The organism is Cupriavidus necator A5-1 (genome assembly GCF_000744095.1).
In the GTDB taxonomy this organism is placed as follows: Bacteria; Pseudomonadota; Gammaproteobacteria; order Burkholderiales; family Burkholderiaceae; genus Cupriavidus; species Cupriavidus necator_A.
Map to the genome: position 1 here is coordinate 1,030,969 of NZ_JQLI01000001.1, position 115,343 is coordinate 1,146,311.

A 115,343-nucleotide genomic window follows, 5' to 3' on the forward strand; every position below is an offset into this window, starting at 1 on the left:
ACGTCGCCGGAATCGTCAACGGTAACCGTGACCGCACCGCGTCTACCGGTTTCCCGGATATTGCGGCCCTGCAGATTGCCGGGGAATACGATGGTTGAGGCTTCCCGCCAGATAGCGTATTCGTGCACGTGACCGAGGGCCCAGTATTGATAGCCCCTGGCATGGAGCTCGACCCTCGAACATGGGGCATAGTTGGCGTGAACAGTGTTCCCTTCCAGCGCGGTGTGTAGCACGCCAATATTAAAGAAACCAGGGACCGGCGCTGGGTAGGCGGTCACCAAGTTGGACGTGACTTCCTTTTCCTTGAAACTATGTCCATGCAGGGCGACCTTGAGCTCATCAATACGGAATGTCTCGGCTTTTCGCGTCGAGAACGTGTGGACGTTATCCGGCAGCTGGAGCTGCTTGGTCATTTCGCTTTCCGCGTCATGATTACCAAACAACACGTAGACGGGGATTCCGGCCCGGCGCAGGCGTCCCATCTCCTTGCAGAAGAAAATTCCGGTGTTGTGGTCACGCCAAGTACCATCATAGAGGTCGCCGGCAATCACCATGAAGTCGGCTTCTTCGTCGATAGCGGTGGTCACCAACGCCGTGAAGGCATCGCGAGTGGCATTGCGCAACATGTCAGCAGGGGCGTCCGGATACGCGCTCAATCCGTGAAGTGGACTGTCCAGATGAATGTCCGCTGCGTGAATGAATCGCATGTTGCTGCCTCCACGAGGTGATGGCGACCGCAGAAAGGTACTGCGGCGACTGACTCGAAATTCTATGTGAAACGCAGGGCTATTGCGATGGTCTCGACCGGCTGAAATCAGCCGGCGCCGGAACGGAAAGTCGCACGGATTCGGGTGGCAAACGACACGACGGTATCACGACCGTTCGCCTAGGCATTGTGGCTCGCGCTTCGCGAGGTCGGAATGTCGGCGGCAATGGCATCCTCTTCACAAAAAATGAAACTCGCTGCTGCCACGCGTGAGGACGTCGCAGCAGGTGTAGTCAGGCGATTTATATCCGGCCGACCGCCGATGACGGCAACATGTCCAGCGGCACACCCACTAGCGCAGTGCTTTGGAGGCATGCAACCAGAGGGTTGCCTCGGCTCTCCCTATACCCCTCTTCGGTGGGGCTCCACGGCAAATTCGATTGCCCCCGATCACCCCAGAAAATTGCCACATGGCGTACCGATGAAGTCCGCTTCAAGCCCCTTTGTGGGTAATGCAGCGTCAGTTCAAAGCGGACTGTCGTTGTGCGGCAACGGCGCTCCCTCGCGATCGCTTCCTGAAATCCCAGGGGGCGATAGGGTGCGCGTCGCGCCACAGCCCTAGTCGCTGCAGGCGAGCCGCCTCCTCCGCCTTCTCGTACTGAACGCGGTCATCAGGCGACTGCTCGCGTTTGTATTTCGTGTAGTGCCACGCCAATCCCCGACGCACCATCTCAATGTTCACATCCCCGCCGTTCAAAAGCACCTTCCCTACGAGGCGGCCATACCGATCGTGCTTGGCTCCTTCAACGACCACCGCTCGGTTGTATGCAAGGTCGGAAAGAACCTTTTTAGCGAAGTTGCCAAACGACTGTGCCTTCTCTGGGGCGTCGATTCCCGCAAGGCGAATGCGTATCAGTTCCTTGGAATCGGTAAGAAGGTCCACCGTATCCCCGTCCAAGACTCCAATGATGCGTCCTTGGGTGATGGCAAGGCAGTTGCTCCCGAAAGTCAGCAGGATGCACAACGCGAATAATCGAAAGACTCTGCTCATCGTCGCACCCCAAAAAGGCGAGTCAATAGGGACACGACAAACGAGTCGCGTGCACTAGGGAAGGCTGTTGCGGGTACCGGCTGCGCTCGTGTTGCCGCTATCGTCGTAGCTCCATCTGCTCTTAGCGGCTCCGGAGTGGTCACGGTAGGCTGTGGGACAGCCGCTGAACGGGCGTCCGCGCGAGAACGCACAATTGCCTCAAGCTCGTCGAGCTTGAGGCGAAGCTGTTGCAAGTGGTCATGTGTGATCGGCATGACTACTGCGTTCGGAATGTTGACCAGACAGCTCGCATCGGCTCCAAGTACTGCGTACGGGTAACAGCCGTCAGGAAGTACCGGCACTCAGGCTGCCTGGCCACAACCGGGGCAAAGGTTCTGCGGAAAGCAGAGAGCCCGAGCTCCCGCACCGCGTTGTACTCGAGGCCAAGGGATCTAAGGAGCTGGATCATCTCCGGCGTGGGATCCTCCAGAATGATGGTTCCATCATTTACGATAACCCGAGCAATTGACTTCGGCCGCAACTTGCCATTTACGACGACATTTGGGATGCACGAGACCTTGCCCCAGCCTCCTTCAAGTTCCGATACGCGGTCGGACAGAAGCTTCACTTGGTCCTTCATTAGACCGATCTTCTCTACGCCACCCACGGCCTTGATCGCTGCCACTGAAGCCTCCACGCCCTTTGTTCCGCCGTTCTTCACGAGGAAGTCACTTGTTCCTCTAATCTGATCGAGCGGAGCCATTTTTGATAGGATGTCGGTAAGCTCGGTGATGTTCGAGACGCCCGTTGCCTTCAGCAGTTTCTCTATTGCCTGGTCATCCTTTGCTCGCTGGGCACTCTCCTCCTGCTGCAGCACCAGACCGACCACGAAGAGCAAGAGCCCAAAGAAGAAAATCTGCAGCAGGAAGTCAATCAGCGTGAAGAAAAAGACGTCATCGCTGCGTTTCATGCCGGCCGCTCCTCCTTGGTGCGGTCGATGATGATTTGGGCTACGTTAGTCAAGCGCTCGCCAAATAGCCGAGCGGCGTCTGACGACCGCTTAACGTCGCTCTCAAGCGACTGAGTCGCCGTCGCCAATGCTGACTTCAGAGAGCCGGTGGAGTCGTTAAGGCTGATATGCAACTTTTCCACCGTAGCCGCAAGATCAGTGAGGATCCTGTTAGCTGACTCTGTCGTGTTTTGGAGTGCCGCGACATCATGCGAAAGCCTGTTTGCCTTCTCCAGAGCCTCGGCCGTTGTCAAGGTGTGGCCTGCCAGACTCTTGGCTTCAGTACTTGCGCACGCGAGTAGCTGCTGCACTGACGCCAAAGCCGACTTCAGGTCCGCACTGATGTTGATAACCTCTTCTGTTGGCCGTGGCAGCGCCTGAAGTTGTTGCTCGACAGCGCCCACAACCTCACCGAGATTTCCGAGCCGCCTTTCCAGCGCTACAGACTGTTCCGCCAGGAGGGGTAGAGCTGCCGCAGTCCGGTCAAGATTTGCCGCAAGCAAACCGGTGGCGTTTGCTGATTTCGCAATGTTTTGAGTAGCTCCGTCCAGACGTTTGGAGCTGTTCGTCAGCGCCTCCATCTGCTCGTTCGCCTTTTGGGTCAGCGTCTTGATACTTTTGAAGGTTAGGCCAATGCCTGAGACCGTGCCCGTCATCTCGCTCAGTTCCTTCATGACGCCGCTCAATGCGTCTGTGCTCTCAGCAACTACGGTTTGCGCTTGAGCCAAAGTTTTCGCGGAGGTGACCATCTGGCCCTCACTGCCGCCAATCCGCTCCAGGTTCTCGCGGAAAGTTGTCAGGGTGCTGTTGAGCGCCGAGGACGCCGCTATCGCCGCTTCGGATGTGCGCGCCCCTTCTTCTGAGCGCTGAGCCAATTCACTCAGAGCCCGGTTGAGTTGGTTGACGGTCTCTAGCGTCATCTTGACACTGCGGACCAGCTCCTCTCTCTCCTGAACAAACGAAGTCTCATTGACGAGCCCCCGAATCTCTGTGAGCCCTTGTCGCGCGGACGCAAGCGTCCCCCGCAGCTGTTCGTCGAACACGCGGGCCACTTCCAACATGGACCGCTCCGTCGCGAGCCGCGCTGTCTCAGCAACTTCTTGAGACTTAGCCATCAAGTTATTGGATAGCTGGACGAACTGAGTCGAAGCCAACTCGACGTTGGTAACCAGTTCCCGCGATCTCTGCACATAGCGGTCCAAGACCGCCTCCGGACTCGCGTCGTCAACAAGGGTGGTGACGCTCGAGAGGTGCATACGCGCTATGACGGCGTAACCGGTCGCAAAGAGGCCTAGGCCAAACTGGAAGGCGATGTTGTTCAGCGGCTCTTTGCCCCCGCTCACCGCAAGACTGACGGCGCTAACGCCCAGCGCCGCAATGGTAACCAAAAATCCGAAGTAGTAGACACTGTCGATCGCAGTCTGGCTCAGCCCCTTCTTCGCGCGAGGAGTGAGGTATCCGAGGTGGTACCACACTAAAGGAAGCGCACCAACAGACATGGCGACCCACGGCGGCATCCTCATCACCGTCGCGAGGACGAGAAGGACGAAGGAACTAAAAGTGCACCATCGAAGAGTCGAAAAAAATCTGTCCGGCCCTGGCGACGTACTAAGCGTCGCGTTTGTACTCAACATTCTTAAGCTCCCGGCAGATAGTCGATTTCTACCTTGGCGCCCGCCCCCTCGTTATCACCGAAGAACCAGGGCCAGAGTTGGTCTCGACACTTCAAACTTGCTTTAGGTAGGTCTATTCGCGGGACAACGTTCAGGTACACGCTTGTATTCGCAAACTTGGGCCGCTCCTGTGCACCACGTCTGGACTCTCGAAATAGAGCGACCGTCCTTGCTGCATCGCCGCACGAATAAAGGGAGAACTTAGGTGGTGTGTGCTCCATCAAGTCGGAGAACACGAGCAGAGTGTTACGCTGCCCTCGTAGGTACTGGCTGAGTGAGAGATCGATAATGGCCTGTGCGATGGGTGACTCCTTAGCATTGGACGGAGCAGCGCTAAGTGCCATGGTTACCGGCTCCAAAAAATCTCGCTTGTAGGCCTTTTCGATTCCCCGGACGTCTTCGACCAATCGGTTGCCCGCTTGGGATGGCTTACACCTGCTAAAGGCGGGAGCGAGCGACGTCCGGCTGACCTCAGACACGTTGAAGACAGTAACTCGCTCATTGGTTTGGGTCTTATCTCTAATATAAGCAAGGGCGCGCGCAACGATTTCTGCACGCGTTTGATCCGTCAGCTGTTCACTGTGGTCAAATACGATGACAGTATTCGCTGTCACGGCACCAACGCAGCCGTCTGCCTCAGATTTCGGCTTGCTGCCAACTGCCAACTTGCCCCCAACCATTGCCAGCAACACACCGCCGGCGATGGTCATCAAGACCAGACCCTTCTTGTCCTTTTTCGAAAGAGCCATTGTCTTAAGCCGCCTGCACTCGATTGATGGTGTGCGTGGTCCGAGAGATATTGTCCTCAGCCTCCTTCTGCACGTCCTTCAGATAGGCCGCCATGGTGTTGCTGAGAATTTCTGCGGTGTCCTCTTGAAGAGCCTTCAGCTTCCCATTGAGCGGCTCACGATGTTTCTCGCCCAGAGCTTTCAGTTCCTCTTGAACTGTTGCCAGTTCGCTGACGACACGTTCGGACGCGGAACCGTCGATGCGCGTACTAAGGACCGGCGCTTCGGCAAAGTAAGCGGGTGCGGGGAGTGCCCGAACTGCTGCATTTGCGTGGCGGTATGCCTCTATGACGAGGGCGTAATCCCTTTGAATCCCCCCGGCCTGCGACTCCAAAGATTGTCGGGCGTGAGTTAGGTCCGCTATCCGCCGAGCCAGCATGCCAACCTGTGTGGTGGGCTCGTGCAATGCCGCCTGAACAGCAGCCTTGCGATGGTGCAGAAGCTCCTTGGCCTTCTGCCGGACTTTGCCCTGCTGTTCGTGCTCGGCCGCAATCGCAGCCTTGTAATTTCGGTCCTTTAAGCCGTAACCGGGGTATTTATCATCCAGGGTGTAGCCTTTGTAGAACGCCCATACGCTCAAGACGATGCCAACACCGAAGAGGATAAAGCTCCAGTGGTCTTGGAATCGGGGGCTTCCACGAAAGATGAGCAGCGCCTCAGGCCAAGCTCGTTGGAAGGCCTCCTTCACTTGGACAAATTCAGAAGGGTCGGCGACCAGCTGATATTCGCTTCGGAAGGACGCGAATAGCGAATTGCAAAAGACAGCCACGAACACGAAGGCGACCAGGCACGCCCAGCCGACCACCTTCTTGTCAATGGAGGCGAGGTTCTTGAAGCAGAACCAGTAGCCCAAGCCAAGCGCTGCCCCCATATTCAGCGCGGCAATTCCCATGGCGACGACGACACCGCCCAACAGGCCTTGGCTATTCTCGTAGAAAAAGGCATTTACCACCACCTCAAGGAGCGCGAGTATGGCGAGCACGCCGAAGTGCCACAGCGTGCTATCCGGGTATCTGGGCTCTTCGTGGATGTTATTTGCTGCCTTGTAGTACCGGATGTCCGCCTCCGCGCGTAGGCGGGCCTCGGTTGTTTTCACTAAGACGGGGCGGTCGCCGGCAAGGTCAGCTTCAACGGCGCTAGTGGCGGTGTCGTCCCGAACTAGCTGGTCAAAGCTGGTGCGCAATTCAATGGCCTTCTGCCGCGCCTCCATCAAGCTGCGCGAAACCTCCGTTACGGTCGTGTCGAACAGCCGCTGCTCGGTGTTCAGCCAACCTTCAGCTTCGCTCTTCAGCCCGCTCTCGTGCAGGTCTAGCGAAGTCGCGTCAGGAGGCGGCCGGTGCTTGCTGGCCTCCTTTTGACCCTTGACTCGAAAATTCTGGAGATTGCTCGCAATCTCTCCCGAGTAATTGCTGTAGGTCGGCATACTTGGTCCGGATGTTCATTCGCGATGTCGCGCTCGATACCACCTTCTTTTTTGCCGACGCCGCTTTATTGGTTGGTCGCATTGGAGGCCGCCACTGTAAAAACAAAGTTACATTATTTTGCAAGGTGGGGGAAGGGGGAGGACGGCTTTCCTGCGACGCCAAAAGTTGCAGAGGTTTACCCTCACTATTGAGGCGAGGGAGCAAATAGGTTGATCCTCCGGCTTCGATTTCGGTAGCGAAAGCGGTCCGTCTATGGCGCGCCAACTGCGTTCCTCATGCTTGGCTGCGCCTCGCCAGTCCACCGACGTACCCGGTGGAGGCATCGACAGACTGTGTGGTGATCGGTTCCTGATAGCTGACTGCGTTTGGGGTTGCTGAACAGGACTACGTCTTGGTCCGGGTGTCTTGTTCCCTGGTCACACTTATGCCGCGGCCCTGCGTTGAAGCGTTGGCCCGGCGGCCAGTTGTGTGGCAGGTCGTGCTTCTAGAATTGCTCTATCTAACCCCCATGCACCGCGCATTTCGGTGCCGTAGCGCCAGGCGAACGCCGGAGAGGCCCTCCCCAAAACCTCGCGACCGCTTGGTCTATTGCGCCGGCAACTTACCCCGCCCGAAAAAACTCCACGTTCTGCCCAGCATTGACCGCCCGCCGCAGCCAATCGGGCATCTCGCCCTGCCCGTCCCAGCTCATTCCCTGGGCGTTGCGGTAGCTGACCGGCGGCGGAGGGGGTGGCGGCGGATTAAAGCACCCCGCCGCTTCCAGCTTCTCCATCGTCAGCCCATAATCGGCCATCTGGGCCTGGATCCAGCGGATCGCGTCCGCCCGCTCATTTTCACTTGCCTTCGTTGCCATCGTTGCCGTCATCTGGGTTGAGGGAGGCCGTAGGCGCACCCTGTTCTTTGCCCTGTTGTTCGCTCTGTACTGGCTTCTCGGTCGGCGCCGGGCCCACGGCCTTGCGCCGCCGCCCACCGCCACCGTCTCGCTCGCGCGGCGCCACCCGCAATTCTGCCAGCAGCTGACGCGCGAGCGCCGCTTCGGCTTCGGCGCGTTCGGCCCGGCGCTGCGCCGCGGCCAGCTCTGCCTGCACGATGTCCAGGTCGCTGATTGATTTCCGCTGCGCCTGCTCGGCGGCCGCGAGCCGATCGGTGAGCGCTGCGGCCTGCGTTTCGAGCCGGGCGCGCGCCTCGGCCTGCGCCACCGCCGCGTCCCGGGCCTCGCTGCGCGCCGCCGCAAGTTCCGACCGCAGCTCTTCTGGCGCGCGGTGCGCTCCTGGGCGATGGCCACCAGCTCGCGGGCGTGCTGGAGCTCCGTCGAGAATTGTGTGCGCAACTCCGCCAACTGCCGGCACGCGGCCTCCAGTTCCTCCTGGGCCGCGGCGTGCGCCTGCAGCCATGGCCATCCTCAACCCGGCTACCCCTGCTTCCGAGGGGTAATCGAGCCATAACAACCGGCCAAAATAGCTCCTTAGTGTGAGTGCGCTGGCAGTCCCCTACATACCTTACAAAAAATGGGTCTCCATGAACCAGATCTCGCTGCCAGACTATCTACGCCGGAGTCTGAATTCGCTAGAGCGAACCCGGGCGGCTGGGATACAGGGGAAATTGAGGCAAGCGTTCGCGCAGGCATCAAAGGCCGACATTCTAGAGCTCGCCGCGCGAGTACCAACTCACTTTATCGGCGCGGGTGTCCGGCGTGCGGATGCAGTTGCGGGATTGCTCAAGTCTGGCGGTGTTGTTCGGTAGCGCAGTTCTCGAGATAGAGGACGGCGTCAAGGCGGGCTCGGCGCGGCGTGTTCACTGCCCACGCGATGGCCAGAGTTGAGGCAGCGGCACAAGACACAGCCAAGTTCAGCAAGGGCGCACCTATGCCACCGCGGCCGCCCTCAAGCAGGCGGCAGCGCAAGATCCTACTGGGTTCGCTATGGCAGTCCTGATACGCCGACTTTCAGATGGGTGAGACGGACGTGATATCAACAACTTCGTCGCCGGTATGTTACTAGCGAAGGCCGGTGGCGCGAACGCGCAATTTGTGCTCGCCGAGGCATACCGGGAGTGGTGTCGAGCGGGGACATCTCGATAGATTTTTGACGGTGAACTAGGCGCAATAGCCTGGCCAGAGTTACTCCCCTGCTGGACACGCGCGAGCCCACGCCACTGAGCCGTCGCCCGCGAAACATCCATGTAACGTGCAGCCTGCACTAGGCTAAATTGCCTCATTCCAATGATCGATGGCGATGCATTCCCTCATGGTTTTATCCTGAGGCAGAGGTAAACGGCCCGGAGACCAATAACAAAGGGAGTTATGATGCGAGTCGAATACCAGGAGAGTGACGCGACGGCGCTGGTCGGCGAGATTTTCTCGGGCGAAATCTCAGTCGTGGACGCGATCGAGCGCCTGAGAACAAGGCTTCTCGATCTGTCCGCGCGCAATCGACTACTTAACTACCGTCATCCCAAAGGGCACGCCATTCAGATCGCGGGCGAGCCCAACATTGGTCTGGTGTTGGAGCGCCTTATCGTCGACGGCAAGGGAGTCCCCCTCAAGTCCGTTCCCGAGCCACCGCCCGATACTTACGAGGGGAAGCGCCCCGAGGTCAAGCAGCACGCCCTCGAGCTTGGCATCGCCACGGCATTCGAGTTTCCGCCCAGTCCTGCACGCTCGAGCGGTCGCAAGCTAAACGGCATTCAGACGCTGCTCTATCCAGCGGATTTGGAACGCCAGTGTCGCAAGATCGCGAGCGAGGCGAAAACGGCGATTGAGGAGACTGGCAGCAACATGCTGTTCCTTGTCTTCGGCTTCCTGGAGTTTTACGACAGCGACGAGTCCACGCGAGCACTGCAGGCCCCGCTTCTGTCGCTGCCGGTCAATCTAGCGCGCGCCGAGATCGACCGGGAGACGGGCACCTATAGGTATGCGGTGCAGCACAACGGGGAGGAATTGACCGAAAACCACACGCTCCGGGAAAAGCTGCGCCGGGACTTCTTGCTCGCCCTCCCTGACTTCGAAGAGGACGAAAAACCAGAGGCCTATTTTGTCCGTATCGAGAAAACGATCAAGAACCACAAACGATGGAAGGTACGCCGGCAAATCACACTGGGCATGCTCTCGTTTGGCAAGCTGGCGATCTGGTCGGACCTGGATCCAAAGAAGAACCCGGGGCTGCTGCGCCACAAGTTGATCAAATCCGTGTTCTCGGGCGGCTCCGGCAGCGACGGCGCTCTCTTTGCCGAGGATTACCGCATCGATGACCTGCCCGAGGATTCACCAGGACTCATTTACGACGCGGACTCTTCACAGCACAGTGCGATCGTTGACGTTCTTGCGGGCAAGAATCTGGTCATCAACGGCCCGCCCGGCACCGGCAAGTCCCAAACCATCACAAACATCATTGCTGCGGCCCTATCTCAGGGCAAAAAGGTGTTGTTCGTCTCGGAGAAGCTGGCCGCTCTGGAGGTGGTTCGTCACCGCCTGAACCAAGCGGGTTTGGGACATTTCTGCCTCGAATTGCATTCGCACAAGACGCAGAAGGCGAAGTTCCTCGAGGACATTCGGGCTCGCATCGAGCAGCGCTTCCGTGCGCCGACTCAATTCAAAGCCAAAGTCGCTACGCTCCAGGAGCACAAGACCAACTTGGCCCGCCACGCCGAGTTGATGGGCAGCCGCGTGGGGAACGCCCTCGGACTGACAGTGAATGAGGTGTTTTGGGCGGTGGAACGCCGCAGACAGGAACTCGGGGACCTTACTGCCGAGGCCAAGGCTATCGGGCTTAGGGACGCACCGAAATGGGCCCTTGCAGACATTGAGTCTCGCCGGTCATCGATCGCCGCCCTGGCTGAACTTTACGACGCCATCGGAAATTTCGATACTCGCCATCCGTGGTGGGGCTTTCGCCCCAAGCCCCTCTTTCCATCCGATGACGAGGCCATCGCCAGGATTATTCAGCAAGCACTGGATCATGCCATTCTCGCCGACGCCGCAGCTGAGGAAGCGGTGAAATTCTTCCGCCTTGACGAGCAACCGGCTACCACCGAGGCGTCCAAGACGTGTTCTCTCCTGGCAACCGCGCCAGCGTTCCCAGCGGGGGCCGATCCCACCCTGCTTCCGACTATGTTCGATGCGCAGGCCGACCCCAATGGCGAGCGCAGCGCGCGCGCGCTCGCGGACGTAACCAAGCTGGTCAGCCATGCCCGCACACGATTGACGGCGGCGGCCACGGTATTGCTGGACGAGGCGAGTCTCTCCAAGCAGGAGGCGGACGAGGTGCGTTCGCTAGCGCAAACGCATCGGTTGGATCCCGTCCTGCTGGCGGCTGACATCCGCGAGTCTTTGCAGACGATAGCCAGGGCGGAAACTACCATCGAGGCGTTCGCGACTTCGGCACGCCTCGCGGGATACCCATACCGCCCGGCAGACAAGGTGGTGGAGGAAGCGTTCCTGGCGAGCGTGAGCAAGCCTTTTCTGGCGGAGCTTAGCAAGTTTTCCCCACATTCCGTGGCTTCGCGGGCCGCAGCAGTTAGCGACGCCGTCGGTGCCATTGAGCAAGCCATCCAACGCGTGCGACCGATCGCACTGAGGAGCGGCCTGCCCTTCGATACCTCGCCCGAGTCGGCGGCCCGACTTGCCTGTCCGAACGGACTTCCCGGACTTAGCAAGGACGTCCCGATCACGGCCGCCTCCTTAACTGAGGCCCGTCGTTTGGCCGCCTTTGCATTGACCGATACGCCCACGAGCGAACTCCAGCGGCTACACGGACTTCTCGAACGGGAAGTCGCGGCGTGTTTCGAGGCGCTGGCCGGCTGCCAGCAGACAGTTGCGCAGCTCGGGCTCGAAATCGACTCGACCGAAGTCGGGATTGCTCAATTGCACGCGCTGGCCGAGATTGCCGCGGCAGCCCCCGCGGATCTTCTCGACTACCGCATGCCCACCTACGGGCAGGAGGCCACGGGCGACCTCCTAGCAAAACTTCGCGCCTCACTCGCCGGATACTCGTTTGAGAAACTCGCGTTCGAGCCCCGACTCTACCTCGATTCGGTACCGCCCCTCGCGGAACTCGATTCCGCGGTAAGAGTGTTGCGTAGCAAGGATGGCTTCTTCTCCTTCCTCAACAGGGACTACCGTAAGGCCACGCGGCTGCATGCCGGGCTTTGCAAAGAAAAACGCAAGATGACTGGCAAGCAGCGCTCGGACGAGTTGGCCAGGCTCAAGGCATGGATCGAGGCGAAGGACGCTTTCGTTGCGAGTTCGGAACTCCGGGCGTGCTTTGGAAGCCTCTTTCGCGGGTTGGACACCGATGCGAGGAAAATCGCCTCGCTTTATGACTGGTACAGGTCCAGTCGTCGGATTCTGAACGCATGTCCGGGCCTCGCGACCAAGGTCAATCTGAGCACCATTCCTGCCGAACGACTCTTGCAGCTGGCGACCCGGGCCGACCAGGTGAAGTCCGACACCAAGCGGCTCGTAGACTGCGAAGCTGCCATCAAATCGATTCTCGGGGCCGACATCGCCGGCTTTCGAGAGGCCAAGGCGCAGACTTGGAAGACTGGCCTCGACACCCTTCGCAAGGCCATCGAAAGCATCGGAGCCGTGACTGGCTTTTTCAAAGAATACGCCGAACTGAGCCTTTCCCCACGCATGGCCCTGTCTCTCATGGAAATCCGTGTGGGCCTCGACGGCGTGGCGGCGGAACTCTCATTGCTGATGGAAGGACGTCAGGCGCTCAGGGAAGCGGGCGGTGAAGAATTGGGGCGTCTAACCGATCTGGCGATCGGACCGTGGTGCGATGTACTGCCGGCCATCAGTTCTCAAGTGACGATGACCGCGCAACTTGCGCAGCAAGCCGCTGGGTTTGTAGGTGATGACGCCCTCATTTCTGACGCACACGCGTTCGTCAAGGCGAGACAAGAATTCGAGGAGGCGTGGGCGTGCGTGGCGGCCGCTCCCGCCTCAAACCGCTTCTCCGACTGGACCGGGTTGACAGAGGCTGCGTACGAGAGCACAACGGCGGCACGACTCGTTCTTGAGCGGGTCGCCCCTCTTTGTCGAGCTGGCGCCTCCGCTGAGGACTTCTTCGCAGCCTCGGCCGAGCAAGCCCACGCGCAAATTATCCTGAACGGCCTGGCCGATTCCCACGACGTTCAAGCAAGTCTCGGTGACGCTTACAAGGGCATCAACACCGACCTGGAGTCCCTTTCGACCACGCACAAATGGGGTGCCGCAATCTGGAGGTTGGGCATCCCGACCGCCATGTGCAGGCGCCTACTGTCCGCCGACGCTCCGAGCGCGCTCGACCGCGCGCAGCGCATCTATGCGGATATCACTGATGGCTGCCGCCAAGCCCGTGAGACTGTGGAAAGCCTCGCTTCCTACGGCTCGCTGTCGTGGAGCGAATGGCAACAGCCTGTGCGTTCCACACACTCGCGCGAGACGCCTTCTGCGATCAAGACGCGCCTTCAGGCCGTCGCCAACTCCCCTGAATCCGTGCTGCCTTGGTCCAAATACCTCTCGCTTCGAGAACAAGCCACCACCGAAGGGATAGGCCAGTTCGCGGCAGCCCTCGAATCCGGCAGAATTCCCTCGTCCGCGCTGATAGCCGCGTTCGAATTCGCGACCTATCAATCCATCGGCCACGCCATCTACAAGAAGTTTCCCGAGTTGACCCGCTTTGATGGCAGCCACCACGAGAAAAGGCGCATCGACTATCAAGTCCTCGACGCCGAGATTGTCTCACTCACGGGCATGGATTTCGCTAGCCAGATTGCGAAGAATACCGATGTTCCGGAAGGCCAGTGCGGCGCCACTGTGGGCGACTACACGGAAATGCACCTGCTGCGCCGCGAAATCAACAAGCAGCGCCGCCACATCCCAATCCGTCAATTGTTGAAGCGCGCGGGAAAGGCGTTACAGGAACTCAAGCCCTGTTTCATGATGGGACCTTTGTCTGTCGCCCAATATCTGGAACAGGGGGCACTCGCGTTCGACCTGATCGTCATGGATGAGGCCTCGCAGTTGCGTCCGGAGGAAGCCCTCGGCGCCATTGCACGCGGCTCGCAACTGGTTGTCGTTGGCGATCCGAAGCAGTTGCCGCCCACCAGCTTCTTTGACCGCATGCTCGACGCGGGAGACGGTGAGGACGAAGAGGCACCTGCCGCGGTCAGTGGCATGGAGAGCATTCTTGACATCTGCCAGCAACTCTTCTCCCCGGTACGAAGCCTGCGCTGGCACTACCGCTCGCAGCACGAATCCCTCATTGCCTTCTCCAACCATCACTTCTACAAGAACCTGATCGTCTTCCCCTCGCCATATGCCAAGAACGGCAGGCTCGGGCTGAAATACCGCTATGTGAAGGGAGGCGCGTACAAAGATCGACAGAACGTGCCGGAGGCCCAGCGCGTGTGCGACGCTGTCCTTGAGCACATGCTGAAGCGGCCCGACGAATCGCTCGGGGTAGTGACACTCAATCAGACCCAGCGCGAACTGATCGAGGAGTTGCTGGAAAAGAAACTCAAGACCTTCCACGAGGGCGCAGCCTTCATGGAGCGCTGGGAGGCCGCAGGCTGGCCCTTCTTTGTCAAGAACCTTGAGAACGTCCAGGGCGATGAGCGCGATGTCATTTTCATCTCAACGACGTTCGGCAAGGTGCCTGGCACAAACAAGCCGCGACAGAATTTTGGCCCCATTAGCCGCGCAGACGGCTGGCGACGCCTGAACGTGTTGTTCACCCGCTCCAAGCGACGCGTCGAGTTGTTCACTTCCATGACGGCCGAGGATATCGTCGTCGACGATCGCACACCCCTCGGCACGAAGGCGCTTAGGGACTACCTCGACTTCGCCAGACGCGGGGTGTTGGTCGCGACTGACGAGTGCGAGCGCGAGCCCGACAGCGACTTTGAAGTGTCCGTGGCGAATGTCATCCGGAGTCTGGGGTACGACGTGAAGTCGCAGTTGGGCGTTGCCGGCTTTTTCCTCGACATGGCCGTGCGCAATCCAGACCGGCCGGGAGAGTTTCTTGCCGCCATCGAATGCGACGGCGCCACCTATCACAGTGGCTTCTCAGTCCGGGACCGGGATCGCATCCGACAGGAGATCCTCGAATCGCTCGGATGGAAGGAGCGCATTTACCGCATCTGGTCCACGGACTGGTTTTACGATCCGCGCAAGGAGATCGACCGGTTGCGCCGCTTCCTGGCCGAGCGTCGACGCCTCAGCGCCCTGGAGGGACCGGAGGTGCCCGAGGAGATCAATGAGGTCGATGAGGAAGACTACGAAGACATCGAGCCAGACACCAACGAGACTCAGATCGCCGAGGACCAGGTCGCCACCACATTGGCCGAGGAACTGTCGAGCGCATCAGACGGCGCTGACGACATCTTCGTGGAAGTCGGCGACCGCGTCACGTATTGCCTGATGAACAACCCGCAAGAGCGTAACAGCGTACTGATCGTCGATAGCGCGAGCAATCCGAAGATGGGTCTCGTCAACGAGGCCACCCCTCTGGCACAAGCGCTTCTCGGCCTGTCGGCGGGCGACGTAGGACTGCTGGGCATTCACGGACAAAATACCCATCAGGTGAAGGTGCTGAAGATCCAGCGCCTGTGCGGACAGCTGGATTAGTCTGACGCCCCACGCCCGCGTCGCTATACGAAGACGTGGCCGGAGCAGAATCGTCGCCGTCTTCGGTTGCACAGAGGAGGTCGGAGAATACAAGTTTCTGGGCACCGTTTCCGACAAGGACAGCGGCTGCAGCGACGGCTCGCGCGACATCCTGTTCACCACGATTGGAAGTAGGACGGCGGAATTTAATGTTCCGCACGCCGTTCAATCAAGAAGAAACAGAAAAGATGTTTACACTTCCGCATGCAAACGGCTGCAGATCCCAGATGAAAAACTTGTCGCCGTCCGGGAGCGCGCGGAAAGCCAAAAGCTATTCGACTTGAGGAGCTTACCAGCATTACACTCTGGGGATCAGCCTCTTGAGGATCTGAGATGGTGCCAACTCGAATAAGTAGGTTGGTTCCTGCGCGTTGTATAAAGCGTACAGGCTGAGCAAACAAAGGGATTGAGAATGTCGACTCAACGTTATTCCGTCACTCCGCATCCAATTGAAACCCTACTTACATGGGTGAAATCCGGCGAAATCGCCATACCAGAGATCCAACGCCCATTCGTATGGGAGGCCACCAAGGTGCGCAACTTTTTGGACTCTCTGTACCAAGGCTATCCGGTCGGCTACCTAATTGCTTGGCGCAATCCCACCGTCAGGCTCAAGGACGGGTCTACCTCGGCCGGCAAGCGTATCCTGATCGACGGACAGCAGCGCGTGACGGCGCTGATGGCCTCCCTCCTTGGAGTCGAAGTTCTCACCGACGACTACGAGACGGTACAGATTCGCATTGCCTTCAATCCGCAGGAGGAGCGCTTTGAGGTGGCCAACCCAGCCATCCGCAAGAACGTGGCGTGGATTCCGGATGTGGCTGAGGTGTTCGAGCCCTCAACCAGTCTGTTCCACCTAGTCGCAGGATACTGTGGGGCCAATCCCGAGACCTCTCAAGACAAGATCTTCAAAGTCATCGAGAAACTGCGAGGAATCATACACAACCATGTTGGCATCATTGAGTTGGCCGAAGACCTAGACATAGAAACGGTCACTGAGATTTTCATCCGAGTCAACTCAGCCGGCTCGCCTCTGTCACAGGCCGACTTCGCCATGTCGAAGATCGCGGTCAATACTAGCTATGGCGGTAACTTGCTGCGCAAAGCCATCGACTACTTCTGCCACTTGGCCATTGCGCCAGAATTCCTAGCCAAAATCAGAAAAGGCGACAGCGCCTTTGTCGAGTCGGAATTCTTCAACAAGATGAAGTGGATCGCGGACGTCAACGACGACATCTACGACCCCACCTATACAGACATGCTGCGCGTAGCCTTCACCTCGGAGTTCGGTCGGGGCAAGCTTCAGGATCTCGTTGCGCTACTGTCGGGTCGCAATTTTGAAACCAAGCAATACGAGGATGCCATCGCCGAAACTTCATTTGACACCCTTAAGCAAGGTATCCTGGCCTTTGTTAACAAGACTCACTTCGATCGCATCACCATGATCTTGCGATCAGCAGGGTTTATCTTGAGCGACATGATCGGCAGCCAAAACGCGATCAACTTCGCCTACATTTTGTATTTGCGCGGACGCCGGGAGAACGTACCGGCGGCGCAACTGGAGCAACTGGTTCGGCGCTGGTTCGCAATGTCCATGCTACGCGGGCGCTACAGTGGGTCGCCCGAGTCAACTTTTGATTTCGACATCCGCCAGATCGATAGCCGTGGGGTCGTGGCATTCGCGGAGTCGGTGATTCCGAATGAAATTCCGGACAGCTTTTGGACCGGCATGTTGCCCCAATTCATGGATACTTCTTCGATCAACAGTCCTTACTTCCGCTGTTATCAGGCTGCTCAAGTAAAACTTGGGGACAAGGGCTTCCTTTCAAGGGACATTACTGTTACCGATCTGCTACTCAACCGGGCAGATGTGCATCACGTCTATCCTAAGCAGCACTTGAAGAACAATGGAAAGTCGCGGGGGGCGTACAATCAGATCGCAAATTTCGTGGTCGCCCAGAGCGAGATTAATATTGCTATCGGTGCCAAGGCACCCGAAGTCTACTTCGCGGAGCTGGCCGATCAGGCGGCTGGAGGTGCGAAGAAATATGGTGGAATTACAGATAGGGAGAATTTGCTGGCGAACTTCCGCATGAATTGCATTCCCGAGAGCATGCTCGACGGGAACATTAACGATTATGGCAACTTTCTTGAGGAACGCAGAAGACTGATGTCCCTCAAGACACGTAGTTGGTTCGATTCACTGTAAGAAATGAGGCCATTGGGGTATCCATTTAATCGGAGTCGTCACGTCTCCACGGCCGATTTTGCCGAGGGCGATCGAGACTGGGAGGATGTCCGCGTTTCCGCGGTGGCGTCGGACGCACGGCCTTGGGACTCTTCTTGTGCGTCAGGTCTTGGTAGCGCACGGAGTCCTGAGCGACAGCGAGCTCCAAGATCCGGTAGAACAGGAGCCCGCGGCTGCGTGAACGTCGGCGGTTGAAGCGGAACACGAATTCGTTGAGATAGCTGGGTAAGTGCGCAGCGTCCACCGCTCCTTGGTGCGTCCCGCCAGGGATGCAATTCGATGCACGCCTGGCAACAGCGCGCCCGGGTCTTCCCCACGCGCGCGAGCTGCCCGCTGACTGCGACGCTCATGGATGTAGCCGTTCTGCTCCAATCCCCGGTAGCCCGGCCAACCGTCGGTGACCACCGTTGCCCCTGGCTCCACGTTGGCTAACACGAACGCCTGCAGTGACTCCGTTGAGGCATTCGCAATGGGTACCATACGGCAGCGGCCGAGCCCGCTGGGCTGAAGGAGCTCGACTGCAATACAGGTTAGTACCTTCTTGCCTTGAGCGCGTCCTCCGATCAACCCCGGCTCGATACCGCCGATGTAAGTTTCATCTACCTCTACCCTTCCACGCAGGCGTTCCCGATCGGGACGCACCAACACCGATTGCAACCGATGCAGCATGGCCCAAGCCGTCTGATAGGAACCAATCTGCAAGGTTCGCTTCAGACTCAGGGCCGAGATTCCGTCTTTGCCGCAGGCGAAGTTCCAGCAAGCAGCGAACCAAACTGTGGGTGGTGTACGAGTTCGATCGAAGATGGTCCCCGCCGTTACGAATGTCCTGCTGCCACAGTGCGTGCACATGTATCGCCCGTCTCCGAGTCGCCATCCGCCAGCTTGGCCGCAGTCCGGACAGACAAATCCGGTCGGCCAGCGCGGAGACCGCGCCAAACCGGGGGCTGACTAAGCGGCAAGGCGGTGGTCTTCTTCTCCGGCGATGGAGGGATACCAGCGTTCAACGTAAGACCGGAGCTGGTTATTGATCACGGCGGTCCGGATTTGCAGCAGGTTGTGCGCGTGCCGAGGCCGCCAGGCCATCTGCTGCCGTTTGACGAATCGCTTGCTGACCACCTGGTTGACGGCCGACTCGACAAAACCTGATGCAATGAGCTCCCCATGCCGATAGCGGTCACCGTAGTTCACGATGAAGTGCCGGTTGTTGTCGAGGTAGACAATGAACTCCTCGAGCTTACCGAGGAGTTTGGCCTCTTCGGGGCTGCCCTCAGCGTCCAGATCCCAGCCGAGGCTTTCCAGTCGGCGCAACGCCGGATGGGGGCAGCCGTGCCACAGGTGCCACTTGGCGCCATGCAGCGCCTTGATCAAGGCTGCGTTGCTGGGACCGTCACAGTGTGCCGGCCGACCCTTGATCATCTGCTCGAGGTTCTGTACCCGCATGGCGATGTGGAACCAATCGAGAACGTACTCACCGCGGTCACCAAAGCCGAGTTGGGCAAACCGTACGGTATCCCCGCCGTCCGACAGGAAGGTGACCGGCTGACCGCCGACCAAGCGTTCGCGTTCGCCTGGGCGAAGGCGCAGGGGGTCGCGCAGCACCACGATGACCCCATCGTGGGCGTGCAAACGACGGTTAATAGGCTGTCCGACAGCGCGATCGCGGCCGTTACCGGCGGATTGCCCATCACGCGCATCTAAGCCGGTCGCCGGGGCGGAAGTCCCGGCGTACAGGTTTCCGGAAATTGTCGTCATTGTGATAAGAAGTGCTATTTCCTGCAGACCAAGGGCGACCGCCACTACCAGGGCACCACCTTCCGGGCGCCGGCACTGTCGCGCCTGTGCCCGGTCGAGGCCTACGCGGACTGGGTGGGACCGGCGCGGCTGAGCGCCGCTCCGGTGTTTCGCGCGATTGCCGGTACACGATGACCATGGCGTTCTTTGAGCCGGACCCGACCTTCACCAAGGTCACGAAGGCCTGGCTCTGCGCGAATATGTTCCTCAAGAACTCGATCGGCTCGGCGCTCAAGGGCCAGCGCGAACTGACCCGCACTTACTCAGCAGTCCGAAATATAGGCGACAGATGGGGCGTCGAAGAATGAGCGCACAAGCCGGCGGTTCTTCTTCACCTCGTGCAGGTGCTGCTCAACGCGGATTTCCAGTTTCTCGCCCGCTCGCAACGGATTGCGCGCCACACCAGTTCGCTTGAGATGACTCCACACGAACTCGTCGGGATTCAGGTCGGGCGCGTATCCCGGCAGCACATGCATCGTGAGCTTTCCCTTGGTCGATTCGATGTACTCGCGCACATTGGCCTTCTTGTGTGCTGGCAGTCCATCAACGATCAGATGCACTGGGCGGTTGCGGCCCTTCATCATCTTCTTGAGCAATTCGATGAATAGCTCCGCGGTCAAGGCCCCTTTGTAGGTTGCAAACCAGAAGGCACCTTTGGCGTTCACCGCGGACGCGGCGGAAATCGATTGGCGCTGCCCGGGGCGCTCATCACCGGTGTCTCGCCTTTGACCGCCCAGGTCTTGCCATGCACCGCGTCGGCTCGAAATCCTGATTCGTCCCAGAAGTAGATGTCCGCACCGCTTTGCTTGGCCGCAGCCGCAATGCCCGGAAATGATTCACGCTGCCAGCGTTCGACGGCCTGCGGATCTCGTTGGTACGCCCGCTGCAATGGCTTTTGCGGGCTCAAGCCCAGTCCCGCCAGCAGCCTGCCCACCGCTGTGACACCCATCTTCACATCAAATTTCTCATCGATGAGCGTGGCCACAATCTGTCGTGTCCACAGCCCGAAGTCCAGACCGTATTGCCGAGGATCCCGCCCGTTGATCCACCGAAAGACCTGCGCCTGTTGCGCTCGCGTGAGCTTGCGTGGCCGGCCTGTCGCTGGACGCGATGCCAGCGCCCGCGCGCCTTTGCCCGGGCCCGAGGCCGCCTTGAGCCAACGGTAGATTGACGTTCGGTTCATGCCCAGCGACTTCACCACCACCGATGGTTTCTCGCCTTCGCGAACCCGGCGCAAGGCAAGTCGGCGGAATTCCTCTTGCGTCGCGCGATCCAGCGTACGGCCATCTCGTTTCATGTTGAATGAGACTAAACGGTCGTCACGAGGTTCCAATTTTTGTCGCTTTATTTACGGACTGGTGAGTAATTCAGCGTCTTCAGCCGGTTGTTCGCCGCACGCGCGCCTTCGGTACCGGGATACTTGGCCACCACCTGTTCCAGCGTTTTGCGCGCGGCATCCTTCTGGCCGGACTCGAGCTGATTATTGGCCACCGCGATCATGGCGTCCGGCACCTTGGGATGCGTCGGGTTGGCATCGATCATTTTGTGCAGCACCCAGGTGGACCCCTTATAGTCGCGCTGCGCGTAGAGCGAGTTGCCGAGCCAGTACTGCGCCAGCGGCAGGTAGGGGCTCTGCGGATATTTCTTGATAAACGACGAGAACGAATTCCCGGCGCTCTTGAAGTCGCCCGCCTGGAAATGCTTGAGCGCGGCGTCGTATTCGGGCTTCTCGCCCGGCGGCGACGTGCCGTGGCGGTCTTCGACCGAAGCGTGCTGGGGCTCGAACTTCTTCAGGCGCGCATCCAGGTCGGCGTAATAGTCCTTCTGCTGCTTCTGCAGCGTCGCTACCGTGTTCTGCAGCACTTCGTTCTGGCCGCGTAGCCGCGCAAGTTCCTGGCGTAGACCTTCGAGCTGGTTCTGCAGGTCGAGCGTAGTGCGGCTATTCTGCTCAATGCGCTGGGTCGCCGTCGCCTGGAAGCTGTTGAACTGGTCGCGCAGGTTGATGACCGTTTTGCGCGCCTGCTCATCGTCGAACACTCCGGCGTGCGCCTGCGTGAGGGGCAGCATACCGCCGCTCGCCATGGCGGCGAGCCACAACAGGGTGGAAACGTGTACTTTCATAAATGGGTCGTCGTGGGTTGTGTCGGTTAGCCCTCGTCAGATCGCTGTTGGTCTGCGGGCCAAATGCATCGGCGGCCCCTATCCAACCCGGAAAAACTCAACGCTCTGCCCCGCATTGACCGCGCGCTTGAGCCATGACGGCATCTCGCCCTGCCCGTCCCAGGTGAGCCCTTCCGCGTTGCGGTAGCAGACCACCGGCGCCGGCGGTGCGGCCGGTGGCGGCGGTGGGGGCGGCGGTGGCGCGAAGCACCCCGCCGCGTCGAGCTCTTCGAGGGTGAGCCCGTAGTCGTCCATCTGCGCCTGGATCCAGCGGATCGCGTCCGCCCGCTCAGTTTTTGCTGTCATCGCTGCCGTCACTGCTGTCGTTGCCTTCGTCCTGGTTGTTAGGCAGCGCCGCCGCCCCCGGCTCGTTGCCCGGCTCTTCCCCTTGGGCTTCCTGCGCAGTGGCCGCCGAACTTCCGGCCTGCCGAGTTTGCTTGTCAGAATGGGGGCGGACCGGCCGCGCCCGCCGACCTGTCGTTCAGTACAAGAGATCGATTAGGAAACGCTCGGGCTTCTTGCCAATCCACGCGGGAGCCCGACCGCGCCCCGACCAGGTCTGGCCCGTCTTCGGGTTGCGGTACCTCGGACGCGGCGCGGCCTTCGTCGGAACAGCGCGGGCAGCGGGCTCAACACTGGGCTTGCCCGCAATGTCCTCAATGCTGAGGTCGTACTCCTGCATCCACTGCCGAATCTTTTCCACGACCTTTGGCACTTCCGTGGCTCGCAACTGCTCAAGTTGCGCATTGACAGATGCCAGTTGGGCGAGCAGTGAGGATTGGGACCGGCTTTGGGTTGCGGTAGGCGCTTTTTGCTCCTGTCGCGGCTTCCGAGTTTGCGTCTTCCGAGTTGGCGCTTCCGGGGCAGCCTCCACTCCAGGCAGTGTTATCTGCTTCGGCCCGCGCTTCCGGGTTGGGGTTTCGTGAGTCATGACTTCCGGAGCGGCAACTTCAGCTAGCATTTTCGGCTTCCGACCGCGCTTCGGGGTCCGCGTCTCTTCCGGCGCTGCTTCCGGAGCGGCAGTTTCGGTGAGCGCTTTCGGCTTCCGACCGCGCTTCGGGGCCCGCGTCTCTTCAGGCGCTGCTTCCGGAGCGGCAGTTTCGGTGAGCGCTTTCGGCTTCCGACCGCGCTTCGGGCCCCGCGTCTCTTCCGGCGCAGCTTCCGGAGCGGCAGTTTCGGTGAGCGCTTTCGGCTTCCGACCGCGCTTCGGGGCCCGCGTCTCTTCAGGCGCAACTTCCGGAGCGGCAGTTTCGGTGAGCGCTTTCGGCTTCCGACCGCGCTTCGGGGCCCGCGTCTCTTCCGGCGCAGCTTCCGGAGCTGGGGCGTAAAGCGGTGCGACCGGGGCGGCCGTTTCGGTCAGTTCGTCCTGGGCGGCAGCTTCCGTCGGTTCGTCCGTGGCCAGGACTTCAACCGGAGCTTCGGCCACGGCTTCAGTGGTCGCTTCCGAGGGCATGGCTTCAATAAGCGCTTCCGGCGCGTCAGATCCAGTCAACGTTTCCGAGGCGGCAGCTTCCATCGATTCTTCCGGTGCCACGTCTTCCGTTGAAGCGTCCGGGGCTGCGTAAGGCCGCCGGCGCCGATATGACACGGTCGCCGTCGGGCCGCTATCCCGGCTTGTCGACCAGAAGTCCAAGCGTCGGGCCTGAGTGTCAACGCTGCCACTACCGACGCCTGCACCACTGGCTTCACCACTGACGGGATCCGCGTCGCGCATCGCCTCAGCGATGGGAAGCTCCATCTGACCAAGTCCGTCCGTCGCATTGCTCACGACAAGGGGTTCAACCACTTGCTCTGGGGCCAATTCGTTCTCCTTCATTGAAGTCACTGCACGTGCAGACGCTTCCTTATCCCATGGACGGTGAGACCTTGTCTCTTGCGTGTCGTTCGCTTCAGCGGATCGCGTCCCCCGCTCAGTCTTTGCTGTCATCGCTGCCGTCGTTGCCTTCGTCCTGATTGTTGGGTAGCGCCGCCCCCGGCTCGTCGCCCTGTTCTTCGCCCAGCTCATCCTGCGGAGCGTCCCCCTGACCGTCGCCCTGCTCTTCCGGCGCGGTCGCCGCCGAACTGCCGCCCTTGCGCCGCCTTCCACCAGCGCCACCGCCGTCGCGTTCGCGCGGCGCGACGCGCAGGGTGGCCAGCAGCTGACGCGCGAGCGCCGCTTCCGCTTCGCTGCGCTCGGCCCGGCGCTGCGCCGCCGCGAGTTCCGCCTGCACGGTGTCCAGGTCGCCCGCCGCCTTGCGTTGCGCCTGCTCGGCCACTGCGAGCCGCTCGGCCAGCGCCACGGCCTGCGCTTCCAGCTTGGCACGGCCCTCCGCCTGCGCCACCGCGGCATCACGCGCCTCGCTGCGTGCCACCGCCAGTTCGGCGCGCAGGTCTTCGGCCGTGTGCTCGCTCTTCTGGCGCGCGGTGCGCTCCTGGTCCAGTTCGCGCAAGCTGCGACGCTCGCTGGCTTCGGCGCGTTCCTGCGCGAGCGTCACCGCCTCGCGCGCCCGCTCGAGCTCCGTCGAGAATTGGGTGCGCAAGGCGTCCAGCTGGCGCCGACCCGCCTCGAGTTCCGTCCGCCCCGCCTCGAGCCGCGCCTGCGTGGCGGCGTGCGCCAGCCGCTCGGTGGCCAGATCCGCGTGCACGGTGTCGTGCGCCTGCCGGGCTTCCGCCAGTTGGGCGGCAATGGCCGCCGCGTCCTCGCGCGCGGCGGCCGTCTCCGCGCGCGCCGCATCGCGCTCGGCTTCCGCTTCGCTCGCGGCGTGCCGGGCCTCCGCGCGCAGCGTGGCGAGTTCCGCCGTCGCGGCCTCGTTGGCCGACTGCCAGATGGTCTGCACCGCCTCGGCGGCGATCTGCTTGAGGGGGTCCGGCAGGTCCGGATGGTCGATGGTCACGCGGGTGCGCCCGCGCAGTTCCTGCCAGAACCCCTGCAACACCTCGGCGGGCGTGCCCATGCTGCCCTTGCGCACCAGGCTGTAGAGCTTGTTGGCGGTGGGCGTGATGCCATAGCGGAAGAACAGCAGGCCACAGACCTCGCGATACAGCGCGCGGGTCTCGGGGAAACGGCCGCGCAGCTCGGCAATGTCGTCGGCCATGGCGGCCTGCAGCGCAGCGTCGGTTAACTCCAGATCGGCGGTAGCCATCGGGTAAAAAGTGTGTTTTCGATAATAAATATTACTACGTAATACGCCATATATCAAACACATCATGCCACACTTTAGACATAAGTCCGCTTATGTCTAGCCGATAGTGCTATAGTGACGTAAATAGCATGTGCTTCGGCCGATACCCGCTCATGGAACAGCTCCCTATCAAACCGCTGGAAAGCCTGGCAACCCCGCTGCCCACCCCGCTCGAACGCCTGCAGCTGCCGGCGGCGCTCTCCGGCGCCGTCGGCAGCAACCGCGCGCCCGCCACCGCCACCCGCATCGCCGCGGCCGACGACCTGGCTGCCGTCACGGCCTGGCTCGCGCGCTATGCCGACACCCCGGCGACCGTGAGCGCCTACCGCCGCGAGGTCGAGCGGCTGCTGCTGTGGGCCGTGCTGCAGCTCGGCAAGCCGCTGTCATCGCTGACCCACGAAGACCTGCTGGTCTATGAACGCTTCCTGGCCGACCCGCAGCCGGCCGCGCGCTGGGTACTGGCCGGCAGCAAGAAGCTCGCACGCCACCACCCCGACTGGCGCCCGTTTGCGGGGCCGCTGTCGCCCGCCAGCGTGCGCCACGCGCTGGTCATCCTGAATGCGCTCTTTGCCTGGCTGACCGAGGCCGGCTATCTGGCCGGCAATCCACTCGCCCTGGCGCGCCGCCGGCGCGCCCCCAGCCGGCCACGCATCACGCGCTACCTGAGCCACGAGCTGTGGGCGACCGTCAAGGAAACTGTCGAGGCGATGCCGGTCGGCACCGAGCGCGAGCGGCTGCATGCGGCGCGCTGCCGCTGGGTGCTGACGGTGCTCTACCTCGGCGGGCTGCGGGCCGCCGAGGTGACAGGCACCCCGATGGGGGCGTTCTTCTGTCGGCGCGACGGCTCGGGCGTGGAGCGCTGGTGGCTGGAGGTCACCGGCAAGGGCAACAAGACCCGGCTGGTGCCGGCCTCCGACGAGTTGGTCGCCGAACTGGCGCGCTACCGCCGCGCCCACGGGCTGGCGCCTACCCCGCAGCCTGGGGAGACGCGCCCGCTGCTGCTGCCGGTGATCGGCCGCAAGGACCGGCAGCACGACCGGCAGCACGAAGAAAAAGGTCTGTCACGCGGCGCGCTGCACTTGATCCTGAAGGAGGTGTTCGGCCTGGCGGCCGCCCGCCTGCGGGCGCGTGGGCCCGAGTGGGCGGCGCAGGCCGCGCTGCTGGCCGGCGCCTCGGCCCACTGGCTGCGCCACACCGCCGGCTCGCACATGACCGACCAGCAGGTCGACCTGCGCTATGTCAGGGACAATTTTGGGCATGCGTCGATTTCGACGACCAGCGGGTACCTGCATAGCGAGGAGGATGCGCGGCACGAGGCCACGCAGGCGCGGCACCGCATCGGTTGGGGCGCTCACAAGAAGGCGTAGCTCGCACGACCCACATCATTGCTTTCTGGAAGGCACCCGGTACCTTGCTACGTGGTGTCATCGCGCTGATGACTGCCGCCACGGGAAATCGGTCGCCGCACTGCGAGGTCGGAGTCATCATCACCCGAAAAGGTCAATATGGCGAATTTCAGGCTTTCTCAGCATATCCCCGTGCGAGTACAAAACCCATCAAGGGAACCACATTCATGTGCCGGCGGTCGGGGCTTCAAGCGCGTCGGAATTCCCGATAAACCTGTCCGATAGACCTGGAAACACCAGTTCCTCCCGGCCGCACGACCAGCATTCCCGGGAGGGGAGTGCATAAGCGCCACCAGGAAGGGTTCCAAGCTTGGCTGCTTAGTCCGAACTTTGGCTTCTCAAATAGCCGGAATCCGCATCAGCAGTGGGTTCCGGCTATTTTTTGAGGCTATTATGTAGCCATGTAAATTAGTATTTATCTATTGTGTTTCGGTAGCTTTGTGCTTGAATAGGTGTTCATGTATATCGAACACGTCCCGAACCGCAACTCGCCCCCCGCCATCCTGCTGCGCGAGTCCTATCGCGACGGCAACACGGTCAAGAAGCGCACCCTCGCCAATCTCTCGTCGCTGCCCGCCGAGGTCATCGAAGGCTTGAAGGTGCTGCTACGCGGTGGCGTCGCGGTGTCGTCCGCCGATGAGGCCTTCGTGATCGAGCGCAGCCTGCCACACGGACACGTGGCCGCCGTGCTTGGCGCGGCGCGCGCCTGCGGCGCCGAGCAGTGGTTGTCCTCAGCGCCGGCCGCGCTGCGCTCGGTGGTGATGGCACTGCTGGTGGCGCGGGTGGTGTCCCCCGCGTCCAAGCTCGCCACGCATCGCATGTTGCGCGACGAGACCGCGACCCACTCGCTGTCGCGACTGCTGAAGTTGGGCGACGTCGAACTCGAGCAGGTCTATGCCGCGCTCGACTGGCTGGGAGACGCTCAGGAAGGCATCGAGAAGCGGCTTGCCAGGCAGCATCTGAGCGGCAGTACGCTGGTGCTCTATGACCTCACTTCCACGTGGGTGACGGGACGCTGCTGCGAGCTTGCCGCCCACGGCTACAGCCGCGATGGCAAGCGCGACGATCCCCAGATCGTGTTCGGTCTGGTTTGCACGCCTGAGGGCTGTCCGGTGGCAGTCGAAGTCTTCGCTGGCAACACCGCCGATCCGGCAACCGTGGCCTCGCAGGTGGACAAGCTCAAGAATCGCTATGGCATCGAGAAGCTCGCGTGGGTGGGCGACCGGGGCATGCTCACGCAGGCGCGCATCGACTCGGTCTTGCGCCCGGCTGGCCTGGACTGGGTGAGCAGCCTGCGCGCGCCGCAGATGGCCGCGCTTGCTCATGAGAAGGGCCCCTTCCAGCCCTCGCTGTTCGATGAGCGCAACCTGCTGGAGGTGACCAGCGAGGCGTTCCCCGGCGAGCGGCTCATCGTGTGTCGCAATCCGCTACTGGCCGAGGAGCGCAGCCGCAAACGCGAGGCGCTGCTGCAGGCCACCGAAGCCGAGTTGATGAAGATTACCGACGCGACCACGCGTGCCCGCAACCGCCTCAAGGGCACCGAGGCGATTGCCCTGCGCGTAGGCCGCGTCATCGATCACTTCAGGATGGGCAAGCACTTCGAGCTGAGCATCACCGACTCGAGCTTCACGTGGGGGCGCAAGGCCGAACAGATTCAGCAGGAGGCTGCACTCGATGGCCTGTACGTGGTGCGTACGAGCCTGCCGGCAACGGACCTGTCAGCTGAGGCGGCCGTGACGGCCTACAAGGGGCTGGCAGTGGTGGAGCGGGCCTTCCGTTCGCTCAAGACGGTCGATCTGCAGGTGCGCCCCGTGTTCCATTGGAACGCCGCGCGCGTGCGCGCTCACGTCTTTCTGTGCATGCTCGCTTATTACGTCGAGTGGCACATGCGCGAGACGTTAAAGCCGATGCTGTTTGACGATGAATACGTCGAGCTTGCGCGTGCGGCCCGGCCTTCGCCAGTGGCCAAGGCACGACGCTCGGACCAGGCGAAAGCCAAGGACGCCACCAGGCTTGGCGAGGACGGCTTGCCGGTGCACAGCTTCCGCACGTTGCTCGATGATCTGGCCACGCTCGCGTACAACGTCTGTCACACCCCCCTGAACCCGCAGGCAAAGATCGTCATGATCACGCGGCCGACCCCAGTTCAAGAAAAGGCCTTCCGCCTCCTCAACATCAGCCCCGTCGCCTGTACCCAGTAATCGACTCGCTCGCGAGCACATAACCGCGAGGAATCAAAGCGTTATGCGCGCCGCGTGCTCAAAGTTCGGTCTAGTTGCGCAGTGACGCTATGCGTTGTCGTGGTTCCCGTCGCCAAGGCATCGCCCCGCGCCAGGACCGCTCTCGGCCTCCTCACGCTGCTGCCTTGCGGGAGGACTCGCAGGAACCACTTCCATCCTCAATGCCCGACTCCGCCGGGGGAGACGCTACTGCCCCTTATCGCCCGAACGACAGAAGGCCCCTGCCACGCGGGAAATTGACTTCGGCTCCGGGGTGCGGAGCCAAAGTGGGACTATGGGGAGCCGACCATGTCGCTGTCGAGCACCGCTGCCTGCTCAGATGTAGAGCGACTTTCGCCCGTCTAATCGCTCAAAAATTGAGAAGTCTGGTGTCTCGGAGTTACCTTGAGCAGCCGCCGGGATTACGCGTACGCTCGAGCTTGCACAAACGACCCCAGAGCATATCCTCGTCAAGAGTTCTCAGAGAATTTCTCGTCAAGAGTTCTATTTGGTCCAACTCAGCCGGTACTGGACGGCGTCTCCCTAACGGCATTATTCAGGCGACTACGGGTGGCAGATCATGCGCAGGCAACCGTTGTACCGATCGGCAAAGCTTGCTTCCTCAGCCTCCGGGTTTGAGGAGGGCTTACAGCACTTTAGATTGCTCGCCGACGGAATACCCCATATCGTACTGACTGCCAATCCGGATGGCTGGATCGACTACTGCAACCAGCGATGGTTCACCTATACAGGACTCACGCTCGAGCAAACTCAACTTGGCGCCTGGACCGTCGTCATACACCCAGATGATGTGCAAGACACTATCGACCGCTGGAGGAGCGCCGTTGCGAGCGGGTGCGAATATGAAGTCGGATTTCGTTTGAAAAGAGCATCCGATAGCGTCTATCGATGGCACCTCGCCCGCGGAGCACCTTTTAAAGACGCCGATGGAAAAATCGTAAAGTGGTTTGCGACCTGCACTGACATTGAGGACCAAAAGCAGGCGCAGGCTGCGGCCGAAAGCGCTAACCGCGCTAAATCAGATTTTCTGTCGAGCATGAGCCATGAGTTGCGTAGCCCCTTGAATGCGATCCTTGGCTTCGCGCAGTTGATGGCCTCGGATTCACCGCCGCCAACGGCTTCGCAGCAAGCCAGCATCGACCAGATTCTGAAGGCGGGATGGCATTTGCTGGAACTGATAAATGAGGTACTGGATCTCGCGAAGATAGAGGCTGGACAGGCGTCGCTGTCGCTGGAGCCGGTTTCCGTTGCTGAAGCCTTGCATGAATGCCACTCGATGATCGAGCAGCAAACACTCAAACGCGGCATTCGCATGCGTTTTTCATTGCTCGATTTCCCGTGTTTTGTCCGCGCTGATCGTACCCGGCTGAAGCAGATCCTGCTCAACCTGCTATCCAACGCCATCAAATACAACCGCGACCGGGGAACAGTCGAGGTGCAATGCACCGTGACCACAGGGGACCGAGTTCGCGTCAGCGTGCGCGACACCGGCGAGGGATTGCCACCTGATCGGCTGGCGCAACTATTTCAGCCATTCAATCGCCTCGGGCAAGAAGCCGGCCCCGAGGAAGGCACGGGCATCGGCCTGGTGGTGGCCAAGCGACTGGTCGAACTGATGGGAGGGGCCATCGGCGCCGAAAGTACGGTAGGCGTCGGCAGCGTATTCTGGGTCGAACTGATTGCTGCAAGCGCCCCGGAAATGACAGGTGTGAGTGCCCAGCCTGCGGCAGCTGCCAACGCGCAAGTGGAGAACCACTCTACGGTTCATACCCTTCTGTATGTCGAAGACAACCCCGCAAATCTGAAGCTGGTCGAGCAACTGATAGCGCGCCGTGCCGATCTGCGCCTGCTGACCGCGGTGACCGGGCTCCTCGGCGTCGAGCTCGCGCGCACTTCATTGCCAGAGGTGATCGTGATGGATATCCATCTGCCAGACATCAATGGCGTCGAAGCACTGGAACTCCTGCGCGAAGACACCACTACGGCGCACATTCCAGTCATCGCTCTCAGCGCAAATGCGATGCCACGCGACATCGAGAAGGGGCTAAAAGCAGGATTCTTCCGCTACCTGACCAAGCCCATCAAGCTCAATGAGTTTATGGTGGCGCTGGACGCGGCGCTGAAATTGACAGGAAAGGGGGCTGTTCGGAGCCAATGAAGTGGGACCCTCGAGGAGTCAGCTCAGCATGCGGAAGAAATCCCGGACGTCCGTGATGATGGCCTGCGGTTCTTCCCAGGCCGCGAAGTGTCCGCCGCTGGCGTGATGCCGCCTCTGCCTGAGGTTGTAGTAGCGCTGGGCCCAGCGCCGCGGGGCGCTGCATATTTCCTCCGGCAACACCGAAATGCCGACTGGGGCCTCGATCACGGGCATGCGGTCGTGTACCGGCGTCCAGGGATCGTGTGCAGCCTCGTAGTAGTAGCGCGCCGACGTGCCGTAGCTCTGCGTGGCCCAGTAGATCATGATCGTGGTCAGCAGGTCGTCCTTGCTGAAGCAGGTTTCGACGTCGCCGTGGCAATCGCTCCAGCTGCGTTGCTTTTCGAGTACCCACGCCGCCAGTCCCACTGGTGAATCGTTGAGCGCTGCCGCGATGGTCTGCGGCTTGGTGCTTTGCAGCGCCGAGTAGGCCGACTCGGTGGCGAAGAAGCCCTGCAGGCGTGCGGCCATCGGCGCTTCGTCGGCGTCGTAGTCTTCGGGCGCGGGCATGCCGCCACTGAACAGGTCCAGCGGCAGCACCATGGGCAAGTGGACGCCCATCACACGCTCGGGATAGCGGTGCCCCAGGTCGGCCGTGATAAGCGCGCCCCAATCGGCGCCGTGCGCAGCAAATCGCGGATAGCCCAGCCGCTCCATGAGCTTCACCCAAAGTCCGGAAGTGCGCCAGAAATTGACGCCAGGCTTGCGCAGCGGCGTGGAGAATCCATAGCCAGGCAAAGACGGCACCACCAGGTCGAAGGCATCGGCGGGATCGCCACCGTGTGAGCGGGGATCGCTGAGGGGGCCGATCACCTTGCGATATTCCCAGAAGGTCCAGGGCCAACCGTGCGAGAGGATCAGCGGCTTGGGATTGGGACCCTTGCCGCGCACGTGTACAAAGTGGATCGGCACGCCGTCGATCTCGGTGCGGAACTGCGGATACGCGTTGATTGCGCGTTCCTGCTTGCGCCAGTCGTAGCTGTCGATCCAGTAGGCCACCAGTTCCCTGAGGTAGGCGGTGTTGGTGCCATACTGCCAGCCCTCGTTGGCGAAGTCGTCGGCCCAGCGCGTGAGCTTGAGACGCGCGTGCAGATCGTTGAGCACTTCATCGGGCACATCGACGCGAAATGGTTCCATCTCGTCTTTCTCCTGTGATCTTTGGGCGCATGCGCAACTACCTGGGCGACGGGCAATCCGTCGCTCCGGGCTGCCCGAGGCCCCTTCTTTACCACTGTCAAGGCGGGCTCCGGAAGCTCCACAGACAATGCTTCATCCATGGAGCTTCCTCGAGCCCGTTACGCGCGCAGCGACCTGAAGCCCGTACGCAGCTCTTCGGTGAGGAGCTTCGGCTGCTCCCAGGCCGCGAAGTGACCGCCCTTGGGAAGCTTGTTGTAGTGGATGAGATTGGGATAGGCCTGCTCGGCCCAGCTCTTCGGCGCCTGGAAGAGTTCATCCGGGAAAGCGCTCACGGCCACGGGGATCTTGACGCCTTTCGGCACAAAGAAGGCGACCTTTCTCTCCCAGTAGAGACGGGCCGCGGAAACCCCGGTGTTCGTCAGCCAGAACAGCGTGATGTTGTCGAGCACATCGTCGCGCGAGAGACCTTCTGGGACCCCGTTGAAGGCGCGCGAGATGAGCTCCAGGCTGCGCGCATCGTGGTCGATCATGAAGGTAGCAAGGCCGACGGGTGAATCCGCCAGCGCGGTCAGGGTCTGTGGACGCGTGCCCATGAACAAGGCATAGTAGACACTCTTGTAGAAGTCCGCCACCTGTTCGTAGGCATGCTTTTCATCCACGGCAAGACCGGCCGGCACCGGCGCGCCGGCGAAAGCCGCAGCGTCGAGCTCAGGCGGAATCACGCCGGGCATGTTGGTATGGATGGCCAGCAGTTCCTTGGGTGCGAGTACCCCCATCTGGTCAACGACAACCGCACCCCAGTCGCCGCCTTGCGCTACGTAACCCGTGTATCCGAGGCGCTTCATCAGCACAGTCCACGCGTGCGCGATGCGCTCGGACCCCCAGCCAGTCTCGGCCGGCTTGCCAGAGAAGCCGTAGCCGGGCATGGACGGAATCACCACGTGGAAGGCATCGGCGGCGGTGCGACCATGCGCTGTCGGGTTGGTGAGCGGCTCGATGAGCTTGAGCTGCTCGACGATGGAGCCTGGCCAGCCGTGCGAGATGAGCACAGGCAAGGCATTTTCGTGCTTCGAGCGCACGTGGATGAAGTGGATGTCGAGGCCATCGATCTCGGTGATGAAGTTCGGCACGGCATTGAGGCGCGCCTCGACTTTGCGCCAGTCATACTCGGTGGCCCAATAACGCGCGAGTTTCTGCGTGGTCGCGAGCGGAACGCCCTGCGAAAAGTCCGTGACGGTTTCCCGCTCCGGCAACCGGGCGGCGGCGATGCGCCGGCGCAATTCGGTGAGATCCGACTCCGGAAAATTCACATGAAACGGACGAATGGCAACTCCATCGGTGCCCATCTGTTGTGCAACTTGAGACATGGCGTAAGACCTTTTTGAAAGATTGAGAAGACCTAGGGTGCTTGCAGCGGTTGCCGCTGCAGCTCTGCAAAAGAGACGGCGACCGAAATCGGGCGTCTGTTGCATGGCGAACTCCTTGGCAACCGGTGGTTGCGTTCGGGTGTGACTGCAAATGTTCACAACCCGCGAGTAAGCATGCTGCGCGCGGCGGTTGGTTTGTATTGCGCCGTGGTCGATCGGCTCAACCTCTTGGTAACGACGTGCACGACTGCCGCACGCGAAATGCTGGCGATCTTTAACCAGCCGACCGAGAGCCTACGCACATGGTTGGGCGTACTGAACCTTGGTTCATTTCGGCCTGGCAGCGTGAACCTGAAAACGGTGCCGCAAGGCCGATGGGTGGACAGCGTCAACCAGGACGGATGCACGGCCAAGATGATTGTCGCGCCCCTGCAAGGACCGTTCGGAAGGGGTCAGCAGCGCAGCGTCGGGGGACCGCCACCACGACGGCGGCCGTCGCGGCGTCGGCCCTCGTTACTGCGGTCACAAAGCAGTAGCCCGGCAGCAAATCGTTGACGACGTACCGCTGTGCGGCGCGTCCGTCGCCGGGCACCGTTCCAAGGCCGGCCATGTGGATCCGCTGCGTACTCGGATCGACGACCGGCTACATATGGGTGATGAAAGGCGGGTCAGCTGATGAGAGGCAGTGCATCGCGGGCGGTACTCCACCCGTTGACCAGGCTGGCCAGGACTTGAGCGGCGAGCGCCACCGCGCGCGAACTCAACAACAGGCGCTCGACTTGCTGGCTGCGAGCGGCACCGGTCAGGCACCACGAGCAGAAGTGCTCGCAGTTGTTACGCAGAACGTCGTAGGCGTCTTCGCCCAGGCGAGAGCAGGCACGGGCTACGACTTCGATACCGGAGTACGCCACGTCCGCCCCACCGTGCACCCGCACAGGGTGGCCTTGGGCGAACTCGGCGAGGCTGACCTTCGCGACCGGACCGCGGCGCAGCGACGAAGACAGGCCCTCGTAGTGGACGACCTGCCCTGCTCCGACGTAGATGCCGTGATGCGTGTACCAGCGGCGAGGCGTCACGATGTGCGCGCCGAGCGGAAGATGCACGTCTCGCGCCACGGTCGCCTCAGTCGTCGCGTTGGTCATGTCGGCCTCGCGGAAGGTCGATCGAGGGTCGGGGCCTGCATTTGCTGTCGGTCTCACCTCGACCGCGTTCGCCGACGGCGCCTGTTGCATGACGAACTCCTTGGCAACCAGTGGTAGCGTTCGGGTGTGACTGCAATTGTTCACAACCCGGGAGTAAGCATGCGGCGCGCGGTGGTTGGCTTGTATTGCGCCGTGGTCAATCGGCGCGACCTCCTGGTATCGATGTGCACGACTGCCGCACCTGAAACGCAGGCATTCTTCAACCAGCCGGACAAGAGCCTGCGCACATGGTTGGGCACACTGAACCTTGGTTCAGTGGAGGGCCGGCAGCGTGAACCTGAAAGCGGCGCCGTGCGGCCGGTGGGCATCCGCCCACAGTTTTCCGCCGTGGGCATCGATGATGGACCGGCAGATCGACAGGCCAATTCCCAGGCCGCCGGACTTTGTGGTGTAAAAGGACTCGAAAACCCGCTCGCGATGCTCCGATGCGATGCCGGGACCCGTGTCGGCGACCGTGACGAGCATGCCCTGCGACGGACTCGATTCGGTGCTGATTACCAATGTCCGCACGTCAGCGCTGACGCCGGCCATGGCCTCGATCGCATTGAGGATCAGATTCAGCATCACCTGCTGCAGTTGAACTCGATCTCCGCGAACAGGCGGCAGTCCCTCCGCGAGCTGCGTGTGGACCGTCACGCAATTCTTCGACAGCTCGCCTCGCACGATTGCAATCACGTTGCCGATGGCATCGTTCAGGTCGACGCTCTCCTGGCGGGGAGGCACTTTTCTGACTTGATCGCGGATCCGACCGATGATGCCGCCAGCCCGGTAGGTATCGCTAACCACGCACTCAAGAGCCTCACTGACTTCCACCAGCTCTGGCGGATCTCGGGCAAGAAAACGCAATGCCGCGTGAGCGTTGTTGCGTGCCGCACCAATTGGCTGGTTGACTTCGTGCGCGATGGAAGCCGCGAGCTGTCCCAGGGTGGCCAGGCGGTTCGCGTGCGCCAGCGCCATCTGCACCTCGCGCATCGCGTCCGCAGCGCGCTTGCGCTCAGTCAGGTCGAGCACGAATGCGACACCTTGGTACGCATCCTCTGCGAAAGTCGCCGCGCCGATCAGAACAGGTACGCGGCCGCCGTCTTTCCGGAAGAACTCCTTCTCATAAGGTTGGACTGGACCCGTCGCCTTCAGTGCCGGCACGAACGTTTGACCATCACGCTCGCGCCACTCCGGCGGCGTCAGATCTGTCAAGCGGATACGCCCTGACGAGAGATCCTCACTGTCGTATCCCAACATGAGAAGAAAGGCGCTGTTCGCCTCGACAATCCTGCCCATGAGATCCCAGAAAAAGATCCCGATGATGTTGGCATCCACGAGGCGCCGGATTCTGGCCTCGCGTTCGGCAAGGTCACGGTACAGGCGCGCGTTCTCAATCGAGATGGCGGCCTCCGATGCCAACAGCTTGAGAACTGCCATTCGAGCGGGGGTGAAGGCGTCGATCGTCAGGTTGTTCTCCAGGTACAGCACCCCAAGCAGCCTCGTCTGCTTCAGTATCGGCAGGCAGAGTACCGACTTCGCATGGTGCTTGCGAATGTAGTCGTCGGCGGAGAAAGGGTTCTCGCCTGAGGCGTCATGCAGCAGCACGCATTCCTTGGTACGCAGGACGTAGCGGAAGACGGACTCCGGCAGATCTGCTGCGGTGACGCTCGTTTGTCGGAGATGGACCTCCACCTTGTCGCCGCTGGTCGTGACTTCGGCTTCTATCCAATATTCATTCCCTCTCGGAAGAATGAGCACTCCCCGTTCGGCGCCGGCATGCTCAGTGGCCGTACGCGCCAGCGTGTCGATCAGCTTCTCCAAGACGATCTCGCCCGACACCGCTTCGGAGACCTTGATCACGGTCGCAAGCTCCAGGTGCTCGACGGATGCCAGCATCGTGCCGGTGAGGTCGGAAGTCGGCTTGTCCACCCTGAGGTGCGGATACAACTGCTCGAGCTGTCGAACTTTACCGTCAGCTCCCCAACGAAGGTAGCAGTTCCGCGCATCCCGAAGGTAGGTATTCGCAATCCTCCCGAAGCCGCGCCCCGCGTAAAAGCGCCCCGCCAGTTCATTGGCGACCGCCTCGTTGTGGACAAAGCCGTGCGTGTGGGCCGACCGCGCGGCCTTCTCATAGAGCTCCTGGGCGTCCAGCACGCGGCCCTCGATCCGTGCGATCTCGGCGCCAACGATCGCTGCGCGGTTCTCGAAGGTGACAGGGTTATGTTCGGCCCACGCTTCGAGCTGTTTGTGGTGGGCAGTCAGAGCGTCGAAATGCTCCCTCTTCTGCTCGGAGGGCACAAGATCCCAAACTGCGGCGCGTGCAAGTCCACCGTAAAGTTGAAATTCCGCACTTTCAAAATTCAGGGTCGATGACCAGAGCAGCCGCTGCGCGTTCAGCGCGGCATCAACCGCCGACGCAGGGTCTCCGGCAAAGAAACGTGCCTGCAATTTACGGCACCAATAGTAGAACTCACCGAGGGCCAAAGTGGGGTTGCTGGCCAGATGGCGTTCGGTCGCCAGTTCACTATATTCGTCGTGATCCAACCATCCGAAAGTCGCGGTCAGCCCACGGAGAGATCGGATCAGCCCAAGGTGCGCACTGCAGGCGGCACTGACAAGACCCAAGCGTGCCCTGCTGGAAAACGCAAGACCGTCTTCGGCCTCCTTTTGCACATCCGCGAGATGATCTCCTACCGCCAGGCAAATTGTGATCGACGTGTTCCGGCTATAGCCGGCAAAAGTAAGGTCGCCGAGCCGATAGGCAGCGTCGAACGCTCGGCGTATCAACTCGCGCCCGCTGGCCGGGTGTTTTGTCCATGGCATGACGAGAGCACCCACACACAAGTAGGTTCGAGCTTGATAGCGCATCAGGCCGCGCTTCTCGACCAGGTCATACCCCAGCTGGGCGAACCGAAAGCCGTCGCGGAAGTTGTCAAAGCGCGGTCCGGCGACAATCGCCATCCAGACATAGGCGAAGCACGACGCATCGCAGTTGCCGTGTTCGAGGCTGAGATTCACCAAGCGACAGACAATGAGGGATGACATGTGCTCGTCGAAGAAATAGGATGTCGTAACGGCCTCCGTGAAGACATCCAGAATGTCAAGGACATCCGGGTCCGTTATCAGTGGCAGCTCGACTAGTTCTTCAATTTTCCGACTGCCGAGCAGCATCCAGATTCGCTCATACTCGCGCATCGCGTCTTCGCGGGTCGGATGTTTCGGCCAGACGGTCCCGTCGCGACGGAGCCACTCCAGGAAGACATCGAGCCCGATGTCGTTCCTGTCCAGCGCGGTGTAAAGCCTGATCCGCAACAGTGTCGCGACGCAGTAGTCATGGCGACTCCTGGCCCGTTCGGCTAACCGCGAGAGCCGATTTTCGGCCGCCAACATATCTCCCGTCAGCAGTTCGCATTCGGCCATCAGGCACTCGATGGAGAACATGAGTGTGTAGTTGTGCTCCCAGGTCTCCTCTGCAAGGAGGACGCTGCCCGCTCTGAGGTACTTGAGCGCCGAGACATAGGCGGTCGAGAGCTTTGCGCGCCGACCAGCGATCAGATTGAGGTCTGCAACGTTCTCCCGCTCCTCGACCGAGGCGATGAGATGGGAGCCGCGGTTTAGTTGATTGACGATTTCGAATATGGCCTCCTCCCGCTTCCCCGCAGGCGTGTGCTCGGCCAGGAGCGTGCCAAGGCGAAGATGTGTCTCGGCACGCAGTTCCTGGGGGATCAATGAATAGGCAGCCTCCTGCACGCGGTCGTGGAGAAAGCGGTACCTGTCGTTCGAGCGGAAGATCAAGCCAGCGCGAACCGCCTCCCACAGGTGGTCGTGCAATTCCTCGATCGATTCCTGACAGACCATCCGCAGCACATCGAACTCGGCGCTGTTTCCCAGGCAAGCAAGCTGCTTTAGCGTCTTCTGCGTGGTCATTGGCAGGCGGTTCAGTTTCCCGACCATCAGCTCCACGACGTTGTCGGTGTAGCCCTTGGCATGGATGAGGTCCAGATCCCATGACCATCGCCCTTCATCGTAGTCAAAGGCGAGCAAGCCCTCGTCTGCCAGCGTGGAAATGAACTGGATCGCGAAAAACGGATTGCCGGTCGTCTTCTCGTGAATCAATTGCGCCATCGGGCCGACGCGCTTCGGTTCGCAGCGAAGACAGTCCGCCAGCAATTGCACCAGGTCGTCGCAATCCAGCGGAGCGAGGACGATGTCCTGCAGCACGGCCCCGCCTTGGCGGATGGCGTCCAGCTTGCGCACCAGGGGGTGGGTGGCGCTGACCTCGTTGTCCCGATAAGCGCCGATCAGCAGGAGATGCTTCAGATCGGAGCGCGTCAGCAGGTCTTCGAGGAGGTCGAGCGTGGCCGCATCCAGCCATTGCAGATCGTCGAGGAAAAGGGCGAGCGGATGCTCGGGCCGCGCGAATACCCCTATGAAGCGCCGGAATACCAGCTGAAAGCGCCCTTGCTCATCCTGCGGAGGCAGTTCGGGCACAGGCGGCTGTTCCCCGATGATGTGCTTCAATTCCGGAACGAGCTCGACCATGAGCAGTCCGTTCGGATCCAGCGCCTCGCGAAGGGCGTCGCGCCATTTGCACAAGTCTTCCTCGTTCTTGCTCAGGAGCGGCCGAATCAGTCCCTGGAAGGCCTGCGCCAGCGTGGCATACGGAATGTCGCGCTTGTACTGGTCGAACTTGCCTGACGCGAACAACCCGCGAGGAGGAACAAGCGGCTTCTGGAGCTCGTTGACGACAGCGGATTTGCCGATGCCCGAGTATCCGGAGACGAGCACCAACTCGGACCTCCCCCCGGCGACGATGCGATCAAACGCGGCGAGAAGCGTGTTGACCTCCGATCCGCGCCCGTAGAGCTTCTCGGGGATCATGAGGCGAGCTGGGATGTCATCATCGCCGGGCGGGAAATCATGGATGCGCCCCTGCGCGGCCCATTCGGAGAGGCAGCGGCGGAGGTCGCGCTCGACACCCGCCGCCGACTGGTATCGTTCCTCGACGGTCTTGGCGAGCATCTTCATGGCGATGGCGGAGACGGCGCTCGGAATACTCGTCAATCTCTCGCTGGGGCTTGTCGGCTGTCGCGCAATGTGACAGTGCACCCACTCCATCGGTTCCGATGCCGTGAACGGAAGACGGCCGGTCAGCATTTCATAGAAGGTGACTCCGAGCGAATACAGGTCGCTCCGGGAATCGATGGAGCGGTTTACTCGTCCAGTTTGCTCGGGTGCCATATAGGCGAGCGTTCCTGCGATGAACTCGGGAGGTTCAGGCGACTGCCGCTCGCGCGGGAGCCGAGATGCAATGCCGAAGCCGGTGAGCCAGACTCGCTCCGTCGCCGATTCCACGATCACGTTGGCAGGCTTGATGTCCTTGTGGACGAGCCCGCGTCCGTGAAGCCGGCCGAGCGCGGCCGACATCGCCACCGCAAGTCGTAGAAATCGTCCGATTTCCATGGGTTGGCGGATCAGGCGGTCCAGCGGCTCACCGCCTGCGAAATCGACAACGAGCATCGTCCGTCCGGGCTCGCGCACGAGCTCTGTCGGGCGCAATGCCCACGCCGCATCGAGGTAGTCCCTGAGTTCGTATTCGTGTGCGAGACGATTTATGCGCTCTTGCGTCGAATGCTGAGCGCCGGACATTACGGGTATGAAAGCGTGTCGATCACCTTCGGCATCGTCGCTCTTGAGTCTGCAGAAGACACGCTCGGCGTCCCCCCACAGGATTTCCGCAGAGTCATTGTCCAAATCGCCGTCGAACGCGTTCATGGCGCGACTCGAGGCGTCTTGTCGCGCGCGAAGGCGCGATGAAGGCAATCGATCAGGACGGCCTCGTCCAACGGCTTGTGAAGGTAGCCTCTGACGCCCAGGCTCAGCATGCGTTGCCGGACGCCATCTTCCGGATAGGCCGTGATCAGGATCGTCGGGATGGCGTGCCCCGTCGCGACCAGATGCTGGTAAAGCTCGGCACCCGTCATGGCGGGCATGTGAACGTCAGCGACCAGGCAGGCGGTAGCGGGCAGTTGGGTGGACGCGAGGAATTCGGCCGCGGACGGGAACACCGCGACGGTGTAGCCGTGCGACCTGAGCAGTCTTCGCATGGAGTCGCGAAAGGACTGGTCGTCATCGATGATGGAGATCAGGAATGGCTCAGGCACGAAAGTTTCCGGTGCGTCACTTGCAGCCTCGGCAACATGCCCGGCGGCACGACCGACTACCGCTCTGTTGCCAAGAGTACTGCCACAGCGAGGCTGGATCTCTAAGCCTTGGTTTAGGTATGAGGGGGCGGGCATCTGGAGAAGTGTCGACTCCAGGTCTTGGCGACTACGAGCGCTCAGCTTTCTTCGGCAGGAGGTTAAGTTGGTCCGCCATTCGGCAGAGATCCGGGAGCGATGCGGCCTCGATCTTGCGCATCATGTTGCTTCGATGAACCTTCACCGTGGTTTCGGTGATGCCCATGTCGCCGGCAATCTGCTTGTTCAGCCGGCCCTGTACGACCTGGACGAGAATCGCGCGTTCACGCGGCGTCAGCTCTTCGAATCGAGCCCTGAGCGTGCGCAGGGATGCTTCGTTCTCGCGGCGCGCGCGGTCTCTGGCGAGCCCCACATTCACGGCATCCAGAAGATCCTGATCCCGGAACGGCTTTGTCAGAAACTCGATGGCGCCCGCTTTCATCGCCTGCACGGTCATCGGAATGTCTCCATGTCCGGTGATGAAGACGATGGGGAGCGCCACGCCCGCCGCGGCAAGATCGCGCTGAAATTCCAGCCCGCTCCTTCCCGGCATTCTCACGTCCAGAACCAGACAGGTAGGACCATCGGGCGGCTCGGATTTCGCAAACTCGTCTATCGACGCAAACGCTCGGGCATGCAGACCCGCCGACCGCAAGAGTCGTTCGAGCGATTCGCGAAACTGCGTGTCGTCGTCGATGACCACAACGCAGGGATCTGAGTTCGGCACCACTTTCGTTAGCGATTGAAGTTCCATCGGAAAGCGCTCCATCGCCTTGCAGCTTGTCGCATGAAATTCCGCAGCACGGTGCCGCCTTCGCGGTAGCTGCGGCGCAGCAAGTGGGATCGGTCGACCTTGCCCTTGTAGGTGCGCGTCGTGGTGACGAGATGAGCGGTTCCGGTTCGGGTGAGCATCGGGGAGGATAGGCGAAAGAGCGTAGATGTCAAGTCATTTAGTCACTACATAGCGAAGGCAGAAAAGGCGCCTCAATGGCGCTATTCGCAAGGAAACACGCGGGCTTGCGCCCGCATGTTGACTACGAAACGTCAGGAGCTTCGGGCTGGTTGCTCGGCAACTCGACAACGACTTCGGCTCGGTCTGGGGTCGTGTTGTCGGAGCGCGTTCGGGGTGCCGTAAGAGACAATTGCCGCGTAGCCGGCTACGGACACGTGTAATGGGAAGATGAGGCGCTTCATCACGACGACCCCCTTGGCGTGGCGGTGGGCGGTTGACGGCCGGTTCGACGATCATGGACAGAGCCAACCGGCCGTGCGGCCATCACGCTGCGACGACATTCATGGCGACGTCGATGTTGCCGTGGACTGCCTTCGAGTACGGGCAGACGTCGTGCGCCGCGTGCGCGATGGCTTCGGCGATGTCGAGTGCAACGCCGGGCATGCTGACGTTGAACCGGGCTTGAATAAAATACGCGTCGCCGGTCTTGCCTAGATCGACCTCGATGTCAACGGACAGGTCGGAGGGAAGTGCCACCTTCTTCGCATTGGCCACGAGGCCGAGCGCGCCGGTGTAGCAGGCCGACCAGGCGCCCGCGAACAGCTGCTCCGCGGTCGGATGCATCTGAATCGCCGTGAACGCGATCTCGTTGCCGGCTTTGCCGGGGATCGAGAGTTGGATGTCAATGCGTTCATCGCCGCGGCGGGCGCCTTCACGGCGGCTGGCCGTCGTATGAGTCTTACCCGTGAGTAGCACGGTCTGGATCTTGGTGGTCATTGCGAAATCCTCATCGGTTAGCCCAGTTGCCTAAGCGCGGACACTCGTTTGCGCCTTGGCAACCAGTGGTTGCGTAAGGGTGTGACTGCAAATGTTCACAACCCGGGAGTAAGGATGCCGGGCGCGGCGGTTGGCTTGTATTGCGCCGTGGGCTATCGGTTCGACCTCTTGGTGTCGACGCGCACGCTTGCCGCACGCGAATCGCAGGCTGTCTTAAACCAGTGGGCCGAGACGCAGAGCACAAGGTTGGGCGCACTAAACCTTGGTTCAGTGGAGGGCTGGCAGCGTGAACCTGAAAACGGCGCCGCAAGACCAAGGTGCGTCCGCCCGCAGTATTCCGCCGTGGGCATCGAGGATGGAGCGGCATATCGACAGGCTTCGACTTCTCGTGACAAGCGCATAACACGCCCTAACGTTTTGGTTTAGGTGCCCACACCCCTAGTAGAAGGCCTGCATCCCTGCCGACTATGGCAGTTACCGAATGGCTGAATTAAACCGCGCCGTTGGAAGCCTCGTTTAGCAACACCCTCCCCGGGCTTACGAAACCCATACGGACATCCAATTGGTGGCGCCCCGTTTTCCGACCAGACTGCATTCAAGGATCCGCGCCATTGCGGTCCGAACAATCGCGGCTTAAAGCTAAGCCGGATCTCATCGGTATAGATTGGAGAACATCATGAATGCTCGTATCGCAAGCACCCTCGCCGCAGTCTCCCTCGCTGCCGCCAGCGCGCTAACCACTCCCCTCTCCCACGCTGCGGATCAGCGCGTCGGTGGTAAGAGCCCCAATTTGTATGGCTACACCCTCGACCAGGGAAAGCGCGACCCCTATACCGACGGCGCCCGCGTTGGGGACAAGCGTGACCCCTACACCAATGGCGCCCGCGTTGGGGACAAGCGAGACCCCTTCACGGATGGCGCCCGCCAGGGGAATTTTGAAGGGTTCATCGAAGGCGTCAGCCTCTCGCCCGCCAAGAGGAATCGCTTCGGCATCCAGCTCGCCGGCCGAGACCTGACTGGTGTGTCGACGCCCCCGGGCTGAGCGACCCGGCCGTGTCTTAAGGTAACACAAGGCAACCTTCTCTTGCCTCTCGGCGTACCGAACCCAGAAGTCGGCAAGCCGATCCATTCCGTCGAGGTGTACATATCCGGGACGCTCACAAAAGGCTATCACCGATCGGTCAGCCTCAAGCAGCAGCCACAAGTCGACCAGCGCCACGCGGCCGCCCAAGCAAGACCGGCTCCGCGATATGGCGAGGATTTCCTTAAGATCAAGCCCTTTCTGGCTGGCTTCGAGGCGAAGCAGACATTGAGGATGACCATCGCCTGGTGCACGCTGCCGGGCGACAACGGCTCCGAAGAACGCGCCAGTCCGGATGGCTGCGCGCGAGCTTCCTGTTCGCGGCCAGAACCCAGCGCGCGGCCGGTTTCCGTCGAACGAAGTAATTCTGTCACTCCCGTAGCGCATAATAAATTTGTCAGCCAGCGATCGACGGTTGCAGGCGAAGCCTGGCGATTAATTGCATTTTAAACTTCGGCGTAAGGAATTCGCCTGGATAGGTGGGACGCCTCACTGGCGAAAGAGCGCAAGCACGGCGACCGCCAGGAAATCCCGTCCGTCGCGCTCCCATCCATAGTCTCCGATCTCCTCGCTGCCAATCACTGCCAGCAGCGCCATTGCGGGAAGATAGGGCGCGACCATTAGTCAGCGCATCTGTTTGAGCGTGCATAAGCTCGGCTACTTGCAGGTACTGCGTCCATTCCGCCCCGTCAGGAACCACGTACAGACCTCGCCCACTCCCTTGGCCGCAATCGTGCCGCGTTTCTCAAACAGGAACGCCTCTCCCAGTCGCTGCCGGGTGGCCTCCGTCACCTGGACCCGGCCCGCCATGCCATGGGATTCCATGCGACTCGCGATATTGACGGCATCCCCCCACAAGTCATAAATGAACTTGCGCTTGCCGATCACGCCGGCCACCACCGCGCCGCTGTTGATACCGACGCGCAGTTGCAGGCTATAGCCGCTGCGCTCGTTGAAGCGCTCGATCGACTCGATCATGTCCAGTGCCATATGCGCCGCCCGCACGGCATGATCGGCCGCAGGGACCGGCAGGCCGGCGGCGGCCATGTACGCGTCGCCAATGGTCTTGATCTTCTCGAGTCCGCGGCTGTCGGCAATGCTGTCAAAGTCGGAGAAGATCTCGTTGAGTACGGCCACCAGCCGTTCTGCACTCATGCCTGCGGTAAAGCGGCTGAACTGGACGAGGTCTGCGAACAGCACGGACACTTCAGGGAAGTTGTCCGCGATGATTTCTGGCGGACTGCCGTCAACGAGTTCCGTGCGCGCCTTCAGGCGCTCGGCAATTGGCAAGGGCAGCAGGTTCAACAAGAGCCGTTCAGATACCTTTTGCTCTTCGAGAAGCCTGTCGTAGAGATCCCTGAGCTGATCACTCTGGCGGACAAATGGTCTCGCGGCTCGCCTCCACTTCGCGCACCTTCTGTTCCAGCGCCTTGCCGTATGCCAGCGACTCCTTGTGCAACAGGCGGACCTCGAGCATGTTATGCACGCGCATCAGTACTTCGGCCAGGTCGAACGGCTTGCTGACGAAGTCCTTTGCGCCTGCCCGCAGCGCTCTGAGCTTGTGGTCGGGTTGTGCGGTGATGACGATCACTGGCAGGTAGCTGTCCGCCTCGACGTCATTCAGGCCGTCCATGACCTGGAAGCCATCAAGGCCTGGCATCTGCAGGTCCAGCAGGATCAGGTCGAAGCGGTGGAGACGGTGCAGCTCGCAGACCGTGCGGGGGTCTGTCGTCGACATGACGCACGCGTAGCCTGCGCCACGCAGCATCTGCTCCAGCAGCAAGACGTTGGCCTCCAGGTCGTCGACGACCAGGATGCGGGCGGCCAGGATATCGGCGGAACGGATCATTGCCTGTGACCTGCCTTACGGCTTCCCGGCGCTCTTTTTCATGCCCGACGCCAGCGCCAGGTCGAGAGCGCTTGCGCGGCTGGCGCTTTCGGCGTTGGCCTTGGCCTGCTTTTGCTCTTCGCTATCGGTATCGGTGCCGAACCACTTCACCACATTGCTTGCGGCATCCTTCATCGGAGCGATGCGGCTGAGGTGCCATTGATCGACACCATCGGACGCACGCTTGAGCCAGTGTTCCGTTTTGAATTCTCTGCCGCTTCTTAGCGCATGCTCCCATGCGTGCGCGAAAGGGCGGCAGATCGTCCGGATGAATGGTTTGTCTGCCAACCACCATGCTGTGTCTGTTCGAGGGTGAGGCCGGTGTAGGTGCGCCACCGCTGACCGTCAGGCCTGGCCGAGGGGACGGCATCGGCAGGCAGTCAGAAATGCTGTTCACGCTCTTCTACCTGGGCCGGGCCGCTGAAGAAAGCAACGTTGCCGAGTGAGGCACTGTGCGTTTGCGCATACATCGTCACCCAAGATGGGTAAACGCTACTATAGGAAACATTGCTCCAAACTGAAGGCGTATTGCCGAGCGTGGCGCCGAATGAGAACTACCGTAGACATCGTCATCTATCCCGGTTTCGAGACCATCGAAGCCGTTGTCGCAATCAACGTCTTCGACTATGCCAACACATGGTTGCGCCAACTCGGCTGCGAACCGGCCTACGACAACAAGCCCCGGCTGGTTTGCCGGCCACCGATGAACTGATCGCCGAACTGGCGCGCTACCGCCGCGCCCACGGGCTGGCGCCCACCCCGCAGCCCGGAAACGCGCCCACTGATGCTGCCGGTGAGCGGCCGTGAGACGGATCGCGATAAGGTCCTGTCACGCGGTGCGCTGCATCTGATCCTCAAGGAAGTGTCGGCATGGTGGCCGAGCGCCTGCGGGCGCGCGGGCCCGAGTGGGAGGGTCAGGCTGCGGTGCTGGCTAGCGCCTCGGCCCACTGGCTGCGCCACACCGCCGGATCGCACATGACCGACCAGTAGCTCGACCTGCGTTTTGTGCGCGATAACTTTGGCCACGCCTTGATCGCCACCACCAGCGCCTCCCTGCACAGCGAAGAGGATGTGCGGCACGAGGCCACGCAGGAGCGGCACCGCATCGGCTGGACCAGCAAGGCGAAAGGCCCGTCAGCACGCCAAGCGAATGGCAATTCCGCACCGGTCGAGGACCGCATCCGAGCCTGACGCTCATCCTGATCGCGGCCCTCTACTCTTCCAGCCAGGCATGCTGTCGCCTGGCTGCATCCTCGCGGGTCTTGGCCGCATGGGCCGCTGCCTGTTCGAGCCAAGGCGCATGTGCCTTGGGCACGACCAGCATCGTCAAACCCAGTCCGTCCATCACACGCAGGGCGTGCTCAAGATTGCGCCCTTGGCGTTCTCGAGCTTGGACAGCATGCCGACAGCGACATCGCAATGCCTCGCCGCCTGATCTATGGGCATCCCATCCCCTGCCCGGGTTGCTCGAATGCGGTCGCCCAGTTGGTGAATGGTGCGAATCGTCGCGCGCGAAGGTGGCGTCGGATCAGGTAGTGGTCGCGGCATGAAGGCCCGTCCCGTGAAGAAGGCAAGCCAGCGTGGAGGCAGCTGGCCAGATTATTTCATGATAGTGAAATCATAATCCGAAACGGGATTGGCTACCTTTCTATGCCGATGGGAATTCTCGGAGCGCGGGCACTACTCGTTGCGAAAGGCAGCCGATGTCCTTGGCATCGGGCGTGACAATCTCGTGCCGGTCGGGGTCGATGCAGACGGTCGCATGCGCATCGACCTGCTGCGCGACACCATGCGGGACCTGCAGCAGCGCAACATCCGGCCGATGGCGATCGTCGGCATAGCGGGGACGACGGAGACGGGCGCGGTCGATCCGCTCGACGCGATTGCGGATGTTGCTCAGGAGGCCGGCTGCCATTTCCACGTGGATGCCGCATGGGGCGGCGCAACACTGCTGTCGGAGCGCGAGCGCTGGCGCTTCGCGGGCATCGAGCGTGCCGATTCCGTCGTCATCGATGCGCACAAGCAGTTCTACGTGCCGATGGGTGCCGGCATGGTGCTGTTCCGGAACCCGGCGTGGACGCAGGAAATCATCCAACATGCGAACTACATTGTGCGCAAGGGCTCGGTGGACCTGGGGCGCCATACGCTCGAAGGATCGCCCGGCGCGGCGGCAGTCATGCTCTATGCGAACCTTCATCTGCTCGGTCGCAAGGGGTTGGCGCAGTTGATCGATCGTAGCATCGATAACGCCCACTACTTTGCATCCCTGATTGCGCAGCAGCCGGATTTCGAGCTCGACAGCCACCCGCAGCTTTGCATCCTGACCTATCGCCATGTGCCCGAGACCGTGCGTGCCGCGCTGGCAACGGCTTCGGCCGACAGGCGCGAGAAGATCCTGGACGCGCTGGATGCGCTGACCATCAGCATTCAGGAAATGCAGCGCGATGCCGGCCGCTCGTTCGTATCGCGCACGCAGTTGATGTCGACACAGTGGGGTGGCCGCCCGATTGCCGTTTTCCGCGTGGTACTGGCCAACCCGGATACGACGCATGCCATCCTGCAGGACATCCTCGACGAACATCGCGCGCTGGCGGCGGCCAGCCCTTGCATGGCGCCGCTGATGGCCCTGGTGGGGGCGCCGGACGCCGCGTGAGACATTTGCAGCTGGCGGGCGCCAATCGTCGACCATGTGTCGCTGGTAACGAGTACCGTCATTGACTGACTCGTAGATTCGGTGGGCTCTTCGGCGGGTTGCGCATTGCCACGACCTCCGGCCCCAGGCCGAGCCGCTCCATCACACCTGGACAGGATTCTCCTACCAAAGCGTCGGCATGCTCCAGTAGATTCAAGACTTGGGCAGCAGCCTCTGACTGCTTCAAATCCAGCAGCCTGTTTTTGCGGCCGCAGCCTACGATTTCCAAGGTATCGCTCGACCTGAGCGCCCGATCTATCGATTGACTTCGCCCCCCCTGCAAGAAAAGGGGCCGGAACTCAGGCCTGCAAATTTTGACCAGGCAATGCGCCGGATCTCATGGATGAGCCAAGCCCATAAGTACCGCTTTCTCAGTGTTCTTGCAGCAGCCAAGTAGCTGAACCGAGCACAAGCGCGGCGCCGCCCATGCTCACAAGCACAAACGCCAGGTTCGCCCGCAGGCTGATGATCAGGATAGGAATACCGCTGAAGCGAGCTGCCATGAGGCTGACCACCGAGAACGGCGTGACGATGATGGCAAGCCCCCAGCCTACCAAAACGGCACACACGTGCACTAATGACGGCAGGTTAAGAAGCATCGGAGAAAGACTGGAGCCGACTAAGATGGCGCTAAGCATCGGATGAATTGCGGTGCCGGAAAGCAGCACTATGGCAACTATTACCAACAGGCAGCTGAGGTAAGACGAGCCGCCTGTCATCTGCGCAACGGCTGCACTCCAACTGACGGGGAGGGCCTGAGAGAACACCGTGCCGGCGCATCCCGACGCCAAAAAAAGCATTACTTCCCCCGCCATGGCGCTTTGCCCGAGGAGATCCCGCCCCAGTTGTCGGCTGCCTGCTTCCCAGCCGCGCGTTCCATCCGAGGTGTGCAGCACATTCAGCAGCCATGCAACTGCAGGCGCGCCGAAGATAATCACGGCGGATATTGACAGATTCAAGCGGTTGCTCGTGAGCACCATGAGTGCAACGAAACACAACATCACCGCCATGATCGGCAGCCCTTCTCGCAGCAGCGGGACGATTGAGGTCGCCTGCGGCTCTCTTGGCATCTCGCCTCGCCGCTTAGCCTTTTCAAGCAGTGCTCCCAGGCCGATGAATAGGGTCGATATTACAAAGGCATACGGCAGCACCTCAGTCCATCCGATGCCTCCGTACAGCGCCAGCACGATGCTCATGTTGCTGTACATGGGGCTCCACAGGCTGAGTGCGGCATAGCCCCGCGAAATAGCGCTGAAGTCTGCGATCTGGTCTGTCTTCACAACACCGTCGCGCTGGGCCGCCACTTCCATCATCATGGTCAGGCCGGCCAGACCGAGGAACCCGCCCAGGAACTGCGCGGCAATCCCCAAAGCCAGCGGCCGTTGGCTGCTAGGAAGTGCAAAGAGATCGGCAACCACCTTGCGCATGCGAGGCACGCGCATTGACGCTCGCGACAACAAGCTGACCGAGATCAGCAGCGAAGCGATCATGCCGCCGATTCGCACGCCGCTCTCCAATGCTTTCACGGGCGAGGCAATTAGAGGTAACAGCAACACTGTCAGTGACGTCAGTGCGATAGAGGCCCGTCGAACTCCAGCCGCGGCCTGTCGATGCTGCATCAGCAAGAAGATCAGGCACCCGCCAGCAAGCAAGGCAACGCTGAACCGATGGCGCAGCAGCATATCGGCCAGCATCAGTATTGGTATTGCGGCTGTCGCTGCCCCTTTCTTCCAAGGAAAGGCCATGGCCCGGCGGCCGGTTAGCACCCGGCCTCCGGGCGAACCTTCGACGACTTGGAAACAGGCGGGCTTCTTATGTGGATCAGGGCTTCTACTCATCAGGCGCTTACTCAGATCGTGATGATCACCGGCATCAAGGTGGATCACATCCCCGACAAGGGTGAAGCCGCGACGCCATGGCAGTGCGTGCCGGCGAGTCGCGTTGCAGCATGACGCGGGCGCTGCGCCAGCCCGAACACTATTGCCTGGTATCACGGCGGTACGGCATTCGGCAGAAAACCGCGGCAACTGTGGCCCTCCTGATGGAGCCTTTCCAGGAGCTGGAATTCGTCCTGGCGCAATGACCTCGGCGTCGCGTGTCGGATGCATGGCCGTCTCTCCGCAGTGGCCGGCACCGGATGGACCGGCCGTGCCGGCCCCCTCCCCGCCTCAAATAATCAATTAGAACTTGTGGCGCACGCCAACATTGGCCGCGAACTGATTCATGCCCGGGTCCGTATTGCCCCATCCTGCGGCACCTTGTCCGGCACCGAGCGCTGAACCGCTCTTGTTCTTCGTGTAGGCAGCGGACAGGTAGACATCTGTGCGCTTGGAGAATGAATAGTTCGCGAACCCGACGAATAACCAAGGATCGGCACTGGAATGGCGGAAGTCCTGATAGTAGGCTGCCCCTGCCAGCGTGACCGCCGGCGTCACCTGCCAACGTGCCCCGGCCCACCACAGGTTCGCTCCCTGCGTCGCCGCAGCGGAAGTCGTGCCCGGCAGCCGCGCCCCGCCCGAGGCATTGGCCCACCGGTATCCCGCGTAAGCAGTCACCTTGTCGAACGCATAGGTGCCGGCGAACGTCGCCCTGCGCGTTGTGGCATCCGGGTTGGTTGTCAGGGTACCGGTATTGATCTCGTCATACGCCCCGCCAAAACTCGCGCGCCCAATGGAATAGTCAAGTTTTGCGCCGTACTCGCGGCCGAGCTTGGCATGACCAGGAACTTCACTACCATTCACCGTCCCGCTCTCCGCGCCAAAGCTATACATTGCCGCCGCGTTCAGCCCGCCAAAGGTCCCGACGTACTTGACCGTGTTGTCGGAACGCCCCACGAATCCCAGATCCTGGGTAAAGATCGAGTACCGCGGCGCCAGTCCCATGGGGTCAAAGCTCGCGACGAAGTCAAAGAGCAGATTCTGCTGCCGCCCCAGCAGCAAGCTGCCGACACCTGCCTGGCTCAGCCCGACATAGGCAGACCGCCCGAACAGCCGGTTTCCCTGTCCTGACTTGCCGGTATCCGGATCAAAGCCGCTTTCGAGAAGAAACAGTCCCTTCAGACCCGCGCCGAGGTCCTCTGTGCCACGCAAGCCCCATCGCGACCCGGAGATATTGCCTGCGGTTTCCCTGACGAGATCCTTGCCGCCACCCGCCTGATGATTGGCGTATTCAATCCCTACGTCGACCACGCCGTAGAGCGTGACATTGGACTGTGCCGACGCCCCCGATGCCATTGCAGCGAATGCCATCGTGGCACCGATTTGAAAGCGGTACTTCATCTTATCTCCTTCCTCCTTATTGTGATTACCGCGCTGAACATACCGCTGATATCGCGCGGGACGACCGCCGTGCCGCTCCCTGCGGCACGGTACGGATCAGTTGGCCAGGCGCCTCACTCGACCGGATCGTATGGCAGCCCGACATAGTTCTCGGCAATATTCCTGAGCCCTGCCTCCGAGCTGGTGTAGTAGTCGTAGTCCGTTCGCTGCATGCGCTGGTCGAACGGTTCCTTGTCCGGGAATTCGTGCAGGAGGTTGGTCATGAACCATGAGAAGCGCTCGGCCTTCCAGACGCGCCGCAACGCAATATCCGAGTATTTGTCCAGCAGGTCGGTCCTGCCCTTCTGGTAAAACAGCCGCAGGATCCGGTAGAGCGTATTGACATCGCTCGCGGCAAGGTTCAGGCCTTTTGCGCCGGTCGGGGGCACAATGTGCGCGGCATCGCCGACGAGGAACAGCTTGCCGTACTGCATAGGCTCGACGACATAACTGCGCAACGGCGCGATGCTCTTCTCAAGCGAGGGGCCGGTTACGAGCTTGTCGGCTACCTCAGCGGGCAGACGGCGCTTTAACTCTTCCCAGAAACGATCGTCGGACCAGTCTTCGACGCGCTCGGTCAACGGGACCTGCAGGTAATAGCGGCTGCGCGTTTGGGAGCGTTGGCTGCAAAGCACGAAGCCGCGGCTGTGATGCGCATAAATCAGCTCATGGCTGACCGGCGGGGTATCGGACAGAAGACCCAACCAGCCGAAGGGGTAGACACGCTCGTAATGCTTCTGGATCTCAGCCGGAATGGCCTGCCGCGAGATACCGTGAAAGCCGTCGCAGCCTGCGATGTAGTCGCAGTCCAGGCGTATCGTTTCCCCATCCCGTTCGAACGTGACATAAGGCTGCGCGCCCTTCACGTCATGGAGCCGCACATTGGCAGCCTGATAGATCGTGGGGGCACCGGCCGCCAGGCGGGCATCCATCAGGTCGCGGGTCACTTCAGTCTGACCATAGACCAGCACCGTACTGCCACCCGTCAGTGCCTTGAGGTCCAGGCGGTCGCGTTTCCCCCCATACACCAATTCAATACCCTCATGCACGAGCCCTTCCGCGTCCATGCGCTCGCTCACGCCCGCCTCGCGCATCAGGTCTACCGTGCCTTGCTCGAGCACCCCAGCGCGGATGCGCCCAAGCACGTACTCGGGCGTCTGGCGTTCCAGGATAATGTTGTCGATACCCGCGCGCGTCAGCAATTGCCCCAGCAGCAGACCTGATGGCCCGGCGCCAATGATTGCGACTTGTGTCTTCATCTTGATTCCTTCCAAATACGTAGGGCCGGGCCCGACACGTCTTGCCTTACAGGTCCATAAGCTTGGCCAGCACATTGCGCTGGATCTCGTTGCTGCCGCCGCCGATCGGGCCCACGCGCGAGTCCCGGAAGAACATCTGCATGTCGTATTCCATCGAATAACCCGCGCCGCCCAGCACCTGCAGGCCGATATCCGCGCACTTGAAGTTGTTGTCGGTCGCGACGATCTTGGCAATGGATGTTTCCTGCAGGGCGGGATGGCCGCCGTCGAGCAGTTCCGCGACACGATAGGTGGCCTGTCGTGCCGATTCCGACATGATCAGCATGTCGGCAAGCTTGTGCTGGATGACCTGGAACTTCGAGATCGGCTGACCAAACTGGATGCGGTCCTTGGCGTAGTCGCGCGCGTATTCGGTGATCTTGAAGCAATGCCCCGACGAGATTGCCGCCAGCGCCATGCGCTCGAGCCCCAGGCACTTCATGATGTTCTTCCAGGCCATGCCTTCACCGCCGATCAGGTTGGTGGCAGGCACGCGCACGTTGTCGAAGAACACCTCATTGGCGTGCGAGGTCCGCCGGCCGAGCATTGCCAGGGGCTTGATGGTGACACCCGGGGCTTTGGCGTCTACCAGCAGCGTGCTGATGCCCTGATGACGGGCCGCCCCGGTATCGGTCTTGGTGATCACCACGAGATAGTCCGCAACGTGCGCACAGGTGATCCAGACTTTGTTGCCGTTCAGCACGAATTCGTCGCTATCGCGGCGGGCATTGGTCTTGATGCCGGCCACGTCGGAGCCAGTGCCCGGCTCGGACATCGCCAGCGCGAGCTTGGTCTTGCCTGCGATGATGCCCGGTACAATTGCCTGCTGCAGCTCGGGCGAGCCGAATTTTGCGATATGCATGCCGGCGTAGATCGCCGTGGTGGTCACGGCCTGGGCGATACCGGTGTAGTAATAGCCGAGCGTCTCCAGGAAAACCGCAATGTCCTTGAAGCTGCCGCCCATGCCGCCGAGCGATTCGGGATAGAAGATGCCCAGATAACCCGCTTCGGCCAGCGCGTTAAAGGCTTCATGCGGAAACTCGCGCGCCTCGTCCATCTTGCGGACCTTGTCCCACGGCAGATGGCGCGAAAGCAGGTCGAGCACGCCTTCGCGCATCATGCGCTGTTCTTCCGACAGTCCGGCGATATTCATCAAGGTCATGGGGTACTCCTGAAAACGGATGTTGAGTCAAAAGGGGGGCCGGGCGCCCTGGCGCCGGCGCGTGTGAGCGCCGTGGTTTCAGGCCACGGCTGTACGTCCAGTGGGGATCCTGTCCCGGCAGACGGGCTTAATCTGCGGTGATGTTGTGCTTGCGGATGATCTCCGCGTACTGCGCGTGCTCGGTGCGGAGCAGCTTCTCAAACGTCTGTGGGGAGGACGGCTGGGCCACCGCCGAGTTCGCCAGCAGCTTGGCTCGAATGGCGGGATCCTTCAGCACCTGTTGCACAGCCTGGTTGAGCTTGTCGATGATCGGTTGCGGCGTCTTTGCAGGCGCCATCAGGCCAAACCAGATCTCCGATTTGAACCCGGGCAGGACCTCGGCGATCGGCTGCGCGTTCGGCGCGACCTCCGAGCGCCCGGCGCTCCCCACGCCCAGCAGCTTCAGGTTGCCCGCGTTGACCTGGCCCATCATCGTCGCCGACGGGCTGGTAAATAGCACCTGCGATTCGCCTGAACGTACCGACATTGTGGTATTCGCTTCACCGCGATACGGTACTTGTGTCATGCGCAGGCTGGCCGCCTGCGAAAGCAAGTGCGTGGCCAGGTTGCCGTAGGATCCCGGGCCGGCGGTCGCGTAGTTCAGCGTGTTCGGGCGGCCCTTGGCATAGGCGAAGAACTCGCGCAGGTTGTTGACCGGCAAGTCCTTGTTGACGACCAGCACCATCGGCATGGCGGTCACCGTCGAGATGGGCGCGAGATCCTTGAGCGGGTCGTATCCGGCCGCCTTGTTGAGCAACGCGGCGATCAGCAGACCGTTGTTCGGATACAGCAGGGTATAGCCGTCGGGTGCGGCACGTGCGACAAATGCCGCGCCGATCGCGCCGGATGCCCCCGCGCGATTGTCGACGATGATGGGTTGCCCCAGGATCTTCGACAACTGCTGGGAAATGGCGCGTACCTGGATATCGCTGGCGCCTCCTGCTGAGTATGGCACCACCACCGTGATCGGCTTGGATGGATAAGCGTCCGCTGCGGCAACGGGTGCCAGGGCGGCCATGGATAGCAGCACGCCAGAAAACGCGGCGGCAAGTCCGCGCGAGGTTCGCGCGATGCGAGGCAGGAACTTCATATTTGTCTCCAATTTCTTGTCAGGTTGGCGGGTTTCTCGCCGCTATCGGTGACTCGTCGGAATCGTCACCCCAGGCATGGCAACCGCGCGGATCAGCCGCGTCTCCTGGGCGACGATGAGATGTTCTGACGCCGCCAGATAGTCGGAGAACCGCGGGTGGGCATCGCGCGCACGGGAGCGACGCTCGTAATCGGCGAGATCCACGTATCCCCACAAGTGCACGAACTGGTTCTGCGGTCCGACCTGGCTGACGTAAGCGCCAAGCGGGTTGCCCAGTGTTTCGAGCAGAATGGGCATTGCCATCTTGCCGAACACGTCGAGGAACTCGTTCATCTTGCGCAGCCGGATCGTGTAAATACGGTGGTCGACAAGGGTTAGCGCGTTATCGGGCTGCATGGACCTTCTCCTGTCGTGTACCTTGCAATGCCCGGCTGCCGGCTGGCACATTGGCGCGCCTGGCGATATGCCGGCCGGTGATATAGCCGAATGTCATAATGGGACCAAGCGTGATGCCTGCACCCGGATAATTGCCGCCCATAATGCTTGCGCGGTCGTTGCCTACAGCGTAGAGCCCTTCAATAGGGACGCCATCCTCGCGTAGCACGGCCCCTTCCACATTAGTCGCAATGCCGTCGAAGGTGCCGAGATCGCCCATCACAACCTTCAGCGCATAGAAGGGGCCTTGTGCGACCTGCGCCACGCAGGGGTTCGGTTTGTGCTCCGGGTCGCCGAGGTACCGGTTGAACGAGGTGGTGCCGCGGCCGAACTGGCGGTCGTCGCCGTGCTGTGCCCCCGCGTTGAAGTCCCGCACCGTCTGCTCCAGCGCGGTCGCGTCGATGCCGCACTTCTGCGCCAGCTCGGCGAGCGATCTTCCGCGCATGAGGTAGCCTTTGCGCAGTAGTCCCCCCAGGGGAAGCGGCGCCGGCTTGGCGTAGCCCAAGCCATACTTGGAAATGGTGCCCTGGTCGCAGATCAGCCACATCGCCGTTTCCGGCTGGCCTTCGCAAGCGCGAATGAGGTCCGCCCCCACATCGTGGTACGAATTGGATTCATTGGTGAACCGCTGGCCGTTGCGCAGCACGCCGATCACGCCTGGCTTATAGCGGTCCAGCAGGTGGGGGAACGCCACGAAACGGCCGCCGCGCATCGGCACCTTCGACACCGGCATCCAGGCCGCCGCGTCGCGATAGCGCAGCGGCACTGTCCCGCCGGCCTGTTCGGCCAGGCGCGCACCATCACCGGTGTTAGTGACAGGCACGGGCGAGAAGTGTTCTCCGCCACGGGCAATGTGTGGGTATGCCTTGCGCAGCCGCTCTATGTCATGGGAGAAGCCGCCACTTGCCAGCACCACCCCTTGCCTGGCGCGGATCTCGACCTCGCGGCCGTCGCGGCTGACGACCGCGCCCACGACGGCGCCGTCCCGCGTGACAAGGCGAAGTGCGGGAGAAGCGGTCCAGATGGGAATGCCGAGCTCCAGAGCCGATTTCGCCAGGCGCGCGGCCAGTGCATTGCCGCTGGTCACATTGACGCCGCGTCGATAGCGCACCAGTTCCTTGAGGTGGCTTGCCAGCCGCCTGGCAACGTAGAAGAACGAGCGGACCGACTTCGTGACATTGAAGAAGTGCTTCAGGTCGGCATTAGACGAATTGAACATCATGCCGATGAACGTGATCGTCGCCAGCGGCGGGCGCAGGCGCGGCATGTCCTTGCCGAGTTCGCGGATGTCGAAGGGCGCCGCCAGGATCGAGCGGCCGACATCCACGCCGCCGATCTGCGTAGGGTGGTAGTCGGGGTACAGCGTCGGCACGAACCTCACGCTGGTTTCGCGCTCAAACCACTCGACCATCTTTGGACCGTTCTCCAGGAACGCGTCGACGGCAGCAGCGTCGAAGGCGGCGCCCGCTTCAGCAGCGAGATACGTGCGCGCGGCATCGCGGCTGTCTTTCTGGTTGGCGCGGCGGGAGACCGGGTTGCCGGGAATCCATAGCACACCGCCCGAAAAGGCGGTGGTACCGCCAAACATGCTGTCCTTCTCCACGACCAATACGTTGAGGCCGTGCTTGCGGGCCGTGACTGCAGTGGAGAGGCCGCCCGCGCCGGAGCCGATCACCAGCAGATCGCAGTCGACGGTGTCTGTGGACGGAGGGGTGTCGCGCATGGCGTAACTCCTGAAACAATATGGAAAATGGTCGTGATCGCAGCGGCGGCCGTACCGTGGCCGCCGCGCGAGGACAATTGCTCAGCGCTGCAGAGCCCGGGCGGCGAACAGGTCTCCGTCCTCGTAGCGCAGCCGGACCATCTCGACGGGCATGCCAACGCTTGGGGCAACGGCTTCTGTCTCTAGCAGCTTGCATGCGATGCGCACGCCGCAGTCCAGGTCGACAATACAGACGCTGTACGGGGCCTCTGCCGCGAAGATGGTCGGCGCAGCGTGCACGCGCGTCCAGGAATAGATAACGCCGCGCTGACTGAGCTCGGTCCATTCGAGTGAATCGGACCAGCAATGCGGGCAAATGATCTGTGGCGGAAAACTCTGCTTGCCGCAGTCGCAGCAGCCGGTAGTGATCCAGCGGCCTTGCGCAAGTGCGCTCCAGAAGGGCTCGGTCGCTTTCGATACACGGGGCGGATAGGCGCGTGCGGCGGCCATATCGACGGTCTTGAGCATCATTGAACTCCCTCGAACACGTGAACCAGCGCAGCGTTGTAGTTGCCCAGTTCACCGGTGGCAACCCCCCATCTGGCGTCCTTCACCTGGCGATCTCCCGCGCGGCCCCGTAGTTGCTCGGCGATCTCCACGTAGTTGTAGAGCGACGTGACATAGGACGGATGGCCACGCGAGATCAGACCACCCGAGGTCGATATCGGAATCCTGCCGCCCAGGGTTGTTTCTCCTTCGAGCGCAGCGATCGATCCGCGGCCGCGCGGCACCAGTCCGAGGGCCTCGCTGACCAGGATCTCGACAATCGTGCAAGGCGCATAGGGTTCCGCCATGTCCAGGTCGGCAGGCGTGATGCCGGCCTCTGCGTACGCATATGCCGAAGCCACACGCGCTGCCTCGAAACCGATCATGTCGTTGGGCACGTCACTGATCTGGTGGGAGCCGTCATGGTGGAAGCCACGGCCTTGGATCAGCACATACGGGCGGCCGGTAGCCAATGCAACATCCTCGCTTGCAAGTACCAGGCAGGCCGCCCCGTCCCCGCGGGGGGGCACGTCGTACAGCCCCAATGGCTCAACGATCGGCCGCTGTTCCAGTACGTCCTGCATCGTGACCGGCTTCCGGTATTGGGCCAGCGGGTTCATGGACGCATGGAAGCGGTTCTTCACGGCCACGGCAGCCAGCTGCTCGCGCGTGGCGCCATACTCGTGCATATAACGGGTGGCATCCATGGCGTACCACGAGATTGGCGTGAAGCCTGCCGGCACATGGAAGTCGACGTCACCGGTCGCGCGCATGCTGCTCATGGCGTGCTCGGCAGAAGAAACCGCCGTTTCCATATTGACGCCGAGTGCCAGTGCGACTTTGGCCCTACCCAGCAGGATCTCATTGCATGCCTGGTCCAGCGCCAGCGCCGCGGTCATGCCATTGCCCATCACCTCGAGCACGGTACCCCGGCATGGCAGCTTGAGTTTGCCAACCATGAAGGTGTGCAAATACTTCTGGCGCGTATAGGGACGCGGCAACGTGAAGACCAGGCTCTCGATATCGCGCTTCTCCACGCCGGCATCGCGCGTCGCCTCAAGCACCAGGCGAAGCAGAATCTCGTGCTCCAGCGTGTGGATGTCCTCCGTGTCCGCCGTCTGGTGCCGCCCCACCGGAATGGCACTCGCGCCGATGATCGCGACGCGCTTTTGCTTGCTCATTGCCTTGTCTCCATCACTCGTGCATGCAGCGGAACGCTCGTTCCCGCCAATGCACACGTTCGATTTGATCCAATGGTAGAACCAATGAAGTCATGATGTCAAATCAGGGATTTCACTCAGAGGCCCCCTTCCCAACTCGAGTCGCAATCGTTGACTACACTGCGGCGATCCATTACATTGGTTGAGCCATTGACAAAAGTTGGAGAGGGAGACCATGTTTAACCAGGCCTATATCGAAGAGCTACCAGTGCGTGAGACGCCATCTCAGCCAAGAGAAAGCGCCGTGTGCGGACTAAAAGTGGTGGACTTTTCGCACTTCATCGCCGGGCCATTCGCGACAATGATCCTGGGGGACTTTGGCGCTGATGTAATCAAGATTGAGCGACCTGGGCGGGGGGAGGATTTCCGCTATTACCCACCACTGGATCCCGAGCTACCTGCGCAGGGCGGCCCGTACCTTTGGAGCAATCGGAACAAGCGCAGTCTTGCGCTTGATATCAAGACCGAGGAAGGTGCGAAGGTAGCGCTCGATCTGATCGCCACTGCCGACGTCGTGTTCGAGAATTTTTCGAGCGGCGTCATGGAGCGTCTTGGGCTAGGCTACGAGCGCTGCGCGCAACTCAATCCACGCCTCATTTACTGTTCTGTGTCCGCGTATGGGCGTACGGGGCCGTATGCGGATCGACTGGGTTTCGACCCTGTCGTACAGGCTGAGAGCGGTTACATGTCCATGAATGGCTACCCTGACCGCCCCGGCGTGCGCAGCGGGCCGGTGGTAATGGATATGGGGACGGCCCTGATGGCGAGCAATGCACTGCTGCTTGCCTTATTGGCACGCGAGCGCACCGGAAAGGGGCAGTTTGTGGAGGTATCGCTGTTTGATACCGCTGTGATGATGACCGGATTCGCTGGCATGCAGAACTTGCTGACCGGAAAGGATCCTCAGCGCCACGGCAACTCAACCCCGGATACCTGCCCGTCGGGGGTTTTTCGCGCGGCGGACCGCCCCTTTTACCTGCATTGCGGGAACGACAAGATCTTTGCGCGCCTGTTCGGCGATGTCTTGGGACGCCCGGATATCGCGGCTCGTCCCGATCTGGTGAGAAGCTTCGATCGGCTTAATCATCGTGACGAACTATTTGGGATTCTCAACGAGGCTTTTTCGGCGCAGCCATGGAGCCACTGGCAAGCTAAGTTGCGCGCAGCCTCCATACCACACGGCGAAGTCCGTACACTTGGCGAGGCGTTGCGCTCTGGCGAGGCGCAGTCACGCGGTCTGACAAACCGTATTCCCCATCCCGTAAAAGGCTGGATTCCCCACATTGAATCGCCGATGAGGCTATCCGAAACGCCTGCCGTGGCGCCGCGGCCGGCGCCCGCGGTGGGTCAGCACACCCTCGAAGTGCTGCGCGAAGTCCTTCACTACGATGACGCGCGGATCGCGGCTCTCGAGCGCGCCGGCGCTCTGGGTGCTGCGCCGGTACCAGAAGCATAATCCCGGCTATGGCTGGCAACGGAAACATGATCTTGCGTGAATCCAACGCTGTCGCGCAGAAGAAAGGGCCTTTGGCTGGCGTACGCATCGCGGAGTTTGCGGGGTTGGGGCCTGGTCCGTTTGCCTGCATGCTGCTGGCGGACATGGGCGCGGATATCGTGCGCATCGACCGCCCGGGCGCGAGACAGGTTCACCCCCATGACCTGATCGGACGCGGCCGACGCACCGTGCTGCTGGACCTCAAGCACCCGGGCGACCGCGATCAGGCGCTCGCGTTGCTGGCCCACACCGACGCGCTCGTGGAAGGATTCCGCCCGGGGGTGATGGAACGCCTCGGCCTGGGGCCGGAGGCGGTGGCGGCAGTCAATCCGAGACTGGTCTACGGCCGCATGACGGGCTGGGGACAGGAAGGGCCACTGTCACAAACCGCTGGCCACGATATCAACTACATCGCGCTGTCGGGAGTACTGGCTGCGATCGGCGAGCGCGATGGTGCACCGGTGCCCCCGCTGAACCTCGTCGGAGACTATGGCGGGGGTAGCCTATACCTCGTGACAGGCATCCTTGCCGCGCTGATCGAAGCGCGCACCTCGGGTCGTGGACAGGTGGTGGACGCCGCGATCTGCGACGGCGCGCTTTCGCTAATGAGCCTGTCTCTGGGCCAGAGCCTGCGGGGCCTTTACATGGAGCACCGCGGCGACAACGTCCTGGATGGCGGCGCCCCTTACTACGCGGTGTACCGCGCCGCGGATGGCGAATACATCTGCATCGGCGCGATCGAACCGCACTTTTTCGCGGTGCTGTGCGAGCGCATCGGCTTGGATCCGGCGCTGCGGAACGCACAACATGACCGGACCCGATGGCCGGCACTGAGAGCGGAACTGACGCGGATCTTTGCGCAGCGCAGCCGGGAAACATGGACCGCTCTGCTCGGCGATACCGATGCTTGCTTTGCCCCTGTGCTGAAACTGAGCGAGGCCGCACAGCATCCGCATCTGGCGGCACGTGGGGCGTTTGTCGACGTTGGCGGTGTGCCACATCCGGCGCCGGCACCGCGATTCTCGCGAACACCGTCGTCGGTCGCCCGCGCCGAGACCTCCGGCCCCCTCACCTGTGACCAGGTCCTCAGCGGATGGACCAATGGCGGCCAGGCGACGGGTGCGGCATCAGGCGTGCCAACTTAGATTGGCTATCTGTCTGTCGATTGTGCTTGCGGGGGAGGCGATGAGGCAGCCCTACCCTGCCGGGCCACACAAATCGAGGATCCTTGCCTCCAGGCAGACCCTGTCTGCCTGGACTGCAACGAAGACAGACCACTCAGCCATTGTTCCCGACCTGCGATAGATAGTAGCGATGCACGCGCCGAAGATGCGCGGTCATCTCACTGGCAGCCTCGTCCGCATTTCGTTCGACAAGGAACTTGACAAGCCTGCGCCGCGATGGGAGTACGAAACGGTTCTCGTTATAGCCGATCTCCGCAATGTAGTCGACCATGACTTTCAGGATGGCCTCCATCGTGAGCATCAGGATGGGATTACCGGAAATCCTGACGAGAAGACGATGGAACTCGAGGTTAATGCGCGCACGCTCCTCAATATTTCCCGTCTTTTGCGCCGCCTCGGCCGCAGCCACATTCGCCTGTAGTGCCTCGAGGTCCGCTTCAGTTGCCTTCACGCAAACGTCGCGGACCACAAGGTCAGCAAGCATGACCCGCGCTTCGGTCAGTTGCTCCGGCGTGATCGACCCGAGATAGTAGAGGTCCGTCAATCCGGTAATGACAACGTCCTTGTCGCCCTTCTTGATGAACGCACCACCTGTAGCGCCCTTCTTGAGTTCGACGAGGCCGGAAATCTCAAGCGCACGCAAGGCTTCGCGCAAAGTGTTGCGGCTCACGCCGAAACGCACGCAAAGGTCGCGTTCAGGAGGAAGCTTTTGACCCGGCTTAAGCCTGCCCGCCATCACCTCCTGTCGGATCTGCCTGGCGATTTCGTCGACTGCCCGGCTGACCGAGATGGGTTCGAAAGCGGCTTCTTCGGAAACGACAGCCTGCCCGGTTTGGTCCATGTGCATTTCCACTGCTTTACCTTTTTCTGACTGCTTTTGATGCGCTTTCACGACGCTCGACGTGCCACAGGTTCGCGCACATCGTAGCATACCGCGGCCGGCGGTTCCATTGATAGGACCAATGAACTTCCGACCGTCACGTCAGGGAAATCACTAGGTTCGGCTTCATTGACGCGCAATTCGCCATCAAAGTACCATTGGCTCAACCAATGACTTTTATTTTCCGTGCACGCAGGTGCGCGAACCCTGAACCGCTGCACCTGATTTACAGCGGAGCGTCCGTTCGCTGCGCCTGGCAGGTATGGTCAATTGTTGAATAGCTGAGTAGATACGCATGAAAGTACTCGTCGCAGTCAAGCGGGTGGTGGATTACAACGTCAAGGTCCGCGTCAAGGCGGACGGCACCGGCGTCGATCTGACCAACGTCAAGATGAGCATGAACCCCTTCGACGAAATCGCCGTGGAAGAGGCCGTGCGCCTGAAGGAAGCCGGCGTTGGCACCGAAATCGTCGCCGTGTCGTGCGGCGTCACGCAGTGCCAGGAAACCTTGCGCACCGCGATGGCCATCGGTGCCGACCGCGGCATCCTGGTGGAATCGAATGAAGACCTGCAGCCGCTGGCGGTGGCCAAGCTGCTGAAGGCGCTGATCGACAAGGAACAGCCGCAACTGGTGATCCTGGGCAAGCAGGCCATCGATGACGACTCCAACCAGACCGGCCAGATGGTGGCCGCGCTGGCTGGCCTGCCGCAAGCCACGTTCGCCTCGAAGGTGGTGGTTGCCGACGGCAAGGCTTCGGTGACCCGTGAAGTGGATGGCGGCCTGGAAACGCTGTCGATCAAGCTGCCGGCCGTGGTGACCACCGACCTGCGCCTGAACGAGCCGCGCTACGTCACGCTGCCGAACATCATGAAGGCGAAGAAGAAGCCGCTCGATATCGTCAAGCCGGAAGACCTCGGCGTGAACGTGAAGCCGCGCCTGTCGACCGTGAAGGTGGTGGAGCCTGCCAAGCGCAGCGCCGGTGTGATGGTGCCGGACGTCGCGACGCTGGTGCAGAAGCTGAAGAACGAAGCCAAGGTTATCTGAGAGCGCGGGGGAGAAATAACATGACTGCACTCGTCATTGCTGAACACGACAATCAATCCATCAAGGGCGCCACGCTGAACACCGTGACCGCCGCAGCCCAATGCGGCGGCGACGTGCACGTGCTGGTGGCCGGTGCCAACGCCAAGGCCGCGGCTGACGCCGCCGCCAAGATCGCCGGCGTGACCAAGGTGCTGCTGGCCGACGCCCCGTATTTCGGTGACGGCCTGGCCGAGAACGTGGCCGAGCAGGCGCTGGCGCTGGTGGCCAATGCCGCCAACGACTACTCGCACATCCTGGCCCCGGCTACCCCGTACGGCAAGAACATCCTGCCGCGCGTGGCCGCCAAGCTGGACGTGGCCCAGATCTCGGAAATCTCCAGGGTCGACGCCGCGGACACCTTCGAGCGTCCGATCTACGCCGGCAACGCCATCGCCGTCGTCAAGTCGTCCGACAAGATCAAGGTCATCACCGTGCGCGGCACGGCGTTCGACTCTGCTGCTGCCGACGGCGGCTCGGCTGCTGTCGAGAGCCTGCCGCCCGTCGCCGACCTGGGCATCTCGCAGTTCGTCTCCAGCGAAGTGGCCAAGAGCGACCGACCGGAACTGACTGCCGCCAAGATCATCGTCTCGGGTGGCCGTGGCGTGGGTTCGGGTGAGAACTACACCAAGGTGCTGACGCCGCTGGCCGACAAGCTGGGCGCCGCGCTGGGTGCCTCGCGCGCCGCCGTGGACGCCGGCTTCGTGCCGAACGACTACCAGGTCGGCCAGACCGGCAAGATCGTCGCGCCACAGCTGTATATCGCCGTCGCTATCTCCGGAGCGATCCAGCACCTGGCCGGCATGAAGGACTCCAAGGTGATCGTCGCGATCAACAAGGATGCCGAAGCCCCGATCTTCTCCGTGGCCGACTACGGCCTGGTGGGCGACCTGAACACCGTGGTGCCGGAGCTCGCGGGGGCCGTCTGAAGACAGTGGCGCGCGACGGCGCAATGTTTGCGACTGTACGCCCCCTCCTTTTGAACGCCTGAGTCGCCATCATGACTTCGCTCACTACTGACGCCACGTTCCTCGACCAGCTCCATGCGCGCGCCGCGCATTGCCGCTTCGACCGCCTGCCCGCTGCCGTCGTCACCCAGGCCAAGCTTTGTATCCTCGACACCATCGGCTGCATTGTCGCTGGCATGCAGGCCGAGGAATCCAGGCTCGTCGCCGGACCGTCAGCCACATCTGCCCAGGCCGGTGATCAGGCTTCCGTATTTGTCCACGGCAGCAAGATGCCGATCGCAGCGGCGGTTGTTGCCAACGGCTACGCGGGGGACATCCTCGAATTGAACGACCTGATCGGCGGCCACGCGAGCATCGGTTGCGTGACTGCGGCTGTCGCCACGGCCGAGGCCGTTGGCGCAAGTGGACGCCAGCTGATCGAAGCCGTGGTGCGCGCCATCGAATTGACCAGCGCCGTCTATACCGCCGTCTATCCATCATTGAAGCCGTATAGTGAAGTTGGTCTGACTCCCGTCGGTCTGCCATCTTCTGTCGGCGCCGCGGCCGGCGTGGCACACTTGCGCGGACTGGATGACGATCAGACCCGCCATGCGCTGGCGATTTCTGGGGCGCTGGCCGGCTGGTGCCCTGCGGAGGTCATCTTCCGCCAGGGCGGTACTGTCAAGCCCATGCTATTCGGGGCGCAGCCTGCGGCTACCGCCGTCACTGCGGTGCAGTATGCCAGCCGCGGAATGACAGGCCCACTTCAACTGCTTGACGGTGACCTTGGGTACTTCTCGACGGTATCCGAAAGCGGCCGTCAGAACACGAGTGTGTCGTTGGAGAACTGGGCGTTGCTCGCCCCACGTCGCAAGCTTCACGCCTGCTGCGGCTATATCCATTCCGCAGTCGATGCACTCGCCGCCTTGCGGCGTGGCTGGCAAGGCGACCTTGCCGAGTGCGACATAGAAGTCAGGCTGCCGGCGTATGTGCACGAAGCGGTGGCCAAGACCGAACCGCCTTGCACGGCGAACGAGGCGCGCTTCGATATCCGCTACTGCCTGGCGCTTGCGGCGTGCGGGTTCGATGTCATCCGGCCCGGACACAGCCTCGACCTTCGCCAGTATCTCGACCGCCCCGATGTGCGCGCAGTCATGCGGAGCATCGTTGCCGTTGCGGATCCGTCCCTGAACCACTATGAGCGCAGCCAGGTCTCCATCCGGCATCGGCACTCGGACCGGTCGCAGTCTCTGTATCAGGAGGCACCGCGCGGGGCACCCTCGAACCCCCTCAGCGCGAGCGATGTCGTGGAGAAATTCGTCGCACTGGTTTCCTGGCACATCTCCCCCGACAGCGCGCATGCCTATGCGAGGCGCGTACTGGCCCTCGAAGAATTTCCGGATTGTGGGTGGCTGGTCGCCTCATTGCAGACGGATCAACACGTTGCTTGCGCCTGACGCAGACAGCCTGATCCCTATCACACACCACCAGGCGAGAACGAGAGAGGTAGACGATTATGAGAGCAGCTTCATTTGCGGGTCTTGCAATAGCGATGAGCATGGCATGCGCTGGCGCGTCTGCCGAGCCCGGCTACCCGACCCGGCCCATCCGGATCATCGTGCCGTTCACGGCGGGATCGACCTCCGACATCACTGCGCGTGCCGTGGCGGCCCGGATTGCGGTGCCGCTTGGGCAGCCGGTCGTTGTCGAGAATCGTCCTGGCGCCAATGGGCTGCTTGGCATGCAGGCTGCCATGCGCAGCAACCCGGACGGGTATACGCTCGTGCTGTCGAGTGCGTCCTCGACGATGGTGCCCCCCGCATTACTCAGGTCCCCGCCCTTCGATCCACGCAAGCACTTCACGCCCATCTCACTGGTCGCCGCCACGCCATTGCTGCTTGTGACACGCAAGGACGCCGCGATCAACTCCGTTTCAGATCTCATCGCACAAGCGAAACGCGCGCCCGGCACCGTGACCTATGGCAGTTCGGCGGGCCTCTACCAGCTCGCCATGGAGTCACTCAATCAGCGGGCGGGAACGGACATTGCCCCCATCCCCTACAAGGGCCCTGCTGAAGCAGAGTCCGATCTGATCGGGGGCAGGCTCACTGTCATCCCGGACGCTCTCGGCCCGATCATGCCTCATATACGAAGTGGCCGTATCAAGCCTCTTGCGATGCTGAGCGCAAAGCGATCCGATTTGCTGCCCGACACTCCCACCATGCAGGAACTCGGTTACAAGGACTTCGAGTTCACCGGCTGGCTCGGGCTGCTTGCGCCGGCGGGAACGCCGCGCGAGATTGTCAGCCGGCTGAACGCCGAAATTGTAAAGGCTGTGGAATCGGGTGAAGTACGGCGGCAGTTTGCCTTGCTCGGCATAGAAGCCAGATCGTCGACGCCCGAGGCGTATGCGTCCTTGATTGGTCGAGACACTGCTCGCTATGTGCGCATTGCGGAGCTTGCCGGCATCGAAAAACAGTAGACATGCCGCCGGCCGGACGAAGCCTTTTCTAACTGGCACGAACGTCGCCCGAATCGCTCTTTTGGCCTACCACCTTTCCTGGATTGCACAATGACTGATGACGCAGCTCGCTATCAACCGCGTGGCCTCTATTTCGAGGATTTCGAAATTGGCAAGACTATCGTAACCTCGCGACGCACTGTCACGCTGACCGATATTGTCAATTTCGCTTGCCTGTCGGGCGACCACAACGCCCCCCATATCGATCACGAGTTCTGCAAGACGCAACCCTATGGAGAACCCATTGCCCACGGCCCGCTCGTGCTGGCGATCGCCGGCGGGCTCCAGTGTCTGAGCGGCATTAACGACGGCACCATCGTCGCGATGCTTGGCCTGGACAAGTGGCGCATGCACCTTCCGGTCAAGGCGGGAGACACCATCCAGGTCTTTATTACGCCGACGGAGAAGAAGCTGACCAGCAGCGGCAAGCAGGGCATCGTCATTTGCGACCGCATTGTCAAGAACCAACGCGGTGAGACGGTGCACTCAATGGTGATCTCGCTAATGTACAAGTGTCGGCCGACTGCAGAGCAGCCCCAATAAGCATCTTTTCGCGGCCGAAAGCCGCTCAGCGGAGACAACACCGTGCATAAGATCTTTGGAAGCGTTCTCTACGAACCCGGAAAAAGCCCGTCGTGCTGAGCGCTGCACCTCGTCATGAAAGGAGTGTTCGGCTGGCGGCCGACCGCCTGCGGGCGCGCGGCCCCGAGTAGGAGCTCCAGGCTGCTATTCTGGCCGCGAATGGCATTTCCGCATCGATCGAGGGCCACATCCGAGAATGACGCCCATCCTGATCGCGGCCCTACTCTTCCAGCCAGGCATGCTGTCCCCTGGCCACATCCTCGCCGATCTTGGCCGCATAGGCCGCTGCCTGTTCGAGCCAAGGTGCCTGCCCCTTGGGCACGACCAGCATCGTCAAACCCAGCCCGTCCAGCACACGCAGGGCGTGCTTGAGATTGACGCCCTTGCCGTTCTCCAGCTTGGACAGCATGCCGACGGAGACACCGCAATGCCTCGCCGCCTGGTCAATGGGCATCCCTTCCCCTGCCCGGGTTGCTCGAATGCGGTCGCCCAGTTGGTGAATGGTGCGAATTGTCGCGCGCGAAGGTGGCGTCGGATCAGGTAGTGGTCGCGGCATGGAGGCCCGTCCCGTGAAGAAGGCAAGCCAGTGTGGGGGGCAGCCGGCCAGATTATTTCATGATAGTGAAATTATAATCCGAAACGGGGTAGGCTGCCTTCTTTGCCGAGGGGAACTGCCTCGTATTAGCCAGCGATTGACGGTTGCAGGCGGAGCTTGGCGATTAATTGCATTTTAATTTCGGCGTAACGGCTTCGCCTGCTGTTGAAGATCGTCATTCGTGCGACCCACGCTCAACATTCATGCGACCGTTGCTTTTTTTGGCTCAGCATTCGTAAAGGTAGTACGTTTACGTAGTAATGTTAGTACGCGCCTTGAGGAGCGCCGATTTCTTCTCTTACGACTAAACATTTTTACTGCAGCAGTTCTGGCAGCAACGCGACAACTTGCCTTTCGGCCCTCATCGCCACAACGAGTTGGCGGCTATGCCGTTCGACCCGCCCTACCCTTTCCGCCAGCTTCGTTAGGATCTCTCGCGAATGCTCATGCTGTTCGACAACGTCAAAGCCGCTGAGCCAACGCACCACTCCAGTCAGCGGATGCAGAGGCTTGCACCACAGAGCGCTGGGATGCCGACAGCCGTTCCAGTGCATCGCGGCGAGCAGCCACGCCGCCGCGTTGACCTGAGTGGCTGCCACCTTGATGGCGGGCTTGTTCGGATCGAAACATCGAACGGCGAGACGAAGCAGCCGCTGTTGGCGACGCAGCACGTTTGCCCACGCCCGGCGCAGCAATAATCTTGTCAAATGCTCGCTGTCGTGCAGCAACGCACTCGAGTCGCCGCCGGCCATCGCCTCGTATGTCCAGTCGCTCGATGCGCGGGTCCGATAGCGCCCGCTGTTGGTCATAAACGCTCGGCTGCCCAGGATCTGGCGCCATTGACGGATGAGCTTATCGCGCTTACTCGTTGGCGGCGGAACTGCCTCGCGTTCGCGCGGCATCGGCACGTACGCGGGGTTGGGCTCAGACTGCTCCAACACAAGGATCGGCAAGACCATGGTCTATACCTCCAGCCTTACTCTCTGTCACGCGGCGACGTACCCGTACTCTCGCACTGCTCTGGGCCTCCGCTTTCCGACGGGCGGCCCAGCGCCGCGAAATCGTAGGTCTGCTTGGCGGATTAACACTTGCTCCTGCGCATCGCTTCCGGATTTCGACGCTGAGCTCGAGAAGCGGATAGGCGAGATGACGCTGCCGCGGCAGCCAATCGGTAAGCACCTCACTCACGATCTCCTCGACCGTCTCCGCTAGACGCGAACTTCCCACTTTGGGACCCCGGTCGTGAGGTATCAACGCGCTCGCCACAGGATCCGCGAGGAAGCGCCGGCGCAAGCGATACACCGTAGACCAATGGATTCCAAGCAGCTCGCCAGCCTTCTTAGCCTGCTGACGCGAGAGGGGCCCAATCCCCAGCGGACGTAAGACCTTCACGATCTCCCGTTCGCGCTCCGTTGCAATCCCCACCGTCGAGTTCAAAACCGTGGTCTTACACAGCCGAGACGATTGTCTGAGCGGACGCTTGACTCTCGCACTGCTCGCCGCCTCCGCTTTCCGATGGGCAGCCCAGCGTCGCGAAATGGTAGCTCTACTTAGCGGATTAACACTTGCTCCTGCGCATCGTTTCTGGATTTCGGCGCAGAGATCGAGAAGCGGATGCGCGAGACGACCCTGTCGCGGCCGCCAATCGGTAAGCACCTCACTCACGATATTCTCGACCGTAGCTGTTAGACGCAGATCTCCCACCTTGGGACCCCGGTCATGAGGTATCAACGCGCTCGCCACAGGATCCGCGAGGAAGCGCCGGCGCAAGCGATAAACCGTAGACCAATGGATTCCAAGCCGTTCGCCAGCCTTCTTAGCTTGCTTCTGCGAGAGGGGCCCAATCCCCAGCGGACGTAAGACCCACCCCTTTCAAGGTGATTAAACGACACGTCCAGCCTTGATGACACGGGCGGTAGAAACATGCCGCCGTGCTACGCATCCGGCCACATAGCCTTTCTTCTTCGGCGCTTTCGGTCCCCGCGTATGTTTGCGCATCGCGCGGGGATCAACGTGCGTCGCGATCTTGATCAACTTGTGACCGAGCTGAGCTGAGGTGAGGAGGTCATAGGCCTGCCACACCTCGGGCGGCACTGCGATCATCATGCCGGCATACGTCACCCGGATTTCGCTGGCGAGGTAATACGGTGAGAGTTCGATATCACTGGTATCCAGTTCATGGCGGATTCTCACCGCAGTCGCAATCACGCTTAGCACGTTAGCCATGCGCGCAGGTTGATCACCAGCTTGATGATATCGAGCCGGTCGGTCTTCGCGCGCCGCTTGTGGCGTTCGACCGGAATACTGGCCGGATCGATGACGTAGCACTCGATGCCGCGCGCCTGAAGCGCGCGACAGATCCAGAACCCGTCCTGGCCGGCCTCGTAGCTTACGACGACGCGCACACCTGCTGGCAGCGACCACTTCTCTTTGTGCTGTTCGATCAGGTCCAGCACCGCCTGCAGACGCGCCGAGGCCCTGCGCTTTCAGACGGCCAAGGTCAGGATCGGCCGGGGGCGCCGAACGACCCGAAATCCCCCGCCGAACAGGCTCTCGGGCCCGGCGCCCCCAGTACGTGCGCAGTGTTTCCTCAAGAGCATTCACCCCAACTCTCGATCGTCGCCTCAGGGTTTCTACCAACTCGCGCAAATGATCTACTTCGCTACAATTTGGTCAGACCAACATGGTCGTACCAATTTGGTCGGACCAACTCAATATTGTCCGGCGCATGCCCCCGAGGTAGGAATGCTTTGTCGAGTCTTGTCGACGGTTCTGGCTAGCGGGCGGCTAGCGTCGGCTTAAATGAAGAATGGAGGGACAGAATGATCCAGAAGACCCCGGTGCTGATCGTGGGAGGTGGACCAGTCGGCCTGGCATTGGCGGGCGATCTCGGATGGCGTGGTGTCAAGTGCACCCTGATCGAAAGGAGCAACGGAGTCGTTCCTCAGCCTCGCATGGACATGGTCGGCATCAGAACCATGGAGTTCTGCCGGCGTTGGGGCATCGTCGAGGCGGTGGAACAGGCCGGCTACAACCGAGACTACCCGCAGGACTGTGCCTGGGTGACCGACTTGAACGGATATGAGTTCGGCCGGGAGACATTCCCCGCGCCAAGAAACGAAACATGTCCGCCGCAAAGCCCGCAAAAGCGTGAGCGCTGCCCGCAGAACTTCTTCGATCCGGTGCTGCAGCGCTTTGCCGCCAGCACGGGGGTCGCGGAATTGGTGTACGAGACGGAGCTGGAGACACTGGAAGACCGTGGTGACCACGTAATCGTGACGGTCAAGGATGGGAAAACCGGAGCACGCCACCAGATCGAAGCGCAGTACCTGGTGGGCTGCGACGGCGGTGCCAGCGCAGTGCGCCAGGCACTCGGCATCGGCATGTCGGGCGATGCCGTACTGACTTACACGACCAACGTCATCTTCCGCTGCGACGGGCTCGAGCGGCTCCACACCAAGCAGCCCGGCTACCGCTATATCTTCATCGGACCGGAGGGCACCTGGGCGACGCTGGTGGCCATCAACGGCCGTGACCAATGGCGATTCTCTCTGGTAGGCAACGCCGAAAAGCGCACGCTCGGCGAGGACGAGATCCGCCGCGCCATCGTTCGAGCCGTGGGACGGGAGTTCGACTTCGAGATCCTCTCGGTCCTGCCCTGGGTCAGGCGGCAACTGGTGGCGGACCATTACCGCAAGGGACGGGTCTTCATCGCCGGCGACGCTGCGCACCTGACCTCCCCGACAGGCGGCTTCGGTATGAACACGGGCATCCTCGATGTGGTCAACCTGAGCTGGAAGCTGGCTGGCACGCTGCAGGGCTGGGGCGGCCCCCTTCTGCTCGATTCCTACGAGGATGAACAGCGGCCCGTCGCGGTGCGCAACGTCACAGAAGCCGGAGAGAATCTCCGGCGGATGCTGTCGCCGCGGGTGGTCAAGCCCGAAGCGGCCATTTTCGACAGCGACAACGTGCATATCGATGCGGCACGCCGTGAGTACGGTGCGCGTTATACGGAGATGATGAAGCGCGAATGGTTCTCCATCGGCATCCATCTCGGTTATGTCTACGAGGATTCGCCGATCGTCGTCCCCGATGGCACGCCCGCCCCACCTAACGAGGTGGCACGGTACACGCAGAGCGCGAGGCCGGGATCGCGCGCGCCCCACGTGTGGCTTTCCAAAGGAAAGTCCACGCTGGACCTTTTCGGCAAGCATTACGTACTGCTGCGCTTTGGCGATCATCCTCCCGGAGTGGATGCCTTCACGCAGGCGGCTGCGGAGGTCGGTCTGCCGCTGGAGGTGGCCGATATCGCGCAAGGCGAAGCCCAGGCCATCTATGGACGCCGCCTGGTGCTGGTACGACCGGACGGCTCGGTGGCATGGCGTGGCGACACTGTCCCGGCAGATGCCGGCCGCATCGTCGATGTCGTGCGGGGCATGGGTGCCGCCGGCAGTCCTGTTCCGCGCCGCGCTTACCAACTGGCCGAGGTCTGATATGTCAGACGAGCTCATCGGCCAGGACGCGGATCGCAGACGTGCACTGAAGCAGGACCTGGCAAAGTACCACTGCCGAGTGCACCAGCCAGACGATCCCCCATTGTTCACGCGCAGCCCGCGGCCTGCGACCCAGTCCGTGCATTGGCGCTGGGAGGATCTGTGCCCCTTGCTTGAACGCATCGGTCAGGAGGTCGACCTGACCGCAGGTGGGCCGCGCCGGACACTGCGCCTGCACAACCCCGGCCTGCCGCGCGGCACCACCAATACGTTCTGGGCGTCGATCCAGGTCATCCTGCCAGGCGAAGTCGCCACCGCGCACCGCCACACTGCCAACGCCCTGCGATTCATCATGCAAGGCGAGGGAGCATGGACGACGGTGGATGGCGAGTGCTATCCGATGCGCACGGGCGATCTCGTGCTGACGCCATCGTGGGCGTGGCACGATCACGTGCATCGGGGCGACCAGCCGATGATCTGGCTTGACGTCCTTGACATCTCGCTGATGCAAGCGCTGGAGGCCACGTTCTTCGAACCCTACACGGATGGCCTGCAGCCGGTGGACACGGTGCCCGATCGTAGCTGGCGCCAGTTCGGCAGCGGCTTGATGATGCCTCCCGGGGCGCAGCCTCGCGCCGGCGGCGCCAACCCGCTGCTGGCCTACCCTTTCGACATTGCCGAGAAGGCCATCGCTGCCGCTGCGGGCATGCCGGGTGATGCGTATGACGATGTTGCGCTCGAGTATCGCAATCCGCTGGGCGGCGGCCCTGCCATGTCAACGCTCGCCATGCGGATGCAGCTGCTGCGGTCCGGCTTTGTGGGGCGCAAGCGGCGCCACACCGGCAGCAAGCTCTACTACGTCATGCGCGGCGAAGGGGCGACCAGCGTCGGGGACCAGCGCTTCGCGTGGTGCGCCGGCGACCTCTTCACGGTTGCGCCATGGGATTGGCACGCACATGAGAACACCGGCGGGCAAGACGCCCTGCTGTGGCAGGTCAACGATCTGCCGGTACTGAAATCATTGGGTTACTTTAGAGAGGAACTGGCATGAAGATCGGGTCGTTCGACGATTACCGGATTGGTCTGGTGGAAGAAGACCAACTGTACGATGTCACCGCGGTGGTGCCTTCCGGTATCGACGCTTTTCCGCAGCAGCGGTTGAACTGGCTCATCGCCAACTGGGACAGTGTTCAGGAGGAACTCAAGCGATGCCGCGCGGCAAGCCTCCCTCGACGCCTAGATACGGTGCGCCTGCTTCCTGCCGCGCCCTGCCCGCCGCATGTATTTGCCGCGCCGGCAAACTACCGCAAGCACATCGGCGAACTGGGGGACCGCGTCGTCACCAAGGGCGGCCGTAGCGCCAGGGAACAAGGCTTCTTCTTGAAGGCACCCGGCTCCCTGGTTGGGGCCGGCGGTACGATTTTCCTGCCCAAGGGTTCCACCCGGCGCTTCGATCACGAATCCGAGCTGGCGGTCATCATTGGGAAAGCGGGTCGCGATGTTCCGCGCGAACACGCCATGGAATACGTGTTCGGCTATGCCTGCCTGATCGACGCCACCATGCGTATCGAACCCGGCGTCGCGGAAGAAGAGCGCTCGATGCGCAAATCCTTCGAGGGTTTCACCCCGCTGGGGCCATGGATCGTCACGGCCGACGAGATCGGCGATCCGCACGGGTTGAGCAACCAGCTATGGGTCAATGGCGAACTGCGCCAGCAAGCGTCAACACAGGACATGATCGTCGGCGTGGCGGAGCTGATCGAGTTGATCTCGTCGGTGCTGCCGCTGTCGCCTGGCGATGTCATCGCCACCGGCACGCCGGAAGGCGTTGGAGCGTTCGCGGCAGGCGATACGTTGAAGATCGCCATCCAGGGCGTGGGTGAAATGAGTCTGGACGTCAAGGAACGCGAAGTCGTTGCACCACGTGCGTACTAGAACGGACCGGGCCTTGTGACCAGCGTCGCGAAGACCGTGCCGCGATGTCCGATGAACCGGTGCAGGCAAGGACTGCCGGCGGTACCCGGACAAGAAGATCAGGAGACAACATGTTCAAGAAGATAACGCTGTTCGCATCCAGCGCCCTGCTGCTCGCTGCGGCGCCGGTTCTGGCTGCCTATCCGGAAAAGCCCGTCAACGTCATTGTCCCGTTCGCCGCCGGGGGCGGCATCGACGTCCTCGTCCGCGCCATGGCAAGTCGGTTGACTGCCCGCTGGAAGCAGCCGATCGTCGTGGATAACAAGGCCGGCGCAGGCTCCGCGATTGGCGCGGCATTCGTGGCGCGCGCGCCTGCAGACGGCTACACACTGCTGGCAACGGTGAACCAGACTGTCGTCTCGAACCGCTTCCTGTACAAAAGGCTGCCGTACGATCCCGAGACGAGTTTTGCGCCGGTCATCATGATGGTCAAGGCCGACCAATTGATCGTAGCCAATGCCAAGCTACCCGCAAATTCCCTCAGGGAGCTGGTGGATCTGGCCAGGAAGAAACCGGACAGCCTGAACTTCGGCTCCTATGGGAACGGCAGCCAGCCGCACCTGCTCTTCTCCGCGATCAACGATCACGAGAAGATTCAACTCCTGCATGTCCCCTACAACGGCATCTCGCAGAATCTGACTGCATTGCTCGCGGGTGATGTGCAGCTTGCCAGCGGCAGCGTCGCCGTGATGGAAACCCATATCAAGTCCGGCAGGCTCAAGCCGCTGGCGGTGGCAGCCGATAACAGACTGAGCCAGTACCCGTCCGTGCCAACCACGGTGGAACAAGGTTTTCCCTATGCCAAGAGCTCGATCTGGTATGCGCTGTTTGCGCCGGCCGGTACGCCCGACGCCGTAGTTAAAGAGATTCGGGCGGCCGTAGCGGAAGTGCTGAGGGATCCCGTGTTCGTCGAGCAGCAAGTCCATGCGAAGGGTCTCACCGTTGTAGCCGGCGATGGCAAGATGCTGGCTGATACAATCAGAGCCGAAAGCCAGCAGACCTCCGCCATGATCAAGGCTGCCGGCGTAGTTGCTGAGTAGCGCCAGCGCGACAAGAGAGCGCTGTTCATCCTCGGCCCCACGTTTTGCTTATCTATCCAGTGCGATTTCCAGGTATGGTGCCAACTCCAGATTCAAGCGCGACGACTGACAGGCCGCCACGGGTCTTCGAGGACATCTGCGAAAAGATCAAAGAGCAGCTGGCAAGCGGCGCCCTCAAGCCGGGTGACAGGCTGCCTTCGGAACGGGATCTCGCCGAGGGATTTCAAACCTCTAGGTCGGCAGTCCGGGAGGCACTGAGAAGCCTCGAGCGTTCAGGCGTGATCGAACTGCGCAAAGGTCCAAAGGGCGGAACCTACATCTCGCAGGTTGGCTCGTCCGTGGTCTCCAGCTCGCTGAACGACCTGCTTAGTTTTGGCAGCATCTCGATCCAGGATCTGACGGAGAGCCGGGCCATCGTTCAGGACGCAGTCGTTCGCCTCGCCTGCATGCGCGGCACCGAGGCGGACTTCGACGCGCTGCAGCGCAGCATCGAGTTGACTGAGGCGCTCACCAAGGAAGGCAAGCTGATAGAGCGCCGAGCCCAACTGCTGGACTACTATCGCGTCCTCGCACGGGCCACACACAACGAAGTGATGGTGCTGCTGGTCGGCGCCCTTACCGACCTGGTTTCCTCGCTACTGCAGCGGGACAATGCGGTGCCCTTGCCGACGACCGTTAAGACGCACTTCCGCATTCTGCAACACCTTCGGGCGCGCGAGGTCGAGCAAGCCTCCCTGTTGATGTCCGAGCACCTTAAGAAGCTGCACTCCTATCTGGCCAAGGCCGAGAAAGCACGTCTCAAACAGCCATCTTAGCCGGCGATTGCAGGTTGCGGCAGACGCCCATCCACGCTGCGAGTGGCGTCAGGCCCGACACAACTGTTGCAGATCGCTATTTCCGCTAATGGCGATCAATATTTCCGCTGTTGGCGATCACGGGCGCTGTCGAAGATCATCATTCATGCGAGCCGCGCTCATCATTCATGCGACAGTCATTGCCGAGGATAATCAATCGTGCGACCGTGGCTTTTCAGTGCGAAACAACGTTCCGGTGGGGCGTTGCGTACGCTCTTCGAAGCGGCTGATTAAAATTGCCAAGCTTATAGAGGTGCCAGCACCAGGTCGTTTCGAGCTTGCCGGGATGTTGCACGCACATTGAAAAGGTCAGATCCAGCCACTCGACAGACATCGGCACGATTCAGGATCAAACAGAGATAGCAATACCGTAAGAAACGTCTTTCATAGATCCAACCGATTGGGGTCTGCATGGTCAGGCGATCCACGCTCACGTGGGTTAGCTGTGAGAGACGTTCCAAGGTCTCGAACGGCACTAGCGGAAACAGTAGCCATTTCCCCTGTATCAGGGTTGGCATCGGACCGAGATCGGCGTGCGTCCAAAGCTGCCCGACCGTCATGGAGTACTTCCCAGCGAGTCGTCCAAGCCAGCCTCCAAACGTATACGAGAGCGAGCAAAAGATGGGGAGGCGGATTTCGTCAGGCGCCCTGACTTGCGGCAAGGATGTTGATTTTGTTCGTTGGTCGGTGCCAGTCTGGCGATGCTGCCACGATGCATTTGCCGTGACGCGAGGCGGCGATCTTGAGCGCCGAGATGCGGTCGGAAGAGAGCTCTCCGTTTAAGACTGCGACTCTGACCTGCACCATGCAGTGCGCCCCTTCGTCCGTCCAGCGCATCTGTCGCTTCTTAGCCATGCGAAGGCTGACGACCTGGTTCACCGCGGACTCCGCGATGCTACTGCTGATGGCAGGCCCTTCCGATGCCGAGCGCCGTAGTTGACCAACGATTTTTTGCGTTCTTCCGCAGGTTCCAGGAGACTTTATCCAGGTTCCACCAAAGCGTGCTGAATTCATACCCCGTCCTCATCAGCAGTCGAGTGTCCAATGCCTTGATGCGCTCCAACGCTTTGCGGCCCTTGCCATGCCAGACCAGCCACTTGGCGTGAGTGATTTCGGTCGCTATCGATTCCCGTTCCAATGAGTCGATCACCTTGCTACCGAACACGGAACGCTGCGCCGCGTTGAACTTCATGGCGATGTGGAACCAATCGAGAAGCCTCCCGCGTGCGAGCTGACTGCCCTGGACGGTCTTCGCAAACTAACCGGCGTCGTCGCTGATCACGGTCACGCGTTCATCGGTCGCCACACCGTTTCTATGGAGGAACTGATCGAGTCGCGCCGCAGCTGAGGGGACTTCCCGGTGCACATACGCGTAAAACTTTGGCGGACTGTCCGTGAACGTCGCTCGCCCGGCTACGAGATTGACGTGGCGGCCAAGGCCTCTCACGGAGTCGCAATGCCTCAGCCACGCCGAGTCGACGCTCACGGTCGCGACATGGCTGGATTCGCGAATCTGGACGTCCGCTACAGGCTGGGGCAACTTCGCGATGTCATCTTCGATGTCAGCGTCGAGCTGCTTTCCAATGGCTCGAATCGATCGCGAGCGCCGCTGAACGAAATGCCCTTGTCCAGCGGCAGAACTTCCTTAAGCAAAGCCGTGGCCTGCCGGTACGGCAGATGGCTTGCCCACTTTGCCTGGAGGTATTCCAGCTCCGGCGTGGCGCGGTTCGTCAGAGCTTTAGATAAGGGATGGACCACACACCGCGGCGTCCTCGCAGTCCGTTGGCAAGCACACGACCACAGCCGCGGGCTGTGCACGGTCACCTTGCCGTATACAGTACGCATTACCGTCGAGCGACTGTCCTTGTGTCTCAATGTTGCTCCGCAGCACTGACAATGGGTCTGGCCCGAAAACCACCTCTTCACTTGTTTCGAAACCAGCTCGGCCTGCACCTTGGCCAACAGCAACCGTCCCTCCGCGAGGGTGCGGACCCTCAATTACCCCGAGATAGGCAGACCTCCCAAAATGGGAGTACAATCCTCCCAAAATGGGAGAACAAAAGGATGCGGATCATTGCGCGGCGGACGCTGCGAGAGTTTTGGGAGAGCGACCCCGCGTATGCGGATGCGATATCACCCCTCTCTGAGTGGTATCGCCACATGGAGAAAGTGACATATGCTACACCACAGGATGTGAAAGCCGAACTACGGACAGCCAGCATCCTCAAGGGTGGTCGCGTGGTGTTCAACATCGCCGGGAACAAGTATCGCGTGATCCTGGCTATCGACTATGAACGCCAGATCGGGTGGGTCCGTTTCGTTGGCACCCATGCCCAATACGACAAAGTTGACGCGGAGAGCGTGTGATGGATATCAAGCCCATTCGTACCGAACTAGACTACGACACCGCCATGGAGCGCATTGGCCAGCTATGGGGCGCGCCGGTCGGTTCGCCCGAAGGCGATGAGCTGGAAGTCTTGTCGATCCTCGTGGAACGCTACGAGGAAGAGCATTACCCTATTCCGCCATCCGATCCGGTCGAGGCCATCAAGTTTCGGTTGGATCAGCAGGGCCTCACCACGCGCGATCTTGAGCCGTTCATTGGCTCCAGTGGCCGCGTGTCTGAGGTATTGAACCGCAAGCGCAAGCTCAGCCTGAGCATGGTCAAGCGCTTGCACGATGGCCTGCGCATCCCCTACGAAAGCCTGCTGTCGTAGGCGCGCGGGCACCAGGCAAACGGCAGAGGCGCCGAACGAATGCAATTTGCAGTGAGCATTGCCGGCTACGGCGGCAAGCCCAGGTCCGCTCCAACTCGCGCTCGCGTGCCGTCGCGCCAAGAGTCAAGAAGTTACCGTCGCGCACGGGTTGCCGCCCACCCCGCTTTGCCCGGGGAGACGCGCCCGCTGGTGTTGGCCGGTCATCGGCCGCGACTAGGGGCGTGACAAGGCCCTGTCACGCGGGGCGCTGCACCTGATTCTGAACGAAGTGTTCGGCATGGCGGCCGAGCGGCCGCGGTCGCGCGGGGCCGAGTGGGAGGCGCTGGCCAAGTTACTGGCCGGGGCCTTGGCGCACGACTGCGCCGCATCGCAGGCTGCACATGACCGACCAGCAGGTTGACCTGCGTTATGTGCGCGACAACTTTGGGACGTAGGCGTTACCCTCACGCTGAACCAAACCGGCAGTCGGGAGATTGAAGTGCATGCCGCTGATGGACAGTTTGTCCGTCGCCACCCTATCCAGCAGTTGCCCACGCGTGCGCGAAGCCTGTATCGGGTCGCTATCGAAAGCTATCGTGACTTCCGGCTGCGCCATCTGAATGTGGGGGAAGTGAACAATGTCGCCCCAAATCAGCAGCGAGGCCGAGCCGTCACCCAGCAGGTAGCCCGTATGGCCAGGCGTATGCCCAAACAGCGGGACCGTCTGGATGCCCGGCAGAATCGACTCTTGATGGAACGGCATCAGCTTGTCGCCGTACGCATTGAACCCATTCCGCGCTACATCGAAGAAGGGTCGGAAGCCGTCCGGTGCGCTCGAGTAGATGCCATCGTCACGCCAGAACGTGAGCTCCTTCTCGTGCACGAACAACTGCTGCACGTTCCTGAATAGCGGGGTGTGAAGAGGGCCGGCAAGGCCGCCGATATGGTCCGGGTGTCCATGCGTGAGCAGAATCGTACGATTTGAAGCGGGTCGATACCGGCAGCGGCCAGCGCGACTTGAAGGCGACCACCCCAGCCATTGATGCCGCCAGCCCCGCTATCGATGAGGATGGTCCGGTCGGCGGTCTGCACGACGTAGGCGTTGATGTTCATCCGGGGCAACGGAGGCGCGAACCCGACCAGTTCGCACTCAATTGTTCCCCCAATTCAGACTGCGAGGTAGACTATGAGTTCTCAAGTTGCATTCCAAGCGCCGGCCATCAATCGAAAGAAGGTCGGCGACATGACCGTAACCATGTTGAGCGACGGCTATCTTGATGCCTCGTTCGAGTTGCTGAACGGCATCGATGCGCTAATATAAGCTTAGCGATGGGCCGTTGCCGCAATCGCTCAATGTTCTTCGCCTGCCGCTCAAACTGGGCGCTACGTTCGAGTGTGGTGCCAGAACCACGCCATCTCGATCAGCAAGGAGCGCCCTCGCCGGTTGCCCTGCTTACTGATTCCCTGGTCAACCCGGCTCTCGCCGCTATCGTAGGGCTGAGGCACCAGACCAACACAGGACCCTACTTCGCGCCGGTTGTCAAAGTGTCGCCCAGAATAGCTCGAGTACCAGTCGGGTAGCCCCACCGGACCGACCGCGTTGAGTCGTTCGATGTCGGCGATGCGTTTCTGTACGGGTTCCGGCAATTGTTCGATCAATTCTTTTTGGAACTCGGCAAATTGCTGCTCAGCCAGGGCCAGGCGCCGGCACTCCCTGGTTAGTCGCGCGTGCAGCTATGGCGGCAAGGGCGCGCCGTCGTGGCAGCGAATCTCTCCCCATTGCGAGACGCGTTGCGACGTCGCCCTTGGCGTCCCGCCAGCAGCCCACCGTGCGCAACAATTTGCGTATCCGGTCGCGGTGCTGCAGCATTCAGAAATAGGGGGTTTTTCTGCTGAGAGAAGCGCCCTGCTATAGCGTTCGTTGCTCTCGTCATCACAGTGGGCGCTTGACTTCATATCCACCGGGCGGGCGCAAAGACACCGATCGCACCAGGCCGCGTCAGGGCGCTGCCCGCCCGGCAATACCGCGTCTTGAAAACCCCCATCCACGTGCCACCATCTGTCGTGCGTCAGGGTCCGAAGAAACGCTTCCTCGCCTCGTCCGGAAGCCCCATGCCGGTCACCCTAGCCTTCTGGAGCACCTCCCAGAAGTAGCGGTAGGTGGCGCGGTCATGCAATTCGCCCTTGTACTGGATGGGGCCCCAGTCCGCGTCCTGTGCAGACACCAGGATATTCGCGGCATCCTCCACCTCCGCGAAATCTGGCTGCATGGCATTGACGATTGGCAGAATCTGAGCAGGGTGAATGCTCCACATGCGCATAAACCCAAACTCGTTGCGCGCGCGGCGGGCATCGCCCGCGATCACCTCGGCGTCCTTGAGGTTCAGGCACACATTGTGGGCAGGCACGATGCCGTTGGCCAGGGCCGCGGCCACCGTATCCGCCTTGGCACGCGCCAGCAAGGCATGCTCGAACTGGCCCGGGCTGCGCATGGCGGCCGCCGGGATGGCGCCGTGGTGGCCGCTGACGAAGTCCATCAGACCGAAGTCCAGCACCTCTATACCAGGAAGCTCAGCAATCTCGAATACATTGCGCAGGGCACCGTGGGTCTCGATCAGTACGTGTACAGGCACCGGCCGTGCCAGGCCGGCCTCCCGCGCCGCGCCACCGATGTACTCGATCACCTCGGCAACTTGCCGGGGACTCGTAGCCTTGGGTATCGTGATATAGGCCAGCCGGCTGCCAGCCTCGCCGACGATGATGTCGACGTCCTGGCGCCAGGCCGGGTGCGACGGGTCATGGATGCGCGTGCCGACACGGCCGAACTGATTGCGGTCCGAAGCGATCGTGCGCGCCACCATGGCAGCGTGCTCACGCTCCTGGCCGGCAGCGGCCCCGTCCTCGCAGTCACAGGTTACGTCAAATACCGGGCCATATTCGAGCTGCAGGTCCATGGCCTTGCCGATCAGCTTCTCGCTGCCGGCATAGTGCTCGCAGGCAGCCAGCACGGGGAAGGCCTTCTCGCCGGCAAAGAGCGCGTGTTTTGGATGCGTTGTAGATGTCATGATATGTCTCGATTCCTCCATGTCATCCGGCTGCAATCGACACGTCTGAAGTGACGGTGTAGCGCCCTGCCCTGTCGTCCGACGGGGCCGCGACACCGAGGATCATGTCGGCGGCCTTCTCGGCGATCATGATGGTCGGTGCATTGGTGTTGCCCGACGGGATCCTTGGCATGACGGAGGCGTCGACCACGCGAAGACCCTCGATGCCCTTCACACGCAACTGCGGATCCACCACCGCATCGTCGTCGATACCCATCTTGCACGTCCCAACCGGGTGATACATCGACTGTGCATTGGCCCGGAGGTATCGGGTCAGCTCCGCATCGGTCTGGTAGTTCGTCCCGGGAAGCAACTCGCCCTTGAAATGTTCGCGGAACGGCGAGGCGTCGAAGATCCGGCGAATGACGCGGATGCCTTCGATCAGCGGCTGCATGTCGCGCTCATCCGTCAGGTAGTTGGCGACCATGCGCGGAGCATCACCCGGGAATGGCGAGCGCAACGATACCGAGCCGATGGAGTAAGGGCGCAGCAGCGTGCACGAGGCCGTCAGCGCCGGCGCACTGTCCGCCTTGTACATGCCCGACTTGCTGATCATGCTGAACGGACGCATCTGCACCTGGAGATCGGGCACGGGAGTATGCGGGCCCGAGCGCAGGAACAAGCCGACCTGCGCCGCAGCGGAAGTCAGCAGGCCGCGCCTTGAAACCAGGTAGCGGAGCACATCCGGCAACATCCGCCAGTTGCTCGAGATCAGCCCGTTGATGGAGAACGACGGGTCTACGCTCGCCAGGCAGTGCGCGTAGATATGGTCCTGAAGGTTCCTGCCTACGCCGCGCAGGGCATGCTTCACCTCGATACCGAACGACCTCAGCTGTTCCGCCGGGCCGATGCCCGAGAGCATCAGCAGTTGCGGCGAGTTGATGGCACCGCCGGAGAGGATGACCTCCCTGGCGTGCGCTTCGTGAGGCTGACCATCTACGACATAGCGCACGCCCGCGGCACGCTTGCCATCGAGCAGGATTTTTTCGGCCAGCGCGCGGGTGTGCACCACGAGGTTCGGACGATGGCGGATCGGGTGGAGAAACGCGGTCGACGTCGAGTCCCTCATCCCCTTGTGAATAGCGAATTGCAGATACCCCACGCCTTCCTGCGTCACGCCATTGAAATCCTCGTTGCGAGGAATGCCGATCCTCGTCGCCGCTTCGACAAACGCCTGCGAAGCCGGATGCGGCTCGTGCAAGGGCGAGACGTGCAGTTCGCCCTCGGCGCCGTGCAGCTCACTGGCACCGAGGAAGTGGCATTCGCTGCGCCGGAAGTATGGCAGTACGTCGCTCCACCCCCAGCCCGGGTTGCCCAGTTCCCGCCAGGCATCGTAGTCCGCGGCCGTGCCGCGCATATACACATGGCCGTTGATCGAGCTGCTGCCGCCCAACGTCTTGCCGCGCGGCCAGATGATCTTCCGGTGGTTCAGCCCGGGTTCTTCGTCTGACGTGTAGCCCCAGGTCAGGTCGGGATGATTCACCACGCGCGGTACGCCTGCCGGCACTTTCAACCAGACGTTCCGGTCCTCGCCGCCGGCCTCGAGCAGCAGCACGCGATGACGTGGATTGCGAGACAGCCGGTTCGCCAGCACGCATCCCGCAGAGCCCGCACCGATAATGACATAGTCGTAGGTCTGGATATTCATCGTTTCATCCCGTTCGTGATCAGCGTACGCTCGCGCCGCCATCTTCGGTGCCTTGCATGATGTAGAGTTGCGTCTTTGCCGACTCAAACCGGTAGCCGATCACCTGCTGGTAGTCGCTGGAATCATAGAACTCTCGTGCACGCGCGGCACTCTCGAATTCCAGGAACACGACGCGCTTGACGACCCGGCCCCCCTCGCGCACTTCGGGATTCCCGCCGGCGACCAGGAATTTTGCGCCGTACTTCTTCAGCACGGGTTCTACCCTCGGCGCATACTCGGCGTTGAAGTATGCGGCGTCCTCGATCTCAAGCTCGGCGTAGATATAGCCCTTGGCATTGCTCATGTGATCTTCCATGTGACTTCCCTGTAGCGAGCGCCGGTTCAGTGAGCGCCGCCCAGATAGGCGGCACGCACGGCGGGATCCCCCTTAAGCTTGGCCGCGGGCCCTTCCAGTGCAATGCGGCCGCCTTCCAGCACGTAGGCGTAGTCAGATACCTCGAGCGCGGCCGCGGCAAACTGCTCAACCAGCAGCATGGTGACCTGCTGGTCCTTGAGCCGGCGGATAATCCGGAAAACCTCCTCCACCAGGATCGGAGCGAGTCCCATCGACGGCTCGTCCAGCAGGATCACCTCCGGGCGCAGCATCACGGCTCTGGCCATGGCCAGCATCTGCTGCTCACCGCCTGAGAGCGTGCCCGCCAGTTGCGCACGCCGCTCCTTAAGCCGGGGAAAGAGCTCCATTGCTTGTTCCAGATCCGCGAGGACATCTCCCCGAGGGCGGCTCCCGGTGAACCGGGGAAAGGCTCCCAGCGTCAGGTTATCGGCGACGCTGAGCGTGGGGAACACCCGCCGGCCCTCCGGCGAATGGGCCAGTCCCAGGCGTGCGATCTGATGGGATTCGCACCCCGTGATGTCCTTCCCATTGAGCAGTACGGCGCCGCCCTTCGGCCTGATCATGCCGGACACAGCCTTCATGGTGGTCGTTTTGCCGGCGCCGTTGGAACCGATCAGGCTCACGACCTTGCCACGAGGCACTTCGAATGAGATCCCATGGAGAACTTCCGTGCTGCCATAGCCGGCGTGCAATGCTTCGATCTTTAGCATGGTGAATCCTTATGCGACGGCGGGCTTGATATCCAAAGACTGCGCGGCAGGCTGCGTATCATGCGATTTGGCGGCACCCGCGCCCAGATATGCCTCCAGAACCTTGGGATTGCACTGCACCTCCGCTCCCGTTCCTTCGGCGATCTTCTGGCCAAAATCCAGCACGGTGACCTGGTCGCAGATGCTCATGACCACGTCCATGTGATGCTCGATCAGGATGACCGAGATGCCGTGCTCGCGAATCTTGCGGATCATCGCCACCAGGCCGGGCAACTCCGCGGGCGGCAGGCCCGCGGCCGGCTCGTCGAGCAACAGCAGGCTTGGCCCCAGCGCCAGTGCCCGCCCGATCTCCAGCAGCCGCATCCGGCCATAGGGCAGGTTGCGCGCTTCCTCGCCGGCAACGTCCGAGAGGCCGACAAAGTTCAGCAGGCTTGCCGCCCGCTGGCGCGCCTGGCGCTCTTCCTCGCGATAGCGTCGCGTATGGAGGACGACATCAAGCAGCGACGACCGGAACGTATGGTGCAATCCCACCAGCACGTTCTCCACGCTCGTCATCTCGCCGAACAGCTGCACGTTCTGGAATGTGCGGGCGATGCCGCCGAGCGCGATCTCGGAGGGCGCCCGGCCCGATATCGGCTTGCCGTCATACGTAATGACACCGTCGGTCGGCGCATAGATGCCGGTGATGACGTTCATCATCGTGCTCTTGCCGGAACCGTTCGGTCCGATGAGTCCATGCACGGTGTTCGGGGCGATGCGAAGATCGACCGTATTGAGCGCCTTCAGGCCGCCGAATCGCATGACAATGCCGCTTGCCTCCAGCACCGGCTGGTCGCTCTTCAATGGCCGGGCGGGATTGACGAGTGCCAGCGGCGCAGCGACGCCACGCGCAATGCCCCCGCGTTCATCCGCCCACGCCTGCCCGACCTTGCCGAGGGTGCCCTTCAGGTAGCCGGTAATGCCATCTGGCAGGTAGAACACGACGGCCAGGATCATCAGCCCGAAGATCGTCAGCCGATGCTCCGTGATGTCATTGAGGGTGAACGCGAACACCACGAAGCCCGCCACCGCGGCCAGCGGAATCGCCAACGCCCGCATCGTCACGCGGCTGCACTTGAGCGCCCATGCCGCATATGCCGCCACGACTACCGCGATGCCGACGGTCAGCAGACGAAACAGGAACGGGTCGGACAGGAGGTTGGGCAGCACCACCACCACCGCCGCGCCCAGGATGGCACCGGTGCGGGACCTGCGCCCGCCGAGCGTCACTGCCAGCAGGAAGAGTACGGCCAGCTCGATCGTGAAGTTGTTCGGCGCAATGTACTCTTCCGAGTAGGCGAACAGACCGCCAGCCAGGCCCGCCAGCGCCGCGCTGATGACAAAGGCAATGACCTTGTACCTGTAGACGGAGACTCCCATGCAGTCGGCTGCGACCGGACTGCCCCGCAGCGCGATGAACGCCCGACCGAAATGAGACTTCAGCAGCCGCGTCACGGCGACCAGCGACAGCGCCACCATCACCAGCGTGAAGTAATAGAAGTCCACCGCCGTCACCTGATGACCGAGCACCACCGGCTTGCGCAGCTGGAGTCCCTGCGGACCGTTGGTGAGGAAGTCCATCTCGTTAAGGAGAATCGCGATGATCGTCCCGAACGCGAGCGTCACCATGGCGAGATACGGACCGGTCACGCGCAACGCCGGGAGCGCCAGCACGGCACCAAGACACGCGGTGATGGCCATGGCGGCGGGCAATGCCACCCAGAATGGCAGCCCCGCCTTCACGGCAATCAGGCCCGCCGCATACGCGCCCACGCCAAAGAGACCCGCGTGACCGAGCGAGACTTCGCCCGTATAGCCGACCACGATGTCCAGGCCGAACAGCAGGATGGCATAGATGCCGATCACGACCAGCAGATGGATATAGTACGGATTGGTGATGACGAGCGGGAGCGCCGCCAGCCCCGATAGCAGTGCCGTCGCGAGGAGTGCCTTGCTGCTTTTCATGGTCATACCTTCTTGATGATCGTCTTGCCGAACAGGCCCGCCGGTTTCAGGGCCAGTGCGAGCAGCAGGAGTACAAGGCCAGGGACATCCTTGTAGCCCGTGGAGAAGTAATAGCCGGTCGCCGTTTCGGAGATGCCTAGAATCAGCCCCCCTACGATCGCGCCCAGGCCGGAGGTCAGGCCGCCGATGATGGCGACGGCAAGCGCCTTCAGTCCCAGCGATGCGCCCATGCCGGCGCCGGCCAGCGTCAGGGGCGCGATCAGCACGCCCGCGAAGGCGGCGGTCGCGCATGACAAGGCGTAGGAGAATGTGATGACCTGGCTGGTATTGATGCCCATCAGGCCGGCCGCGTCGCGGTCCGCGGCGGTCGCGACCACCGCCTTGCCGTAGATCGACTTGCGGTTGAAGAGCTCGATGCCTGCCATGAGCCCAAGCGCCCCCGCTACCACCAGGATCTCCATCGGCAGGAGGTTTGCCCCCCTCGGACACCGGCGCCGGAAACCGGACGTCTTCCTTGCCCCAGATGTTCTCGGCAACGTTCTTGACGATGATGCCGATCGCGATGGTCGACATGATCCAGCCTTCGGACTTGAGGCGCATGGCCGGCCTGACCGCGATGCGTTCGACGCCAACCCCGTATAGGGCGCCGAACACCAGCACCAGCGGAATCATCAGCCAGTAGTTCACGTGCGCGACGATGGAGAGGCCCATCAGGGCACCGATGGCCAGCGCTTCGCCCTGGCCGAAGTTAAGCGTGCCAGAGGTCGCGAAGGTCAGCTGGTAACCAAAGGCGATCACGGCATAGATCATTCCGACAGCGCAGCCGCTGAACAGAATTTGCATGACGACATCCATGGAGGACTCCGTTCTGTTTAGGCTTCGGTCGGGACGCAGCCGCGCCGCGGGAGCGTGCGAGACATCGTGAGGGACGTCGCGCCCCGACCTTCCTGACTCGTGCAGGAATGTACGCGCTACTTCGCCTGGTCGGCCTTGACCACTTCACCCTTGCGAATGGTGGCCATCAGCGCCTTCGAGGAATCCTTGAACAACTCGTGGTTGTCCTTGGAGAAAGGCCCGGTGTAGCGCATGATGACGCCGTCGACCGGGCCCTCGAGGTTCTCGAGCGCCTCGCGGATCTTCGCACCGTCGGTGGAACCCGCCTGCTTGATCGCCGCGGCCAGCAGGTAGACCGAGTCATATCCCGGCGCTGCCCAGCCGAGGCCTGCAATCCGCTCGACCTTGTAGGTCTTCTTGAAGTTGTCGACAAAGGCGGTTCCCTTCGCGCTGGCGCCCGGCACGAACGTCTGCGGAAATACCGCCCCCTCCGCGTTGGTCCCTGCTGTTGCAGATCGCTATTTTGGCTAATGGCGACCGCTAATTACGCCAATGTGGGTGCCAGCCAGGATAGATTAAGGAAAAACGCTCTTCTCCTACCGATGCTCGCGAGTGCTTTCAATGGTGATCTCCCCAGCGCGAAGATCGTGGCGTAAACGCGGATCGCCAGAATGCCCCCATTTCTTTCGATCTTTCGCGCGGTCATACGCACGGCTCTACCGAACTATCACCCTTCCCGTCCGCCCTGCCCGGCCAGCAACAGAATTTCGCCGACACCGGCTCGGCGTAGCCCGCGTTAGCTGAATTAATGATCCGCCGCGCCGCATTAGCGGAACCCTTGGACATGGATGGAAAGTGGCGTTGCTCTTTCACAACGGCAAAAAACGCCACTGAACGACCGTTTCGCCATATAGATCAAATGTTTACAGCCATGTGATCGCTAGCGGATATAGCGGTCACCGCTAGCGGAATTAATGATCCTCAACAGCACTCGACCGGCACTCATCTACTGCAAGCAGGAGTTGACCTGAGTGTCATTGCACTGTGGCTTGGACACGAAAGCCCGGCCACAACTCACATGTACGTCGAGGCCAACCTCGCGATGAAGGAGCGCGCGCTCAATACCTTGCAGCCACCTCACAGTAAAATCCCGCGGTATCGACCGCCCGACCGCCTGATGCAGTTCCTTGAAAGCCTGTAATTATGCGCAGAGTCCACGCCACGAACTCACTGCATGGCCAATCGCAGCACGGCGAATGGGTGTTCGTGGCTTGGAACTGCGCATAATCGCGAGATCGTCATAGTTTCGCCCATGCAAATAAAGAGGAGAATCTGCCCGCTCTGGCCACAAACGGCGCAGGTATTGAAGCAGTTTGCCGAGGAAGCGCGACTGGACATGCGGTCGGATACGCCGCTCTTCCGCAACCAGCGAGGACAGCGGCTCACCCGGTTCGGTCTCGGTTACATCTTGTCGAAGTGCATTCAGTCGTCAGCGGTCAAATGCCCGTCCCTGGCCAACAAACGACTTCACCCGCACAGCGCCCGACATAGTACGGCGATGCTATTGCTCAAATCCGGCGTAGCCTTGGTAGACATAAGTCACTGGCTCGGTCACGTTAGCGTCAACACGACCAACCGCTATGCGAGCGCCGACCTGGAAATGAAACGTCAGGCCATTGCTCGAGCAGGGGCACTTGCAAGCTCCGTCACGCCACCACGCTCGTGGCGCTGTGACACCTCCGTCATCGAGTGGCTTGCTACGCTCTAACGCCGACTTAATGGGGAGTCCGATCGCTCGGGCTCCCTTGTTCGCCGACAGCATCTCCGCAGCCAGTCCAGGTTCGAGCGCGCCAGGCGCGAGACCTCCAGCGCAAACACAGCGCCCACTTGCCCCATCGAGACATCCGCCACCAGCGTCTTGAAGTCCTCGCGGCCCGTCATCTGGGCGCCTGACTGGCCGAGGTCCCGGTCAAGGATGCGGATCGATGTGTCCGGCCAGCCCAGTGCCAAAGGGCGATGCCATCGATTTCTCCATCATCCCGGGTGCCGTGGCGGCCGTCGGCCAGCGCGTCCATGCCCTACTTGGGATGCAGCAACTTCTTAATCTCCTCCATATGCTCCGTGGCCCGCTGCGTGATGGTGGCCAGCGCATCGACCTGCGACTTGCGTGCCATCTCCGCGAGATCCTTCATATCGGTCAGCGCCGTCTGGTAGGCCACGCGAATCATCTCCGCCTGCTTGCCAGGGTCGATCAAGCCAGCGCCACCGGCCTGGGCCTGGGCAAAGTCCTGGATTCCCTGCATGGTCCGGGTCAGGATCTCGGATTGCTTCTGTGCCATGGCTTGCATCGCCTCATAGGTAACCTTGTTGCTCTCGGCTAGCGCCTCCATGTCCTTGCGCTGCGACTCGATGATCGGCGACATATCAAGCCCCGGGACCTTGAAGTCCAGCATCATCTTGGTCACGTTGGCGAAGGGGTTGGTTTGGGTGGTCATCATTGTCTCCTGTTGAAAGGAATCGTTGCGGGTTCGCAGGCAGGCAGCGACGATAATCGCCAACGCCATCGCGCCTAGTCTAGGTGGGGGTGGGAGGTCCGGGAGAATTCCTCGTCGATGTGCACCGCGTTGTTGTCGCCCGAGACGGCGGCGAACAGCACGATATCCACCAGCCCCTTCGTAAACTGCTTGGATCTTGCCGCCCTCACAATCCGTGCGTCGAACCTGGCTGGACGCAACGCACATCTTCCGAAAAATCCCGTTCCGACTCTGCTCTGTTGCGGCACGTGCGCGCCTACATCTGTTCTATAGCCTGTTCCGGGTAGGAATGCTGTCCGCAAGCGTACCGTCCCGCGGAATTTCACGTCCATGTCCGCACACGCGCGAGTCCCGCCGTTAGGGGCCGCTTCGGCTCAGCGGAGCTGCTCGAGGATCGCTGGATTCTCAAGCGTCGACACATCCTGCGTGATCGCCTCGCCATTCGCTAGCGAACGCAGCAGCCGGCGCATGATCTTGCCAGAACGCGTCTTCGGCAAGTTGTCGCCAAATCGAATGTCCTTCGGTTTCGCAATCGGTCCGATCTCCTTGCTCACCCACGCCCGCAACGCGTTTGCGATCTTCACCGCTTCCTCGCCCTCGGGGCGCGCGCCCTTCAGCACGACGAACGCAATGACGGTTTCGCCGGTGATCTCGTCCGGCCGGCCGACCACGGCAGCCTCGGCCACCAGCGCATTCGCAGCCAGCGCCGACTCGATCTCCATGGTGCCAAGCCGGTGGCCGGACACATTGAGCACATCGTCGATACGCCCCATGATCGTGAAATAGCCCGTCACAGGGTCACGGACGGCGCCATCGCCGGCAAGGTACAACTTGCCGCCAAGCTCTTCCGGGAAGTAGCTCGACTGATAGCGCTCGGGGTCGCCCCAGATGGTGCGCAGCATCGCGGGCCACGGGCGCTTGATCACCAGGATCCCGCCCTGTCCGGCAGGCACGTCCTGCCCGGTTTCATCGACCACCGCCGCCATGATCCCCGGCAACGGCAGGGTGCACGAGCCCGGCACAAGCGGCGTCGCGCCGGGCAGCGGCGAGATCATGTGCCCGCCCGTCTCGGTCTGCCACCAGGTATCGAGGATCGGGCAGCGTGCGCCGCCGATGTTGGTGTAGTACCACATCCACCCTTCCGGATTGATCGGCTCGCCGACGGAGCCAAGGATGCGCAGCGACGACAGGTCATAGTTCGACGGACTCACCTTTTCGTCAACAGCGGCTGCCTTGATGAGCGAACGGATGGCGGTTGGCGCGGTATAGAAGACCGTGACCTGGTGCTTCGCGATCATGTCCCAGAAGCGGCCCGCGTTCGGGTAAGTCGGCACGCCTTCGAACAGCACCTGGGTGCCGCCGACCGCGAGCGGGCCATAGGCGATATAGCTGTGGCCGGTGATCCAGCCAATGTCAGCGGTACACCAGAATACATCCGACGGCTTCCAATCGAAGGTCCATTTCATGGTCTGCGCGGCCCACAGCAAAAAGCCGCCGGTGCTGTGCTGCACGCCTTTCGGCCTGCCGGTCGAACCAGAGGTGTACAGGATAAAGAGCGGATGCTCGGCACCAACCCATTCCGGTTCACAGGTGCTGGCCTCGGCTTGCGCCAGTTCATGCATCCACAGATCGCGATCCGCGTTCCACTGTATCTTGCCGCCCGTGCGCTGGTACACGATCACGCTCTTCACCGCCTCGCAGCCGCCCAGCGCGAGGGCTTCGTCCGCGATACTCTTCAGCGGCAGGGCTTTGCCGCCGCGCATCTGTTTGTCCGCAGTGACCAGCGCAACGGCACCCACACCCACCAGCCGTTCGTGCAGCGATTTCGCGGAGAAGCCGCCGAACACGATCGAATGCGTCGCGCCGATTCGCGCGCATGCCTGCATGGCGACCACGCCCTCCACCGACATTGGCAGGTAGATCACGACACGGTCACCCTTCTTCACGCCACGTCTCCTGAGCGCGTTCGCGAAGCGGCACACGCGTTGCAGGAGATCCTGGTAGGTCACGGTGGCCACGGTGCCATCGTCGGCTTCAAAGAGGATAGCAACCCGGTCGCCATTGCCGGCCTCGACATGGCGATCAAGACAGTTGTACGAGGCGTTTAGCTCTCCATCTTCGAACCACGTGTAGAACGGCGCGTTCGACTCGTCCAGGACTTTGGAGAAAGGCGCCTTCCATGTCAGCGTCTCGCGTGCGAGACGCCCCCAGAAGCCGTTGTAGTCGGCTTCAGCCTCGGCGACGAGGGTCTTGTACGCGTCCATGCCAGAGATGGCCGCATCTGCCGCAAGCTCTGCGGGCGGCGGGAACAGGCGGTGTTCGTGGAGAACCGATTCAATGGATTTCATTGCTTACTCCTGCGTGCATATTGAGCATGGGGCCATGCCGCCGCGCCATCCTCTGCCTTCCTCCCTGAAACAAGCGGCTCAAGGCCTTTGCCAAACTGTGCACGCAATCGCCTTTGAAGTCGGTACGCCGCCGTACCCGGTGCGCGGCACCGGCGCGATCAGATGCCCTGGCGAGAGTCCAGGTAATCCAGTGCCAGGTGCTTCTGCAATACACGGGCTTGGCGCAAGGCGTCGAGCAATGCGCGCCGCTCGCCCGCCTCCAGTTCGTCCGGGTCCACATGGTTGTGCATGGGCATGCCGCGTTCGAAGCAGCGCTGCTGTGTCTTCAGGCGCAACCTCTGGATGCAATCGAAAGCGAGGATCCACGCTTGCACATCCTTCGGCGCCAGGCGTCCCATCTCGCTGGCCCGCCTGAGGCGATGCGCCGTATTGCTTGCGCGGGCGCCGCAAGCCAGGCCGTAGATGCGGGCCGCATCGACGAACAGCGTGGCGGCGTCCAGCTTCAGATCGATCGTTCCGGCGAACTCACCGCGCTTCGCGACCACGAAGTCCCGCAGTAAACCAAGCGGTGCTTTGCGCCGCAGTGCATTCGCGGTCATCTGGAACAGGAAGCGCGGGTTGTCCGGCGCCATCTTCCCGAGCCAACCCCTCAATGCCTGCGCCAGCTCCCCGGCGCCGTAAAGCGGCCGCAAGTCGAAGAAGATGGTGGCGTTAAGCAACCCCGGCGGATCACCTTCGATGATCCAGCTCGCGAAGCGCTCCCGCCATTCATGCAGGTCCAGGCACCATTGCGGATTGCTCGCCATAATCTGGCCGGTGCACAGCGGGAACCCGCAAGCATCGAGCGTTTCGTTGATGCGCAGCGCCAGCGGCAGCATCCGGTCGCGCATTGCCTCTGCGCCGCCGCTGCCCGCTACGATTATCCCGTTGTCCTGGTCGCTCGACAGTGTCTGTTCCTGGCGGCCTTCGCTGCCGAGGGCGATCCAGCACCAGCGCATGCCCGCCATCTCCTCCCCGGCACAGGCGAGATCGATCACGCGCTGCGTCAATGCATCGTTGAGCGTCGAGATGAGCCGGGTAGTCGGCTCGCTTGCCGCCTGGCCCGCCACGCGCTGCCAGAGCGATCGAATCTCCGCGGCTGCCCGCTGCAGGTCCCTTTCGTCCTGCGCGCCGGCGATGCGCAGCCTGGCTCCCGCGATATCGCGCGAGAACGCACCGCCCCCCACGGCGGTCGGGTTGAAGGCGGCATCGGGATGAATCGTTGGCGGATCGCTCATGGTCGATTCCTCAGTACCGGATCCGCGCATAGTGGGTCCGTTGCGCGGCATCGCGTGCCTCCTTCAGCGTGAAGATGCCTTTTTCCGCGAGCAAGGGGGTCATCTTGAGAAAAACCTCGCCGGTGACGATTGCGTCGCCCAGCGCGGTATGGCGGCCGATGATCGCCACCCCGAAACGGCCGGCGATCGCCTCCAGCGTGTGCTCAGCCTGATGGGGGTGGATCACTTGCGATAGCAGCAGCGTATCGAGGACCGGCTGGGTGAAGGCCGTGCCGGTTCTTGCCTCCAGCATTTGCAGGAACTTCATGTCGAACGCGGCATTGTGCGCGACAAGCACGGTGTCAGCGGCGAAACGGTGGAACTGCGGCAGTACCGTTTCGATCGGTGGCTGGCCATTGAGCATGGCTTGCGTGATGCCGTGAATCGCGATCGACCCGGCGCTCAGCGCGCCACGCGGCTGGATCAGCTGGTCGAAGCTTTCCCGCTGCAGCAGCCGGCCATTGACGATGCGCAAGGCACCGATGGAGATGATCTCATCGCCGGCTGCGGGATCCAGCCCGGTGGTCTCGGTATCGAACACCGTGAAATTGAGTTGCGAGAGCAGGCACTGGTCGGCCTCGGCGCTCTGTCCCGGCCTGTGGAACAAGTCGAAATCGTAGAAATCCGGGCGGCCTTCCTGTGCGGCCGGGATGTCCAGCGCCGGCCCGGGCTCGGACAGCGGCAGCATCAGGCGGTAGCGAGCGACACCTGGCGCAGCCCCGGCGGAACACACGGCCTCGCCGCCTTGACGCGCGATCAGGGCGCTCAGCGAGAGCGCCGCACCGGCGACGTTGATCGGCAACGGCGCGCTCTCCCACACCCGCAGCGTGTCGGCGGTCGGCGGCGTGCCGCGCCAGGTGAGGTCGAGACAGGCCAGCCGGCCGTCACGATGCAGTCCGAAGCGCAACTCGGTGACGCTGGCTTCGTTGGCGAGCCGCTGCGCAAAATAGGCCAGCGCCTGGGTCAAGGCGTAGCTGTCCACCTTGAGCCACAAAGTGGCGTCGACCGTATCGCTTGCGCTGACGCTGAGCGAGGGGCTGCTGATTCGTCGCACCAGCAGCGCGAGCAGATCGGCGCCGCGCATCTCTTCGAGTTCCTGACGGCTGTCCATCCCGGCGCCGCGCTGATCCACGGCACAATCGATCTGGTACACCAGGCGTTGCGATTCGTCGTCGATGATGCCGGTGAGCTGGGTCCGCTTCTCAGCGCTCATTTCCGGGTACGTCTGGATGGCTTCCACCGCCGTACGGATACTCGCCAGCGTGGCGCGCGCATCTTGCGTGAGCGACTGCAGCAACGCGTCGCGGCGGCTGTCGGCCTCGACGTTGCGGGTGATGTCTTCCAACGTCAGCACGAAGCCATTGAGGGCGCGTGCGCTGTCGAACACCGGCGCCATCTGCGCGCGCACGATCTGGCCCTGCGCGAGCGTGGCGACAAATCCGGATACCGGTCTCGCCGCGCCGCCCTCGCTCTCCCGAAGCTGCTGCTGGATCTGCTCCAGCGCATGCAGGATGAGCCCGCGTTCGATCGCGCCGAACACGGAGCGGCCCAGCCCGATTGCCGCCGTGCCGGCCGCAGGCGCGCCGCCCCGCCCGGCGTCAAGCAACTGCCTGGCGCTGTCGTTGTAGAGCAGTATTTGCCCTTCGATATTGCAGACCAGCACGCTCAGCGAAAGCTCCGCCATGAGCGCGGCGAGCCGGTTCTTTTCTTCGGCCAGCGCGCGGTTCGCCAGTTCGATTTTCTGCTGCACGCCGTCGTGCAGCGTCTGGTGGGAAGCTGCCAGCAGGTTGAGCGCATCTCCGAGGCTGCGCACGCCGCGCGCGCCCTGTGGCTCGATGCGGTGGCCAGGGTTGGCCGCAAGCAGCGCGGCGTCTTCGGCCAGGCGCGCGACCGGCGTCGGGTAAGCGTTGAACAACGCCTTCAGGCCGACGCCCAAGGCCAGCAGCAGCAGTGCCGCCAGCGCGATCCACAGCGCACCGCGCTGCAACACCAGCGCGGTCAACCATGCGCGCTGCGCCGCCGGCAGATCGACCGCAAGCGGCAGGAGCATCGCGCCGACGACAAGCAGTTGCGCCAGGAACAGCAGCGCCAACGTAACGCCAAAGCGGTGTTGCGCGATCCATTTTTTAATCATTCGCGTGCTCTCTGGCCGCTCGCGAGCAAGGCGCTCACCTGCTCGACCAGCGCCCTGGTGGAAAACGGCTTGGTGATATAGGCATCGGCGCCCAGCGCGAGGCCCTTGGCCACCTCCAGGTCTCGTCCCTTCGCCGACAGCATGACCACCTTGACCCGATCCCAAGCCTTGTTTTCCCGGATCTTCTGGCAGACCTCGAAGCCGCTAAGCAACGGGAGCATGATGTCGAGCAGGACCAGATCGGGCTGAAACGCGGTCATCTGCGCCAAGGCTGCCTGCCCATCGCGCGCAATGCCTACTTCGTAGCCGCTCTGCTGCATCAGGAATTCCAGCGGGATCACGATGTTCGGTTCGTCATCGACGATGAGGACTTTGTGGGTCATGACGTTGTCTCCGGTGCCTTCGGCAGCGGCAGCGTGAATACGAACACCGCGCCGTTTTCCGGCGTCGCTTCCAGCCACAGCCTACCGCCGAAATGACGGATGATTTCCCGGCTGATCGGCAATCCCAGCCCGGTGCCCTGGGGCTTGCCCGCCAGCCTGTCGCCGCCCTGGCGGAACTTGTCGAAGATAAGCTCCCGGTCCTGCGGACGCACGCCGCCCCCGTTGTCTCGCACCGCAACACGCAAATCGTTGCCCACCACCTCCAGACTCACCGCGACGCGGCCGTGCGCCCGGTCGCAGAACTTCACCGCATTCGACAGTAGGTTCAGCATCACCTGCATCAGCCGGTCGGGGTCGGCCAGCAGCAGCGGGACCTGCGGGGGCAACTGCAACGCAAGCTGAATGCGTTGCTCCAGGAACAGGTGCCGAGTAGCGTCCACCGCGTCCTGGATCACCTGCTTCAAGTCTAGCGGTACGGTGTGCCATTCGGTGCTACCGGATTCGATCTTGGCCAGGTCGAGCACGTTGTTGATGAGGCGTGTGAGGCGCTCGCTTTCCTTGATTACAAGGTCGAGGTATTCGCTGCGTTTGTCAGCGGCAAGATCGGGATGGTCGCGCAGGATTTCGGAGAAGGCACGGATTGACGTCAGTGGCGTGCGCAGCTCGTGGGTCACGGTCGAGATAAAGTCGTCCTTCATGTGGTCGAGTTCGGTGAGCCGCACGTTGGCTGCCTTGAGTCCAGCCGACACGGTCTCGAGCTCACGCGATTTCTGTTCCAGTTGCCGGCTGTAGGCGACCGCTTGCGCGGTCTCATCCAGGATCGCCATGGCTTCGTCCAGGCCGAGCGGTGCCTCATTCACCGCAGAAGCGATCACTGCCCGCGCCGATGCGGCGCCAATTGCGCCGGCCAGCTGGATCTCCGCGAAATGCACCAAGTCGGCGTCGGTCGACCGCCCGTCCGCCCTGCCTTGCTCAAGAAATCGCGCATAGGCCTCATCGGCACGCGCGGCGCCAAGGAAACGCCGCAGCAACGCGAGTACCGCATCCTCCGAAGCGCTGCCACGCCATACATGGGGTCCCGGCGCGCTGCCGCTGTGCGCGTAGGCATCGACGAACAGGACGGCCTGCACCCGCTCCGCCGCGCTTTGCGTGGTCGTGAGCGACACGCCGACATAGCCACCGACGTTCGCCAGCATGCTCCAGAACAGCGCATGCGAGACCGGATCCAGGCCGTCCAGGCCAAACAGCTGTCGCGGCCTCAGCCAGCCTATGCCAAACGGCCCGTGTTCGACAAAGCTGGCCGGCACCCAGCCGGACTGCGCAAACGATGGCAGCAGGAGCGTGTAGGCCCAGAGCAGGAAGCCGGCACCCAGCCCGACAAGCGCGCCTTGCCGTGTACCGTTCTTCCAGTAGATCGCGCCCAGCATCGCGGGCGCGAACTGGGCCACGGCCGCGAACGAAATCAAGCCGATCGAAACCAACGCGTAGGCTTCGCCGGCCAGGCGGAAGTAGGCGTAGCCGAGCATCATCAACAGCACGATTGCCGCGCGCCTGATGGTCAGCAGCAGCGCATTGATATCGGCGCGATGGCTAAACCGCAGCGGCTTAAGGTGCAGTAGCAACGGCATCACCAGGTCATTGCAGACCATGGTGCTAAGTGCGATGGTCTCGACGATGACCATGCCAGTGGCCGCCGACAGCCCGCCGATAAACACCAGGAGCGTGAGCGCCGGGGACTGCTCCCCGATAGGCAGGGCTAGCACGTACATATCCGGATCGACTTCGCCCCCTGGGAAGTGCAGGATCCCCGCGAAGGCGATGGGCAAGACAAAGACATTGATGGCCAGGAGATACAAAGGCAATAGCCAGGTGGCCGTCTTCAGGTGGTTTTCGTCGATGTTCTCGACGACTGCGATCTGGAACTGGCGCGGCAGGAGCAGCATCGAGAACATCGACAGCACGATCAGCACGGCCCATGCGCCAAAGGTTACGTTACCGGCACCCGCCGCATCGCCATTCAACGTCAGGAGCGCTTTCAGGGCAGGCACCCCTTCGGCACGCCCGAACAGGTCCCCGAATCCGTCGTAGATGCCAAAGGTGACAAAGACCCCCACCGCAAGGAACGCCACCAGCTTGACCAGCGATTCGAAGGCGATCGCGGCAACCATGCCTTCATGGCGCTCTGCCGCATCGACGTGACGGGTGCCAAACAGGATGGTGAACACCGCCAGCATCAGCGCGAGGTAGAGCGTCATGTCCGACCAGACCGGCCCGGCTTCGTCGCCCCGCATGCCGAGGCCGGGGGAATGCGCCAGTACCGCGACACTTGCCGAGACCGCCTTCAGCTGCAGCGCGATATAGGGCACGATGCCAATCACCGACACCAGCGTGACAAGGCCGCCGAGCAGCGCGCTCTTGCCGTAGCGGGAGGCAAGGAAGTCGGCAATCGAGGTGATGCGGTTGTTCTTGCTGATGCGGATTATCTTGCGCAGCAGGGTCCACCAGAGTGCCGCCATCAGCGTGGGGCCGAGGTAGATGGGCAGGAAGCCGATGCCGCTGACCGCAGCCCGGCCGACGCTGCCATAGTAGGTCCATGAGGTCGCGTAGACGGCCAACGACAACCCATACAGGTACGGGTTGTTTATCATGCTGGCACCGGCATCAGCGCGCCTGTCGCCGTAGAACGCAATCGCAAACAACATGCCGAGATACGCGAACGACGCCAGCGCAATGACCCAGCCATCCAGCATTTCAGTCCTCCGGCACGGGTGCCGACGGGTCGGACTGCGAGGGTCTTCCGCGCGGCGCCCTCTGTTCCGCCGTGAACGCCAGCAGGGTGATGAGCAACGCCCAGGCGGCAAACAAGTAGCAGTACAAGCGCGGGATGCCGAACCACGTGCGCGAATCGTTGAACAGCGCCAGCAATGGGTAGTTGAACAACAACCAGCCCAGGGCAAACAGCGCGATCAGGCGGTGCCCGAGAAGGGAACGGCGCGACATGAAACGTTCCTCAGTAACGTCAATGCCTCCAGTGGCTTCAGCAGCTTCAGCGACCTCAGTGGCCGGAAGCCTCCGATGCGCCGATGCCGGTTTCAGAGCGGACCTTCTGCGCCGGGTATCCCGCCCGGTCGATGCGGGCACGCTCGCTGTGGTCCAGTGTCGAGAACAGCCAGATGCCGACAAAGGCCACGATCATGGAAAACAGGGCCGGCGATGTGTAGGGAAAGATGGCATCCGTGTAGCCGAACACATCGACCCAGACCGACTTGGAGACAATGGTCAGGCCGACGGCGGTAATCAGGCCGAGAAAGCCGCCGATGGTCGCGCCGCGTGTCGTGCAGTCTTTCCACAGCACAGCCATGAACAACACGGGGAAGGTCGCCGATGCCGCCACCGCAAAAGCCAGCGACACCATGAAGGCAATATTCTGCTTCTCGAATGCGATCCCCAGAATCACGGCCACGACGCCCAGCGCGATGGTCGTCACGCGCGATACGCGCAGTTCCTTGTCGCTGGCGGCCTTGCCCTTCTTGAACACGGTCGCGTAGAGGTCATGCGACACCGCCGAAGCGCCGGACAACGTCAGCCCCGCGACTACGGCAAGAATCGTGGCGAAGGCCACCGCGGAAATAAAGCCGAGGAAGACATTGCCGCCGACGGCGTTCGCAAGGTGGATAGCCGCCATGTTGTTGCCGCCCAGCAAGCCGCCAAGCGCGTCCTTGTACACCGGGTTGGTGCTGACCAGGACAATGGCGCCAAAGCCGATGATGAAGGTGAGCAGGTAGAAGTAGCCGATCCAGGTTGTCGCCCAGAACACCGACTTGCGTGCTTCCTTGGCGCTCGGTACGGTGAAGAACCGCATCAGGATGTGAGGCAGGCCCGCAGTGCCGAACATCAGCGCCATGCCGAATGAAATGGCAGAGATGGGGTCCTTGATGAAGGTGCCCGGGCCCATGATAGCGTCCTTCTTGGCGTGGATCTCAACCGCTTTGGCGAAGAGCGCTTCGGGATTGAAATGGAACTGCGCCAGCACCATGAATGCCATGAAGCTCGCACCCGCAAGCAGCAGGCCGGCCTTGATGATCTGGACCCAGGTAGTCGCCGTCATGCCCCCGAACAGCACGTACACCATCATCAGGGTGCCGACGATCACCACCGCAAGCCAGTACTCCAGGCCGAACAGCAGCTTGATCAACTGGCCGGCACCGACCATCTGGGCGATCAGGTAGAACGCCACCACCACCAGGGTGCCGGAGGCCGCGAACACGCGGATCGGGGTCTGCGCGAAGCGATAGGCCGCCACGTCGGCAAAGGTAAAGCGACCGAGGTTGCGCAGGCGCTCGGCCATCAGGAAGGTGATAACAGGCCAGCCCACCAGGAAGCCGATCGAATAGATCAGGCCGTCATAGCCGTTCAGGTAAACCGCGGCCGATATCCCAAGAAAGGATGCCGCGGACATGTAGTCGCCTGCAATTGCCAGCCCGTTCTGGAATCCGGTGATGCCGCCGCCGGCGGTGTAGAAATCCGCCGCGGACTTTGTCTTGGCGGCAGCCCATTTGGTGATGAACAAGGTGAACACCACAAATACAGCGAACATGGATATCGCTGTCCAGTTGGTTGGCTGCTTTTGCATTTGGCCAAGATCGCCACCGGCTCCCCAGGCTGCGCCACCAAGGGCCAGTAGCATCAATGCGCATAGGATACGGTTCCGAGCCGACATTACAGCACCTCCTTGCGAATCTGAGCCGTCAGGTTGTCGAATTCGCCGTTGGCGCGCCGGACGTAAATGCCGGTGACGACCACCGTAAATACGATCACAAAGAGTCCGATCGGAATCCCCCAGGTCATCACGCCATCGCCGATCCTGGTGGAGAGCAAGGTCTTCCCGAAGGCAACCAGAAGGATGTAGCCGTAGTACACGACCATCATCATTGCGGTCAGCACCCATCCGTAGGTGGAGCGGGCTGAAACCAGCCGCCGGTAGTTGGAATTGGACTCTATCCGTTGAACGAGATCTTCTTCCACGCCTTGTCTCCTGTTCGCCGGATAAGAGGCCCTATCCGTAGCCGGTTTTTTTGTCTCAATTCGTATGTCTTTTGATCGTATGTCGAACAGCCGCACTCATTCATGGCGATGTGCACGCGGGCCAAAGGCAAGTGCCTTGAGACGTATTTGCCTAGCAATCTCGCCCGCTGCCTCTGGCAGCCGGCAAGAGATCGCAGGGCAATTGTGGAAACGGTGCTCGCAATCGAGTGAGAAATCGGTACGGTTCCGTACCGGGCCAACTCACTGGCACGCAGGCACCAAAGCAAGCGTTGCGCCGCCCGCGCGTCCCCGCCATGGAGCATTCCAGCCCGTCGGCAAGGGTGCGGATCAGCAGCCATTCTGCTTCGGGAGCATTAAGAACCTTGGGGCTGTAACTCCGAGGGAAGCCCGAATTGCTCGAAGAGCTCGGCAGCTTCCCTCGGCAAGGGTTCCTTTGGCGGCTCACGATAAATCGCTCCTCCAGCTTGCCATCTAGTAGCTCGGCTCGCGCCTGGAGTGGGTAGTGGGGTCTACGTGCTCGGTTGGAGCTCATCGAAAGTGTGGGTACTTGTCGATAAATCGCGCCTCCAGCTTGCCATCTAGCAGTTCGACTCGCGCCTGGAGAAGGTAGTGCGCACCGTTGATAGACCACCGCATCTGCTGTCGCTTGGACAGGCGACGGTTGATCAGATGATACATCACTGACTCAGCCGGAGCCGTATACCAAATAATATACCAAAATAAAAGTGAAAATCATCTAGCGGGCCTCCCCACCGCCGCCCGGGTGGGCGACGGGGTTAAAGTGTTTGCCAACCGCTTTAACCAGAAGGAGGCCCACATGAACTATAGCGGCATTGACCTGCATTCAAACAACAGCGTGATCACCGTGATCGACGAAGCCGACCATGTCGTGGCGGAAAAGCGTCTGCCGTGCGCAGCCGCACCAGCCACATACTGGCCGTTGAGAACATCACGGCCCGTCACTACGGTACCCGGCTCTCCAGCGCTCAAGTCTCACGGCTGAAAGCCGAAGCCATTGACCAGATGGGACTTCCCGCCGACGTCGGCCTGGCGATCCATGCCAATGTAGCAGTCATCGCAACGCTCTCCGCGCAGATTGAACTGCTGGAAAAGCGCCTGCAGGAAAAAGTCAAGCCGCGCGCTGATTATGCCTTGCTGACAACCGTGCCCGGCATCGGCCAAATTCTGGCAAGCGTCATCCTGCTCGAGACCGGACCGATCGAGCGCTTCGCCAGCGCGGGCAACTTCGCCTCCTACGCGCGCTGCGTCGACAGCCAGCACCTGAGCAACGGCAAGAAGAAAGGCGAAGGCAACACCAAGAACGGCAACAAATATCTGTCGTGGGCCTTCGTCTTGGCGGCCAACTTTGCCATGCGTTTTTGCGACGAAGCCAAGCGTTTCTACGAGCGCAAAAAGGCCGGAACGAACCGATCGTCGCGCGTAAGGCATTGGCGCACAAGCTCGCCCGCGCGTGTTTCCACATTCTGAAGGAAAGTCGGCGATCAGTACATTCATCTGCCACCTCAGGCGGTCGCTGTCTCTTTTCCACCGAGCAAGTCATGTGCCAAGCCTGTTACAGATGGGTCGCACGACCTCGTACTCGATGTCCAAAACGGTTTTGCCGCACGCGCCTGTCAACCGCGCTCTCCTGCCCGGGCTAATTAGAGACCGCAGCCTACATTTGATTCTTCGACCGCCTCTTGATTTGGCTTCCTGCCCGAGCCGAACCGCTGTGCATAGTGCCAAGTAAATTCCGCACCGAGTAAGAAAATCTGCGCGGAGTAATATACCCATAGAAGAAGAACTACAAGCGAGCCTGCAGCGCCGTAACTATTGGCGACACCCGTCTTGCCGATGTACAGGCCAATGAGGAGCTTTCCCAGGGTGAATAGAAGAGCGGTGACGACGGCGCCGAGCCAAACATCCGGCCAGCGAACCTTCGCCCGCGGCATGATCTTGTAAATCATTGCGAATACCACAGTAATAAGTACCCAACTCAAGATGGCGTCCAGAAGATGTCCGATCAGTTCGCCTTTTCCGAAGAATGGTGCCCATAGCCGGCCCATTGCGGAAATCCCAGCACTAAGAAGTAGGGAAACAACAAGCAGAAATCCGATGGCGAGTATCATGCCGAACGAGAGCAATCGTCCCCGGACCAACGCAACGATACCGGAGGCCCTGCGGCGCTCAGGAACACGCCAAATGCGATCGAGCGCATCCTGCAATTCCGCCAAGACTGTGGTTGCTCCTACCAACATGACAAGCACACCGAGTGCGGCAGTCAGGGTGCTAGCGGCGGGCCTGCTAACAGCCAACAGCATCGCCTCGATAGTCCGAGCGCCCTCCTCTCCGAGCAGTCCTCGCAACTGCCCCACAACCTCTCCCCGCGCGGCTTCGGGTCCAAACACGACGCCCGCCACGGTGATGACGATCAGTAGCAATGGCGCAATAGAAAAAACCGTGTAGAACGCCAGCGCGGCGCCCATGCTTGGGGCGTAGTCTTCCAGCCAGGAGTCGACGCTATCGCGCGCCAGTTGAAAGGCCTCTCGTGGAGTAAGAGGAAGAAAAGATGGCATCGTATGCTCTTGTGAGACAACGGAAATCCGCGCCCGCCATGCCCAGTCCCAGACCCCTTAATACAGTGACAGCTTAATCTGGCCGATTCGACTGGATGGGGATCGCTGCCACTTTGCACGCGATGAAGGCCACGTTCCGCGGCGAATAAAGATCTGGCTGGCATCCAAGTTGTTCTTCTTAGGAAGCACGCCCCGGGAATACGCCCGAGTTGCCTCGCATTACTCCTCGGCTCGGTCCTGGTCGTCGAGCTCGGCTGCGGCCTTATGCCAATATTCCTTGTCCTGCCCGGCTGGTGCCCCTGCTTGCTCCCACAACTCGTAAGCGCGCTGCTTGATTCTGGCTTCGCGCTCGGAGGTCAATTCGTGTTCGTCAACAACAACACCCTGTTCGTCATGATGGATTGTTGTCACATCGTATCCGTCGGCGAGCTGGTTCCAACTGTTGACCTGCTTCACCTGCTCGAACTGGCGCATCGCAACTGCGATTGCCTCATCCTTGCTACCGTGGACGATCGAAATTCGCATCACCTCGGCGTGTTGAGAATGACCATAATGATCGCTCATCTTCTTAAAGAAGGTGACCTCATAGTGGCGCGGCTCAGTTTGACTGCCCCCTACGTCGGATACGGAAATAACACCGATTAAGCGTTGAGTCTTCCTGTCCAGGACTGCCAGTCGCTGCACGTGGCCTTGAGTCATGAGGATAGCGGCTTGCTCGACTGAATCGTCCGCGAAACAAGTAAGCGGGTCCCTCGACATCGCCTCCATAACCGACATCTGGCTCGCGTTACGCCCGTCTGCTACCCCGCGCATTGCGATATCGCGGTCAGTGAGCATTCCAATTACCCGCTCGCCTTGGCACACTGGCAGACAGCCAATGTTATCGTGTTGCAGCTTACGCGCCGCAACGGCCAAGCTTTCCTCCGCCTGAACGAAGGCTGGCGGCTGCATAACGTCTCTAACTAGCATGGGCTGGCCCCCTGACGAGAAAATTCCTCATAAGAGCCACGATATCCTAGGAGTCCTCGGGCATTCCGACATCGTGCTGACCTGGCTCGCGGAGCGGCTTGCCAAGGCCTTCATCGTGCACAGGCGCTTCGCGTTCTTCCTTCTGTGGTGCGTGTTCAGCGGGCGGTACATCTGGGATATCTTGTCCCTCCCGCGGCTTGAGGATTTGCTGGTTCATGAACGACTCCACATTGCGGAGCAGCTCCGCAGCTGTGAAGGGTGCAAGCATCATGCCCGAGGATTCCGAGTCGACATGAGTGGCCCTCGCACCAGGGTGTCATCAATGAACCGACCTTCCATTATTCGGCTCCAACCGTGGTGCTGGGCGCGTCGCGCCACACCCCCCAAGTGCCACGACGGGTGCCCGATGAGACTGCAGAGACCAGAACAGTGATACCGCTGCTGCCATCGCGGAGAGTTGAAGCTTAGAGCGCGTGCGCATCGGAGCCCCGGCCCTAAGGAGGGGCTCACAAACCCATTTTTACGTGTATCAATGAGCAGAGTGCCCGACGAGGCCCGGTTCCGCAAGCAGTCCTCGACGCTATGTCCGCGACAACTTTGGCCAATGCCTCGATCGTGACCACGAGCGCCTACCTCCACAGGTAGAGGATCCGCGGCACGAGGCTACGCAAGAGCGGAACCGCATCGGTTGCGGCCGACAAGTTGTAATGTGCGTTCAGGTTGACACGCCCAGCGTTTCCGCACCGACTGAGGAGCCCTTCCGAGCCTGACGCTCATCCTGATCGCGTCTCTACTCCTCCAGCCAGGTATGCTGTTCCCTGGCCGCGTCCTCGCCGATCTTTGCTGCATGAGCCGCTGCCTGTTCAAGCCAACGTGCATGAGCCTTGGGAACGACCAGGATCGTCAAACCCAGTCCGTCATCACACGTAGGGCGTGCTCGAGATTGACCGCCCTTGCCGTTCTCCAGCTTGGACAGCATGCCGATGGAGACACCGCAATGCCTCGCTGCCTGGTCAATTGGCATCCCTTCCGCTGCGCGGGGTGCTCGAATAGGACGGCCCGTCCCGTGACGAAGGGAAGTCAGCGCGGAGGCTGCTCGCCAGGTGGTTTCATGATAGTGAAATTATACTCCGCAACGTGATAGCTGCCCTCTCTTCCCAATAGGACGGCCTCATACCAGCCAGCGTTTGCGCGGGCGTAGGTCAAACTTGGCGATTAATTGCGTTTTAATCTCGGCGTATCGGCTGAGGGTAAGTCACTAGTCACTGCGTCTGACGATTAATTGCACTTCAGAATCAGCTGGTCTTCAGAAGGTTTAGCGGCACCGCGCCCTAGTTTCCTGAAGGCGGCGTAGCCCGGCACCCGAGTAACCCGCCTAGCGTCCGCACAGGACGCTAGGCACCTGCCGGCTACAACGCTGCGCCGCGGGTTGATTCTCATCGAGAAGGCCAACACTGCGAGCCTTTGATCATGCCTGAATCGATCGATCCGCGCCCCGCGAGGCAAGTGGCGCATCTGAAGACTTCCGAGTCCGCCAGCCTCCACGGCCTGGTCAGCCTCGCCATCGGCGTGACCGTCGTCGCCGGACTCTATGTTGGACGAGAGGTGCTGATCCCGATCACGCTCGCGATCTTGCTCAGCGTCCTGGTAGCGCCAATGGTCGATCTCTTTTGTCGCATCAAGCTCGGTCGGATCATCTCGGTTCTAGTCGCCGTGACAATTTCAGTTTCGATGATGGTCTTGCTGGGGGGCGTGATCGCCGCACAGATTACGGATCTCGCAATTGGCATGCCTCGCTATCAGGCGACCATCGAAGAAAAGATCAATACTGCGCATCGACTGACAATTGGAAAGCTCAGCAGTATGGCCGGAACCGCTGGCAAGGCATTTCGGCGGGCAACCGTTGATTTGCCGCAAGCGGCTCAAGGGCCCGAATCCGCCTCGCCGCCGACTCAGCCGCCCGCGGCGCTTCCGGTCGAAGTCATCGAGCCGCCCCCGACGGCCTTTCATCTGGCGCGGCAAATACTCTCCCCCGTCGTCAGGCCGCTTGAGACCACCTTCATCGTATTCATCGTCACCATCTTCATCCTGCTACAGCGTGATGACCTCAGGGATCGGGCTATCCGGCTATTCGGGTCGGGCGATTTGCACCGGACCACCACCGCGATGGATGACGCCGCGCGGCGCCTCAGCCGGTATTTCCTTTCGCAATTCGCTGTCAATGCCGGCGTCGGCGTTGTAATCGGAGCCGGGCTCTTCCTGATTGGCATACCAAGCCCGGTGCTGTGGGGCATCCTGGCCGCGCTGTTGCGCCTGGTACCCTACGTGGGAATCTGGATCGTCGCTATTCTGGCTACCGCACTCGCCGCAGCAGTCAGTCCTGAATGGTCCATGGCGATCTGGTCACTGGCGCTTTTCGTGATCGTCGAGCTGCTGGCCGGTCAGGTCATCGAGCCGATGCTATTTGGCCATAGCACCGGCATTTCGCCATTTTCCGTTGTTGTTGCCGCGGTCTTCTGGAGCTGGATATGGGGCCCGGTCGGGCTTATCCTGTCCACCCCGCTGACGCTTTGCCTGGTCGTCCTCGGCCGGCATGTCGGGAGACTCGAAATCCTCGACGTGCTGCTCGGTGACCAGCCGACGCTCACGCCAGTTGAGAACTTTTACCAGCGAGCGCTGGCCGGCGATCCGGATGAAACACTCGAGCAAGCCGAAATTCTGCTGCGTGACCGGTCACTCTCCTCGTATTACGACGAGGTCGCCATCAAGGGATTGCAGCTTGCGGCCAGCGATATGTTGTGCGGCGTTGTAACAGCCGCACAACTGGCGCGAATAGAAACTACGGTAACCGATCTCGTCGAAGGTTTGGACAGCTTTGCCGACATTGAACCAAATCCAGCCGGGGCTAATGGCCAAACGGCTGCCTCAGCACCGTACATCGCTGAACAGGATTCGCACCAACCGGGTCCCTCCGTCCTCTCGCCGAGTATCGAAACTTCGCCGGCGAGAAGCGCCGAAGGCCACGTGCTTTGCATAGCCGGAAGGGGCCCGCTCGACGAATTGGCGTCGACCATTGTCGCCCAACTCCTCGGAAAGCATGATCTTGATTGCCGGGTTGTCCCTCATGACGCGGCCTCGCGCGCCCAGATGCAAGGTCTGGACGTTATCGTGCCGACGACTGTGTGTATTTTCTATTTGAACATTGAAGGCATCCCGTCGCACTTGCGCTACCTTGTCCGGCGCGTGCAGCTGCGTTTCCCGGATGCGTCGATCGTCGTCGGCCTCTGGCCAAGAGGTGATACGGATCAGTGGAGCGAGGCGCTCCAGAGCGCAATCGGCGCCAATCACTATGTCACTTCGGTTGGGAGTATGGTTGACGCATGTCTGGCCAAGACCAGAGCCGAACGTGCGATCGATCCTGAACTACGTCCCGGCGAGGTGGGAACGTAGAACCTGTTTGCCAAGGCAAGGGAAGAATCACACAGTGTCAGTTCAATAATGTAGACCCGCCTGCGGCATGCTCCTCTCCCGGCAATATCCGCCCACTCTTGCATTCTTTCGTCGCAACTATGCCTGGATGATCATCCTGGCGCTGCTGCCAGTGTCGGTGTTTCTGGTGGTGGTGATCACGGCGTTTGCGCTGGGCGTACGTGTCCAGGGGCTCGGTTGGCAAGACGGACTGGAACTGGCGCATTGGCAAAGGCTGCAGAACGGCTGCGTGGAAGCCCGCGGCGAACGATTCCGGATCACCGGCTGGCGGCCCGTGACGATCACCGTTGCCAGCGTGAGCCTGGCCAATTGCCAAGCTGGCGGCGAGGCGCTGCCTCCCCCCTGGACGCCGCCGTTCGATCTCACCATCGACGCACTCTCAGTTCCCGGTTTGCCGCCGATCGCACTCTTCGTCCGCCAGCGCGAGCAGCGCTGGCAGGCATGGGCAAAGTATCAGCACAGCAGTGCGACCGCGACCTATGACCGCATTTCCGGGCACTGGAGCGCGCAAGGCGCGATTCAGGCGGCTGACATCGCGCCCAGGCTCCTGGGTGCGCTGACCTTCACGGGCAATGGATTGTGGCAGGCCAGTCGACTGGACGGCGATTTGCAGGCGCAGGGGCAACAACTGGGTCATCGCGGTCAGTCCCAACGGTCCGACATGAGGCTAGAGGCCAGCCTCGCCGCCAAAAAATGGCATCTGAATGCCGAACTGGCGTCACCATTGACGCTCGGCGGTGCCTGGATCCTGGAAGCCCCGCAAGTGCTACGGGTCAGCGGCAATCTGGAGGGGGTGGAGTCCCTGCGCCTGGAACTGCGAGCGGCAGGCCCGCAAGGCACCATAGTGCTGACCTTGGATACCGAGGGCACCGGCGTAGCACGCGGCCAGGGCATGCTGACGCTAGCCGGGCCCTCACTAGCCGGCAGAGTGCCTATTCGCTGGAATCGGCAAGGGCTGGAACTGTTGCCGGCGTCGATACAACTCCCCGAGGGGCTTCTACTGCGCTGGCCCCGGCCCCTGACACTGCCGCTGGCATTGGCCGGTGAAAGCACAATCTCGGCCGAGCTTCAGTATCGGGATATAGAAGTCAAAACCGTCGACAGCCGGTTGGCCTGGCAGCAAGCGAAATGGGGCTGGCACGGACGGCTTGATCTGGCAGGTAAAGCCGCCGGATATGATCTGAGCGGGTTTTGGCAAGGCCGCATCGAAGCCTCCGGGCTGGCGGGGGAACCAGCCAGCCTCACGGTCAGGGGACCAGATCTGTTGCTAGCGGTGCGCGTGCCGGTGACCGGCTTCCAGGCGCCGGGCTGGACCACGCGCGCGGAGTTCAATGGCCACTATGGCAATGCCCCTCTCACGGGGGCGCTCAGCGCCAGCTTTGCGCGAGGGCGCTGGGAAGGTACGGTTGAAGGCGACTCGCGGCTCCCCTTCTATGCACGGGGCGGGGGCCTGAAGCTCGTCGCACCCTGGTTTGGCAAGGACGGGCAGTGGTACCTGGGCACTGGCAGTCGCGCAACGATAGCCGGCGGGCTGGTCGGAACGACATTGATCAAGCCGATCGCCGTGGTCGCGACAACGCCTCTGCGCGTCGGGCCCCAGGGTGTATTCGGCAATCTGGAGGTCAAGGCGGAGGGCGTCGTTGCGACGCGCTGGGCACTGCCTGCCGTCACCGGGAAAATCGCCGTCGCCGGGCAGCAAGGCAGGGCCACGCTGCGTGCGCCGGCCTGGCAATCCGAGCTGACCCTGACCGCAGAGCTGTCTGGCCACGGAAGAAAAGCCGGAGCGAAGGGCATGCTGGAGATCAGGACACCGCTGTCTGCATCCATGAGCCGCAGCCTCGGCTTCACCTTGAAGCAAGGCATGCTCCATGGCCAAGGTCGCTGGGAATGGCAGGACCACTGGCGGCTGCAAGGCGACATATTCGTGTCCGGACTGGCGCTGGAATGGGGAGGCATTCTGGCCACGGGCGGCGATGGGGCGGCGCATATTGAGTTGCAGCAAAACGGCGTAACGCTCACAAGCATCGGGCCAGTCATGCTCGCCCAACTGGATGTGGGCACCCTGGTGCGCAACATCCGCATGACGGTCCAATCTGACTTGGTCACCTGGCACGTCGCCGATATCTCTGCCGACGTGCTGGGAGGCAATATGCACGCCGCTACCTTGCAATGGCCGTCCTCTCAGTTTCAGGCGGTGACCATTGGGCGCATCAACCTGGCGGAGGTGGCTGCCCTGCAGAACGATCCGAACCCGACCGTTCAACTCGCTGGCCGCGTGGGCGGCAATCTGCCGCTACAATTGACGAGGGACTCCCTGGCCTTGCGGTCGGGTTACGTGAGCAACGAGGGCCCATTATCACTCAAGGTCTTGCCATCCGCCGGGGTTACCGCGATGGGCCAATCCAATCGTGCGGTGGAATTGGCGCTCGATGCCCTGAGCAATCTGGCGATTGATGAATTTGAGGCGCGTCTGAATATGAAACCAGACGGCTGGCTGGACGCCGCAGTCACCATCAAAGGCCAGAACCCGCAGAAGACCAGCTTGCCAATCGTACTAAACTACACTCACCGGGAGAACGTGTTCGAACTATTGCGCAGCTTGCGCATTGGGGATGATATCTCCCGGCGGGTACTGAACCGGATGCCTGCAGAAGGCTCGCGCAGCGATGACGTGGAGGACACGCCATGAAGAAACCCGTTTTGCTTGTCGCTTTACTGCCGCTGGCCGCCTGCACGCCTCGGATCGCCCTTGAGGCCCCCAAAGACCCTATCACCATCAATCTGAATGTGAAGATTGATCATGAGATTCGCCTCAAGGTAGAAAAAGATGTGGATAAACTCATCAGTGAAGACCGCACATTGTTCTAGGAGCCAACCATGAAAATGGCGACACGATTGATGGCGGTGCTACTGCTGTCTGGCAGTACGCTGGCCATGGCATTGGGCCTGGATAGTGCCAAGTCACAGGGGCTCGTGGGTGAGCAACCAGATGGTTATCTGGGTGTTGTCAAGGCAACCCCGGACGCAGTGGAACTTGCCGCGGATATCAATGCGAAGCGCCGCGCGGCGTACGACGCCATTGCCAAGAAGAACGGCGCCACCCTGGAGCAAGTGGCGATCCTGGCAGGACAGAAAGCCATTGAAAAGGCCGCGCCCGGAACCTTCATCAAGACCCCTGAGGGTCAGTGGATAAGAAAGTAGTGCTCGGCGGTAGCACGAATACGACCCCGCCCGACTTCTTGCGAATATCCGGTCAGAACCAATTCGAAATTATATGGTCCGGTTGCCGTAATCAGTCCCGGCAGAGGGATTTTTGGATCTGACTAAGCTGGCGTCAATTTGGATGGACGAGCTTTTGAGGGGCAGGAAGTCTGTAATCGACAAAAGCGATTGCATTCCGCCATGGAATCTCAGGGCAATGTTCATCACGGGCCTCCATATCTGGGGGCGGCAAGGCAACTGGCATCGACAACCGAATGGCTCTCTGCGACCTGCTCAAGGAATGCGCAAAACGTCTATCCCGAGTTAGGACCGAAATATGGCGGTAATCGCGCATGGGGCAGCCCGCAGAAACGGCTTTGCCCACTTCAAAAAGGCCTTTGCACAATTGGAGAATTGTGAATCATTAGTAGATCAGGCCTTTTTTGTAAAACTCGCCAGAAACTGCATAGAAGGTATGCATCATCCAAAGCGTATTCAGTAATGCAATCTAATCGTCAAACTCGAGTTCTTCCCATCGTAGGAGAAGCTGGCGGCGGAAAACGACGGTGCGCTGAGCCATCCTACTGCATTGTTTGAAAAACCATATCCTTCGGTAGGAATTCCAAGTGCGCTTTTATCCAGCTTACCGTTCATATTTTCATCATGTGCGACCGCTATGGCATATGTTCCTGGGGGGATTCCTTCAAAATTGCATTGCGCTTGATTATTCTTAACCCTTATTGACATGATATTCCTCGCTGAATGCAGATAGTCTGCAGGGAATCCGACTGGCGATTCAAAGAGAGTGCAGGCCACCATGCCTGTGCTGCTTCGAATGCCTAGAATCTGTATCTGAATCGATTGCGAAAAGGCGGGATATGGATAAGATGAGCATAGCAGTACCGCAAACCATGTTGCGTAACGAGCCTTCTTCGGCGTGCGGTTCGTGGCGATATTGCCTGCAACGGAAGCCACAGCCTTCGGATCAGTTGATTCAATCATGATCTTCCTCGCCCTTACCAGATCGTTGGCGATGTTGCGGTCGCGGTGGCCGCACCACTCCCTCAATGGGCAACCTAAGCTCACTTTAGTCCCTGTGGGAGCACCCCGCCATGACGAGCGCACCCCTCTGCACCGAGCAATGATGAACCGATACCAGGCCTGCTGAGAGGTCGAATTTTGGTGTTGATGCTCTGTTGCCGCCGGGGCAAATAGGGTGCGCATCATCGAGGGCAAACTGGTCCACCCAAATCGCCGGCGGACTACTCATCCACGTCGCCACCGGGCCTTAAATGTCGTCACTGGACAAGTTTTTCATTTCGCTTGACAACTGAAGACCATCGGCGTGCTGAGCGGTAGCGCGTGCTGCTGGAGGACCTTGCTGACGGTGTCCAGTAAAACTCGGCCGGCAGGATCCATCGTCGGAAGATAATCCGAAAGGCAAATATCGTCGCCGTTTTCGCCGCATCGCTAGGTATGCGCTCCCGGTGGCAGTGGGGGTCACGCGTTAACGTGACGCACGAAGCTCATGGGCATGAAGCCAACAACTTGCAGGACCCCAGGGGATAGACGCGCCGCATCGTCTCCCCGAGTTATCGAACCACGCCAGCAGTGTCCCCACCGCTCATACAAGGAGTCGCAAAAGCCACACTGCCGGCGGCGCAAGCCGCCACCATCACGCCTCGATTCGACAGAGTATGCACATCGATTTGGTAGCATTGTCTACCTAAACTTTATGCATGTTCCATGCTCGGCCCTCCCTGAGCATTCTTGACAGCCAACATCGGTGGGCAACTTCAAAGCCTCAGACGCGTTTCGCGCACGACGTTCGCCTTTGAGGACTTGGGCAGACATTACGAGAGGTATAAGACCAAACATAGGCGCGTCGTCTGCGCAACAAAGGAAAACGCCTCATTCGGGATTGCCGAGAATTTTCCAAACTGCCAGGAAGAAGAACATGCCATACATTCGTGCCCTCATCGCCGTATTCGTGGTCCACGGTGGGCTGAACCATTTGCTGGGATACGTCCTTGAGCCTAGCTCGCTCGTCTCCATCGCAACGGGCACGTGGTTCGGTCTTGGATACGCGAGAGTCTTCCAAGGCTTCCCAAAGGCCGACACCTTCAAAGCTGCGTTCAAGGGAGTAATCATGGCAATGCTCTGGCCGTTCGTGCCGGTCCAGCATCGACCACGATGACCACGAACGCCAGAGCGGCCTGCGGGCGGTTATTTTTCAGCCCACCTAACATGCCGAAAATGCGGAGGTTTTTTTGATAGGGATCGCGGGCTCGTCGGCAGGTTGTGTCGCAATTGGAATGCGAAGCGGCTACGGGCCCCTGGACTCCTGATGACCTTAGCGAAGAAGGCCGCGTGCCATCGGTGTATGGATCGAACGTACCCGTCTTGCCACCATCGGTATAGGGATCGCGCGGCCCCTTGATGCTGCTGGCATCCGCGAACACATCCCTTTTTTGCGCCCGCATACTCCTTGGCGTGTTCTAGCCAAAGGGGCCAACATCAGAACCATGATGTCGGCCCCGGCTGCTCGCGGAGCGACGGCGCTCGCTTGCTGGCGCCATCCCTGCCGATCACTTGCCGTACTTGGCCCTCACGTCAGCCGTGCACTTGTCCTTGGCATCACCGGACAAGGCATCGCATTTCTCCTTGTCGGCCTGATACTTGGCGTCCATGGTGTCCTTCTTGGCGTCGCGGCGAGCCTCGGAGACATCTTTGCTGGTGCCGGTGTCGGCGGCCTTCTCAACCTTGGCGGCCCCAAGCGCCTTCTCGTGGGCGACCTTGGCTTCCTTCACGCAAACGTCCTTGTCGTTGCCCTTCCTGTCGTCGCACATTTCCTTAGCCACGTCGTAGTCTCGGTCGGCCTTGACCTTGTGCGCCTTCGCCTGGGCCTGAGCGGTGCCGTCGCGCATGGCTTCGGCGTTTGCCTTCGCGACATCTCGATCGCGCTTGGCCTCCGCCTTGCAAACGTCCTTGGCGTTGGCCTTCATGCCGCCACATTTGGCGCTGGCGGCTTTGTAGTCAGCGTCGGCCTGTTTCACTGCGGCATCGTAGTCTGCCTTCGAACCCGCGGCAGATGCGGTTAGTGCCAATGCGGGCCCTCCCGGCGCGACCACCATCATCCCAAACAAGGCAGCGAATAGCCATTTAGTCATCATGTCGCACTCCCTATAGTAGGATATCCGTAGTAGGACTTCTCAGCGTTGCGTACTGGCATTTCCAGCGGCGATTGTGCGAGGGCCCTGCAAAGAGACTACATCACTTGCACTCCTGGCGTCAGAATCCAAATTCCGAAACGCGCGTCGGACAACTCCCACAGACCGAGCACAGCCTGCACACATGACGACGGGAGAACGGGTGTCACCTCGGTGCCGGCCAGGGGCTGCCGCCCCTATCTTCCGGGCATACCAGGCACGAAATGGGATCGTCGTCGTGCCGGCTTCCGGGTTCAGTCAAGATGACAGATAGCGGCGATTGAGTGTGCCGTCCAGATCTGCAATTGCCGCGGACCAGGCCAGCGTTGCATTCAGGAATCTACAACCAGTAAGCCCACACGCGCGCGGTCATTTCCTTTATACGCATACCGATCGAACGGTCGTTCCATTGTTCAATCGTGATGGGATTGGACGCGGCGAGATCCACCTCGAACATGGCTTGCATTTGCGCGCCGAACTCCTGTCCCAGGACGAC

95 protein-coding genes and 9 pseudogenes (2 of these 104 only partly in view) are annotated in these 115,343 nt (G+C 61.4%); 35 read left to right on the top strand and 69 right to left on the bottom strand.

The features are described 5' to 3' along the window. From K307_RS04600 to K307_RS04635, 8 genes and pseudogenes are all read right to left on the bottom strand, one after another. Positions 1-707, bottom strand: the 5' portion of a protein-coding gene (locus K307_RS04600; RefSeq protein WP_042876616.1) for a metallophosphoesterase family protein. 550 nt of this gene lie to the left of the window's left edge; only the first 707 of its 1,257 coding nucleotides appear in the window; it begins with the start codon at positions 705-707; its stop codon lies beyond the left edge, outside the window. A gap of 519 nt (positions 708-1,226) precedes the next feature. After that, positions 1,227-1,757, bottom strand: coding sequence for a thermonuclease family protein (locus K307_RS04605; protein ID WP_051974654.1), 531 nt, complete (start codon positions 1,755-1,757; stop codon positions 1,227-1,229). Positions 1,758-2,013: 256 nt separating this feature from the next. Continuing rightward, positions 2,014-2,706, bottom strand: coding sequence for a hypothetical protein (locus tag K307_RS04610; RefSeq protein WP_042876617.1), 693 nt, complete (start codon positions 2,704-2,706; stop codon positions 2,014-2,016). Then, positions 2,703-4,262: a methyl-accepting chemotaxis protein gene (locus K307_RS04615; RefSeq protein ID WP_155301078.1), complete on the bottom strand. Its 1,560-nt coding sequence runs from the start codon at positions 4,260-4,262 to the stop codon at positions 2,703-2,705. The genes K307_RS04610 and K307_RS04615 overlap by 4 nt, the downstream gene beginning before the upstream one ends. Positions 4,263-4,381: 119 nt before the next feature. After that, positions 4,382-5,167, bottom strand: coding sequence for a hypothetical protein (locus K307_RS04620; RefSeq protein ID WP_042876621.1), 786 nt, complete (start codon positions 5,165-5,167; stop codon positions 4,382-4,384). A 4-nt stretch (positions 5,168-5,171) separates the two neighbouring features. Then, positions 5,172-6,629, bottom strand: a complete 1,458-nt coding sequence (locus tag K307_RS04625; protein ID WP_042876623.1) for a hypothetical protein — start codon at positions 6,627-6,629, stop codon at positions 5,172-5,174. A gap of 602 nt (positions 6,630-7,231) precedes the next feature. Then, complete coding sequence (locus tag K307_RS04630) at positions 7,232-7,483, bottom strand: H-NS family nucleoid-associated regulatory protein (RefSeq protein ID WP_042876625.1); 252 nt, start codon at positions 7,481-7,483, stop codon at positions 7,232-7,234. Then, positions 7,464-8,017 (bottom strand): annotated as a pseudogene (locus K307_RS04635) (KfrA protein); the annotation flags it as partial. The gene K307_RS04630 and the pseudogene K307_RS04635, both read right to left, overlap by 20 nt. Positions 8,018-8,932: 915 nt before the next feature. Here K307_RS04635 and K307_RS04640 point away from each other — a divergent pair. Both K307_RS04640 and K307_RS04645 read left to right on the top strand, forming a co-directional pair. Continuing rightward, positions 8,933-15,241 carry a DUF4011 domain-containing protein gene (locus K307_RS04640; RefSeq protein WP_042876627.1) on the top strand — a complete coding sequence of 2,103 codons (6,309 nt, stop codon included), beginning with the start codon at positions 8,933-8,935 and terminating at the stop codon, positions 15,239-15,241. Positions 15,242-15,692: 451 nt separating this feature from the next. Further along, complete coding sequence (locus tag K307_RS04645) at positions 15,693-17,489, top strand: GmrSD restriction endonuclease domain-containing protein (RefSeq protein WP_042876629.1); 1,797 nt, start codon at positions 15,693-15,695, stop codon at positions 17,487-17,489. 141 nt (positions 17,490-17,630) lie between these two features. Here K307_RS04645 and K307_RS50910 read toward each other — a convergent pair whose 3' ends face one another. After that, a complete protein-coding gene (locus K307_RS50910; protein ID WP_080744882.1) occupies positions 17,631-18,464 on the bottom strand; it encodes an IS1595 family transposase in 834 nt (277 codons plus the stop codon). A 12-nt stretch (positions 18,465-18,476) separates the two neighbouring features. Next, positions 18,477-19,091, bottom strand: a pseudogene (locus K307_RS44790) (ISKra4 family transposase); the annotation flags it as partial. A gap of 365 nt (positions 19,092-19,456) precedes the next feature. On the opposite strand from K307_RS44790, the gene K307_RS50915 reads away from it, so the two are divergent. Then, positions 19,457-19,627, top strand: a complete 171-nt coding sequence (locus K307_RS50915; protein WP_419187142.1) for a hypothetical protein — start codon at positions 19,457-19,459, stop codon at positions 19,625-19,627. Here the strand turns inward: K307_RS50915 and K307_RS04660 are convergent. The 5 genes from K307_RS04660 to K307_RS04680 form a co-directional block, all read right to left on the bottom strand. Then, a protein-coding gene (locus tag K307_RS04660; protein WP_155301079.1) for an IS630 family transposase occupies positions 19,583-20,616 on the bottom strand; the annotation gives its coding sequence in 2 pieces (ribosomal slippage) (positions 19,583-20,028 and positions 20,028-20,616; 1,035 coding nt in all). The genes K307_RS50915 and K307_RS04660 overlap by 45 nt on opposite strands. A gap of 47 nt (positions 20,617-20,663) precedes the next feature. Then, positions 20,664-21,440 (bottom strand): tol-pal system protein YbgF, encoded by a 777-nt coding sequence (gene ybgF / locus K307_RS04665; protein WP_042876634.1) that lies wholly within the window; start codon positions 21,438-21,440, stop codon positions 20,664-20,666. Between the two features lie 78 nt (positions 21,441-21,518). Then, positions 21,519-21,785 carry an H-NS histone family protein gene (locus K307_RS04670; RefSeq protein WP_042876636.1) on the bottom strand — a complete coding sequence of 89 codons (267 nt, stop codon included), beginning with the start codon at positions 21,783-21,785 and terminating at the stop codon, positions 21,519-21,521. A 175-nt stretch (positions 21,786-21,960) separates the two neighbouring features. After that, a complete protein-coding gene (locus K307_RS04675) occupies positions 21,961-23,295 on the bottom strand; it encodes an H-NS family nucleoid-associated regulatory protein (protein WP_042876638.1) in 1,335 nt (444 codons plus the stop codon). A 94-nt stretch (positions 23,296-23,389) separates the two neighbouring features. Beyond that, entirely contained in the window at positions 23,390-24,601 is a 1,212-nt protein-coding gene (locus K307_RS04680) for a DNA-binding protein (protein WP_042876640.1), read from the bottom strand. Positions 24,602-24,753: 152 nt separating this feature from the next. Here K307_RS04680 and K307_RS04685 point away from each other — a divergent pair, with 152 nt between their 5' ends. From K307_RS04685 to K307_RS04695, 3 genes are all read left to right on the top strand, one after another. Next, positions 24,754-26,007 (top strand): tyrosine-type recombinase/integrase, encoded by a 1,254-nt coding sequence (locus K307_RS04685; RefSeq protein WP_042881329.1) that lies wholly within the window; start codon positions 24,754-24,756, stop codon positions 26,005-26,007. A gap of 497 nt (positions 26,008-26,504) precedes the next feature. After that, a complete protein-coding gene (locus K307_RS04690; protein ID WP_042876642.1) occupies positions 26,505-28,247 on the top strand; it encodes an IS1634 family transposase in 1,743 nt (580 codons plus the stop codon). A gap of 598 nt (positions 28,248-28,845) precedes the next feature. Further along, positions 28,846-30,444 carry a PAS domain-containing hybrid sensor histidine kinase/response regulator gene (locus K307_RS04695; protein ID WP_042876644.1) on the top strand — a complete coding sequence of 533 codons (1,599 nt, stop codon included), beginning with the start codon at positions 28,846-28,848 and terminating at the stop codon, positions 30,442-30,444. Positions 30,445-30,462: 18 nt separating this feature from the next. Here the strand turns inward: K307_RS04695 and K307_RS04700 are convergent, their stop codons facing one another. The 7 genes from K307_RS04700 to K307_RS04730 form a co-directional block, all read right to left on the bottom strand. Further along, positions 30,463-31,617 carry an epoxide hydrolase family protein gene (locus K307_RS04700; protein WP_042876646.1) on the bottom strand — a complete coding sequence of 385 codons (1,155 nt, stop codon included), beginning with the start codon at positions 31,615-31,617 and terminating at the stop codon, positions 30,463-30,465. Positions 31,618-31,775: 158 nt separating this feature from the next. Beyond that, the gene (locus K307_RS04705) at positions 31,776-33,089 is read right to left on the bottom strand and encodes an epoxide hydrolase family protein (protein ID WP_042876647.1); all 1,314 of its coding nucleotides are present in this window, start codon (positions 33,087-33,089) and stop codon (positions 31,776-31,778) included. A gap of 563 nt (positions 33,090-33,652) precedes the next feature. Continuing rightward, positions 33,653-34,216: a lecithin retinol acyltransferase family protein gene (locus K307_RS04710; protein ID WP_230625475.1), complete on the bottom strand. Its 564-nt coding sequence runs from the start codon at positions 34,214-34,216 to the stop codon at positions 33,653-33,655. A gap of 222 nt (positions 34,217-34,438) precedes the next feature. Next, complete coding sequence (locus K307_RS04715; RefSeq protein ID WP_051974656.1) at positions 34,439-39,943, bottom strand: trifunctional serine/threonine-protein kinase/ATP-binding protein/sensor histidine kinase; 5,505 nt, start codon at positions 39,941-39,943, stop codon at positions 34,439-34,441. After that, the gene (locus tag K307_RS04720; RefSeq protein WP_042876648.1) at positions 39,940-40,332 is read right to left on the bottom strand and encodes a response regulator transcription factor; all 393 of its coding nucleotides are present in this window, start codon (positions 40,330-40,332) and stop codon (positions 39,940-39,942) included. Before K307_RS04720 ends, K307_RS04715 begins: the two co-directional genes overlap by 4 nt. A gap of 166 nt (positions 40,333-40,498) precedes the next feature. After that, positions 40,499-41,161: a response regulator transcription factor gene (locus K307_RS04725; RefSeq protein WP_051975015.1), complete on the bottom strand. Its 663-nt coding sequence runs from the start codon at positions 41,159-41,161 to the stop codon at positions 40,499-40,501. A 522-nt stretch (positions 41,162-41,683) separates the two neighbouring features. Next, complete coding sequence (locus K307_RS04730) at positions 41,684-42,136, bottom strand: Ohr family peroxiredoxin (protein WP_042876649.1); 453 nt, start codon at positions 42,134-42,136, stop codon at positions 41,684-41,686. A 676-nt stretch (positions 42,137-42,812) separates the two neighbouring features. Between K307_RS04730 and K307_RS45580 the strand changes: the two genes are divergently transcribed. Then, a complete protein-coding gene (locus tag K307_RS45580) occupies positions 42,813-43,178 on the top strand; it encodes a hypothetical protein (RefSeq protein WP_080744883.1) in 366 nt (121 codons plus the stop codon). A 42-nt stretch (positions 43,179-43,220) separates the two neighbouring features. Next, the gene (locus tag K307_RS47500) at positions 43,221-43,667 is read left to right on the top strand and encodes a hypothetical protein (protein WP_155301080.1); all 447 of its coding nucleotides are present in this window, start codon (positions 43,221-43,223) and stop codon (positions 43,665-43,667) included. A 39-nt stretch (positions 43,668-43,706) separates the two neighbouring features. Here K307_RS47500 and K307_RS50290 read toward each other — a convergent pair whose 3' ends face one another. The 3 genes and pseudogenes from K307_RS50290 to K307_RS47505 form a co-directional block, all read right to left on the bottom strand. Continuing rightward, positions 43,707-43,838, bottom strand: coding sequence for a hypothetical protein (locus tag K307_RS50290; protein ID WP_268989174.1), 132 nt, complete (start codon positions 43,836-43,838; stop codon positions 43,707-43,709). 36 nt (positions 43,839-43,874) lie between these two features. Next, positions 43,875-45,066, bottom strand: a pseudogene (locus K307_RS04740) (adenylate/guanylate cyclase domain-containing protein). A 15-nt stretch (positions 45,067-45,081) separates the two neighbouring features. Beyond that, positions 45,082-45,393 carry a hypothetical protein gene (locus K307_RS47505; protein WP_155301081.1) on the bottom strand — a complete coding sequence of 104 codons (312 nt, stop codon included), beginning with the start codon at positions 45,391-45,393 and terminating at the stop codon, positions 45,082-45,084. A 259-nt stretch (positions 45,394-45,652) separates the two neighbouring features. On the opposite strand from K307_RS47505, the pseudogene K307_RS47510 reads away from it, so the two are divergent. The 3 genes and pseudogenes from K307_RS47510 to K307_RS04755 all read left to right on the top strand — a co-directional run. Next, positions 45,653-45,778: pseudogene (locus tag K307_RS47510) on the top strand (GlxA family transcriptional regulator); the annotation flags it as partial. A 17-nt stretch (positions 45,779-45,795) separates the two neighbouring features. Further along, a pseudogene (locus K307_RS04745) lies at positions 45,796-46,296 on the top strand (tyrosine-type recombinase/integrase); the annotation flags it as partial. 445 nt (positions 46,297-46,741) lie between these two features. Continuing rightward, a complete protein-coding gene (locus K307_RS04755) occupies positions 46,742-47,758 on the top strand; it encodes an aminotransferase class V-fold PLP-dependent enzyme (protein ID WP_268989175.1) in 1,017 nt (338 codons plus the stop codon). Between the two features lie 58 nt (positions 47,759-47,816). Here the strand turns inward: K307_RS04755 and K307_RS49130 are convergent, their stop codons facing one another. After that, positions 47,817-48,080, bottom strand: a complete 264-nt coding sequence (locus tag K307_RS49130; RefSeq protein ID WP_419187103.1) for a CoA transferase — start codon at positions 48,078-48,080, stop codon at positions 47,817-47,819. Positions 48,081-48,168: 88 nt separating this feature from the next. After that, positions 48,169-49,683 (bottom strand): hypothetical protein, encoded by a 1,515-nt coding sequence (locus tag K307_RS04760; protein WP_230625477.1) that lies wholly within the window; start codon positions 49,681-49,683, stop codon positions 48,169-48,171. Positions 49,684-49,712: 29 nt separating this feature from the next. Here K307_RS04760 and K307_RS47520 point away from each other — a divergent pair, with 29 nt between their 5' ends. Continuing rightward, a complete protein-coding gene (locus tag K307_RS47520; RefSeq protein ID WP_013958956.1) occupies positions 49,713-49,880 on the top strand; it encodes a hypothetical protein in 168 nt (55 codons plus the stop codon). 97 nt (positions 49,881-49,977) lie between these two features. Here the strand turns inward: K307_RS47520 and K307_RS04765 are convergent, their stop codons facing one another. The 8 genes from K307_RS04765 to K307_RS04800 all read right to left on the bottom strand — a co-directional run bounded on the left by K307_RS04765 (position 49,978) and on the right by K307_RS04800 (position 58,567). Next, the gene (locus K307_RS04765) at positions 49,978-51,075 is read right to left on the bottom strand and encodes a porin (RefSeq protein WP_042876652.1); all 1,098 of its coding nucleotides are present in this window, start codon (positions 51,073-51,075) and stop codon (positions 49,978-49,980) included. Positions 51,076-51,188: 113 nt separating this feature from the next. Next, entirely contained in the window at positions 51,189-52,373 is a 1,185-nt protein-coding gene (gene pobA / locus K307_RS04770) for a 4-hydroxybenzoate 3-monooxygenase (protein ID WP_042876654.1), read from the bottom strand. 46 nt (positions 52,374-52,419) lie between these two features. Then, a complete protein-coding gene (locus K307_RS04775) occupies positions 52,420-53,574 on the bottom strand; it encodes an acyl-CoA dehydrogenase family protein (RefSeq protein ID WP_042876656.1) in 1,155 nt (384 codons plus the stop codon). 127 nt (positions 53,575-53,701) lie between these two features. Continuing rightward, positions 53,702-54,703, bottom strand: coding sequence for a Bug family tripartite tricarboxylate transporter substrate binding protein (locus K307_RS04780; protein ID WP_013958952.1), 1,002 nt, complete (start codon positions 54,701-54,703; stop codon positions 53,702-53,704). Positions 54,704-54,745: 42 nt separating this feature from the next. Then, entirely contained in the window at positions 54,746-55,099 is a 354-nt protein-coding gene (locus K307_RS04785; RefSeq protein WP_013958951.1) for an NIPSNAP family protein, read from the bottom strand. Further along, entirely contained in the window at positions 55,086-56,861 is a 1,776-nt protein-coding gene (locus K307_RS04790) for an FAD-dependent oxidoreductase (RefSeq protein ID WP_042876660.1), read from the bottom strand. Before K307_RS04790 ends, K307_RS04785 begins: the two co-directional genes overlap by 14 nt. A gap of 81 nt (positions 56,862-56,942) precedes the next feature. After that, entirely contained in the window at positions 56,943-57,371 is a 429-nt protein-coding gene (locus K307_RS04795) for a Zn-ribbon domain-containing OB-fold protein (protein WP_042876663.1), read from the bottom strand. After that, entirely contained in the window at positions 57,368-58,567 is a 1,200-nt protein-coding gene (locus K307_RS04800) for a thiolase family protein (RefSeq protein WP_042876665.1), read from the bottom strand. The genes K307_RS04795 and K307_RS04800 overlap by 4 nt, the downstream gene beginning before the upstream one ends. A 214-nt stretch (positions 58,568-58,781) precedes the next feature. Between K307_RS04800 and K307_RS04805 the strand changes: the two genes are divergently transcribed. Continuing rightward, the gene (locus K307_RS04805; RefSeq protein WP_042876667.1) at positions 58,782-60,062 is read left to right on the top strand and encodes a CaiB/BaiF CoA transferase family protein; all 1,281 of its coding nucleotides are present in this window, start codon (positions 58,782-58,784) and stop codon (positions 60,060-60,062) included. A gap of 26 nt (positions 60,063-60,088) precedes the next feature. Continuing rightward, positions 60,089-61,246, top strand: a complete 1,158-nt coding sequence (locus K307_RS04810) for a CaiB/BaiF CoA transferase family protein (RefSeq protein ID WP_230625479.1) — start codon at positions 60,089-60,091, stop codon at positions 61,244-61,246. A 133-nt stretch (positions 61,247-61,379) separates the two neighbouring features. On the opposite strand, the gene K307_RS04815 is transcribed toward K307_RS04810, so the two are convergent. Next, a complete protein-coding gene (locus K307_RS04815; RefSeq protein ID WP_230625481.1) occupies positions 61,380-62,177 on the bottom strand; it encodes a FadR/GntR family transcriptional regulator in 798 nt (265 codons plus the stop codon). Positions 62,178-62,460: 283 nt separating this feature from the next. Here K307_RS04815 and K307_RS04820 point away from each other — a divergent pair, with 283 nt between their 5' ends. From K307_RS04820 to K307_RS04840, 5 genes are all read left to right on the top strand, one after another. Next, positions 62,461-63,210 carry an electron transfer flavoprotein subunit beta/FixA family protein gene (locus tag K307_RS04820; RefSeq protein ID WP_042876671.1) on the top strand — a complete coding sequence of 250 codons (750 nt, stop codon included), beginning with the start codon at positions 62,461-62,463 and terminating at the stop codon, positions 63,208-63,210. A 20-nt stretch (positions 63,211-63,230) separates the two neighbouring features. Then, positions 63,231-64,175 carry an electron transfer flavoprotein subunit alpha/FixB family protein gene (locus K307_RS04825; RefSeq protein ID WP_042876674.1) on the top strand — a complete coding sequence of 315 codons (945 nt, stop codon included), beginning with the start codon at positions 63,231-63,233 and terminating at the stop codon, positions 64,173-64,175. Positions 64,176-64,246: 71 nt separating this feature from the next. After that, positions 64,247-65,650 (top strand): MmgE/PrpD family protein, encoded by a 1,404-nt coding sequence (locus K307_RS04830; protein WP_042876678.1) that lies wholly within the window; start codon positions 64,247-64,249, stop codon positions 65,648-65,650. 95 nt (positions 65,651-65,745) lie between these two features. After that, positions 65,746-66,675, top strand: coding sequence for a Bug family tripartite tricarboxylate transporter substrate binding protein (locus K307_RS04835; protein ID WP_051974658.1), 930 nt, complete (start codon positions 65,746-65,748; stop codon positions 66,673-66,675). A 90-nt stretch (positions 66,676-66,765) separates the two neighbouring features. Beyond that, complete coding sequence (locus K307_RS04840) at positions 66,766-67,257, top strand: MaoC/PaaZ C-terminal domain-containing protein (RefSeq protein ID WP_042876681.1); 492 nt, start codon at positions 66,766-66,768, stop codon at positions 67,255-67,257. Between the two features lie 259 nt (positions 67,258-67,516). On the opposite strand, the gene K307_RS04845 is transcribed toward K307_RS04840, so the two are convergent. From K307_RS04845 to K307_RS04860, 4 genes and pseudogenes are all read right to left on the bottom strand, one after another. Then, on the bottom strand, positions 67,517-67,750 hold the full coding sequence (locus tag K307_RS04845; protein ID WP_230625483.1) for a helix-turn-helix domain-containing protein: 234 nt from the start codon (positions 67,748-67,750) through the stop codon (positions 67,517-67,519). A gap of 455 nt (positions 67,751-68,205) precedes the next feature. Continuing rightward, positions 68,206-68,850, bottom strand: a complete 645-nt coding sequence (locus K307_RS04850) for a hypothetical protein (RefSeq protein ID WP_042876683.1) — start codon at positions 68,848-68,850, stop codon at positions 68,206-68,208. A gap of 922 nt (positions 68,851-69,772) precedes the next feature. Next, positions 69,773-70,117 carry a hypothetical protein gene (locus tag K307_RS04855; protein ID WP_042876684.1) on the bottom strand — a complete coding sequence of 115 codons (345 nt, stop codon included), beginning with the start codon at positions 70,115-70,117 and terminating at the stop codon, positions 69,773-69,775. Continuing rightward, positions 70,111-70,371 (bottom strand): annotated as a pseudogene (locus K307_RS04860) (IS110 family transposase); the annotation flags it as partial. The pseudogene K307_RS04860 and the gene K307_RS04855, both read right to left, overlap by 7 nt. A 342-nt stretch (positions 70,372-70,713) precedes the next feature. On the opposite strand from K307_RS04860, the gene K307_RS04865 reads away from it, so the two are divergent. From K307_RS04865 to K307_RS04885, 5 genes are all read left to right on the top strand, one after another. Continuing rightward, positions 70,714-72,384, top strand: coding sequence for an FAD-dependent oxidoreductase (locus K307_RS04865; protein ID WP_042876686.1), 1,671 nt, complete (start codon positions 70,714-70,716; stop codon positions 72,382-72,384). A gap of 1 nt (position 72,385) precedes the next feature. After that, complete coding sequence (locus tag K307_RS04870; protein WP_042876688.1) at positions 72,386-73,435, top strand: cupin domain-containing protein; 1,050 nt, start codon at positions 72,386-72,388, stop codon at positions 73,433-73,435. Further along, positions 73,432-74,319 carry a fumarylacetoacetate hydrolase family protein gene (locus K307_RS04875; RefSeq protein WP_042876690.1) on the top strand — a complete coding sequence of 296 codons (888 nt, stop codon included), beginning with the start codon at positions 73,432-73,434 and terminating at the stop codon, positions 74,317-74,319. The genes K307_RS04870 and K307_RS04875 overlap by 4 nt, the downstream gene beginning before the upstream one ends. Positions 74,320-74,429: 110 nt before the next feature. Beyond that, on the top strand, positions 74,430-75,398 hold the full coding sequence (locus K307_RS04880; protein ID WP_042876692.1) for a Bug family tripartite tricarboxylate transporter substrate binding protein: 969 nt from the start codon (positions 74,430-74,432) through the stop codon (positions 75,396-75,398). A 74-nt stretch (positions 75,399-75,472) separates the two neighbouring features. Then, positions 75,473-76,213, top strand: coding sequence for a FadR/GntR family transcriptional regulator (locus tag K307_RS04885; RefSeq protein ID WP_051974659.1), 741 nt, complete (start codon positions 75,473-75,475; stop codon positions 76,211-76,213). 678 nt (positions 76,214-76,891) lie between these two features. On the opposite strand, the gene K307_RS47525 is transcribed toward K307_RS04885, so the two are convergent. Together K307_RS47525 and K307_RS47530 are read right to left on the bottom strand one after the other, a co-directional pair. Continuing rightward, the gene (locus K307_RS47525; protein WP_155301083.1) at positions 76,892-77,131 is read right to left on the bottom strand and encodes a hypothetical protein; all 240 of its coding nucleotides are present in this window, start codon (positions 77,129-77,131) and stop codon (positions 76,892-76,894) included. A 16-nt stretch (positions 77,132-77,147) separates the two neighbouring features. After that, positions 77,148-77,444 carry a hypothetical protein gene (locus tag K307_RS47530; protein WP_155301084.1) on the bottom strand — a complete coding sequence of 99 codons (297 nt, stop codon included), beginning with the start codon at positions 77,442-77,444 and terminating at the stop codon, positions 77,148-77,150. Between the two features lie 872 nt (positions 77,445-78,316). Between K307_RS47530 and K307_RS04895 the strand changes: the two genes are divergently transcribed. Together K307_RS04895 and K307_RS04900 are read left to right on the top strand one after the other, a co-directional pair. After that, positions 78,317-78,619 (top strand): type II toxin-antitoxin system HigB family toxin, encoded by a 303-nt coding sequence (locus K307_RS04895; RefSeq protein ID WP_042876694.1) that lies wholly within the window; start codon positions 78,317-78,319, stop codon positions 78,617-78,619. Next, the gene (locus tag K307_RS04900; protein WP_042876695.1) at positions 78,619-78,969 is read left to right on the top strand and encodes a helix-turn-helix domain-containing protein; all 351 of its coding nucleotides are present in this window, start codon (positions 78,619-78,621) and stop codon (positions 78,967-78,969) included. Before K307_RS04895 ends, K307_RS04900 begins: the two co-directional genes overlap by 1 nt. 406 nt (positions 78,970-79,375) lie before the next feature. Here the strand turns inward: K307_RS04900 and K307_RS04905 are convergent, their stop codons facing one another. Further along, positions 79,376-79,984 carry an MBL fold metallo-hydrolase gene (locus tag K307_RS04905; protein WP_329955912.1) on the bottom strand — a complete coding sequence of 203 codons (609 nt, stop codon included), beginning with the start codon at positions 79,982-79,984 and terminating at the stop codon, positions 79,376-79,378. 150 nt (positions 79,985-80,134) lie between these two features. Between K307_RS04905 and K307_RS50295 the strand changes: the two genes are divergently transcribed. After that, positions 80,135-80,269: a hypothetical protein gene (locus K307_RS50295; RefSeq protein WP_268989177.1), complete on the top strand. Its 135-nt coding sequence runs from the start codon at positions 80,135-80,137 to the stop codon at positions 80,267-80,269. A gap of 62 nt (positions 80,270-80,331) precedes the next feature. Here the strand turns inward: K307_RS50295 and K307_RS49140 are convergent, their stop codons facing one another. The 8 genes and pseudogenes from K307_RS49140 to K307_RS04940 all read right to left on the bottom strand — a co-directional run. After that, positions 80,332-80,535: a transposase gene (locus K307_RS49140; RefSeq protein ID WP_230625836.1), complete on the bottom strand. Its 204-nt coding sequence runs from the start codon at positions 80,533-80,535 to the stop codon at positions 80,332-80,334. A 482-nt stretch (positions 80,536-81,017) separates the two neighbouring features. Beyond that, positions 81,018-82,013: an HpcH/HpaI aldolase/citrate lyase family protein gene (locus tag K307_RS04910; RefSeq protein WP_042881345.1), complete on the bottom strand. Its 996-nt coding sequence runs from the start codon at positions 82,011-82,013 to the stop codon at positions 81,018-81,020. A gap of 22 nt (positions 82,014-82,035) precedes the next feature. After that, on the bottom strand, positions 82,036-83,700 hold the full coding sequence (locus tag K307_RS04915; protein ID WP_063771659.1) for a GMC family oxidoreductase: 1,665 nt from the start codon (positions 83,698-83,700) through the stop codon (positions 82,036-82,038). A gap of 19 nt (positions 83,701-83,719) precedes the next feature. Then, the gene (locus K307_RS04920) at positions 83,720-84,043 is read right to left on the bottom strand and encodes a DUF1330 domain-containing protein (RefSeq protein WP_042876697.1); all 324 of its coding nucleotides are present in this window, start codon (positions 84,041-84,043) and stop codon (positions 83,720-83,722) included. A gap of 38 nt (positions 84,044-84,081) precedes the next feature. Then, a complete protein-coding gene (locus tag K307_RS04925) occupies positions 84,082-84,804 on the bottom strand; it encodes an ABC transporter ATP-binding protein (protein WP_042876699.1) in 723 nt (240 codons plus the stop codon). Between the two features lie 9 nt (positions 84,805-84,813). After that, positions 84,814-86,814 carry a branched-chain amino acid ABC transporter ATP-binding protein/permease gene (locus K307_RS04930; RefSeq protein WP_042876702.1) on the bottom strand — a complete coding sequence of 667 codons (2,001 nt, stop codon included), beginning with the start codon at positions 86,812-86,814 and terminating at the stop codon, positions 84,814-84,816. After that, a pseudogene (locus K307_RS04935) lies at positions 86,811-87,663 on the bottom strand (branched-chain amino acid ABC transporter permease). The gene K307_RS04930 and the pseudogene K307_RS04935 overlap by 4 nt, the downstream one beginning before the upstream one ends. A 116-nt stretch (positions 87,664-87,779) precedes the next feature. Beyond that, positions 87,780-88,142 (bottom strand): annotated as a pseudogene (locus K307_RS04940) (ABC transporter substrate-binding protein); the annotation flags it as partial. Between the two features lie 470 nt (positions 88,143-88,612). Here K307_RS04940 and K307_RS04945 point away from each other — a divergent pair. Beyond that, on the top strand, positions 88,613-88,843 hold the full coding sequence (locus K307_RS04945) for a tyrosine-type recombinase/integrase (protein ID WP_042876706.1): 231 nt from the start codon (positions 88,613-88,615) through the stop codon (positions 88,841-88,843). A 33-nt stretch (positions 88,844-88,876) separates the two neighbouring features. Then, on the top strand, positions 88,877-89,410 hold the full coding sequence (locus tag K307_RS04950; RefSeq protein WP_080744890.1) for a tyrosine-type recombinase/integrase: 534 nt from the start codon (positions 88,877-88,879) through the stop codon (positions 89,408-89,410). On the opposite strand, the gene K307_RS49145 is transcribed toward K307_RS04950, so the two are convergent. The 11 genes and pseudogenes from K307_RS49145 to K307_RS49150 all read right to left on the bottom strand — a co-directional run. Continuing rightward, entirely contained in the window at positions 89,407-89,652 is a 246-nt protein-coding gene (locus tag K307_RS49145; RefSeq protein WP_042876708.1) for a recombinase family protein, read from the bottom strand. The genes K307_RS04950 and K307_RS49145 overlap by 4 nt on opposite strands. Positions 89,653-89,720: 68 nt before the next feature. Continuing rightward, entirely contained in the window at positions 89,721-90,140 is a 420-nt protein-coding gene (locus K307_RS04960; RefSeq protein ID WP_230625488.1) for a phasin family protein, read from the bottom strand. Between the two features lie 410 nt (positions 90,141-90,550). Then, positions 90,551-92,524 (bottom strand): acetate--CoA ligase, encoded by a 1,974-nt coding sequence (gene acs / locus K307_RS04965; protein ID WP_042876712.1) that lies wholly within the window; start codon positions 92,522-92,524, stop codon positions 90,551-90,553. 158 nt (positions 92,525-92,682) lie between these two features. After that, positions 92,683-93,801 carry a DUF294 nucleotidyltransferase-like domain-containing protein gene (locus K307_RS04970; RefSeq protein ID WP_051974661.1) on the bottom strand — a complete coding sequence of 373 codons (1,119 nt, stop codon included), beginning with the start codon at positions 93,799-93,801 and terminating at the stop codon, positions 92,683-92,685. 10 nt (positions 93,802-93,811) lie between these two features. Continuing rightward, positions 93,812-95,974, bottom strand: a complete 2,163-nt coding sequence (locus tag K307_RS04975) for an exonuclease domain-containing protein (RefSeq protein ID WP_063771660.1) — start codon at positions 95,972-95,974, stop codon at positions 93,812-93,814. Continuing rightward, a complete protein-coding gene (locus tag K307_RS04980) occupies positions 95,971-96,357 on the bottom strand; it encodes a response regulator transcription factor (protein ID WP_042876714.1) in 387 nt (128 codons plus the stop codon). Before K307_RS04980 ends, K307_RS04975 begins: the two co-directional genes overlap by 4 nt. Then, positions 96,354-99,107 carry a sensor histidine kinase gene (locus K307_RS04985; RefSeq protein WP_042876715.1) on the bottom strand — a complete coding sequence of 918 codons (2,754 nt, stop codon included), beginning with the start codon at positions 99,105-99,107 and terminating at the stop codon, positions 96,354-96,356. Before K307_RS04985 ends, K307_RS04980 begins: the two co-directional genes overlap by 4 nt. A gap of 1 nt (position 99,108) precedes the next feature. Beyond that, positions 99,109-99,357 carry a hypothetical protein gene (locus tag K307_RS04990; RefSeq protein ID WP_051974663.1) on the bottom strand — a complete coding sequence of 83 codons (249 nt, stop codon included), beginning with the start codon at positions 99,355-99,357 and terminating at the stop codon, positions 99,109-99,111. A 55-nt stretch (positions 99,358-99,412) separates the two neighbouring features. Continuing rightward, positions 99,413-101,077: a cation acetate symporter gene (locus K307_RS04995; protein WP_042876718.1), complete on the bottom strand. Its 1,665-nt coding sequence runs from the start codon at positions 101,075-101,077 to the stop codon at positions 99,413-99,415. Next, positions 101,077-101,382 (bottom strand): DUF485 domain-containing protein, encoded by a 306-nt coding sequence (locus K307_RS05000; RefSeq protein WP_013958920.1) that lies wholly within the window; start codon positions 101,380-101,382, stop codon positions 101,077-101,079. Before K307_RS05000 ends, K307_RS04995 begins: the two co-directional genes overlap by 1 nt. A 549-nt stretch (positions 101,383-101,931) precedes the next feature. Further along, positions 101,932-102,102: pseudogene (locus K307_RS49150) on the bottom strand (ISKra4 family transposase); the annotation flags it as partial. 210 nt (positions 102,103-102,312) lie between these two features. Between K307_RS49150 and K307_RS05005 the strand changes: the two are divergent. Continuing rightward, a complete protein-coding gene (locus K307_RS05005; RefSeq protein WP_230625490.1) occupies positions 102,313-102,891 on the top strand; it encodes a transposase in 579 nt (192 codons plus the stop codon). Between the two features lie 173 nt (positions 102,892-103,064). On the opposite strand, the gene K307_RS05010 is transcribed toward K307_RS05005, so the two are convergent. The 4 genes from K307_RS05010 to K307_RS45600 all read right to left on the bottom strand — a co-directional run bounded on the left by K307_RS05010 (position 103,065) and on the right by K307_RS45600 (position 105,972). Next, entirely contained in the window at positions 103,065-103,979 is a 915-nt protein-coding gene (locus tag K307_RS05010) for a YihY/virulence factor BrkB family protein (protein WP_051974664.1), read from the bottom strand. Between the two features lie 219 nt (positions 103,980-104,198). Further along, entirely contained in the window at positions 104,199-104,930 is a 732-nt protein-coding gene (locus tag K307_RS44220) for a CBS domain-containing protein (protein ID WP_196251524.1), read from the bottom strand. 64 nt (positions 104,931-104,994) lie between these two features. Then, a complete protein-coding gene (locus K307_RS47540; RefSeq protein ID WP_155301085.1) occupies positions 104,995-105,165 on the bottom strand; it encodes a hypothetical protein in 171 nt (56 codons plus the stop codon). Positions 105,166-105,738: 573 nt separating this feature from the next. Beyond that, a complete protein-coding gene (locus K307_RS45600; RefSeq protein WP_080744892.1) occupies positions 105,739-105,972 on the bottom strand; it encodes a transcriptional regulator in 234 nt (77 codons plus the stop codon). Positions 105,973-106,418: 446 nt separating this feature from the next. On the opposite strand from K307_RS45600, the gene K307_RS05025 reads away from it, so the two are divergent. The 4 genes from K307_RS05025 (at position 106,419) to K307_RS05040 (ending at position 111,638) form a co-directional block, all read left to right on the top strand. Beyond that, entirely contained in the window at positions 106,419-108,398 is a 1,980-nt protein-coding gene (locus K307_RS05025; RefSeq protein WP_042881362.1) for an AI-2E family transporter, read from the top strand. Between the two features lie 127 nt (positions 108,399-108,525). Continuing rightward, entirely contained in the window at positions 108,526-111,126 is a 2,601-nt protein-coding gene (locus K307_RS05030; protein ID WP_230625493.1) for an intermembrane phospholipid transport protein YdbH family protein, read from the top strand. Then, a complete protein-coding gene (locus K307_RS05035) occupies positions 111,123-111,305 on the top strand; it encodes a YnbE family lipoprotein (protein ID WP_042876724.1) in 183 nt (60 codons plus the stop codon). The genes K307_RS05030 and K307_RS05035 overlap by 4 nt, the downstream gene beginning before the upstream one ends. A 9-nt stretch (positions 111,306-111,314) precedes the next feature. Beyond that, entirely contained in the window at positions 111,315-111,638 is a 324-nt protein-coding gene (locus K307_RS05040) for a YdbL family protein (RefSeq protein WP_042876726.1), read from the top strand. Positions 111,639-112,133: 495 nt separating this feature from the next. On the opposite strand, the gene K307_RS45605 is transcribed toward K307_RS05040, so the two are convergent. Continuing rightward, complete coding sequence (locus K307_RS45605) at positions 112,134-112,640, bottom strand: DUF2141 domain-containing protein (RefSeq protein WP_080744893.1); 507 nt, start codon at positions 112,638-112,640, stop codon at positions 112,134-112,136. Between the two features lie 955 nt (positions 112,641-113,595). Here K307_RS45605 and K307_RS05045 point away from each other — a divergent pair. Continuing rightward, positions 113,596-113,835, top strand: a complete 240-nt coding sequence (locus K307_RS05045; protein ID WP_155301086.1) for a hypothetical protein — start codon at positions 113,596-113,598, stop codon at positions 113,833-113,835. Positions 113,836-114,226: 391 nt separating this feature from the next. Here the strand turns inward: K307_RS05045 and K307_RS05050 are convergent, their stop codons facing one another. Then, positions 114,227-114,811: a hypothetical protein gene (locus K307_RS05050; RefSeq protein WP_042876730.1), complete on the bottom strand. Its 585-nt coding sequence runs from the start codon at positions 114,809-114,811 to the stop codon at positions 114,227-114,229. Between the two features lie 376 nt (positions 114,812-115,187). Continuing rightward, positions 115,188-115,343: the 3' portion of a phospholipase D-like domain-containing protein gene (locus K307_RS05055; protein ID WP_419187104.1), read on the bottom strand. 495 nt of this gene lie beyond the right edge of the window; only the last 156 of its 651 coding nucleotides appear in the window; its start codon lies off the right edge, out of view — the gene reads right to left on this strand; it ends in the stop codon at positions 115,188-115,190.

Coding starts and splice junctions, on each gene's coding strand:
- K307_RS04950 (WP_080744890.1), top strand. CDS start 88,877: ATGGCCAATCGCAGCACGGCGAATGGGTGTTCGTGGCTTGGAACTGCG.
- K307_RS04885 (WP_051974659.1), top strand. CDS start 75,473: ATGGTGCCAACTCCAGATTCAAGCGCGACGACTGACAGGCCGCCACGG.
- K307_RS04850 (WP_042876683.1), bottom strand. CDS start 68,850: ATGGTCTTGCCGATCCTTGTGTTGGAGCAGTCTGAGCCCAACCCCGCG.
- K307_RS04805 (WP_042876667.1), top strand. CDS start 58,782: ATGTTTAACCAGGCCTATATCGAAGAGCTACCAGTGCGTGAGACGCCA.
- K307_RS04670 (WP_042876636.1), bottom strand. CDS start 21,785: ATGACAGCAAAAACTGAGCGGGCGGACGCGATCCGCTGGATCCAGGCG.
- K307_RS04960 (WP_230625488.1), bottom strand. CDS start 90,140: ATGATGACCACCCAAACCAACCCCTTCGCCAACGTGACCAAGATGATG.
- K307_RS04855 (WP_042876684.1), bottom strand. CDS start 70,117: ATGGCTAACGTGCTAAGCGTGATTGCGACTGCGGTGAGAATCCGCCAT.
- K307_RS05040 (WP_042876726.1), top strand. CDS start 111,315: ATGAAAATGGCGACACGATTGATGGCGGTGCTACTGCTGTCTGGCAGT.
- K307_RS04875 (WP_042876690.1), top strand. CDS start 73,432: ATGAAGATCGGGTCGTTCGACGATTACCGGATTGGTCTGGTGGAAGAA.
- K307_RS45580 (WP_080744883.1), top strand. CDS start 42,813: ATGAATGCTCGTATCGCAAGCACCCTCGCCGCAGTCTCCCTCGCTGCC.
- K307_RS05035 (WP_042876724.1), top strand. CDS start 111,123: ATGAAGAAACCCGTTTTGCTTGTCGCTTTACTGCCGCTGGCCGCCTGC.
- K307_RS44220 (WP_196251524.1), bottom strand. CDS start 104,930: ATGCAGCCGCCAGCCTTCGTTCAGGCGGAGGAAAGCTTGGCCGTTGCG.
- K307_RS05025 (WP_042881362.1), top strand. CDS start 106,419: ATGCCTGAATCGATCGATCCGCGCCCCGCGAGGCAAGTGGCGCATCTG.
- K307_RS04810 (WP_230625479.1), top strand. CDS start 60,089: ATGATCTTGCGTGAATCCAACGCTGTCGCGCAGAAGAAAGGGCCTTTG.
- K307_RS04900 (WP_042876695.1), top strand. CDS start 78,619: ATGGATATCAAGCCCATTCGTACCGAACTAGACTACGACACCGCCATG.
- K307_RS47520 (WP_013958956.1), top strand. CDS start 49,713: ATGGCAGTGCGTGCCGGCGAGTCGCGTTGCAGCATGACGCGGGCGCTG.
- K307_RS05030 (WP_230625493.1), top strand. CDS start 108,526: ATGATCATCCTGGCGCTGCTGCCAGTGTCGGTGTTTCTGGTGGTGGTG.
- K307_RS04920 (WP_042876697.1), bottom strand. CDS start 84,043: ATGAGCAATGCCAAGGGCTATATCTACGCCGAGCTTGAGATCGAGGAC.
- K307_RS04985 (WP_042876715.1), bottom strand. CDS start 99,107: ATGCTGGATGGCTGGGTCATTGCGCTGGCGTCGTTCGCGTATCTCGGC.
- K307_RS04870 (WP_042876688.1), top strand. CDS start 72,386: ATGTCAGACGAGCTCATCGGCCAGGACGCGGATCGCAGACGTGCACTG.
- K307_RS05010 (WP_051974664.1), bottom strand. CDS start 103,979: ATGCCATCTTTTCTTCCTCTTACTCCACGAGAGGCCTTTCAACTGGCG.
- K307_RS04680 (WP_042876640.1), bottom strand. CDS start 24,601: ATGGCTACCGCCGATCTGGAGTTAACCGACGCTGCGCTGCAGGCCGCC.
- K307_RS45605 (WP_080744893.1), bottom strand. CDS start 112,640: ATGATTGAATCAACTGATCCGAAGGCTGTGGCTTCCGTTGCAGGCAAT.
- K307_RS47540 (WP_155301085.1), bottom strand. CDS start 105,165: ATGAACCAGCAAATCCTCAAGCCGCGGGAGGGACAAGATATCCCAGAT.
- K307_RS04915 (WP_063771659.1), bottom strand. CDS start 83,700: ATGAATATCCAGACCTACGACTATGTCATTATCGGTGCGGGCTCTGCG.
- K307_RS04610 (WP_042876617.1), bottom strand. CDS start 2,706: ATGAAACGCAGCGATGACGTCTTTTTCTTCACGCTGATTGACTTCCTG.
- K307_RS04710 (WP_230625475.1), bottom strand. CDS start 34,216: ATGCAACAGGCGCCGTCGGCGAACGCGGTCGAGGTGAGACCGACAGCA.
- K307_RS04825 (WP_042876674.1), top strand. CDS start 63,231: ATGACTGCACTCGTCATTGCTGAACACGACAATCAATCCATCAAGGGC.
- K307_RS04980 (WP_042876714.1), bottom strand. CDS start 96,357: ATGACCCACAAAGTCCTCATCGTCGATGACGAACCGAACATCGTGATC.
- K307_RS04730 (WP_042876649.1), bottom strand. CDS start 42,136: ATGACCACCAAGATCCAGACCGTGCTACTCACGGGTAAGACTCATACG.
- K307_RS04620 (WP_042876621.1), bottom strand. CDS start 5,167: ATGGCTCTTTCGAAAAAGGACAAGAAGGGTCTGGTCTTGATGACCATC.
- K307_RS04930 (WP_042876702.1), bottom strand. CDS start 86,814: ATGACCATGAAAAGCAGCAAGGCACTCCTCGCGACGGCACTGCTATCG.
- K307_RS04910 (WP_042881345.1), bottom strand. CDS start 82,013: ATGACATCTACAACGCATCCAAAACACGCGCTCTTTGCCGGCGAGAAG.
- K307_RS04725 (WP_051975015.1), bottom strand. CDS start 41,161: ATGGAACTTCAATCGCTAACGAAAGTGGTGCCGAACTCAGATCCCTGC.
- K307_RS04765 (WP_042876652.1), bottom strand. CDS start 51,075: ATGAAGTACCGCTTTCAAATCGGTGCCACGATGGCATTCGCTGCAATG.
- K307_RS04785 (WP_013958951.1), bottom strand. CDS start 55,099: ATGCAGCCCGATAACGCGCTAACCCTTGTCGACCACCGTATTTACACG.
- K307_RS04700 (WP_042876646.1), bottom strand. CDS start 31,617: ATGGAACCATTTCGCGTCGATGTGCCCGATGAAGTGCTCAACGATCTG.
- K307_RS04685 (WP_042881329.1), top strand. CDS start 24,754: ATGGAACAGCTCCCTATCAAACCGCTGGAAAGCCTGGCAACCCCGCTG.
- K307_RS04780 (WP_013958952.1), bottom strand. CDS start 54,703: ATGAAGTTCCTGCCTCGCATCGCGCGAACCTCGCGCGGACTTGCCGCC.
- K307_RS50915 (WP_419187142.1), top strand. CDS start 19,457: ATGGCGTTCTTTGAGCCGGACCCGACCTTCACCAAGGTCACGAAGGCC.
- K307_RS04795 (WP_042876663.1), bottom strand. CDS start 57,371: ATGATGCTCAAGACCGTCGATATGGCCGCCGCACGCGCCTATCCGCCC.
- K307_RS04800 (WP_042876665.1), bottom strand. CDS start 58,567: ATGAGCAAGCAAAAGCGCGTCGCGATCATCGGCGCGAGTGCCATTCCG.
- K307_RS04820 (WP_042876671.1), top strand. CDS start 62,461: ATGAAAGTACTCGTCGCAGTCAAGCGGGTGGTGGATTACAACGTCAAG.
- K307_RS04990 (WP_051974663.1), bottom strand. CDS start 99,357: ATGTCGCGCCGTTCCCTTCTCGGGCACCGCCTGATCGCGCTGTTTGCC.
- K307_RS50295 (WP_268989177.1), top strand. CDS start 80,135: ATGAGTTCTCAAGTTGCATTCCAAGCGCCGGCCATCAATCGAAAGAAG.
- K307_RS04715 (WP_051974656.1), bottom strand. CDS start 39,943: ATGAACGCGTTCGACGGCGATTTGGACAATGACTCTGCGGAAATCCTG.
- K307_RS04615 (WP_155301078.1), bottom strand. CDS start 4,262: ATGCCGCCGTGGGTCGCCATGTCTGTTGGTGCGCTTCCTTTAGTGTGG.
- K307_RS04925 (WP_042876699.1), bottom strand. CDS start 84,804: ATGCTAAAGATCGAAGCATTGCACGCCGGCTATGGCAGCACGGAAGTT.
- K307_RS04605 (WP_051974654.1), bottom strand. CDS start 1,757: ATGAGCAGAGTCTTTCGATTATTCGCGTTGTGCATCCTGCTGACTTTC.
- K307_RS04995 (WP_042876718.1), bottom strand. CDS start 101,077: ATGTCGGCTCGGAACCGTATCCTATGCGCATTGATGCTACTGGCCCTT.
- K307_RS04775 (WP_042876656.1), bottom strand. CDS start 53,574: ATGACCTTGATGAATATCGCCGGACTGTCGGAAGAACAGCGCATGATG.
- K307_RS04695 (WP_042876644.1), top strand. CDS start 28,846: ATGCGCAGGCAACCGTTGTACCGATCGGCAAAGCTTGCTTCCTCAGCC.
- K307_RS04645 (WP_042876629.1), top strand. CDS start 15,693: ATGTCGACTCAACGTTATTCCGTCACTCCGCATCCAATTGAAACCCTA.
- K307_RS04895 (WP_042876694.1), top strand. CDS start 78,317: ATGCGGATCATTGCGCGGCGGACGCTGCGAGAGTTTTGGGAGAGCGAC.
- K307_RS05045 (WP_155301086.1), top strand. CDS start 113,596: ATGCCATACATTCGTGCCCTCATCGCCGTATTCGTGGTCCACGGTGGG.
- K307_RS04675 (WP_042876638.1), bottom strand. CDS start 23,295: ATGAAGGAGAACGAATTGGCCCCAGAGCAAGTGGTTGAACCCCTTGTC.
- K307_RS05050 (WP_042876730.1), bottom strand. CDS start 114,811: ATGATGACTAAATGGCTATTCGCTGCCTTGTTTGGGATGATGGTGGTC.
- K307_RS04790 (WP_042876660.1), bottom strand. CDS start 56,861: ATGCGCGACACCCCTCCGTCCACAGACACCGTCGACTGCGATCTGCTG.
- K307_RS45600 (WP_080744892.1), bottom strand. CDS start 105,972: ATGCCAATTGACCAGGCAGCGAGGCATTGCGGTGTCTCCATCGGCATG.
- K307_RS04690 (WP_042876642.1), top strand. CDS start 26,505: ATGTATATCGAACACGTCCCGAACCGCAACTCGCCCCCCGCCATCCTG.
- K307_RS04865 (WP_042876686.1), top strand. CDS start 70,714: ATGATCCAGAAGACCCCGGTGCTGATCGTGGGAGGTGGACCAGTCGGC.
- K307_RS04640 (WP_042876627.1), top strand. CDS start 8,933: ATGATGCGAGTCGAATACCAGGAGAGTGACGCGACGGCGCTGGTCGGC.
- K307_RS04845 (WP_230625483.1), bottom strand. CDS start 67,750: ATGCCCATTGACCAGGCGGCGAGGCATTGCGGTGTCTCCGTCGGCATG.
- acs (WP_042876712.1), bottom strand. CDS start 92,524: ATGAAATCCATTGAATCGGTTCTCCACGAACACCGCCTGTTCCCGCCG.
- pobA (WP_042876654.1), bottom strand. CDS start 52,373: ATGAAGACACAAGTCGCAATCATTGGCGCCGGGCCATCAGGTCTGCTG.
- ybgF (WP_042876634.1), bottom strand. CDS start 21,440: ATGAAAGTACACGTTTCCACCCTGTTGTGGCTCGCCGCCATGGCGAGC.
- K307_RS04830 (WP_042876678.1), top strand. CDS start 64,247: ATGACTTCGCTCACTACTGACGCCACGTTCCTCGACCAGCTCCATGCG.
- K307_RS04970 (WP_051974661.1), bottom strand. CDS start 93,801: ATGAGCGATCCGCCAACGATTCATCCCGATGCCGCCTTCAACCCGACC.
- K307_RS04630 (WP_042876625.1), bottom strand. CDS start 7,483: ATGGCAACGAAGGCAAGTGAAAATGAGCGGGCGGACGCGATCCGCTGG.
- K307_RS04975 (WP_063771660.1), bottom strand. CDS start 95,974: ATGATTAAAAAATGGATCGCGCAACACCGCTTTGGCGTTACGTTGGCG.
- K307_RS04705 (WP_042876647.1), bottom strand. CDS start 33,089: ATGCAACAGACGCCCGATTTCGGTCGCCGTCTCTTTTGCAGAGCTGCA.
- K307_RS04840 (WP_042876681.1), top strand. CDS start 66,766: ATGACTGATGACGCAGCTCGCTATCAACCGCGTGGCCTCTATTTCGAG.
- K307_RS47530 (WP_155301084.1), bottom strand. CDS start 77,444: ATGAAGTTCAACGCGGCGCAGCGTTCCGTGTTCGGTAGCAAGGTGATC.
- K307_RS04835 (WP_051974658.1), top strand. CDS start 65,746: ATGAGCATGGCATGCGCTGGCGCGTCTGCCGAGCCCGGCTACCCGACC.
- K307_RS04880 (WP_042876692.1), top strand. CDS start 74,430: ATGTTCAAGAAGATAACGCTGTTCGCATCCAGCGCCCTGCTGCTCGCT.
- K307_RS50290 (WP_268989174.1), bottom strand. CDS start 43,838: ATGGTCGCGCCCTATCTTCCCGCAATGGCGCTGCTGGCAGTGATTGGC.
- K307_RS04625 (WP_042876623.1), bottom strand. CDS start 6,629: ATGCCGACCTACAGCAATTACTCGGGAGAGATTGCGAGCAATCTCCAG.